This window comes from Streptomyces sp. NPDC093064, assembly GCF_044754605.1.
Classification (GTDB): domain Bacteria; phylum Actinomycetota; class Actinomycetes; order Streptomycetales; family Streptomycetaceae; genus Streptomyces.
Window position 1 is genome coordinate 222,968 of the sequence record NZ_JBIVPK010000005.1, and the last position, 92,280, is coordinate 315,247.

85 protein-coding genes (1 of these 85 running past the window's edge) are annotated in these 92,280 nt (G+C 73.0%); 41 read left to right on the top strand and 44 right to left on the bottom strand.

Annotation, left to right across the window (positions count from 1 at the left end; genetic code table 11):
- Window positions 1-1,699, bottom strand: partial view of a bifunctional aldolase/short-chain dehydrogenase gene (locus ACIQFZ_RS09120; protein ID WP_402690922.1) — the 5' portion only. The gene continues 341 nt to the left of window position 1, outside the view; 1,699 of the gene's 2,040 nt are visible here — the first part of the coding sequence; it begins with the start codon at window positions 1,697-1,699; its stop codon lies off the left edge, out of view.
- A 59-nt stretch (window positions 1,700-1,758) separates the two neighbouring features.
- Window positions 1,759-2,919 carry an L-rhamnose isomerase gene (gene rhaI, locus ACIQFZ_RS09125; RefSeq protein WP_376652749.1) on the bottom strand — a complete coding sequence of 387 codons (1,161 nt, stop codon included), beginning with the start codon at window positions 2,917-2,919 and terminating at the stop codon, window positions 1,759-1,761.
- A gap of 290 nt (window positions 2,920-3,209) precedes the next feature.
- On the opposite strand from rhaI, the gene ACIQFZ_RS09130 reads away from it, so the two are divergent.
- The 10 genes from ACIQFZ_RS09130 (at window position 3,210) to ACIQFZ_RS09175 (ending at window position 14,252) form a co-directional block, all read left to right on the top strand.
- Window positions 3,210-4,724, top strand: a complete 1,515-nt coding sequence (locus tag ACIQFZ_RS09130; RefSeq protein WP_402690923.1) for a sugar ABC transporter ATP-binding protein — start codon at window positions 3,210-3,212, stop codon at window positions 4,722-4,724.
- Entirely contained in the window at window positions 4,721-5,761 is a 1,041-nt protein-coding gene (locus ACIQFZ_RS09135; protein ID WP_365775410.1) for an ABC transporter permease, read from the top strand. The genes ACIQFZ_RS09130 and ACIQFZ_RS09135 overlap by 4 nt, the downstream gene beginning before the upstream one ends.
- Window positions 5,754-6,767: an ABC transporter permease gene (locus ACIQFZ_RS09140; protein WP_402690924.1), complete on the top strand. Its 1,014-nt coding sequence runs from the start codon at window positions 5,754-5,756 to the stop codon at window positions 6,765-6,767. Before ACIQFZ_RS09135 ends, ACIQFZ_RS09140 begins: the two co-directional genes overlap by 8 nt.
- 42 nt (window positions 6,768-6,809) lie before the next feature.
- A complete protein-coding gene (gene rhaS / locus ACIQFZ_RS09145; protein WP_365775412.1) occupies window positions 6,810-7,895 on the top strand; it encodes a rhamnose ABC transporter substrate-binding protein in 1,086 nt (361 codons plus the stop codon).
- A 185-nt stretch (window positions 7,896-8,080) separates the two neighbouring features.
- Window positions 8,081-9,121 (top strand): LacI family DNA-binding transcriptional regulator, encoded by a 1,041-nt coding sequence (locus ACIQFZ_RS09150; protein ID WP_365422831.1) that lies wholly within the window; start codon window positions 8,081-8,083, stop codon window positions 9,119-9,121.
- A gap of 108 nt (window positions 9,122-9,229) precedes the next feature.
- On the top strand, window positions 9,230-10,531 hold the full coding sequence (locus ACIQFZ_RS09155; protein WP_365422828.1) for an alpha/beta fold hydrolase: 1,302 nt from the start codon (window positions 9,230-9,232) through the stop codon (window positions 10,529-10,531).
- A 99-nt stretch (window positions 10,532-10,630) separates the two neighbouring features.
- Window positions 10,631-11,527, top strand: coding sequence for an RNA polymerase sigma factor SigJ (gene sigJ / locus ACIQFZ_RS09160; protein WP_365422825.1), 897 nt, complete (start codon window positions 10,631-10,633; stop codon window positions 11,525-11,527).
- Window positions 11,528-11,587: 60 nt separating this feature from the next.
- Window positions 11,588-12,427, top strand: coding sequence for an alpha/beta fold hydrolase (locus ACIQFZ_RS09165; RefSeq protein WP_383059139.1), 840 nt, complete (start codon window positions 11,588-11,590; stop codon window positions 12,425-12,427).
- A gap of 45 nt (window positions 12,428-12,472) precedes the next feature.
- Window positions 12,473-13,321 (top strand): pentapeptide repeat-containing protein, encoded by an 849-nt coding sequence (locus ACIQFZ_RS09170; protein WP_365422819.1) that lies wholly within the window; start codon window positions 12,473-12,475, stop codon window positions 13,319-13,321.
- A 205-nt stretch (window positions 13,322-13,526) separates the two neighbouring features.
- Entirely contained in the window at window positions 13,527-14,252 is a 726-nt protein-coding gene (locus ACIQFZ_RS09175; RefSeq protein WP_383059135.1) for a DUF2470 domain-containing protein, read from the top strand.
- Here ACIQFZ_RS09175 and ACIQFZ_RS09180 read toward each other — a convergent pair.
- From ACIQFZ_RS09180 to ACIQFZ_RS09195, 4 genes are all read right to left on the bottom strand, one after another.
- Window positions 14,220-15,467, bottom strand: coding sequence for a lactonase family protein (locus ACIQFZ_RS09180; protein ID WP_376652747.1), 1,248 nt, complete (start codon window positions 15,465-15,467; stop codon window positions 14,220-14,222). The two genes, ACIQFZ_RS09175 and ACIQFZ_RS09180, sit on opposite strands and share 33 nt — an antisense overlap.
- Window positions 15,468-15,878: 411 nt before the next feature.
- Entirely contained in the window at window positions 15,879-16,916 is a 1,038-nt protein-coding gene (locus ACIQFZ_RS09185) for a hypothetical protein (RefSeq protein WP_402690925.1), read from the bottom strand.
- Complete coding sequence (locus ACIQFZ_RS09190) at window positions 16,913-18,208, bottom strand: aromatic acid exporter family protein (protein WP_402690926.1); 1,296 nt, start codon at window positions 18,206-18,208, stop codon at window positions 16,913-16,915. Before ACIQFZ_RS09190 ends, ACIQFZ_RS09185 begins: the two co-directional genes overlap by 4 nt.
- A gap of 53 nt (window positions 18,209-18,261) precedes the next feature.
- A complete protein-coding gene (locus ACIQFZ_RS09195; protein WP_383059131.1) occupies window positions 18,262-18,756 on the bottom strand; it encodes an FBP domain-containing protein in 495 nt (164 codons plus the stop codon).
- Window positions 18,757-18,840: 84 nt separating this feature from the next.
- Here ACIQFZ_RS09195 and ACIQFZ_RS09200 point away from each other — a divergent pair, with 84 nt between their 5' ends.
- The 3 genes from ACIQFZ_RS09200 to ACIQFZ_RS09210 all read left to right on the top strand — a co-directional run bounded on the left by ACIQFZ_RS09200 (window position 18,841) and on the right by ACIQFZ_RS09210 (window position 22,516).
- Entirely contained in the window at window positions 18,841-19,851 is a 1,011-nt protein-coding gene (locus ACIQFZ_RS09200; RefSeq protein WP_365422804.1) for an aminoglycoside phosphotransferase family protein, read from the top strand.
- Window positions 19,852-19,942: 91 nt separating this feature from the next.
- On the top strand, window positions 19,943-21,229 hold the full coding sequence (locus tag ACIQFZ_RS09205) for an ROK family protein (protein WP_402690927.1): 1,287 nt from the start codon (window positions 19,943-19,945) through the stop codon (window positions 21,227-21,229).
- Between the two features lie 75 nt (window positions 21,230-21,304).
- Window positions 21,305-22,516: a cysteine desulfurase-like protein gene (locus ACIQFZ_RS09210; protein WP_376652745.1), complete on the top strand. Its 1,212-nt coding sequence runs from the start codon at window positions 21,305-21,307 to the stop codon at window positions 22,514-22,516.
- Window positions 22,517-22,552: 36 nt separating this feature from the next.
- Here the strand turns inward: ACIQFZ_RS09210 and ACIQFZ_RS09215 are convergent, their stop codons facing one another.
- The 3 genes from ACIQFZ_RS09215 to ACIQFZ_RS09225 all read right to left on the bottom strand — a co-directional run bounded on the left by ACIQFZ_RS09215 (window position 22,553) and on the right by ACIQFZ_RS09225 (window position 24,640).
- The gene (locus tag ACIQFZ_RS09215; protein ID WP_402690928.1) at window positions 22,553-23,362 is read right to left on the bottom strand and encodes an SAM-dependent methyltransferase; all 810 of its coding nucleotides are present in this window, start codon (window positions 23,360-23,362) and stop codon (window positions 22,553-22,555) included.
- Window positions 23,363-23,569: 207 nt separating this feature from the next.
- Window positions 23,570-23,815 (bottom strand): DUF397 domain-containing protein, encoded by a 246-nt coding sequence (locus ACIQFZ_RS09220; protein WP_365422795.1) that lies wholly within the window; start codon window positions 23,813-23,815, stop codon window positions 23,570-23,572.
- 3 nt (window positions 23,816-23,818) lie between these two features.
- On the bottom strand, window positions 23,819-24,640 hold the full coding sequence (locus ACIQFZ_RS09225; protein WP_365778236.1) for a helix-turn-helix transcriptional regulator: 822 nt from the start codon (window positions 24,638-24,640) through the stop codon (window positions 23,819-23,821).
- A 409-nt stretch (window positions 24,641-25,049) separates the two neighbouring features.
- Between ACIQFZ_RS09225 and ACIQFZ_RS09230 the strand changes: the two genes are divergently transcribed.
- Together ACIQFZ_RS09230 and ACIQFZ_RS09235 are read left to right on the top strand one after the other, a co-directional pair.
- Window positions 25,050-25,556, top strand: a complete 507-nt coding sequence (locus ACIQFZ_RS09230) for an ATP-binding protein (RefSeq protein ID WP_365422792.1) — start codon at window positions 25,050-25,052, stop codon at window positions 25,554-25,556.
- Between the two features lie 251 nt (window positions 25,557-25,807).
- On the top strand, window positions 25,808-26,317 hold the full coding sequence (locus tag ACIQFZ_RS09235) for a DUF6624 domain-containing protein (RefSeq protein WP_402690929.1): 510 nt from the start codon (window positions 25,808-25,810) through the stop codon (window positions 26,315-26,317).
- Between the two features lie 77 nt (window positions 26,318-26,394).
- Here the strand turns inward: ACIQFZ_RS09235 and ACIQFZ_RS09240 are convergent, their stop codons facing one another.
- Window positions 26,395-27,423, bottom strand: coding sequence for an SDR family oxidoreductase (locus ACIQFZ_RS09240; RefSeq protein ID WP_365422786.1), 1,029 nt, complete (start codon window positions 27,421-27,423; stop codon window positions 26,395-26,397).
- Window positions 27,424-27,566: 143 nt separating this feature from the next.
- Window positions 27,567-28,586, bottom strand: coding sequence for a PHP domain-containing protein (locus ACIQFZ_RS09245; protein WP_365422784.1), 1,020 nt, complete (start codon window positions 28,584-28,586; stop codon window positions 27,567-27,569).
- 110 nt (window positions 28,587-28,696) lie between these two features.
- Here ACIQFZ_RS09245 and ACIQFZ_RS09250 point away from each other — a divergent pair, with 110 nt between their 5' ends.
- On the top strand, window positions 28,697-28,930 hold the full coding sequence (locus ACIQFZ_RS09250) for a hypothetical protein (protein ID WP_365422781.1): 234 nt from the start codon (window positions 28,697-28,699) through the stop codon (window positions 28,928-28,930).
- 197 nt (window positions 28,931-29,127) lie between these two features.
- Here the strand turns inward: ACIQFZ_RS09250 and ACIQFZ_RS09255 are convergent, their stop codons facing one another.
- The 3 genes from ACIQFZ_RS09255 to ACIQFZ_RS09265 all read right to left on the bottom strand — a co-directional run bounded on the left by ACIQFZ_RS09255 (window position 29,128) and on the right by ACIQFZ_RS09265 (window position 31,588).
- Complete coding sequence (locus ACIQFZ_RS09255) at window positions 29,128-30,384, bottom strand: ricin-type beta-trefoil lectin domain protein (RefSeq protein ID WP_402690930.1); 1,257 nt, start codon at window positions 30,382-30,384, stop codon at window positions 29,128-29,130.
- Between the two features lie 126 nt (window positions 30,385-30,510).
- Window positions 30,511-31,059: a VanZ family protein gene (locus ACIQFZ_RS09260; RefSeq protein WP_383059122.1), complete on the bottom strand. Its 549-nt coding sequence runs from the start codon at window positions 31,057-31,059 to the stop codon at window positions 30,511-30,513.
- A 94-nt stretch (window positions 31,060-31,153) separates the two neighbouring features.
- Window positions 31,154-31,588: a pentapeptide repeat-containing protein gene (locus ACIQFZ_RS09265; RefSeq protein ID WP_383059120.1), complete on the bottom strand. Its 435-nt coding sequence runs from the start codon at window positions 31,586-31,588 to the stop codon at window positions 31,154-31,156.
- Between the two features lie 208 nt (window positions 31,589-31,796).
- Here ACIQFZ_RS09265 and ACIQFZ_RS09270 point away from each other — a divergent pair, with 208 nt between their 5' ends.
- The gene (locus ACIQFZ_RS09270; RefSeq protein WP_376652740.1) at window positions 31,797-32,009 is read left to right on the top strand and encodes a DUF6980 family protein; all 213 of its coding nucleotides are present in this window, start codon (window positions 31,797-31,799) and stop codon (window positions 32,007-32,009) included.
- Between the two features lie 38 nt (window positions 32,010-32,047).
- Here ACIQFZ_RS09270 and ACIQFZ_RS09275 read toward each other — a convergent pair whose 3' ends face one another.
- Window positions 32,048-32,710 carry a DUF4230 domain-containing protein gene (locus ACIQFZ_RS09275; RefSeq protein WP_365778472.1) on the bottom strand — a complete coding sequence of 221 codons (663 nt, stop codon included), beginning with the start codon at window positions 32,708-32,710 and terminating at the stop codon, window positions 32,048-32,050.
- A gap of 190 nt (window positions 32,711-32,900) precedes the next feature.
- Between ACIQFZ_RS09275 and ACIQFZ_RS09280 the strand changes: the two genes are divergently transcribed.
- Both ACIQFZ_RS09280 and ACIQFZ_RS09285 read left to right on the top strand, forming a co-directional pair.
- On the top strand, window positions 32,901-33,869 hold the full coding sequence (locus tag ACIQFZ_RS09280; RefSeq protein ID WP_383059185.1) for a ribose-phosphate diphosphokinase: 969 nt from the start codon (window positions 32,901-32,903) through the stop codon (window positions 33,867-33,869).
- 165 nt (window positions 33,870-34,034) lie between these two features.
- On the top strand, window positions 34,035-34,418 hold the full coding sequence (locus tag ACIQFZ_RS09285; protein ID WP_141355510.1) for an anti-sigma factor antagonist: 384 nt from the start codon (window positions 34,035-34,037) through the stop codon (window positions 34,416-34,418).
- A gap of 39 nt (window positions 34,419-34,457) precedes the next feature.
- Here the strand turns inward: ACIQFZ_RS09285 and ACIQFZ_RS09290 are convergent, their stop codons facing one another.
- Window positions 34,458-35,408 carry an NADP-dependent oxidoreductase gene (locus ACIQFZ_RS09290; RefSeq protein ID WP_365428669.1) on the bottom strand — a complete coding sequence of 317 codons (951 nt, stop codon included), beginning with the start codon at window positions 35,406-35,408 and terminating at the stop codon, window positions 34,458-34,460.
- Between ACIQFZ_RS09290 and ACIQFZ_RS09295 the strand changes: the two genes are divergently transcribed.
- Window positions 35,407-35,535 carry a hypothetical protein gene (locus tag ACIQFZ_RS09295; RefSeq protein WP_402690931.1) on the top strand — a complete coding sequence of 43 codons (129 nt, stop codon included), beginning with the start codon at window positions 35,407-35,409 and terminating at the stop codon, window positions 35,533-35,535. The two genes, ACIQFZ_RS09290 and ACIQFZ_RS09295, sit on opposite strands and share 2 nt — an antisense overlap.
- Window positions 35,536-35,670: 135 nt before the next feature.
- Here ACIQFZ_RS09295 and ACIQFZ_RS09300 read toward each other — a convergent pair whose 3' ends face one another.
- From ACIQFZ_RS09300 to ACIQFZ_RS09315, 4 genes are all read right to left on the bottom strand, one after another.
- Window positions 35,671-35,970, bottom strand: coding sequence for a DUF4235 domain-containing protein (locus ACIQFZ_RS09300; RefSeq protein WP_365428650.1), 300 nt, complete (start codon window positions 35,968-35,970; stop codon window positions 35,671-35,673).
- An 80-nt stretch (window positions 35,971-36,050) separates the two neighbouring features.
- A complete protein-coding gene (locus tag ACIQFZ_RS09305) occupies window positions 36,051-37,070 on the bottom strand; it encodes a glutathione S-transferase family protein (RefSeq protein ID WP_383059117.1) in 1,020 nt (339 codons plus the stop codon).
- A gap of 192 nt (window positions 37,071-37,262) precedes the next feature.
- Window positions 37,263-37,712: a nitroreductase family deazaflavin-dependent oxidoreductase gene (locus ACIQFZ_RS09310; RefSeq protein ID WP_402690932.1), complete on the bottom strand. Its 450-nt coding sequence runs from the start codon at window positions 37,710-37,712 to the stop codon at window positions 37,263-37,265.
- An 875-nt stretch (window positions 37,713-38,587) separates the two neighbouring features.
- Window positions 38,588-39,220 (bottom strand): LysE family transporter, encoded by a 633-nt coding sequence (locus ACIQFZ_RS09315; protein WP_383059114.1) that lies wholly within the window; start codon window positions 39,218-39,220, stop codon window positions 38,588-38,590.
- A 290-nt stretch (window positions 39,221-39,510) separates the two neighbouring features.
- Between ACIQFZ_RS09315 and ACIQFZ_RS09320 the strand changes: the two genes are divergently transcribed.
- From ACIQFZ_RS09320 to ACIQFZ_RS09340, 5 genes are all read left to right on the top strand, one after another.
- Window positions 39,511-40,716: a cytochrome P450 gene (locus ACIQFZ_RS09320; RefSeq protein ID WP_365428638.1), complete on the top strand. Its 1,206-nt coding sequence runs from the start codon at window positions 39,511-39,513 to the stop codon at window positions 40,714-40,716.
- A 12-nt stretch (window positions 40,717-40,728) separates the two neighbouring features.
- A complete protein-coding gene (locus ACIQFZ_RS09325; RefSeq protein ID WP_402690933.1) occupies window positions 40,729-40,926 on the top strand; it encodes a ferredoxin in 198 nt (65 codons plus the stop codon).
- Between the two features lie 141 nt (window positions 40,927-41,067).
- Complete coding sequence (locus ACIQFZ_RS09330) at window positions 41,068-41,649, top strand: flavoprotein (protein ID WP_402690959.1); 582 nt, start codon at window positions 41,068-41,070, stop codon at window positions 41,647-41,649.
- Window positions 41,650-41,682: 33 nt separating this feature from the next.
- The gene (locus ACIQFZ_RS09335; RefSeq protein ID WP_376652739.1) at window positions 41,683-42,651 is read left to right on the top strand and encodes an aldo/keto reductase; all 969 of its coding nucleotides are present in this window, start codon (window positions 41,683-41,685) and stop codon (window positions 42,649-42,651) included.
- A 267-nt stretch (window positions 42,652-42,918) separates the two neighbouring features.
- Window positions 42,919-45,153 carry a ricin-type beta-trefoil lectin domain protein gene (locus tag ACIQFZ_RS09340; RefSeq protein WP_402690934.1) on the top strand — a complete coding sequence of 745 codons (2,235 nt, stop codon included), beginning with the start codon at window positions 42,919-42,921 and terminating at the stop codon, window positions 45,151-45,153.
- Window positions 45,154-45,159: 6 nt separating this feature from the next.
- Here ACIQFZ_RS09340 and ACIQFZ_RS09345 read toward each other — a convergent pair whose 3' ends face one another.
- From ACIQFZ_RS09345 to ACIQFZ_RS09360, 4 genes are all read right to left on the bottom strand, one after another.
- Window positions 45,160-45,651 (bottom strand): universal stress protein, encoded by a 492-nt coding sequence (locus ACIQFZ_RS09345; RefSeq protein ID WP_365427889.1) that lies wholly within the window; start codon window positions 45,649-45,651, stop codon window positions 45,160-45,162.
- Between the two features lie 20 nt (window positions 45,652-45,671).
- Entirely contained in the window at window positions 45,672-46,874 is a 1,203-nt protein-coding gene (locus ACIQFZ_RS09350; RefSeq protein WP_402690935.1) for an arsenic transporter, read from the bottom strand.
- A gap of 142 nt (window positions 46,875-47,016) precedes the next feature.
- Window positions 47,017-47,730, bottom strand: coding sequence for a DUF4232 domain-containing protein (locus ACIQFZ_RS09355; RefSeq protein ID WP_365427895.1), 714 nt, complete (start codon window positions 47,728-47,730; stop codon window positions 47,017-47,019).
- 180 nt (window positions 47,731-47,910) lie between these two features.
- The gene (locus ACIQFZ_RS09360; RefSeq protein WP_365778460.1) at window positions 47,911-49,290 is read right to left on the bottom strand and encodes a serine/threonine-protein kinase; all 1,380 of its coding nucleotides are present in this window, start codon (window positions 49,288-49,290) and stop codon (window positions 47,911-47,913) included.
- A gap of 46 nt (window positions 49,291-49,336) precedes the next feature.
- On the opposite strand from ACIQFZ_RS09360, the gene ACIQFZ_RS09365 reads away from it, so the two are divergent.
- Entirely contained in the window at window positions 49,337-49,888 is a 552-nt protein-coding gene (locus tag ACIQFZ_RS09365; RefSeq protein ID WP_365427898.1) for an RNA polymerase sigma factor, read from the top strand.
- A 13-nt stretch (window positions 49,889-49,901) separates the two neighbouring features.
- Here ACIQFZ_RS09365 and ACIQFZ_RS09370 read toward each other — a convergent pair whose 3' ends face one another.
- On the bottom strand, window positions 49,902-52,277 hold the full coding sequence (locus ACIQFZ_RS09370) for a SpoIIE family protein phosphatase (protein WP_383062720.1): 2,376 nt from the start codon (window positions 52,275-52,277) through the stop codon (window positions 49,902-49,904).
- 340 nt (window positions 52,278-52,617) lie between these two features.
- On the opposite strand from ACIQFZ_RS09370, the gene ACIQFZ_RS09375 reads away from it, so the two are divergent.
- The 4 genes from ACIQFZ_RS09375 (at window position 52,618) to ACIQFZ_RS09390 (ending at window position 57,796) form a co-directional block, all read left to right on the top strand.
- Window positions 52,618-54,906 carry a glycoside hydrolase family 9 protein gene (locus ACIQFZ_RS09375; RefSeq protein ID WP_402690936.1) on the top strand — a complete coding sequence of 763 codons (2,289 nt, stop codon included), beginning with the start codon at window positions 52,618-52,620 and terminating at the stop codon, window positions 54,904-54,906.
- A gap of 150 nt (window positions 54,907-55,056) precedes the next feature.
- Window positions 55,057-55,302, top strand: a complete 246-nt coding sequence (locus ACIQFZ_RS09380) for a hypothetical protein (RefSeq protein ID WP_365435701.1) — start codon at window positions 55,057-55,059, stop codon at window positions 55,300-55,302.
- Window positions 55,303-55,305: 3 nt separating this feature from the next.
- Window positions 55,306-55,683: a toxin Doc gene (locus ACIQFZ_RS09385; protein ID WP_365435704.1), complete on the top strand. Its 378-nt coding sequence runs from the start codon at window positions 55,306-55,308 to the stop codon at window positions 55,681-55,683.
- A 466-nt stretch (window positions 55,684-56,149) separates the two neighbouring features.
- The gene (locus tag ACIQFZ_RS09390; protein ID WP_402690937.1) at window positions 56,150-57,796 is read left to right on the top strand and encodes an RICIN domain-containing protein; all 1,647 of its coding nucleotides are present in this window, start codon (window positions 56,150-56,152) and stop codon (window positions 57,794-57,796) included.
- Between the two features lie 14 nt (window positions 57,797-57,810).
- On the opposite strand, the gene ACIQFZ_RS09395 is transcribed toward ACIQFZ_RS09390, so the two are convergent.
- The 4 genes from ACIQFZ_RS09395 to ACIQFZ_RS09410 all read right to left on the bottom strand — a co-directional run bounded on the left by ACIQFZ_RS09395 (window position 57,811) and on the right by ACIQFZ_RS09410 (window position 62,448).
- Window positions 57,811-58,980 (bottom strand): lactate 2-monooxygenase, encoded by a 1,170-nt coding sequence (locus ACIQFZ_RS09395; protein ID WP_376652734.1) that lies wholly within the window; start codon window positions 58,978-58,980, stop codon window positions 57,811-57,813.
- Window positions 58,981-59,073: 93 nt separating this feature from the next.
- The gene (locus tag ACIQFZ_RS09400) at window positions 59,074-59,769 is read right to left on the bottom strand and encodes an alpha/beta fold hydrolase (RefSeq protein WP_402690938.1); all 696 of its coding nucleotides are present in this window, start codon (window positions 59,767-59,769) and stop codon (window positions 59,074-59,076) included.
- 266 nt (window positions 59,770-60,035) lie between these two features.
- A complete protein-coding gene (locus ACIQFZ_RS09405; RefSeq protein WP_402690939.1) occupies window positions 60,036-61,640 on the bottom strand; it encodes a purine-cytosine permease family protein in 1,605 nt (534 codons plus the stop codon).
- A 196-nt stretch (window positions 61,641-61,836) separates the two neighbouring features.
- A complete protein-coding gene (locus ACIQFZ_RS09410) occupies window positions 61,837-62,448 on the bottom strand; it encodes a hypothetical protein (RefSeq protein WP_402690940.1) in 612 nt (203 codons plus the stop codon).
- A gap of 323 nt (window positions 62,449-62,771) precedes the next feature.
- On the opposite strand from ACIQFZ_RS09410, the gene ACIQFZ_RS09415 reads away from it, so the two are divergent.
- Window positions 62,772-63,206 (top strand): subtilase-type protease inhibitor, encoded by a 435-nt coding sequence (locus ACIQFZ_RS09415; RefSeq protein ID WP_383058664.1) that lies wholly within the window; start codon window positions 62,772-62,774, stop codon window positions 63,204-63,206.
- Window positions 63,207-63,467: 261 nt separating this feature from the next.
- Entirely contained in the window at window positions 63,468-63,995 is a 528-nt protein-coding gene (locus tag ACIQFZ_RS09420) for an SRPBCC family protein (RefSeq protein ID WP_402690941.1), read from the top strand.
- Between the two features lie 37 nt (window positions 63,996-64,032).
- Here ACIQFZ_RS09420 and ACIQFZ_RS09425 read toward each other — a convergent pair whose 3' ends face one another.
- From ACIQFZ_RS09425 to ACIQFZ_RS09440, 4 genes are all read right to left on the bottom strand, one after another.
- On the bottom strand, window positions 64,033-66,849 hold the full coding sequence (locus ACIQFZ_RS09425; RefSeq protein WP_402690942.1) for an NHLP bacteriocin export ABC transporter permease/ATPase subunit: 2,817 nt from the start codon (window positions 66,847-66,849) through the stop codon (window positions 64,033-64,035).
- 1 nt (window position 66,850) lies between these two features.
- A complete protein-coding gene (locus ACIQFZ_RS09430; RefSeq protein WP_402690943.1) occupies window positions 66,851-69,073 on the bottom strand; it encodes an NHLP family bacteriocin export ABC transporter peptidase/permease/ATPase subunit in 2,223 nt (740 codons plus the stop codon).
- The gene (locus ACIQFZ_RS09435; RefSeq protein WP_402690944.1) at window positions 69,070-69,876 is read right to left on the bottom strand and encodes an HlyD family efflux transporter periplasmic adaptor subunit; all 807 of its coding nucleotides are present in this window, start codon (window positions 69,874-69,876) and stop codon (window positions 69,070-69,072) included. The genes ACIQFZ_RS09430 and ACIQFZ_RS09435 overlap by 4 nt, the downstream gene beginning before the upstream one ends.
- Window positions 69,877-69,950: 74 nt before the next feature.
- A complete protein-coding gene (locus ACIQFZ_RS09440) occupies window positions 69,951-70,166 on the bottom strand; it encodes a type A2 lantipeptide (RefSeq protein ID WP_365417985.1) in 216 nt (71 codons plus the stop codon).
- 617 nt (window positions 70,167-70,783) lie between these two features.
- Here ACIQFZ_RS09440 and ACIQFZ_RS09445 point away from each other — a divergent pair.
- The 4 genes from ACIQFZ_RS09445 (at window position 70,784) to ACIQFZ_RS09460 (ending at window position 76,720) form a co-directional block, all read left to right on the top strand.
- Window positions 70,784-72,076 (top strand): S1 family peptidase, encoded by a 1,293-nt coding sequence (locus ACIQFZ_RS09445; protein ID WP_383058668.1) that lies wholly within the window; start codon window positions 70,784-70,786, stop codon window positions 72,074-72,076.
- 255 nt (window positions 72,077-72,331) lie between these two features.
- Window positions 72,332-74,779: a SpoIIE family protein phosphatase gene (locus ACIQFZ_RS09450; protein WP_402690945.1), complete on the top strand. Its 2,448-nt coding sequence runs from the start codon at window positions 72,332-72,334 to the stop codon at window positions 74,777-74,779.
- A 100-nt stretch (window positions 74,780-74,879) separates the two neighbouring features.
- Window positions 74,880-75,197, top strand: a complete 318-nt coding sequence (locus ACIQFZ_RS09455) for a WXG100 family type VII secretion target (protein WP_365417993.1) — start codon at window positions 74,880-74,882, stop codon at window positions 75,195-75,197.
- Window positions 75,194-76,720, top strand: coding sequence for a cytochrome bc complex cytochrome b subunit (locus ACIQFZ_RS09460; protein WP_383058670.1), 1,527 nt, complete (start codon window positions 75,194-75,196; stop codon window positions 76,718-76,720). The genes ACIQFZ_RS09455 and ACIQFZ_RS09460 overlap by 4 nt, the downstream gene beginning before the upstream one ends.
- On the opposite strand, the gene ACIQFZ_RS09465 is transcribed toward ACIQFZ_RS09460, so the two are convergent.
- Window positions 76,650-77,039 (bottom strand): cytochrome c oxidase subunit 4, encoded by a 390-nt coding sequence (locus ACIQFZ_RS09465; RefSeq protein ID WP_365417996.1) that lies wholly within the window; start codon window positions 77,037-77,039, stop codon window positions 76,650-76,652. The genes ACIQFZ_RS09460 and ACIQFZ_RS09465 overlap by 71 nt on opposite strands.
- The gene (gene ctaD, locus ACIQFZ_RS09470; protein WP_365417999.1) at window positions 77,036-78,712 is read right to left on the bottom strand and encodes a cytochrome c oxidase subunit I; all 1,677 of its coding nucleotides are present in this window, start codon (window positions 78,710-78,712) and stop codon (window positions 77,036-77,038) included. The genes ACIQFZ_RS09465 and ctaD overlap by 4 nt, the downstream gene beginning before the upstream one ends.
- 98 nt (window positions 78,713-78,810) lie before the next feature.
- Here ctaD and ACIQFZ_RS09475 point away from each other — a divergent pair, with 98 nt between their 5' ends.
- Window positions 78,811-79,179 carry a DUF6479 family protein gene (locus ACIQFZ_RS09475; protein ID WP_383058671.1) on the top strand — a complete coding sequence of 123 codons (369 nt, stop codon included), beginning with the start codon at window positions 78,811-78,813 and terminating at the stop codon, window positions 79,177-79,179.
- Window positions 79,180-79,302: 123 nt separating this feature from the next.
- Window positions 79,303-79,479 carry a hypothetical protein gene (locus ACIQFZ_RS09480; RefSeq protein ID WP_383058672.1) on the top strand — a complete coding sequence of 59 codons (177 nt, stop codon included), beginning with the start codon at window positions 79,303-79,305 and terminating at the stop codon, window positions 79,477-79,479.
- Window positions 79,480-79,566: 87 nt separating this feature from the next.
- On the opposite strand, the gene ACIQFZ_RS09485 is transcribed toward ACIQFZ_RS09480, so the two are convergent.
- A complete protein-coding gene (locus ACIQFZ_RS09485) occupies window positions 79,567-80,154 on the bottom strand; it encodes a hydrolase (RefSeq protein WP_365418007.1) in 588 nt (195 codons plus the stop codon).
- A 47-nt stretch (window positions 80,155-80,201) separates the two neighbouring features.
- Entirely contained in the window at window positions 80,202-80,663 is a 462-nt protein-coding gene (locus ACIQFZ_RS09490) for a MarR family winged helix-turn-helix transcriptional regulator (RefSeq protein ID WP_402690946.1), read from the bottom strand.
- Between the two features lie 108 nt (window positions 80,664-80,771).
- Between ACIQFZ_RS09490 and ACIQFZ_RS09495 the strand changes: the two genes are divergently transcribed.
- Window positions 80,772-81,278: a metallophosphoesterase family protein gene (locus ACIQFZ_RS09495; protein WP_402690947.1), complete on the top strand. Its 507-nt coding sequence runs from the start codon at window positions 80,772-80,774 to the stop codon at window positions 81,276-81,278.
- A gap of 397 nt (window positions 81,279-81,675) precedes the next feature.
- On the opposite strand, the gene ACIQFZ_RS09500 is transcribed toward ACIQFZ_RS09495, so the two are convergent.
- From ACIQFZ_RS09500 to ACIQFZ_RS09530, 7 genes are all read right to left on the bottom strand, one after another.
- Window positions 81,676-82,332 (bottom strand): SRPBCC family protein, encoded by a 657-nt coding sequence (locus ACIQFZ_RS09500; protein WP_376652843.1) that lies wholly within the window; start codon window positions 82,330-82,332, stop codon window positions 81,676-81,678.
- 35 nt (window positions 82,333-82,367) lie between these two features.
- A complete protein-coding gene (locus ACIQFZ_RS09505; RefSeq protein ID WP_365775721.1) occupies window positions 82,368-83,474 on the bottom strand; it encodes an XdhC/CoxI family protein in 1,107 nt (368 codons plus the stop codon).
- Between the two features lie 2 nt (window positions 83,475-83,476).
- A complete protein-coding gene (locus ACIQFZ_RS09510) occupies window positions 83,477-84,607 on the bottom strand; it encodes a VWA domain-containing protein (protein WP_402690948.1) in 1,131 nt (376 codons plus the stop codon).
- A 323-nt stretch (window positions 84,608-84,930) separates the two neighbouring features.
- On the bottom strand, window positions 84,931-85,806 hold the full coding sequence (locus ACIQFZ_RS09515) for an AAA family ATPase (RefSeq protein WP_402690949.1): 876 nt from the start codon (window positions 85,804-85,806) through the stop codon (window positions 84,931-84,933).
- Between the two features lie 15 nt (window positions 85,807-85,821).
- A complete protein-coding gene (locus ACIQFZ_RS09520) occupies window positions 85,822-86,676 on the bottom strand; it encodes a xanthine dehydrogenase family protein subunit M (protein WP_365418028.1) in 855 nt (284 codons plus the stop codon).
- Entirely contained in the window at window positions 86,673-89,066 is a 2,394-nt protein-coding gene (locus tag ACIQFZ_RS09525; protein ID WP_402690950.1) for a xanthine dehydrogenase family protein molybdopterin-binding subunit, read from the bottom strand. The genes ACIQFZ_RS09520 and ACIQFZ_RS09525 overlap by 4 nt, the downstream gene beginning before the upstream one ends.
- Complete coding sequence (locus ACIQFZ_RS09530) at window positions 89,063-89,569, bottom strand: (2Fe-2S)-binding protein (RefSeq protein WP_402690951.1); 507 nt, start codon at window positions 89,567-89,569, stop codon at window positions 89,063-89,065. The genes ACIQFZ_RS09525 and ACIQFZ_RS09530 overlap by 4 nt, the downstream gene beginning before the upstream one ends.
- Window positions 89,570-89,822: 253 nt before the next feature.
- On the opposite strand from ACIQFZ_RS09530, the gene ACIQFZ_RS09535 reads away from it, so the two are divergent.
- A complete protein-coding gene (locus ACIQFZ_RS09535) occupies window positions 89,823-91,793 on the top strand; it encodes a GTP-binding protein (RefSeq protein ID WP_402690952.1) in 1,971 nt (656 codons plus the stop codon).
- Window positions 91,794-91,996: 203 nt separating this feature from the next.
- Window positions 91,997-92,280 (top strand): transposase (locus ACIQFZ_RS09540; RefSeq protein WP_402690953.1); only part of this gene is annotated, 284 nt, incomplete at its 3' end.

Here is a 92,280-nt window from a genome sequence, read left to right on the forward strand (position 1 = left end):
TGTTCTTGGGACCGGCGAACACGGCGTTCTTGGAAGCGATGTAGACGATGTCACCGCCCAGACCCTGCGCGATCATCACCCGCGCCGCTTCCCGCGAGACCAGGAACGACCCGCGCGCCATGATGCCGTGCTGGAGGTCCCAGTCCTCGGCCGAGGTCTCCAGCAACGGCTTGGAGATCGAGATGCCGGCGTTGTTGACGACCAGGTCCACCCCGCCGAACGCGAGCAGCGCCGCCTGGAAGGCACCCGCGATCTGCTCCTCGTCCGTCACGTCCACCGTCACGGCGACCGCCTTGTCGGGCCCGCCCAGCTCCTCGGCGACGACGGCGGCGTTGTGAGCGTTCAGATCGGCGACCACGACGCACGCGCCTTCGTCGACGAGCCGCCGCGCGATCGCCCTGCCGATGCCGCTGCCCGCGCCGGTGACGAGCGCGACGCGTGCCGCGAGGGGCTTCGGCGCGGGCATCCGCCGGAGCTTGGCCTCCTCCAGCGCCCAGTACTCGATACGGAACTTCTCCGACTCCTGGATCGGCGCGTACGCCGACACGGCCTCCGCGCCCCGCATGACGTTGACGGCGTTGACGTAGAACTCGCCGGCCACCCGGGCCGTCTGCTTGTCCTTGCCGAAGGAGAACATGCCGACGCCCGGCACGAGCACGATCGCCGGGTCCGCGCCGCGCATCGCGGGGGAGTCGGGCAGCGCGTGCCTCTGGTAGTAGGCGGCGTACTCCGCGCGGTACCCGGCATGCAGCTCGTTCAGCCGGGCGATCGCCTGCTCCAGAGGAGCCGTCGGCGGCAGGTCGAGCACGAGCGGCCGGACCTTGGTCCGCAGGAAGTGGTCGGGGCAGGAGGTGCCGAGCGCGGCGAGCCGCGGATGCCCGGCACGGGAGAGGAAGTCGAGCACGACGTGCGCATCGCTGAAGTGCCCGACCTGCGCCCTGTCCTGGGAGGCGACAGCGCGCACGTACGGCGCCAGGGCGGCGGCCCGCTCCCGCCGCTCGCCCTCGGGCAGTGTCTCGTACCCCTCGACGACCGCCCCGAACGGATCGGGCTTCCCGCGTTCGGCGAGGAAGTCCTCGGCGGTGCGGATGATGTGCAGCGAGTTGCGCTCGCACTCCTCGGAGTCCGCGCCCCACGCGGTGATCCCGTGCCCGCCGAGCACACAGCCGATCGCCCGCGGATTGGCTTTTCTGACCGCCGCGATGTCCAGCCCCAGCTGGAACCCGGGCCGCCGCCACGGCACCCACACCACACGGTCCCCGAAGCACTCGGCGGTCAGCTTCTCCCCGTCGGCGGCACAGGCGAGCGCGATACCGGAGTCGGGGTGCAGATGGTCCACGTGCGGGGCGCCGACCAGCCCGTGCATGGCGGTGTCGATGGAGGGCGCCGCCCCTCCCTTGCCGTGCAGGCAGTAGTCGAACGCGGCGACCATCTCGTCCTCGCGCTCGACACCCGGGTAGACGTCCTTCAGCGCCCGCAGCCGGTCAAGACGCAGTACGGCGAGTCCACCCTCGGTGAGTGTCCCGAGGTCGCCCCCGGACCCCTTCACCCACATCAGCTCGACGTCACCGCCGGTGACGGGATCGGTGCCGGTGCCCTTCGCAGACGCGTTGCCGCCCGCGTAGTTGGTGTTCCGGGGATCGGCGCCGAGCCGATGGGACCGGGAGAGAAGAGCGTCGGCCTCGGGGTGAAGTGACATAGGGGCTCCATTCAGGAGAGGGGAGGACAAGAAGGGGCGCGGGCTGCGTCGGTGGAGAACTACGCCCCCCACCCGGCCTGCCGGCCCCCCACCCGATCGGCGACGATCTTCTCCGCCCACCCCGACCGGCGATACGCCGCAAGAGGCTCGGGGTCCAGCCCCATCTCCTCCCGCACCTCACGCAGCAGCGGACGCACGTCCGTGTTGTACGCGTCCATCAGCACGGCGTTGGCCTCGAGCACGTCCCCGGAGCCCTGTGCGGCGGACAACGCGCTCCGGTCCACCAGCAAAGCCTTGGCCGTCGCCTCCTGAACGTTCATCACCGACCGGATGATCGCCGGGATCTTCGCCTCGACGTTGTGGCACTGGTCGAGCATGAACGCGACCTCGGACGTGAACCCGCCCCCGCGCACCACCTCGTACATGATCCGGAACAGCTGGAAGGGATCGGCCGCGCCCGCCATCAGATCGTCGTCGGCGTAGAACCGGGAGTTGAAGTCGAACCCGCCGAGCCTTTCCTCCCGCAGCAGGGTGGCGACGATGAACTCGATGTTCGTGCCCGGGGCGTGGTGCCCGGTGTCCACCACGACCCGCGCCTTCGGTCCCAGCCTCAGGCAGTGCGCGTACGCCGTTCCCCAGTCCGGGACGTCCGTGCTGTAGAAGGCCGGCTCGAAGAGCTTGTACTCCAGCAGCATCCGCTGCCCCTCGCCGAGCCGCTCGTACACCTCGGCCAGCCCCTGAGCCAGCCGGTCCTGCCGTCCCCGCACGTCGTCCTGGCCGGGGTAGTTCGTGCCGTCGGCGAACCAGAGCTTCAGATCGCTCGATCCGGTGGCGTCCATGATGTCGACGCACTCCAGCAGGTGGTCGACCGCCTTGCGCCGCACCGCCGCGTCCGGATGGCAGATACTGCCGAGCTTGTAGTCGTCGTCCTGGAAGGTGTTGGAGTTGATCGCGCCCAGCGTCAGGCCTCGGTCCTCGGCATGCCGGGCGAGCGCCGCGTAGTCGTCGACCCTGTCCCACGGGATGTGCAGGGCGACGGCCGGCGCCACGCCGGTGACGGCGTGCACCTGGGACGCGTCGTCCACCTTCTCCCACGGCGTACGCGGCACGCCCGCCTGCGCGAACACCTTGAAGCGGGTCCCCGAGTTCCCGTACGCCCACGACGGCGTCTCGACGGCCTGGGTCTTGAGGGCGGCCTTCACCGCGGCGAGCTCGGTCACTGCAGGGCTCCTGTGACGTCGGGTCGAAAGTCTGCTGACAGGCCTTGGCGGGTATCTGAACAGCCTCTCGTGAAACGATTCAGGAGTGGAAGCTATGAGTCGCCGACAAGGGTGTCAAGCCTTCCGGTGCGGGCAGCCCTCCGTAATCCCTTTGTGACCCTCGGTCCCGCGATGTTTTCGATCCGCACCCATTGACGTGCCATCGGCTCCTTGCCTAACGTCCCGGCAACCAAGTTGAAACCTTTCACGGCGTGGGGCGGCCCTTCCGTCGGCGTCGTCGAGGAGCCCCCATGACTCACCCGTCCGACACGGGTCCGGCCCCGGTGCTGGCGCTCAGGGACATCTCGAAGTCCTTCGGTGCGGTGCGTGCCCTCAGGAACGTGTCCCTGGAACTGCTTCCGGGAGAGGTGCACGCCCTCGCCGGGGAGAACGGCGCGGGCAAGTCGACCCTCATCAAGACCCTTGCCGGGGTGCACCGGCCCGACGGCGGCCAGGTGCTGCTCGACGGCGAGCCCGTCGTCTTCCACGGCCCCGGCGACGCCCGCGACGCCGGCATCGCCGTGATCTACCAGGAACCCACGCTCTTCCCCGACCTGTCGATCGCCGAGAACATCTTCATGAGCCGCAGGCCCCGGCGGGCCCTGGGCCGTATCGACCACAAGGCCACCCACGCGGCCACCCGCGCCCTGATGGGGCGCCTCGGCGTCGACCTCGACCCCGACCGTCCCGCACGCGGACTGTCCATCGCCGACCAGCAGATCGTCGAGATCGCCAAGGCGCTCTCCTTCGACGCCCGCGTCCTGATCATGGACGAGCCGACCGCGGCCCTGACCGGCAGCGAGGTCGCCCGCCTCTTCAACGTCGTACGCGCCCTGCGCGACCAGGGCGCCGCGGTGCTGTTCATCTCGCACCGCCTGGAGGAGATCTTCGAGATCTGCCGGCGGGTGACGACCCTGCGCGACGGCGCCTGGATCGCCACCGATCCGCTGGACGGCATGACCGAGGACGACCTCGTGCGGCGCATGGTCGGCCGCGACCTCGACGAGCTCTACCCCAAGCAGGACGTGGCACCGGGTGACGTCGCGCTCAGCGTGCGCCGGCTGACCCGCGAGGGCGTCTTCACCGATGTCTCCTTCGACGTGCGCCGCGGCGAGATCGTGGGCCTCGCCGGGCTGGTCGGCGCCGGGCGCACGGAGGTCGCCCGCGCCGTCTTCGGCATCGACCGCTGGGACGCCGGCGAGGTCGAGGTCGACGGACGCCGGCTCACCAAGGGCGCCCCGTCCACTGCGATGGCCGCCGGGCTCGCCCTGGTCCCCGAGGACCGGCGCGCCCAGGGCTTGGTGATGAACATGTCCATCGAGCGCAACATCGGCCTCACCGGGCTCCGTACGACCGTGAGGGCCGGCCTGATGGACCGCGGCGCGGAACGCAGCCGCTCCCTGGACTGGGCCGTCAAACTCCGGGTCAAGTACGCCCGGATCGCCGACACCGTCTCCACGCTCTCCGGCGGCAACCAGCAGAAGGTCGTCCTCGCCAAGTGGCTCGCCACCGGCCCCAAGATGCTCATCGTCGACGAGCCGACCCGCGGCATCGACGTGGGCACCAAGGCCGAGGTGCACCGGCTGCTCAGCCAACTGGCCGCCGACGGGGTTGCCGTCCTGATGATCTCCTCCGACCTGCCCGAGATCCTCGGCATGGCCGACCGTGTGCTCGTGATGCACGAGGGCCGGCTGACCGCCGAGATCCCCCGCTCCGACGCCACCGAGGAAACCGTGATGGCCGCAGCCACGGGGAGGGCCGCGTGACCGCGACCGCCCCCAAGCCCGCCTCCGCCGCCGGGGCGCACCGATCGAGTGGCACCCGGTTGGTCGACCGCGTCTTCAAGATGCGCGAACTCGCCATCCTGGTCGTCTTCCTGGCGCTGATCGCCGTCGCCCAGGCGGGCAACAGCGAATTCCTGTCCGAGCAGGGCGTCAAGGACCTGCTGCTGAACGCGACCATCCTGGTGCTGGTCGCCACCGGCCAGTCCCTGGTCGTCATCACCCGTAACGTCGACCTGTCGGTCGGCTCCACGCTCGGCATCAGCGCCTTCGCCGCCGGTACCTGCCTGCAGGGCGGCGGCGACCCCGTGGTGGCCGTGATCCTGGCGGTGCTCCTCGGTACCGGCTTCGGCCTGCTGAACGGGCTCCTCGTCAGCCTCGGCCAGGTGCCCGCGCTCGTCGTCACCCTCGGCACGCTCTACATCATCCGCGGCATCGACTCCGTCTGGGTCGGCTCCCGCCAGATCACCGCGGCCGATCTGCCCGGCGGGTTCGTCGACTTCGGCTCCGGCGGGATCGGGACGGTGCCGTACCTGGCGCTGATCGCCCTCGCGGTCCTGGTGGCGACGGCGTACTACCTCAAGCACTACGGCAGCGGCCGCGAACTGTACGCGCTCGGCTCCAACCCGGAGGCCGCCCGGCTCGCCGGCATCCCGGTGCGCAAGCGCGTCCTGGCCGCCTACACCTTCTGCGGCGGCCTCGCCGGTCTGGCCGGGGCGATGTACCTGGCCCGGTTCGGCAACGTCGACTCCGGCACCGGCAGCGGATACGAACTCACCGTCGTCAGCGCGGTCGTGGTCGGCGGCGTGGTCTTCACCGGCGGCTCCGGCAGCGTGTACGGCGCGGCCCTCGGCGCCCTGCTGCTGACCTCCGTCAACAGCGTGCTGCCCGCCCTCGGCGTCAGCTCCGTCTGGGTGCTGGCGATCAACGGCCTGCTGCTCCTGCTCGCCATCGCGGTCGACCGCGTCGTCGCGCTGCGCGTGGCGTCGGCCCTGAAGAAGAGGAACGCCCGCCATGGCTGACTTCGACCTCTCCCGTGCCGTGCGCTGGGACACCGTCGTCGGTGCCCTGCTCGTCGTGGTCCTGCTGTTCTCCTTCGGCTTCGTCGACGGCTTCGGCAACGCCCTCAACCTGTCGTTCCTGATCGGCAACACCCTGCCGATCGCGCTGATCGCCCTGCCGATGACCCTCCTCGTGGTCTCCGGTGAGATCGACCTGTCGGTGGCCTCCACCGCCGGTCTGTCCGGCGCGGTGATGGGCGCCCTGTGGAACCAGGGCATGGCGATCGAGACGATCATCCCGCTGTGCCTGCTGCTCGGCGCGTTGTGCGGCCTGGTCAACGGCCTGCTGGTGACCAGACTCGGACTGCCGTCCCTCGCGGTGACCATCGGCACCCTCGCCGCCTACCGGGGCATCGCGCAGATCGTGCTCGGTTCCGACGCGGTGACCGACTTCCCCACCCCGTACCTGGACTTCGCGGCCGGACGCGTCGGGAACACCTTCCTGCCGCAGGCATTCCTGCCCTTCCTGCTCCTGCTGGCGATCGCCGTGGTCACCCTGCACGCCACGCCCTTCGGACGGTCGCTGTTCGCGATCGGCGCCAGTGAGGAGGCGGCCCGATTCGCCGGCATCCGGGTCAAGCGCGACAAGCTGATCCTGTTCGTCGCCACCGGCCTCATGTCCGCCCTGACCGGCGCCTTCTGGGCCCTGCACTACGCCAGTGCCCGCTACGACAACGCCACCGGGCTGGAACTCTCCGTCGTCGCGGCGGTGCTGCTCGGCGGCATCGACTTCGACGGCGGGAAGGGCACGCTCGGCGGCGCCGTCGCCGGGGTCTTCCTGCTGGGCGCGTCGCAGAACGTGATGAGCCTGCTGAACGTCTCCGCCCAGTCGCAGATCGTCGTCACCGGAGCCCTGCTCGTCGTCTCCGTCCTCGGCCCGAGGGTCGCACGCCAGGTCTCCGTCGCCAGGCGCCGGCGCCGGGCCTCCCCGGCGCCCGAGTCCAAAGTGCCCGCCCCGACTTCGTAGACCGCTCCGCCCACCTCGCCACCTTCGTAAAGGACGTTCACCATGCGCAAGCCGACGATCCGCCGCACCTGCGCGGCCCTCGCCGCCGCGACCTCCCTCGCCCTGGCCGCCACCGCCTGCGGCGGCACCACCAAGAACGACGTCGGCAAGGACGGCGGCGCGGCCGCCTCCCCGGCCGGCAAGGCCGACCCGAACGCCCCGACCAAGAAGGGCCTGACCGTCGGCTTCCTGCCCAAGCAGGTCAACAACCCCTACTTCACCTCCGCCGACAACGGCGGCAGGAAGGCCCTGGAGGAACTGGGCGAGAAGTACAAGGAGGTGGGACCGTCCAGCGCCACCGACACCTCCGGCCAGGTCTCCTACGTCAACACCCTCACCCAGCAGCAGGTCGACGCGATGGCCGTGTCCGCGCAGGACCCGGGCGCCCTGTGCACCGCGCTGAAGCAGGCCATGAAGAACGGCATCAAGGTCGTCACCTACGACTCCGACACCAAGCCCGACTGCCGCAACGCCTTCGTCTCGCAGGCGTCCGCCGAGGACCTCGGCCGCACCGAGGTGCAACTGCTCGCGGAGCAGATCGGCTACAAGGGCGAGATCGCGATCCTGTCCGCCGCGCAGACGGCGACGAACCAGAACACCTGGATCGACTACATGAAGCAGGAGCTGACGGACCCCAAGTACAAGGATGTCAAGCTGGTCAAGATCGCCTACGGCAACGACGACGCGCAGGCGTCCTTCCAGCAGACCCAGGGTCTGCTCCAGCAGTACCCGAACCTGAAGGGGATCATCTCCCCGACCACCGTCGGCATCAAGGCCGCCGCCCAGTACCTGTCCGGCTCCAAGTACAAGGGCAAGGTCAGGCTGACCGGCCTCGGCACCCCCAACGACATGCGCAAGTACGTCAAGAACGGCACCGTCGAGGCCTTCGAGCTGTGGGACCCGGCCAAGCTCGGCGAACTGGCCGCGTACACCGCGGTCGCCCTCTCCTCCGGGCAGATCACCGGCAAGGAGGGCGAGACCTTCAAGGCCGGCGCCATGGGGCCGTACACGATCGGCAAGGACGGCCTGATCAACCTCGGCAAGCCGACCGTCTTCGACGCGAAGAACATCGACGAGTTCGACTTCTAGTGCCTACCGCGGCACCAGCCACCGGGCGGCACCGGCCCGGACGAGGAGACGAAGCCCCTCGGCGAGGTCTTCCACCTCGCCCGACCCGCATCCGACCCCCCTCTGACCCGCTCAGATGTGCGGTGCCATGACGGTAATGTGAAGGCCCGCCCGCCGCCCCTCGCATCCCTGGAGGTTTCCGCCCGATGGCCCCATCGGTGGGTATCAAGGACGTCGCACGCGCCGCCGGTGTCTCCGTGGGCACGGTCTCGAACGTCATCAACCGTCCGGAGACCGTCGCCACCGAGACCCGGGTCCGGGTGCAGTCCGCGATCGACCGGCTCGGCTACGTCCGCAGCGAGTCCGCGCGCCAACTGCGCGCGGGCCGCAGCCGGATCATGGGGCTGCTCGTCCTCGACATGGGCAACCCCTTCTTCGTGGACGTCGCCCGGGGCGCCGAGCGGGCAGCCCGCGCGGCCGGGCTCGGCGTGATGGTCTGCAACAGCGCGCAGAGCCCAGGGGAGGAGGCCGAGTACCTGTCCCTCTTCGCCGAACAGCGGGTGCGCGGCGTCCTGCTCACCCCGGCCGACGCCACCGGCCGCAACATCGCCGCCTTCCGCCGCCACGGCATCCCCTTCGTACTGGTCGACCGGGTCGCCGAGGGCGCCACCGAGTGCTCGGTCTCCATGGACGACGTGGCGGGCGGGGCGCTCGCGGTACGGCACCTGGTGGACGCGGGGCACCGCTCGCTCGCGTACGTCAGCGGCCCGCCCGGCCTGAACCAGGTCCGCGACCGCCGTACCGGCGCCCTGAACGCGCTCGCCGAGGCCGGTCTCGGCCCCGACGCGCTGCGCGAGTTGCCCACCGAGAGTCTGGACGTGGCCGCCGGACGGGACGCGGGCGCCCGCCTCCTCGGCCTCGCCGACCGGCCCACGGCCGTCTTCTGCGCCAACGACCTGCTCGCCCTCGGTGTGCTGCAGGCCATGTACGCGGCCGGGGTCCGCGTCCCCGACGACCTCGCCATCGTCGGCTACGACGACATCGAGTTCGCCGCCGCCGCGGCCGTGCCGCTCACTTCGGTCCGCCAGCCCGCGGTCACCATGGGCGCCCTGGCGGCGGAGCTGCTGCTGGAGGAGACCGAGGCGCCGGGGGCGCGGGCGGCGCACGAGCACCGGCGGGTGGTGCTCCAGCCGGAGCTGGTGGTGCGCAGCTCCAGCCTGCCCGGGCGCCCACCGGCCACCCAGTGACGCGTCCACCGCGCATGCCGTACGAATTCCTGATCCCCGTGGTCAGGCGGCGGACGAACATGTGCTGAACTGGGACGCGGCCGTAAACCCTCCGTCCCGGGAGAACCCTTGACCGTCAGCTACCGCCACCCCGGCGTCGTCCTCACCGACCGCACGTTCACCGTGCCGCTCGACCACGACGACCCGGCCGGGGAGACGATCGAGCTCTACGCACGTGAGGCCGTCGCACGGGACAAGGCCGACAGGGACCTCCCGTGGCTGGTCTACCTCCAGGGCGGTCCCGGCTTCGGGGCGAACCGTTTCATCGGACGGCAGGCCTGGTTCGGCCGGGCCCTGGAGGACTACCGGGTCCTGCTCCTCGACCAGCGCGGCACCGGCCACTCCACGCCCGCAAACCGCCAGACCCTGCCGCTGCGCGGCGGCGCCGCCGAACAGGCCGACTACCTCACGCACTTCCGCGCCGACTCGATCGTCCGCGACTGCGAGGCGATCCGTCCCGAGGTGACCGGCGGCGCGCCCTGGACCGTCCTCGGGCAGAGCTTCGGCGGCTTCTGCACCGTGAACTACCTGTCCACGCACCCCGAGGGCATGGCCGCCGCCCTGATCACCGGCGGCCTGCCTTCGCTCGACGCCCACGCCGACGACGTCTACCGGGCCGCCTACCCGCGCATCGAGCGCAAGGTCGCCGCCCACTACGCCCGCTACCCGCAGGACGTCGACCGCGCCCGCCGCATCGCCGACCACCTGCTCACCCACGACGTGGTGCTCCCGAACGGCTACCGGCTGACCGTCGAGGCCTTCCAGTCGCTCGGCATCATGCTCGGCGGCGGCGACGGCAGCCACCGCCTCCACTTCCTCCTGGAGCACGCCTTCGTCCGCACCCCGAACGGCCCGGAACTGTCCGACGCCTTCCAGGAAGAGGTCCAGGGCCTGCTGTCGTACGCCGGCCACCCGCTGTACGCCCTCGTCCACGAGGCGATCTACGGCCAGGGCACCCGCCCCACCGCCTGGTCGGCCGAGCGGGTCCGCGCGGAGTTCCCGCAGTTCGACGCCGCCAAGGCCCTCGCCGGGGACGGGCCGGTGCTGTTCACCGGTGAGACCGTGCACCCCTGGATGTTCGACTGCGACCCGGCGCTGCGCCCGCTGCGCGAGACCGCCGACCTGCTCGCCGCCCGCACCGACTGGCAGCCCCTGTACGACCCCGCCCGCCTGGCCGCCAACGAGGTACCGGTCGCCGCGGCCGTCTACCACGACGACATGTACGTCGACACCGCCCACGCCCTCGGCACCGCCCGCGCGATCCGCGGCCTGCGCACCTGGGTCACCGACGAGTTCGAGCACGACGGCGTCCGGGCCGGCGGGCCCCGCGTCCTGGACCGGCTGCTCGGGCTCGTCCGCGGCGACGTGTGACGCAGGTGGCACCGGCCGGTCCGCCTCCGCGACACCGAGGCCTAGGATGCTCGGTGCTCGGGACGTACGGGGGAACGGGGTGGGAAGGACATGTCCGGCATGGCTGACGAGGAAGTCCTGGCACGGAGCTTCGAGGAGCACCGCGGGCAACTGCGGTCGGTGGCCTACCGCATGCTCGGCTCGGTGCCCGAGGCCGAGGACGCCGTCCAGGAGACCTGGCTGAAGCTCATCCGCACGGACACCGGCGCCATCCGGAACCTCGGCGCCTGGCTCACCACGGTGACCGGCCGGGTCTGCCTCGACCTGCTGCGTGCGCGCAACGCCCGCCGCGAGGAGCCGATCGACGACACCTTCGTGCCGGACCCCGTGATCCGGCCCCTGACACCGACCGACCCGGAGCAGGAGGCGGTCCGGGCCGACTCGGTGGGGCTCGCCCTGCTCGTCGTCCTGGAGACGCTTCAGCCCGACGAGCGGCTGGCGTTCGTGCTCCACGACCTGTTCGCGGTGCCCTTCGACGACATCGCGCCGATCGTGGAGCGCAGCGCCGCCGCGACCCGGCAGCTCGTCAGCCGCGCCCGCCGCCGGGTGCAGGGCGCCACCCCGTCCGCCGAGGCCGACCTCGCGCGGCAGAAGCGGGTGCTCGACGCCTTCCTCGCCGCCTCGCGCGGCGGCGACTTCGAGGCGCTGGTGGCCGTCCTGCACCCGGACGTGGTGCTGCGGGTCGACTCCGGCGCGCTCGTCCGGGGCGCGGCCGCCTCCAAGGTGGTCCACGGGGCGAGGACGGTGGCCGCCCAGGCCCTCACCTTCGCGCAGTACGCCGGGACGGCCCGCCTGGTGCTGGTCAACGGCTCGGTCGGGGTGGCCAACGCTCCCGAGGGCGGGCCGCGTTCGGTCATGGGCGTCGTCGTCGCCGACGGCCGGATCACCCACCTCTACATCCTGGCCGACCCCGAACGGCTCGGACACCTGGACCTGGCCGCCGCACGGGAGGACTGAGCGGTCCCGGACCGGGAATTCGGTTGCCCGGCGGGCGACGGCCCTGACAGGGTCGTCGCCATGCCCGGCTATCGCGCGTACGACACGACGACGCTCGCCTACCGCGTCCTCGGAGAGGGCCCTTCGGTGATCTGCCTGCCCGGCGGACCCATGCGGGCCTCGGACTACCTCGGCGACCTCGGCGGACTGTCCGCGCACCGGCGGCTGGTGCTGCCGGATCTGCGGGGCACCGGAGGATCGGCGGTCCCGCGGGACCCCGCGAGCTACCGCTGCGACCGGCTCGTCGACGATGTCGAGGCGCTGCGCGAGCATCTGGGCGTGGAGCGCGTGGACGTGCTCGCACACTCCGCCGGCGCGAACCTGGCCGCGCTGTACGCGGCCCGCCACCCCGAACGCGTCGGCAGACTGGCGCTGATCACGCCGAGCGTCCTGGCCGTGGGCATCGAGGTCACCGGGGAGGTCCGGCACGAGACGGCGCGGCGGCGCGAGGACGAGCCGTGGTTCGCGGCTGCCTACGCGGCGCTGGAGGAGATCACGGCGGGCCGGGCGACGGACGCCCACTGGCAGGCGGTCGCCCCGCTCCGCCACGGCCGCTGGGACGCGGCGGCCCGGGCCCTCGACGCCGCCGACGCCGAGCAGAAGAACGGCGATGCCGCGGCCGCGTACGCCGCCGACGGCGCCTTCGATCCGGACGCCACCCGGGCGGCGCTCGCCCGGTTCACCTCCCCGGTGCTCGTGCTCGCCGGTGAGGTCGACCTGAACTCGCCCCCTGCCGCCATGGCCGAGTACGCCGGGCTCTTCCCGCACGCCGAACTGGTCGTCCAGCCCGGCGCGGGGCACTACCCGTGGCTCGACGACGCCGGCCGGTTCGTGGCGGCCACCGCCGCCTTCCTGCGGTGAACCGCTCGTTTGGGCCCCGCACCCGAGCTCAGTAGGTTGAACATCATGCAAGATCGGAAAGACCCTCCGCACGACCGGAGCGGACTGCGCGGCGACTGCGCGCGGTGCTTCGGGCTCTGCTGTGTCGCGCTGCCTTTCGCCGCCTCCGCGGACTTCGCCCTGGACAAGCCCGCGGGGAAGCCGTGCCCGAACCTCCGGGACGACCACCGGTGCGGCATCCACACGCGGCTCCGGCAGCGGGGTTTCACCGGGTGCACGGTCTACGACTGCTTCGGAGCGGGGCAGAAGGTCTCGCAGGTCGTCTTCGGCGGACGGGACTGGCGCACGGGGTCCGCGGAGGACACCCGGCGGATGTTCGAAGTGTTCCCGGTGGTGCGGCAACTGCACGAGCTGCTGTGGTACGTGACCGAGGCGCTCTCTCTGAGCGCCGCCCGCCCGGTGCACGGCGAGCTGCGCCGGGCGCTGGAGCGTACCGAGCACCTCACCCTCCTGCCGCCCGGGGAACTGGCCGCGCTGGACGTCGGCGCGCACCGCCAGGAGGTCAATGTCCTGCTGCTGCGCACCAGCGAGCTGGCGCGGGCCGGAGTACGGCGCGGGAAGGGCAGGCCGAAGGACCGGCGGGGCGCGGACCTGGCCGGGGCCCGGCTGAAGGGCGCGGACCTGCGCGGGGCCAGTCTGCGCGGCGCCCTCCTGATCGCCGCCGACCTCACCGGAGCCGATCTGCGGGACGCGGACCTGATAGGCGCCGACCTGCGGAACGCGAATCTGGCCGACGCCGATCTGACCGGCGCGATCTTCCTCACCCAGCCGCAGGTCGACGCGGCGCGGGGCAGCGCCGGCACCCGGCTGCCCGGATCGGTCTCCCGTCCCGCGCACTGGACGGCGCGGAGCTGACCCGCCGCCGTCCCGCACCGGCGCCCGGTCCGGCGGTATCGCGCCGGAGCGGGCGCCGTGCGCCGCTTCACGGCCCTCCGCGCCCGCCGGTCGACCGTGCGCCGTTTCCCGGTTCTCCGCGCCCGCCGGTCGCGGCCCGTCTGGTTGGCACACCCTCCGATCTTCGATAGGTTAGGCAAGCCTTACCTAAGAAGGAGGTTGAGGGATGGACGACAGTCAGACCTGGACGGCGGCGCCCGCGGCGGCACAGCGGGCGCGGTCCCTGCTCGCCGCCGCATGGTCGTGCGCGGTGACCGCGGAGGGCGGACGGGAGGAGTACGTGGGCGCCCACACCGTGAGCGAGGACGGCCGCGTACTCCTGCAGGTGCCCGAGGACGGCGCCCTGCGCACCGCCGCGATCTGCGCGCCGCGCGGTGAGCCGTCCGCCGTCCTGGAGTTCGCCGACGTCGCCCCCGTCCCCGTACGCAACCGGATCCGCGCCCGGCTCTGGCTCGCCGGCCGGCTCGTCCCCGAGGCGCGGCACCTGGCGTTCCACCCCACGCGCATCGTGCTGCGGCAGCCGCCCGGCGCGGTCGTCGTCGGAGCCGAGGAGTTCACCGCCGCCGCGCCCGACCCGCTCGCCCTGGCGGAGGCCGGTCTGCTCACCCACCTCGCCGACGCCCACCCCGAGGCGGTGGAGCGGCTGACCCGGCTGGTCGGACCCGACAGCCTGCACGGCGCGGTGCGCGTCCGGCCGCTCGCCGTCGACCGGCACGGACTGACTCTGCGCATCGAGCGCGCCCGTACCCACGGCGACGTACGCCTGCCGTTCCACGCGCCCGCCGACGACCTCGCCGCGCTCACCGAGCGCATGCACGTCCTGCTTCTCCAGGCGGGCGCCGCCTCCTGCCCGCGCGCCCTACAGCGGCAGCGCGCAGACGGCGACGGGTGAGGGGAACGGCGTACCCGCCAGGCGCAGCGCGCCGTTCGCGCGGTCGACGTGGAAGACGCTGACCGTGCTCGACTTCTGGTTCGCGGCGAACAGCAGCGCGCCGTCCGGTGAGAAGGCGATCTGACGCGGAAAGTCGCCCGCGACCGGTGTCGTGCCCAGCAGCTTCAGCCGGGCCCCGCCCGCCACCACGGCGTACCGAGCCAGGGTGTTGTGGCCCCGGTTGGCCAGGTAGGCGAACCGGCCGTCGGCCGTGACGAGGACCTGCGACGGGTAGTTCTTGCCCGGGCCCCCGCCCGTCGACTCCGTCGCGCCGATGGTCAGCCGGCCGGTGGGCCGGTCGTACGTACAGACCGCGACGGTGTCGTCGACCTCGTTGGCGAGATAGGCGTACCGGCCGCCCGGGTGGAAGGTCAGTTGACGCGGTCCGGCGCCCGGCCGGGTGTGCGCCTGGGAGACCTCCGTGAGGCGGCCCGTGCGGGTGTTCAGGCGATAGGTGTAGACGGTGTCGGTGCCGAGGTCCACGGCGAGGACGTGACCGCCGTCGGGGCTGGTGATGACCTGGTGGGCGTGTGGCCCCTGCTGTCCGGGGCCGGGCCGCGGGCTGGTGTGGGTGACCAGGTCGGCCCGCTCGCCCAGCGCGCCCGAGGCGGCTATCGGGTGCACGGCCACGCTGCCGGAACCGTAGTTGGCGCTCAGCAGCCAGCGCCCGCTCGGGTGCACGGACAGATGGCTGGGCCCCGACCCGCCGGTGCTCCGGGTGCCCAGCACCCTCCGGTCGGCGAGCCGCACCGCGGTCACCCCGCCGTTCTGCCGCTCGTCGACCGCGTACAGCGTGCGGCCGTCGGGATGCACGGCGAGGTACGACGGGTCGGCGACCCCGGCGACGGCGCCCCGGCCGCCGACGGCACCCGACACCGGGTCGTACACCGCCAGGCCGATGCCCTTGCCGCCGCCCGGCACGGAGGTGTACGTGCCCAGGTACAGGGGCCGGGGGCCGGACCGTCTCGCCGCCGGCTGCCGACCGCTCGCGGCGGCCTCCGGCGCGCTCTCGGGCGCGGACCCCGCCCGCGGTGTCGCGGGCGCCGGGACCGCCAGCACGGCGACGGCTCCCGTCAGCGCCCCGACGAACTGCCGCCTGCTCCAGCCTCCCCCGGGTTCCCGGCGTCGCCCGAGCAGGGGGGACCCCTGCCGCGACGCCCTCGCACCACTGTCCATGCCCGCACCTCAGGTCGTCGGCTGCCCCGGTCGTGACTGCCACCTTGACGCGCGCCACCGCTCCCACGCAAACGCAGCGGAACGCGTCCAGGGTCGCGTGGGGCGGCAGCCCGGTGCGGGCCTGCCCGGAGCGTCTTTTCCTGCCACGGCTCGTGGCCGTCACCGGCCAGTCACCGGCCGGCCGCACCGTCGGCAGGACGTCGCGGCTGGGTAGCGGCTGCTTGTCGTGGCTGTCGCCGCGCCGGTCGTCCACGATCCCCCGGAAAAACCGGTCGCCCAGGTCGTGTGCACCGCCGGTGTGCTTCGGCCGGAGCCCGGCGCTCGGTGCGGTACCACGATGGTCGGCCGGGTCCGGGTGGACGCGTGGACCGCCGGCATCCACGCGTCCCGTGAGGTGGCACTCTGGTGCGTCTACCAGTCCCCGTCCTCCACCGGCTTGCCCGGAGCGTCCTTGAGGGGTCGCACCTGCTGCGGTGACGGTTCCTGCCACGGCTCGTGGTCGTCGCCGAGCCAGTCCCCGGCCGGCCGCACCCCCGACAGGGGTTCGGTGGGGGAGAGGTCCTCGGCGTCCTGGTCGTAGTAGTCGAACCAGGGCAGTCCGGCGCTCGTGTACGCGGCGCGGTCCACGGGCGACGGCGGGGGAGCCTCGCCGGTGATGCGGCGCCACTGCGGAGGCGTCACCAGGTGCACGAACACCCGCCCCGCGGGCCGCTCGGACCAGGCGCCCGGCGGCCGGTCGTCCCGGTACACCTCCTGGCGCATGGAGCCGCCGACACCGAGCCCCATCGCGGGCGCGGCCCGGCGCGGGGCGGCCGGCGCGGCGCCGGGCGCGGGCGCCGCCGCTGCCGCCATGGGGGCGGCACCGCAGATCTGGGCCGACAGGGCCGTCTCCTGCCGCAGCCGCCGCCGCTCCTCCTTGCGCCACCGGCCCAGTTCGTCATCGTTCAGCGGGAACGACTGCAACTGCACGCCGCCCCACACCTCCTCGCCCGTGACCTGGCCCTCGACGCTCGCCCCCAGGCCCAGCGGCACGGCGACGAACTGCCGCACGGTGCCCTTGCCGGAGTTGATGCCGTCCAGCCACGGCTGGCGGGGCAGCACCACGTAGTTCTGCGGGTCCCGGGACAGCCGGTCGCTCCAGGGCCGGCCCGACACCGCGCACACCTTGCCCACGCCGACCTGGAGGGCGGCCGGCTCGGTCGTGCCCGCGAAGCTCAGCCACATCGCCTCGCGCAGATACACCGGCAGCATCACGCCGCCGCGCGCCCGCCACTCCTCGGGCACCGAGTCCGCGTAGTCGGCCACCCGCCGGACCGGGAACTCGCCCAGCCCAGGCGGCAGCGGATGCGTACCCGTCTCCGGCAGCCGCAGGGTGCGCACGAACCGCACCGCCACACCGCCCGGCAGCCGCAGCGTGTTCCCGTCGATCCGCACCTTCGAGTCGGTCATGCCTGCTCCCCTCCCGCCGTCGTAGGACCGCGCCCCTCACGCACAGAACGCCGCGCGACGCCCTCGTGGTTCCGCCGCTGCCCGACCGGGGCGCCCAGCCGGTCCCCGAGCCGGGTCAGCCGCGGGGCGCGCTCGCGCTGGGCGCGGGTGTACCGGTCCAGCTCCTCCAGGAGCCGGCGGGAGCGGTGCTCGGTGTCCATCTCGTCGATGATGCGGTCGACCTCGGTGAGCACCGCGCCGTAAAGCTGCCACTGGCCCATGTCCCGCCGCGCCTCGTCCAGCAGCAGCCGCGCCACCTTGTCGCGGGTGGCCGAGGTCTGCCGCAGCTGGGCGGCCAGCCGGGACTCGGCTTCCTCGGCGCTCACGCTGACGTCCGTGGTGACGAGCACCGAGAAGCTGACCACCGCGTCGGCGATCTCGCACAGCAGCTCCTGCACCAGGGCTCCGGTCTGTGGAGAGAACATCGGCTCGGGGGCCCGCTGCTTCGTCAGGTCGGTGAAGCTGCGCGCCAGCACCCGCAGAACGACCGTGCAGATCTCCAGCGTGTCCAGACCCGTGCGCAGCACCACCCGGTGCAGCAGGCCCTCGCGCACCCGCGGATTGAGCCGCAGGCTGTCCTCGGCCTGCCGGAGGGCGGCGTCCACCTCGGAGATGTCGTGGTCCAGTCGGCGCGCCTCGTGCAGCCGCTCCGCGGCGCGCTCCACGGGCGGATGCCCGGCCGCCTCCTCGCCCAGCCGCAGCATCAGCTGCCGCACGCGGCGGGCCAGGCCCTCGATCGACGCACCGGCCTGTTCGGTCCATACCGGGGGAGCGAGCAGCAGATTGCAGCCGAGGCCGACCACCGCGCCGATCAGCGTCTCCTCGACCCGCGCGGAGGCGGTACTGCCGACGGCGGTGACGCCGAGGACCAGCATCGCGCTGATCGCCACCTCGGGCACGAACTCGTCCACCCGCACCAGGTGCCCGACCGCCAGCGCCGCCAGGATCACCAGTGCGAGACTCCACCAGGTCAGCCCCACCAGCAGGGAGAAGGCGATGGCCACGAGCACTCCGGCCACTACGGAGTTCACCCGGCGGATGCCGGTGGTCAGCGTGGAGTAGAGGGTCACCTGGACGACGAGCAGAGCCGTCAGCGGCGCGGTCAGCGGCGCGGGCTCGGGACTCAGCCGCAACGCGATCACATACGCGATCGTCGCCGCGGTCGTGGAGCGCAGCGCCTGTACGACCACGGGGTCCCGGTGCCGCTTGGCCAGCCGAACCAGGGACGAGGTCCAGTCACGTACCTTCCGCATCCCTTGCGCTGTTCCCCGATCGCGCAGGGGTCGAACGTGACCGGGCGGTGCGGTCAGGCGTACAGCTTGTCGAGGAAGGCCGCCAGGTTGGTCGTGGTGCGGGCGATCTGCTGCTCCAGGGTGAGGCTCTCCTCGAAGCGCGCGCCGGAGTCCGGGACCTTCTTTCCGCGCACGTAGAGGGAGCAGGCGAGGTCGGTGCACATGTACACGCCGACCGAGTTGCCTTCGCGGCCCGCCGTTCCGGCCTTGCGGGCGGTCATCAGGGAGACCCCGCCCCCGCGGTGGGTGGTCAGGCACAGCGAGCACATGCTGCGGTGCAGGAACCCGCGCTGCGAGGCGGGGAAGCGCAGGGTCACGCCCATGAGCCGGCCCTCCCGCTCGGTGACCAGATAGCTGCGATCGGGCGCTCCCGGATCGCGCCAGCCCAGGAAGTCCAGATCGTCCCAGGGGCGGTCACCGAGGTCGCGGGGTAGCGGCAGGCGCTTGGCCTCGCCCTGGGAGCAGTTGACGAACGAGTCGCGGACGTCCTGCTCGGACAGTGATCTCATGGGGGGCCTCCGGGAGGGTGCGAGAAATTGCCTAAGGGGATTAGTTTTGCGGCTAGGGTAAGCAGGATCCGAAAGGGGGGTCCAATGGATTTCGGTGAACCGGACACACCGCCGACGCGGTCGTGGGGGCGGGCCCGGCGCGTTCTGCGGGCCGCGGGTGTCCCGCCCGGCCGGCTCGCCCGGCTCCGCGCACTGGGCGGCGGCACGTACAACACGGTCGAGGAGCTGTGCCTGGCCGACGGCACCCGGTACGTGCTGAAGGTCCCGCCCGCCCCGACCGCGCCCGGTCTGCGCTACGAGAGGGACCTCCTCGTCGGCGAGGCCGAGTTCTGCCGCGGGGCCGGACGGGCCGGAGTACCGGCGCCGCGCGTGGTCGCGGTGGGCGAGGAGGCGGGCCGGCGCCACCTGCTGATGACGGCTTGCCCCGGCGAGCCGTGGGACGCGTCGGTGACGGACGCCGAAGCGGCGGACCTGCGCACCCGGCTGGGCGGCCAGGTGGCCCGGCTGCACCAGGTGACCGGCCCCGGCTTCGGCTACCCCTCCGGCGTGCTCGGCCCGCTCGCCCCGGACTGGCGCACCGCCTTCACGGCCATGTACGCCGCCGTCCTCGACGACGCCCGCCGCTACGGAGCCCGGCTGCCCCGGCCCGCCGACGAGATCGCCCGCACGGCCGCGGCCGCGTACGGCGCCCTGGACGAGGTCGCCGTACCCCGCCTGGTCCACTTCGACCTGTGGCCCGGCAACGTCCTGGTCGACCGCTCGGAGGGCGGTGTCCGCATCGGGGGCCTGATCGACGGCGAGCGCATGTTCTGGGGCGATCCGGCGGCCGACTTCGTCTCGCTCGCGCTGCTCGGGGACATCCTCGAGGACCGGGCGTTCCTCGCGGGCTACCGCGCGGCGGGCGGCCGGGCCGGGTTCGGGCGGACGGCCCGCCTGCGGCTCGCCCTGTACCGCAGCTACCTTTACCTGGTCATGCTCACCGAGGTGATTCCGCGCGCCCTGGGGCAGGAGCACGAACGCTGGACGCGCGACCATGTCGCCCCTGAACTGTCCGCCGCGATCGAGGAGATCGGCCGCCTTACCGTCACCTCTTAATTTATTGCGTGGACTAAGGGATCGCAGAAGTCGCGCCCAGACGGCCCGCGGCGGTATGTTGCAGCTCGGGCACGGTTCGGGAGGGAGCCACATGGCGGGGCGGAACGGGCGCACGGTGCGCGATCTCAGAAGGGGCAACCGCTCGGCCGTACTGCAACGGCTCTACTTCGACGGCCCCCTCAGCCGCTTCGAACTCGGCCCCGCCACCGGCCTGAGCTCCGGCTCGGTCAGCAACGTCGTCGCCGACCTGGTCGCCGACGGCCTCGTCGAGGAGGCCGGCAGCGTCGACTCCGACGGCGGCCGCCCGCGCACCCTGCTGCGCGTCGCGCCGGGCAGCGGCCACATGATCGGCGTCGACGTCGGCGAGACCCGGGTCCGCGTCGAGCTGTTCGACCTCACCCTCACCGAACTGGCGCGCACCGAACGGCCGCTGGAGTCACAGGGCTACGACGTCGACGTGATCACCGGACACATCCGGGACGGGATCGCCGAGGTCCTGACCGCGGCCGGCCTGCCCCCGGAGCGCCTCCTCGGGGTCGGGATCGGCGTCCCCGGCATCGTCGAGCCCACCCCCGACCGCGGTGCCGTCGTGCACGGGCAGACCATCGGCTGGGACGCGGTACCCCTGGAGTCCCTGCTCCGCGCCGGCTCCCGGCTCCCGGACGGCGTCCCGTACTTCATCGACAACGGCGCCAAGACGCTTGGCCAGGCCGAGATGTGGTTCGGCGCCGGCCGTGGCGCGGGCAACGCGGTCGTGGTGCTCTTCGGCTCCGGAGTCGGCGCCTGCCTGGTCACCACCGAGGTCGAGCGCGGCCGGGCCGTGGAGTGGGGGCATCTGACGGTACGCGTACGGGGGCGCCGCTGCCGCTGCGGCTCCCTGGGCTGCCTGGAGGCGTACGCCGGCGCGGAATCCCTGCTGGCCCGCTGGCTCGAGGAGGGCGGCCGGCCGCCGCGGGACACCGACGAGGAGACCGCACTGACCGCCCTGCTGGCCGCCGCCTACCCGCCCGAGGGCACCGCCGCCGACCCCGTGGCGCTCGCCGTGCTGGAGGAGACCGCCGAATACCTGGGCGCCGGCCTGTCCGACCTGATCAACCTCTTCCAGCCCGAGCGCATCCTCATCGGTGGCTGGGCCGGCCTCCAGCTCGGCCCCCGCTTCCTGCCCGCGGTACGCCGCCACGCGACCGCCTACGCCCTGCGCCACCCCGCCGAGCGGGTCACCATCGACCTGGGCAGACTCGGCCCGGACGCGGTCACCGTCGGCGCCGCGATCCTCCCCCTCGCCGACTTCTTCACCCGCGGCGGCCGCCGCGCCGACCCGGCCCCCAAGGACCCGGTCCCGGCCTGGCAGACGGCCCTGGAGGAACGCAGGACGTAGGGGGCTGTCCTTGGGGCGCGGTGCGATGGATCATGGGGGCGCATCCCGCACCAGGAGCGTTCGAAGGAGTCGTCCGTGACGCATGACATCGCCGGTGTCCGCGCGCAGTTTCCCGCCCTGAAGGCCGGGTGGGCTCATTTCGACGGGCCGGGCGGCAGCCAGACACCGCAGCCGGTCATCGACGCCGTCGCCGACGCGCTCGCGGGTCCGCTGTCCAACCGGGGGCTGACGACGGCGGGCGAGCGCAACGCCGAGGACTGCGTCGCCACCGCCCGCGAGGCCATGGCGGACCTCCTGGGCGCGGAGCCGGCCGGAGTCGTCTTCGGGCGCAGCGCGACCCAGTTGACGTACGACTTCTCGCGCACGCTGGCCCGGACGTGGGCGCCCGGCGACGAGGTCGTCGTCACCCGGCTCGACCACGACGCCAACATCCGGCCCTGGGTCCAGGCCGCCGAGGCCGTGGGAGCCGTCGTGCGCTGGGCCGACTTCGACCCGGCCACCGGCGAACTGACCGCGCGGCACCTCGCGGACCAGCTGTCCGACCGCACCCGGCTGGTCGCGGTCACCGCCGCCTCCAACCTGATCGGCACCCGCCCGGACCTGCCCGCGATCGCCGCCCTGGCCCACGAGCGCGGCGCCCTGCTCTACGTGGACGGCGTGCACCACACCGCCCACGCCGCGGTCGACCTCGCCGCCCTGGGCGCGGACTTCTTCGCCTGCTCCCCGTACAAGTTCCTCGGCCCGCACCTCGGCGTCGTGGCGAGCCGCCCGGACCTGCTGGAGACGCTGCGCCCGGACAAGCTGCTGCCCTCGTCCGACGCGGTGCCCGAGCGCTTCGAACTCGGCACCCTGCCCTACGAACTGCTGGCCGGCACCCGGGCCGCCGTGGACTTCCTCGCCGGGATGGATCCGTCGGCGCGCGGCACCCGGCGGGAACGGCTGCTCGCCTCCTTCGGCTCACTTGAACGGCACGAGGACGCCCTGCGCCACCGGATCGAGGAGGGGCTGTCCCGCCTCCCGGGGATCACCGTGCACTCGCGCGCGGCCGAGCGCACCCCGACCCTGCTGCTGACCATCGAGGGCCGCAGCACCGTCGACGCCTACCGCCACCTGGCCGAACGCGCCGTCGCGGCGCCGTCGGGCGCGTTCTACGCCCTGGAGGCCTCCCGCCGGCTCGGCCTGGGCGACACCGGCGGGCTGCGGATCGGACTGGCCCCGTACAACGACGACGAGGACGTCGACCGGCTCCTGGAGGGGCTGGCGGACTTCCTCCGCACGGCGCCGTAGACCGGGGCGCGGCCCCGCGAGTCCAGCCCCCGGGTGTCAGGGCTTGCGGGCCACGCCGCCGTGGATGTCCGTGGGCTCGGGCCTGCCGCCCGGCTCGGGACGCCACAGCGGGCAGGAGACGATGCCGGGCTCGAACAGCTCAAGGCCCTCGTAGTAGGCGACCAGCTGCTCCGGACTGCGCAGCACGTACGGGACGGCGCCGGTGTCGTCGTAGCCCTGCTGGGCCTCCTTGAGCGCCCGGTCGGTGTCGGTGCTGTCGTAGTGCACGAAGCAGCTGCCGGAGGGCAGGGCGGCCTGGAGGCGGCGGACGATCGACTTCGCCTCCTCGTAGTCCTGGATGTGGCCGAGGATGCCCATCAGCATCAGGGCCACCGGCTGGTCGAAGTCGAGGATCTTGCCCGCCCGCTCGATGATCGCCTCGGGGTCGTGCAGGTCCGCGTCGATGTACTCGGTCAGTCCCTCGGGGGTGCTGGTGAGCAGGGCCTGGGCGTGGCGCAGCACCAGCGGGTCGTTGTCGACGTAGACGATGCGCGACTTTGGGGCGATGCGCTGGGCGACCTGGTGGGTGTTGTCGTAGGTCGGCAGTCCGGTGCCGATGTCGAGGAACTGGCGGATGCCGAGGTCGCCGGCCACATAGGTCACGGCGCGGACCAGGTACTGGCGGGAGGCGCGGGCCATCGTCGCGATGGTCGGCGCGTGCTCGCGGTAGGCGTCGCCCGCGACCCGGTCGACCTCGTAGTTGTCCTTGCCGCCCATCCAGTAGTTCCAGATGCGGGCCGAGTGCGGCACCGTGGTGTCGATCTTGGACATCGCGTCCTGGTCCGGGGTGAGCTCGCCGTCTGCCATGAGGGGTCTCCTGCCGTGCGTCCCGCGGTCGGTGTCTGTATTCAACTTAGCGTCAACACCCTTATGCGTGGCCCGAGTTCAGGATGATGTCGACGAGGGGGCGGGCTGCGGACCGGACCCGGACGCGGGCCCGGCCTGTCCCGCGGGTTGCGGGGCCGGCCGGGGCTGTTCCGTTCGTTTCGGGACCGGTTTGTGTCCGGTTCCGGCTCAGTCCACCAGGAAGTCCGCCTGGCCCGCCTTGACGCCCCGGAGGAACGCGATCATCTCGTCCCGGCTGTAGAGCAGTGCGGGCCCCTCGGGGTCGGTGGACTGGCGGAGGGCGACCGTGCCGTCGGGTAGGCGCTTGGCCTCGACGCAGGAGCCGCCGTTGGTGCCGCTCCAGGGCTTGTGCCAGCCCTCGGTGCCCAGGTCACCGGCCGGTATGCCGCTGTGGATGGGAGCGTTGGATGCCATGGATCACAACTCCTTACGCAGTTCGCCCAGGATGTCCCTGGTCCGTGCGACCGGTTCCGCCTGCACGGACATCCGGTCCAGAACTTCGAGATAGGTCACGACGTCCTCCGGCCGGTCGTAGTACACCGAACCCGCGAGGTTCTCGGTGTAGACGACGTCCGGCAGTTCGGAGAAGCCGAAGCGGAAGTGGTGGAAGGGGCCGAAGGCGCCCGGGTGGGCCCCCACCCTGTAGGGCATGACCTGGATGCTGACCTTCGGCATCCGGAGCACCTCGACGAGCCGGTCCAGTTGGGCCCGCATCACCTCGGGGCCGCCGACGGGACGGCGCAGCACCGTCTCGTCCACGATGGCCCACATGGCCGGACCGCCCGGCTTGGCGAGCAGGTCCTGGCGTCTCAGGCGCAGGGCCACGCGACGGGCGACCTCCTCCTTCGACTCGTTGGGGAAGCCGACCCGCATCAGCGCGGTCGCGTAGTCGCGGGTCTGCAACAGGCCGGGCACGTAATGGGGTTCGTAGAGGCGGATGACGCTGGCCTCGCTCTCCAGGCTCACGTACGCCTTGAACCACTCCGGCAGCACGTCGCGGTACTTGTACCACCAGCCGGGCCGGTTGGCCTCCCGGGCCAGGGTGACGAAGTCGTCGATCTCCGCCGCGGGGACGCCGTAGGTGCGCAACAACTCCTTGACGTACGGGATGCGCAGGCCGACCTCGGCCTTCTCTATCCGGCGGACCGTCAACGGCGTGACCTCGATGGCCCGTGCCGCGTCCTCGAAGGAGACCCCGGCCTGCTCCCGCAGGTGCCGCAGACGCTTGCCGAGGACCATCCGCAGGACGGTGGGCGCGCTCCCGCCTGAGCGGTTCTCCCTCACGTCCTACCTCCCGAACGGCCGACTTCGCGTGCAGTGTGACACGGCGTCGCGGACGCAGACAGGGTGTTGGCGAACGTTCTGAAATTATCAGAACGCAGGTTGCGGGCCGAGTGTGTCCGAGACCATAGTGACGGGGAGAGCTGTCGCGCAGCGGGTCGTCCCGTCAGCCAACTGTGCTTTTCCGCAAGAAAACTGACGTCTTGTCAGATGTGAACCCGGCCCACACGGGAACGCGACGCGAGACCTGGATGGCCATCGTGACCGACGGACAGTCGAGGAGCCCGGACCCCGGCCCCGCCCGTACGCGGACGAGGGCGGCCGTCCTGACGCAGGGCGCCGCGCCGCCGCGTCCGAAGGAGGACCGATGACGGCATCCAGCGCCCGGCGCCCCGGGCCGCCGCCCGCACCGGCGGTCACCGGGCACCGTCCGGCCGGCCCCGCCGGGGCCGCCGCGGACGAACCCTTCCGCGTCCGCTCCACCGTGCCCGCCGACCCCTCCTGGGCGGCGGCCGTACGGCGACTGGTCGCCGAGCAGTTCGCCCGGCTGCCGCTGTCGGCAGATCAGCGCGACGGCGCGGTGCTCGCCGCGGACGAACTGTTCGCCAACGCGGTCAAGCACGCGCGCACCGACCCGGACGACACGGTCACCGTGACCGTCGAGTGGAGCGCGCACACCCTCCGCGTGACGGTGGCGGACTCCTCGCCGGTGCTGCCGCGACCGCGACCGGCGGACGCGGACGCGGAGTCGGGACGCGGACTCGCCATCGTGGCCGCGCTGGCGGACGACTGGGGCATGGCGCCGCCCGAACCCGGCCGCCCCGGCAAGAGAGTGTGGTTCACGCTGCGCCGCCGCTGGGGCACGGCACCATGACGGCCTCCCCGGACCCTCCCCTGGGCACGCCCACGACATCCCGCGGACCGGACGCCTCGGACGGGAGCCCCGCGGTCCTGCCCGCCCGCGCGGCCTCGGGCGCACCGGTGACGGGACCGGCCGAGGCGACGGTGCCGTCGGCGGGGCGGGATGCGGTGTCGCTGGCTGGGCGGGATGCGGTGCCGACAGCGGGGCGGGATGCGGTGTCGCTGGCTGGGCGGGATGCGGTGCCGGCGGTAGGGCAGGACGCGATGCCGCTGGTCGGGGAGGCCGCCTCCCTGGTGGCGGCCGAGTTGGTGCGCAGGGCCGACGCGGACCGGGAGTCGACGCGGGAGGCGGGGGCCGCGCCCACGGCGGAGCGGCGACGGAGTGTGGCCCGGTGCCGCCGGGACAACGCCGAGGCGCTCGCGGTGATCGTGCGCCTGCACGGCTGGCCGACCGTTGAGGCCGTCGGCGGGGCCGCCTCGACGGCTGCCCTGATGATTCTGCTGCACGCCCCGGACCTGGGCTTCCGGCTGCGGTGCCGGGATCTGATCGCCCAGGCCACCGCGGACGGCCGGTGCCCCGCGGTGCACCTGGCCTACATCGCCGATCACTGCGCCGTGGAACTGGGCGAGCCGCAGTTCTACGGCACGCGGATCAACCCCGTGACGTTGCACCCGTACCCCGTGCGCCGCCCGCAGACCCTCGACGAGCGCCGCCGGGACGTCGGCCTCGGTCCGCTGGACGAACAGATGCGGGCGCTGCGGGCGCACGGCTGACACCTTCGGGGCCGTGGCCGGGCTTTCCTCGGGAGACCCCTGCCGATGCCGAGCGCAGGCCCCGGCGCGGCCCTGGCTCACCCGGCCTTGCGGCCCCGCAGCGGCTCCGTGTCCCCGCCCTCGCCCCGCTGCAACCCCTGGAGGAACTCCTGGAGGACCTCCGTCGCCGTACGCTCCGGGCGCCAGCCCAGTTCGGTGTGGGCCCGGGTGCAGTCCATCAGGGGGAGGTGGAGGACCGCGTCGAACAGCTGGGGGGAGGCGGGCAGCAGGCGCAGCCCCCACGCGGCGGCGATCGCCGAGCGGGCGGCGGTGCGCGGCAGCCGTACAGGCCGGGAGCCGAGCAGCTCGCCCAGCACCTGCGCGTCGAGCGGCGGCTCGGCGGCCAGATTGAACGCTCCCCGCACCTCGTGCGCGAGCGCCAGTCGGTAGGCCCGGGCGGCGTCGTCCGTGTGCAGCGCCTGCACCCGCAGGCCCGGGACGTCCGGGAGGAACGGCATCAGCTCGGGCCGGGCCAGCTGCCCCGGCAGGAACCGGCCGCCGAAGATCCGGCGCTGCTCGCTCGCCGACTCCCGCTTGAACAGGAAGGCCGGGCGCATCCGGACCACCCGTACGTCCGGATGGTCCCGCTCGAAGGTGTCCAGGGCCCGTTCCAGATACGCCTTCTCCCGGGAGTACGCGGCGTCCGGCCAGCCGTGGGTCGGCCACGACTCGTCCACCGCGTGGTCCTTCGGCCCGGGTGAGTACGCGCCGACCGACGAGGCGTGCACCAGGACCGGCACCCGTGCGGCGGCCACCGCGTCGAAGACCCGGATGCTCCCCAGCACGTTGGTGCGCCAGGTGGCCGCCGGATCGTGCGTGGGCTGGAAGGCCCAGGCCAGATGGATCACGGCGTCGGCGCCCGCGAACTCCCCGGCCAGCCCGGACTGCTCGAAGGACACGTCCACCGCCGACCACTGCGTCTTCGGCGGCGACCACTGCGGGATCCGGCGGGCCAGTCCCCGGATGGACCCGATCTCCGGATCCTCGGAGAGGACGCGCACGACACTCGTGCCGACATTGCCGGTGGCGCCCGTGACGACGACCCGGCTGCCCGAAGCGCTGCTCACCCTCGGCTCCTCTCGGCGGCGGCTGACAGTGCGGTCCACCGAGTACCCGGTCCCGGCCGGCCGACGCGGACGCACGGGCGCGGGCGCGGACCGCATGGACGAGCCGCACGGACGAGCGCCGAAGGATGCGTGGGCGGCACGCCTCACGGCGTCCGGCGCTCGCGGGTCCAGTCCAGCAACTGCTCCCCGGTCCACGTGGTCACCACGCGCTCCGGGGGCACCCCGCACTCCTCGGCCCGCGCGCACCCGTGGATCTGCCAGTCCAGCTGGCCGGGCGCGTGGGCGTCGGTGTCGATGGAGAACAGCACGCCGGCCTCGACGGCCCGGCGCAGCAGCCGCCGCGGCGGGTCCAGCCGCTCCGGGCGGCTGTTGATCTCCACGGCCGTGCCGGTCTCGGCGCACGCGGCGAACACCGCGTCCGCGTCGAACTCCGACTCCGGCCGACCCCGCCCGGTCAGCAGCCGTCCGGTGCAGTGGCCGAGGACGTCGGAGTGCGGATCGCGTACGGCGGCCACCATGCGGCGGGTCATCGACCGGGCGTCCATCCGCAGTTTGGAGTGCACCGACACGACCACGACGTCCAGCCGTTCCAGCAGCTCCGGCTCCTGGTCGAGCGAGCCGTCGTCGAGGATGTCGCACTCGATGCCGGTCAGCAGCCGGAACGGCGCCCATGTCCGGTTCAGCTCCGCGACCACCTTCAGCTGCTCGCGCAGCCGCTCGGCGGACAGCCCGCGGGCCACCGTCAGCCGCGGCGAGTGGTCCGTGAGCACCGCCCACTCGTGCCCGAGGCGCGCCGCGGTCCGGCCCATCTCCCCGATCGGGCTACCGCCGTCGGACCAGTCGGAGTGCAGATGGCAGTCGCCGCGCAGCAGCGCCCGCAGCCGTTCGCCGCCCGCGACGAGCGGTTCGTCCGCCTCGTCCTCCAGGTTCCGCAGATAGCCGGGCACCTGCCCGGCCAGTGCCTCCCGTACCACCTGGGCGGTTTTCGGACCGACGCCCTTGAGTGACTGGAGCGTCCCGGCCGTGGCGCGCTCGGCCACCTCGTGCTCGGGCAGCCCGGACAGCACCTGGGCGGCGGTGCGGAAGGCGCGCACCCGGTAGGTGGGCGCCAGGGACCGCTCCAGCAGGAAGGCGATCCGGTCCAGTGCCTCGACAGGGTCCATCGCCACCTCCACCCCCAGGGTTCCCCGGCGCCACCGGGACCGCACCACACGGCACTCCGGTGTGTCCAATGGAAGCCCGTCGCCGCGGGCGGCGTTTTACCCTTGAAGGTATGACCGAAGCTGCCCTGCACATCTCCCGGCCGCGGATCCTGGTGCTCGCCGTGCAGCCGGGCAGTCCGCCCTTCCGTATCGTGGAGATCGACGGTGAGGTGATCGGCGAGGCGAAGACCGTCATCGACGTCCTGGAAGCCGCCGCCGCCTTCGGTATCAGCATCCACGACCTCGACGATCCGGACGTGATCCGCTGGGTCGGCGGCGACAAGTTCACCTGGACCGTGCACTAGGCCCTGTCGTCACATTCCCGCCTGCCCCGCGACGCCTGGCACGCACTCTCGCCACACCGGGCGAAAGCCCAAGTACGTCCAGTACGAGGACTTCCGCCCGGCACGCCGAGAGCACGCACCAGACGCCGCGGAGCCGCCCTTCGGGCGACGACGGGAATGTGACGACAGGACCTAGCCGTCAGCGCCGGTCCACGGGCTCAGCCCACCGTCCACTTCTGGTTGGCGCCGCCCGTGCAGGTCCAGATCTGGAGCCGGGTGCCGTTGGCGGAGTTGTTTCCGGTGACGTCCAGACACTTGTTCGCCTGCGGGTTGACGATGTCGTGCGCCGAGGAGACGACCCACTTCTGGTTCGCGCCGCCGCCGCAGTCCCACAACTGGACGGTGGAGCCGTCCGCGGTGCCGCGGTCCGTGATGTCCAGGCACTTGCCGAGCGCGCGCAGGGTGCCGTCCGAGGCGACCGTCCACTGCTGGGCCGCGGTGCCGTTGCAGTCGTAGAGCTGCACCGGGGTGCCGTTGGCGGAGTTCGCCCCGGCCACGTCCACGCACTTGCCGGCCAGCCCGCGGATCGCGCCGCCGACGGACGTGTCGCTCGTGGTCACCGAGACCGAGTCGACCACGAGCTGCTGCGGGAAGGAGGTGGAGCCGTCCGGGTCGCCCGGCCAGTAGCCGCCCACGGCCAGGTTCAGGATCAGGAAGAACGGCTTGTTGAACACCCACGTCCTGCCGCCCAGGTCGGCCGGCGTGCGCCGCTGGTAGACGTTGCCGTCCACGGACCAGGTGATCGAGTCCGGCGCCCAGTCGACGGCGAAGGTGTGGAAGGCGTCCGCGAAGGCCTGTCCGTTCGGCAGCGTGTAGCCCGCGCCGATGCCGCCCGAGCCGGAGTAGCCGGGGCCGTGGATGGTGCCGTGGACGGTGGACGGCTCGAAACCGACGTTCTCCATGATGTCGATCTCGCCGGAGTCGGGCCAGTTGACCGGTGTCCCGAGCATCCAGAACGCGGGCCACATGCCCTGCCCCCGCGGGACCTTCATCCGGGCCTCGACGTGCCCGTACTGTGCGGTGAACTTCCCGGAGGTGTTCAGGCGGGCCGAGGTGTACTGGCAGGTGCCGTACCAGCACTGGTAGTTGGAAGGGTTCTCGCGCCGGGCGGTGATCACCAGATGGCCCTGGCCGTCAAGGGCCGCGTTCTTGTTGCCCGACGTGTAGTACTGCCGTTCGTGGTTGTTGACGTTGTCGCCGGTCTCGATCTGCCACTTGGAGGAGTCGACGGCCGCGCCGGCGGGGCCGTCGAAGTTGTCGGAGAACGTGACGGCGGCGGCCGCCTTCGGGGTGGCCGCCGTGGGGGTGGCCGCCTTCGGGGAGTCGGCCCGCGCCGGGCCGACGGCGGCGGAGCCGACCAGGACGGCGGACAGGGCGGCGAACAGGCATCTGCGGAGCAGGCGTGGACGGGCCACGGCTCTCCCTTCCGTGCGGCGGTCCGGGCCCGGGCCGCCGACCGTTGTGGGGGGTGAATGTGTCGCCCTTGATTCAAGGAGTGAGATAAGGGGCCGTCAATATGTGGTACGGACCAATTCCGGCCATCACTCACGCGGCTTGCGCGCGTGCACGGCCCGGCCCATCCTCCGGCCCAGGAGCAGGTAACCCAGCAGTGCGCCCGTGGTGTTGAGGACGACGTCGTCGATGTCGAAGGCCCGCCCGGTGATCAGGGCGCCCTGCGCGAACTCCACCAGCAGCATCACCGTCGCGGTCAGCAGCAGCACCCGCAGGACTCCGCGGGCCCCCGGCGCCACGACCGGCACCAGCACGCCGAACGGCACACCGAGCAGCACGTTTCCGCCGATCTGCTTGACCGCCTCCTGCGCCCCCGCCCCCTCCAGATAGGCCCGAAGCGAGCTTCCCGGACGCAGATTGCTGTGCGCGATGGACGCCGACGCGGGCGACGGCTCCAGCGTCAACTGTGCCAGGACGACCGCGAACGCCACCATGAAGGCGAAGGCGCACAGCATCGCCAGCAGCCGCAGCGGCCAGGCCAGCGGCCGACGGGCACCTCCGGCCCGCCTCTCGGCGGTCCCGGACCGGCCCTTGCGCCGGCGGAAAACGGTACGCGGACTGATCGCCACACGGGCCATGCTGGTCCTCCCGGTCGCCAACTCCCCTGCTATGTAGGTCGGTTACCCGCGAACCCGCCGAGGATGCCCTGCTCTGCCCGGCCTGGGCGCGGCTCTACACCGTGGGGTCGGCCTCGGCCGGCCATCCGATGACGTCCTCCAACTGGACGTCGCGCAGGATCGCTCCCTCGAGGCGGACTCCGGTGACATTGGTGAGGCCGTGCGGTGGTCTGCCGCTGTTCACCAGGTCGAACCTGGCGTCGGTGAGGTCCGCGTCGCGGAGGTCGGCATCGCGGAGATCACAGCCGGACAGCGACACTCCGCGAAGTGACGCCCCGCGCAGGTCCGCACCGCTCAGATCGCAGAACGTGAACGAGCAGCCGTCCAGGGTGGCCTGCCGCAGATCGGCTCCCGCGAACGAGCATCGCGTGAAGCGCAACTCCGAGGGGCGAGCAGAGGCCAGAGCGTGGCCGGTGAAGTCCTCCCCGTTCAGGGCCGTGCAGCGCGGGAGCGTGGCGAGTCGATTCCTCGCGTTCAGGGACGTGGTCATGGGCGCCGGCCTGCCAGCCGCCCCCGACGGGAGCCCGCGGATTTCCCACGGCCCGCCGCGACCGTGGACGATCGGGGGCGCGCCAGGGGCTACGCGCAACCTCAAGCCCGCGCGCACGCCGCATGGTCCGCGCCCTGCGCTGAGCTGCGGCGGCTCACGTGCAACAGTGGGGCTCCCGAGACGAACATGGCTACGAGAAGCCGAGGTCATGAGCAACCACTGCTGTGATGCGATGAGCAGCCACGTGAACAGGCGCTGCGACCAGCACGACGACCCCTTCGCCTGTCCGGACGTCCTGATCGGCTACAGCGCCGAGTCCCAGGAGTACGGGCTGATCATCCACGATGGCGGCACATCGAGCATCACCATCGACTTCTGTCCCTGGTGCGGACGACGTCTCCCGGTGTCGCCGCGGGAGTGACGGAACGTCCTGCGCACGCGCCGGATGGAGCCGGCCGCTCAGGGCCCGTACGTGACGTGTACCTCCTTGAAACCGAGGGACTTGAGCAGGCCCTCGAGCATGCCGGTGGTGTTGGTCTCGGCCCGTGCCGTCAGGCCGCTGTCCTTCGCCGCGTCGGCGATGTGCTTGACCGCGAGCCGCTGTACGGCCTGCTCGCTGTTGGGGTTGTCGGAGAACAGGTCGCCCAGGCGGTCGAGCAGACCGCGCTGCTTGGAGACGGCGTAGGAGTGGTCCGCGTCCAGGGCCGGGCGACCGAGCCGTGCGTGCGGCAGCCGCAGCGTGGCCGAGGTGCGGTCACCGTCGACCGTCACGTCCTTGTCGCCGAGCCGGCCGAGGTCCACGTAGGCGTCCACGGTGCCGGCCCCGACGTACAGGGTGCGGGTGCCGCGGATCGCGTCGGGCAGGTACTTGCTGTCCTTCTCCAGGTCCACGACGACCTGGAAGTTGCCGGAGGCGGCGTCGTAACGGCTCAGGTCCTGGATCGACTTCAAGAGCGCGGGGCCCGAGCGGTCGTGCGTCTCGGTGCCGAACAGGTCCTTGATGCCGGGCAGCACGGCCAGCGCGACACCGGCGAACAGCAGCGCGAGCACCATCACGACGGCACTCACCGCCTTCGCCCAGCCGGGCATGCGCCGGGTGGCTCGCTCGGGGGGAGTCGTCATCCCAGGTTCTCCTTCCTCCCTCCTGAGAATGCCCGCCAAATCCGTTGACAGACAGGACAGTTGGCCGGGCCCAGGGCGGTTGCGGCCCGCCGGGGGCCCGTCTCGCCCCGGCGGCGGCGTACCGCGGCCCGTCACCGGGCGATCAGTAGCATGAGCCGGGAGTCGGAAAATGATCAGCGAGGAGCGGATCGTGCGAGACATCGCGGTGTTCAGCGGCAGCGCCCACCCCGACCTGGCGGCGGAGGTCTGCGCCCATCTGGGTGTGCCCCTCAGCCCGGCGCGGGTCAGCCGGTTCGCCAACGACTGCCTGGAGGTGCAGCTCCGGGCGAACTGCCGGGAGCGGGACGTCTTCCTCATCCAACCGCTGGTCAAGCCGGTGCAGGAGCATCTCGTGGAGCTGCTGCTGATGTGCGACGCGGCCCGCGGCGCCTCCGCCGGGCGGATCACCGTCGTGATGCCGCACTACTCCTACGCCCGCTCCGACAAGAAGGACGCGCCGCGCATCTCGCTGGGCGGCCGGCTGGTGGCCGATCTGCTGGTCGCGGCGGGCGCGAGCCGTGTCCTGGCGATGACGCTGCACGCCCCGCAGGTGCACGGTTTCTTCTCGGTGCCCGTCGACCATCTGCACGCGCTGCGTGAACTCGCCGAGCACTTCCGGCAGTACGACCTGTCCCGCACCACCGTGGTCTCCCCGGACCTGGGCAACGCCAAGGAGGCGGCCGCGTTCGCCCGGATGATCGGGGCCCGGGTGGCCGCCGGGGCCAAGCAGCGCTACGCCGACGACCGGGTGACCATCAGTTCCGTCATCGGTGATGTGGCCGGGCGGGACGTCATCGTGCTGGACGACGAGATCGCCAAGGGCAGCACGGTGCTCGAACTGCTCGATCGGCTCCGTGAGTTGGGGCCACGCTCCATCCGTGTCGCCTGCACCCACGGCCTGTTCGCGGCGGGCGCCCTCAAACGGCTGACCGAGCAGAGCGACGTCCTGGAGATCGTGTGCACCAACACCGTGCCGGTGCCGGTGGGGGACGAGGAGCACCGGGCCCACAAGGACAAGCTGCGGATCCTGTCCATCGCCCCGGCCCTCGCGGAGGCCGTACGCCGCATCCACAACGGCGAATCGGTCAGCGCTCTGTTCGACGCGCCGCCCACCGAGTAGCCGCAGTCGGCTGCAATTCGGAGACATATGTCAACCGAACATGCTGAAATTCACTCCTACGAGGGTAACTTGCAGAACGGGTAGGGGTGTTTGGCCCCGAAGGCCGGGGGATGCTGTGATCTCCGAGCCCGTCGTACTTGGAGCCGGTTGGAGGGGAATGCCGTCGTGCAGCAGGATCCCGCGCCGCCGTTCACCCGGCATCTGCGCGTCCATCGGGACCGCGGGCACACCGTGCTGGAGTTCCGCGGCGAGATCGACATCGCCGCGGAGGCGCAGATCGCCCCCCACATCGACCGGGCCACCGCACGGCCCGGGGCCCGGGTCGTGATCGACCTGAGCCGGGTGGACTTCTTCGACTGCTCAGGGCTGCGCCTGCTGTACCGGGCCCGCGGCCGGGTCCTCGACCACGGCGGAGAGCTGCACCTGGTGTGCACGCACCCGCTGACCCTGCGCATCCTGAAGGTCACCGGGCTGTCCCGGCTGCTGCCCCCGCAGCCGACGCTGGAGGCGGCGCTGGAACAGCACGGGGCAGCGTCCGGCTCCGTGTGAGCGGGCACATCGCCGTACGGTGTGCCCGGTCCCCGGGCGTCAGTCCATGAGCAGGACCAGCTTGCCCGTGGTGCGGCCGGTTTCGCCGAGCTCGTGCGCCCTGGCGGCCTCGGCCAGTGGGAAGGTGCCGGCGATCGTGGCGCGCAGCCTGCCCTGTTCGACGAGCTGCGCGACCGCCTTCATGCCGTGGTGGTCGGCGTCGACGAGCATCCGGACCGCCCGGACGCCGAGCCGCTCGGCCTCGTGGTAGAGGTCGTCGGAGCCGACCGGCAGGATCGACACCAGGAGCCCGCCCGGGCGCAGCACCCGCAGCGAACGGAGCGAGGTGTCGCCGCCGATGGTGTCCAGCACGACGTCGACGTCCCGTACCGCCTCGGTGAAGTCGGTGGAGCGGTAGTCGACCGGCTCGTCCACGCCGATGCCGCGCAGGAAGTCGTGCTTGCCCGCGCCGGCGGTGCCGAAGACGTACGCGCCGCGCGCCTTGGCGATCTGCACGGCCACATGACCGACCCCGCCGGCCGCCGCGTGGATCAGCACCCGCTGCCCCTCCCGGAGATCCGCCCGCTCCACCAGCGCCTGCCACGCGGTCAGCGACACCAGCGGCAGCGCGCCCGCCCCGGTGTGGTCGATCCCGCCCGGCTTCGGCGCGAAGGCCCGGGCCGGAGCGGTCACGTACTCGGCGTGCGAGCCGTGGCCGAACGGGTACGGCAGCATGCCGAACACCTCGTCCCCGGGCCGGAAGAGGGAGGCTCCGATGCCCGTCGCCTCGACCACCCCGGAGACGTCCCAGCCCAGGACGAACGGCGGTTCACCGAGGAAGCCGCCGTTGGCCCGGTGTTTCCAGTCCGTGGGGTTCACCCCGGCGGCGCGCACCCGCACAAGCACCTCGTTGGGCCTGGGCACGGGCCGCTCCAGTTCGATTTCCCGCAGCACCTCGGGACCGCCGAGGACGTCCTGACCGATCGCGCGCATCGTCTCCATGCGGTTCATGGTGAACCAGTCCGTCCGCGTCGGCCCGCTCATCCGGCGGCGCGTCACGCGGCCCGGACTCACCTGGCGCTGCGAGGACCTGGCGGGCAGTCAGATCGGCCGGGGTTCGCCCGCCGTGCGTGCCTGAATCCGCGGGGCCGGGATATCAGGGAAGTAGGGGCGGCGGGACACTCATGCCCCGCCACCGGACCCTACTGGTGACGGCCGGCCGCCCTGCCGGGTGCCGCGCCCGGCGCGGTCGCCGGGTCCACGGACGTACGGGTCAGTCGTGGTCGTCCCTGACCTTGGCGGGCCAGACGCCGAGCGAGCGCTCGACGGCGGTGGCGCCCGCTCGGTCGACGGCGCTGCGCACGACGGCGAAGATGGCGCCCTGGACGGCCGCGGCGAGCAGGATCTCGCCCCAGCGGCGGTCCTCGTCGAGCGCCTCGGGAGCCTCCTCCTCGTGGCGGATGGCCTTCCACGTCGCGCGGAACGCCAAGCCCGCCAGCGTGCCGCCGACCCAGCCCAGCACGAAGCCGACGGGCTGGTAGGCGAGCGGGATCTTGTGCTTCTTCTTGGCCATCGGTGTCTCCTCTGCCGGTACGGGGAGTTGCCGGTACGGGGGTTGCCGGTACGGGGGTTGCCGGTACGGGCCCGGGGCCGTCAGGGCCGGCCTCGCGGCGGAACCTCCTCGCCGGGCCGTACGGGACCCGGAGGGGTCCCGTCGCCGAAGGGGCGCCCGCCGAGTTCCTCGCGGTGATGCGGGCTCAGCCAGCCCGAAAGGTCCGGTCCGAGCGGCACGATCCGGGTCGGGTTGAGGCCCGTGTGCACCTGGTAGTAGTGCCGCTTGATGTGGTCGAAGTCGACCGTGTCCCCGAAACCGGGAGTCTGGTACAGGTCCCGGCTGTACGCCCACAGCACGGGGTTCTCGGCGAGCTTCCACAGGTTGCACTTGAAGTGGCCGTGGTAGACGGCGTCGAACCGGACCAGCGTGGTGAACAGCCGGATGTCCGCCTCGGTGATCGTGTCGCCCATGAGGTAGCGCTGCCCGGCCAGGCGGGACGCCAGCAGCTCCAGCCGCCGGAACACGCCCGCGCAGGCGGCCTCGTACTCCTCCTGGTCCGTGGCGAAGCCCGCCCGGTACACGCCGTTGTTGAGGTCCTCGTAGACCTCCGCCATCACTGTGTCGATCTCGTCGCGCCGCGCCCGCGGGTACAGATCCGGCGCGCCCGGCCGGTGCAGCGCGCTCCACTCGGTGGCGAGGTCGAGCGTGATCTGCTGGAAGTCGTTGGTGACCAGCTCGCCGCTGGGCACGTCGACGACCGCGGGGACGCTCACCCCGCCGGGGTAGCCGGTCTCCCGCCGGTCGTAGGCCTCGCTGAGGAAACGGATCCCGAGCACGGGATCCCGGCCGTCGGCGTCGAGTGTGAAACGCCAGCTCCGGTCGTCCTGGATCGGATCCACGACGGCCAGCGACAGGGCGTCCTCCAGCCCCAGCAGCCGTCGTGAGACCAGTGACCTGCTCGCCCACGGGCAGGCACGGCTGACCACCAGCCGGTAGCGCCCGGCCTCCACCGGCCAGCCGTCCCGCCCGTCGGCGGTGATCCGGTCCGCGAAGTGGCTCCTGGACCGCTTGAAGGCCTTGTGGCCGTAGGCGCTGTTGCCGTCGCCCCCGCCGCTCATGTGTCCTCCCTGCTCGACGGATGTCCTGGTGAACACGTTCCCCGAAATCCGCCGGCGGCACGGCGTGGGGCGCGGCGGCGGGGGAGCGGGCACGAAAGGGCCCCGCCGCGACGGGGGAGCGCGGCGGGGCCTGACAGACGCATGCCCGGACGGGACGGGCTCATGCCTCCCGGCCGGATTTTCTCTCGCGGCTCAGATCCCGGCGGCCGGTTCCAGCACGAAGACCGGGATCTCCCGCGAGGTCTTCTCCTGGTACTCGGCGTACGGGGGGAACGCGGCCACGGCCCGCTTCCACCAGCGCGCCTTCTCCGCGCCGGTGACCTCACGGGCCGTCATGTCCTGCTTGACCGGACCGTCCTGGAGCTCGACGCGGGGGTCGGCCCTGAGGTTGAAGTACCAGAACGGGTGCTTGGGCGCACCGCCCTGGGAGGCCACCACGGCGTACTGCCCCTCGTGCTCCACGCGCATCAGCGGTGTCTTGCGGATCCTGCCGCTCCGAGCGCCCACGGTGGTCAGCAGGATCACGGGCAGTCCCGTGTCCAGCAGCGTGGTTCCCTTGGTGCCGCCGGAGCCCTCGTACAGCTCCACCTGCTCCCGCACCCACTGGGTCGGGCTGGGCTCGTACTCGCCCTCAAGAGCCATGCCGGCCGTCCTCTCGTCGCATCCCGTGACTGATGGTGCAACGCCATTCAACATCCGCACCCCCACGATTCATCCCCACCGCGCCGCCCCTACGCACGGCACACGTACGCCACCCTGCGGGCGGACTCCGCCACCTCACGGGCGGGCCGTGCCCCCGTGGGCGCACGGCGTCCCCCTGCGGGCGGCAGCCTCCCCCTGCGGGTGGATTCCTCGCGGGCGGGCCGTGTCGCTCCGCGGGTGCGGCGTCCGCCGCGGGCGGGGGAGCGTCTCCCCGCGAGCAGTTCTCGTTCCGCGCGGGCGGGCCGCGTTGCCTCGCGGGTGTACGGCGTCCTCTGCGGGCGGGGAAGTGTCTCCCTCCGGGCGGATCTCGTTCCGTGCGGGCGGGCCGTCTCCCTCCGCGGGCACGCGGCGCCGCCTGTGCGCGGTCCTCGTTCCGCGCGGGCGGGCCGGGTCCCCCGTGGACGCACGGCGTCTCCCTGCGGGCGGCCCGTGTCCCTCGTGGGCGCAGGGTGTCCTTTGCGGGTGGGCTGCGTTTCTCGCGGGCGGCTGTCACTGCGGCAGACGGCGCGGGCCACGTTCCGCGCGGGTGGGCTGCGTCACCTCACGGGCGGGCCGGGTCGCCCCGCCGGCACACGGCGGCCCCTCCGGGCGGATCTCGTTCCGTGCGGGCGGGCCGGGCCCCTCGTAGGCGCACGGCGTCCTCTGCGGACGGCGCTCGTCCCGTGCAGGCGGACCGCGTTCCCCCTTGGACACACGGCGCCCCCCGGGCGGACCTCGCCCCGCGGCTGGACCTCGCCCACCGCGCCGCCCTGTGGGCGGGACGCGTCCCTCGCGGGCGGGGCGCCTCCCCGCGGGTGCACCGCGGCCGGGGCTGCTTACCCCGGCGGCAGCAGCATTCGTACTGCCAGTGCCGTGATTACGGTGCTGGACGCCAGGGTTGTCACCAGGCGTCCCCGGTGGCTCGTCAGGGTGCGGCCGAGCAGGGCGCCGCCGCCGGCGAGCAGGAGTTGCCAGCTGGCGGAGGCGGCGAGGGCCGCCAGTACGAACACCGCCTGCTGGGACGGTGGCGCGGCCTGTGTGCCCCGGGTACCGAGCACCAGCGCCGCGAAGTAGACCAGCGTGGTGGGGTTGAGCAGGGTGATGCCGAGCAGCGCCAGGTACGCACGGGCCGGGCTCGGCGGCGGTGGGTCGGTCCGGGCGGCGAGCCGGTGTCCGCGGTACCGCCGCACCGCGCCGACCGCGCCCCGGACGGCCAGCGCGGCGAGCAGCAGGGCCGACGCCCAGCGCAGCGGCACGAGGGCCGGCCGCAGCGCGGCGGCCAGCGCCGAGCCGCCGAGGGTGGCGAGCAGGGCGTAGAGGCCGTCGGCCGTCGCCACGCCGAGCGCGGCGCACACACCGGTCCGCAGGGACGTACGGGCGGTCAGGGTGACGAGATAGGTCGCGACGGCGCCGACGGGCACGGCGATGCCGTAGCCCGCGAGCAGGCCCGCGACGAGCGCGGCGCTCACGACCGCGGCGGACCGGGCCTCCGCGGACGGCCGGGCTGCTGCTGGGACCGCGCGGAGAGATCGGCGGCGGACGGCAGCGGCGGGAACACATCGGTCGTGGACATGGCCGGATCCTGCAGCCCGCGCCGTTTCGGCGGCAACCGAATTACGATGCGGAATGGGTGGTTCCCAGCCGGATCCCAGCCAGATCCCGCAGGTCCCCGATCTGGCCGAACTTGATGTCGTGTCCTAGGTGCCCCGGGCATCTAATGAAGATCGGCACGACGCATCCTTCGTCTGCGAGGTCTTCCATGACAGACCTGACCGAACTGTCCGAGCCCGTCTCCTTCCCCCAGGACCGGGCCTGCCCCTACCACCCACCCACCGGGTACGACCCGCTGCGCACCGCCCGGCCACTGGCCCGCATCCGGCTCTACGACGGCCGCCCGGCCTGGCTCGTGACCGGCCACGCCGTCGCCCGTGACCTGCTGGTGGACCCCCGGCTGTCCACGGACCGCACCCGCTCGGGCTTCCCGGCCACCACGCCCCGCTTCGCCGCGGTCCGCGACCGCAAGCCGGCGCTCCTGGGCGTCGACGACCCCAAGCACCGCACCCAGCGGCGGATGATGATCCCGAGCTTCACCCTCAAGCGCGCCACCGAGCTGAGGCCGCGCATCCAAAAGATCGTCGACGAACTGCTGGACGCGATGATCGCGCAGGGACCGCCCGTCGACCTGGTGCGCGCCTTCGCGCTGCCGGTGCCGTCCATGGTGATCTGCGCCCTGCTCGGCGTGCCCTACGCCGACCACGAGTTCTTCGAGGAGCAGTCGAGGCTGCTGCTGCGCGGACCGACGGCCGAGGACACGCAGGACGCCCGGGACCGGCTGGCGGCGTACCTGGAGGAGCTGATCGACGACAAGCGGCGGCAGCCCGGCGAGGGCCTGCTGGACGAACTCGTCCAGCAGCGGCTGCGCGAGGGCGAGCTGGACCGCGAGGAGCTGACCGCGCTGGCGATGATCCTCCTGGTCGCGGGCCACGAGACCACCGCCAACATGATCTCCCTGGGCACCTACACACTCCTGCTGCACCCCGACCGGCTGACCGAGCTGCGCGCCGACCCCTCGCTGCTGCCGGACGCGATCGAGGAACTCATGCGGATGCTGTCCATCGCGGACGGGCTGCTGCGGCAGGCCACCGAGGACATCGAGATCGCCGGGACCACGATCAGGGCCGGGGACGGCGTGGTCTTCTCCACCTCCGTCATCAACCGCGACGAGGAGGTCTACCCGGCGCCCGACACCCTTGACTTCCACCGTTCGGCCCGCCACCACGTCGCCTTCGGCTTCGGCATCCACCAGTGCCTCGGCCAGAACCTCGCCCGTACCGAGCTGGAGATCGCCCTGCGCTCGCTCCTCGAACGGCTGCCAGGGCTCCGGCTCGCCGCCCCGCCGGAGGAGATCCCCTTCAAACCCGGCGACACGATCCAGGGGATGCTGGAACTCCCCGTCAGCTGGTAAGAGGCTGCCGTCATGCACATCGAGATCGACAAGGACCGCTGCATCGGCGCCGGACAGTGCGCCCTGACCGCGCCGGGTGTGTTCACCCAGGACGACGACGGCTTCAGTGCCCTGCTGCCCGGCAAGGAGGACGGCGCCGGCGACCCGATGGTCCGGGAGGCCGCCCGGGCCTGCCCCGTGGGCGCCATCACGCTGCCCGAGGACGAGTAAGCGGGCCACGCCGACCGCCGGTCCGCCGCGGGACGCGGCGGCCGGCGGTCGGCTGCCCGTCGCGCCGGCCCGTGGCCCCGGCGGCGAAGGATTGACTAGGGTTCCCGGGTGAGCGAACAGGCCCAGCAGCCCTCCGGGGCAATGCCCGGGAAGGAGTCCGGGACAGCGTCCGGGAAACCCTTCCTCTACGTCGTCGTCTGCGCCGCCGGCATCGCCGAGGGCGTCAGCAAGCTGATCACCGCCGCACAGGAGCGGGGCTGGGAGGCCGGTGTCATCGCGACCCCGGTCGCCATGGGCGGCTTCTTCGACACCGCCGCGGTCGAGGCGCTGACCCGTCGCCCCATACGGTCGGCCTGGCGCACGCCTGCCGACCCGCGCCCGTTCCCGCCGCCGGACGCCGTCGTCGTGGCGCCCGCCACCTTCAACACGCTCAACAAGTGGGCCGCCGGGACCGCCGACACCCTTGCCCTGGCCACCCTGTGCGAGACCTACGGCCTGTGCGTTCCGGTCGTGGTTCTGCCGTGCGTCTCCGCCACCCTCGCCGCCCACCCCGCCTACCGGGAGAGCCTCGCCCGCCTGCGCGGGATGGGTGTCCGCTTCGGGGAGCCGTTCTCCGGCGAACCGTCGCCGAACGGCGGCCGGCCCGACTTCGGCTGGGAACGGGCACTGGACCTGCTGGACACGTTTCCGACGCGGACGCCCGCGGGCCGCCCCGGCTCGTGACCGGCGACCGCACCATGGACAGGAGCGCCAACGATGCAGTACGTGAAGCTCGGTTCGACGGGTCTCGAGGTGTCGCGGATCTGTCTGGGCTGCATGACCTACGGCGTGCCCGGCCGCGGCACGCACGAGTGGACCCTCGACGAGGAGGCGTCACGCCCGCTGATCCGGCAGGCCCTTGAGGCGGGGATCACCTTCTTCGACACGGCCAACGTCTACTCCGACGGCACCAGTGAGGAGATCGTCGGCCGCGCGCTGCGCGACTTCGCCCGCCGCGACGACATCGTGCTCGCCACCAAGGTGCACGGCCGGATGCGGCCGGGACCCAACGGCGGCGGGCTGTCCCGCAAGGCGATCATGACGGAGATCGACCACAGCCTGCGCCGGCTGGGCACCGACTACGTCGACCTGTACCAGATCCACCGCTGGGACCCGCACACGCCGGTCGAGGAGACCATGGAGGCGCTGCACGACCTGGTGAAGACGGGCAAGGTCCGCTACATCGGGGCGAGTTCGATGTACGCGTGGCAGTTCTCCAAGGCCCAGTACACGGCCCTGCTGCACGGCTGGACCCGGTTCGCCTCCATGCAGAACCACTACAACCTGCTCTACCGGGAGGAGGAGCGGGAGATGCTTCCCCTCTGCGCGGACCAGGGCGTCGGTGTACTCCCGTGGAGCCCGCTGGCCCGCGGCCGCCTCACCCGGGACTGGGGCACCACCACCGAGCGCAGCACCACCGACGCCTTCGGCGGCCGGCTCTACCCGGAGGGCGACCGCGGCATCGTCGAGGCCGTCACCCGCGTCGCCGGGGACCGCGGGGTCCCGCGCGCCCAGGTCGCCCTCGCCTGGCTGCTGCGTCAGGACACGGTCACCGCGCCGATCGTCGGCGCGTCCCGGCCGGAGCACCTGCGGGACGCGGTGGCCGCGGTCGAACTGGAGCTGAGCGACAAGGAGGCCGAGGAACTGGAACGGTCGTACGGACCGCACGCCGTCAGCGGTCACTGAGGGCGGCAATTGCCCTGCGTATCGGGCAGTAATCGCATTCCATCTGCGGGAATTGACAATTCGTCAACACAGGGCGCCGGGAGCGTTATGCACAAAACCGTGTGATCCCTTGTTGCTCGCCGCTGGCCTGTGCAAAGGTGTGGCCAGTCGGCGAGCAGGCCATGGGTCCTCCCTCTGCGCGGTGGACGTTCGAGATGCCGACACGCCTTTCTGGGACGGATTTTTTGGTACGGACCAAATCCGCGGTGTGTATGGAGGAATGCGGTCGTGAAAGACCCGGGCACGTCCAATTCCCCCACGTCACCCGGTCCGTTCGGTACCACGGACGAGCAGTTGAGCGCCGAACTCCGGAAGTGGACGGGTACTTCGCCCGCTCTGCTGCCCGTCGGTGAACTCCTCGACCGGCACTGGGAGGCGGCCTTCACCTACGCACGGCTGTGCGCCGACGGCCCGCATCCCGCGGGCATGCTCACCACCGCGGCCTTCACCCGCCTGTTCGGCGAGTCCCTGCGGCAGTCCGGGCCGACCGCCGCCTGGCGGCCCCAACTGCTCGTCACCGTACGCCGGATCGCGGCGGAGTGGAGCACGGACCACCGCCAGGAGATGCTGCACCCGGAGTTGAGGGCCGCGGGCGCGGACGGCGACCGGATCGGCGCGCGGCTGCTGCCGCCGGGCGACCGGCGTCTGCTGTCCCGGGCGTTCCAGCGGCTGCCGCAGACGGGGCGCGCCCTGCTGTGGCACGCGGAGGTCGAGGCCGAACCCGCCGCCGCCCCGGCCCGGCTGCTCGGCCTCGACGAGGAGGACGCGCGCGTCGAACTCCGGCGGGCCCGGGAGCGGTTGCGCGAGGAGTGCCTCCAGGTGCACCGCGAGGTCGCACCCCGCCAGGAGTGCCTGCTCTACCTGCGGCTGCTCGACGTGACCTACCGGCGCGGCGGCGTCCACGTCGACCCCGATCTGCGCACGCACCTGGCCGGCTGCACGCACTGCCGGCACGCCGCCGACCAACTGGCCCAGTTCAACGCGGATCTGGGCGGCGCGCTGGCCGAGGGCGTCCTCGGCTGGGGCGCCCGCGCCTACCGTGCCTCCCGCCTGGCCGGCCCCTCGACCGCGACGGAACCGGAACACCCCGCGCCCGCCGCCGAGTCGGGGCCGGTCGCGCCCGCCCCCGAGTTTGGGCCGGCCGTGCCCGCCGGGGGAGAGCCGTTCGCGTCGGGGTGGCCGGGGACGCCGGGCGGGGGCGAGCCTTTCGCGCCGGATCCGTCCGGTCCGCCGGCCGCCGGCCCGGCGTACCCGGCCGGGCGGCCCGACGGCCCGTACCCGGGCGGCGCCCTCGGCACCGACCCGGCGGGTGGGCCCGCCCCCGAGATGTTTGCCGCCGCTCCCTTCTCGGCCCCCGCCGCTGCCGAGCCCTGGGGTTCCGCCCCGCCACCCGCCACCGCGGCCGGTGGCCCGGCCCCGCAAGCGGCATCGGCCGGTCGCGGTATCGGGGCCGAGCCGGCCTCTGCCGAGCGCCGGGCGCCAACACCGGATGCGGAGCCGGCACCGGCCGGTCGCGGCGCCGCGGTAGCGGGACCGGGGGACGGTGTGGCGTCGGCGGGCGGGACGGCCGGGGGCCGTGCGGCCGCGCGGGGGCGGGCGGCCCGGAAGGCGGCGCGGCGGGCGCGGCAGCGGAACCTGGCCATCGCGGTGGCGACGGTGAGCGGGCTGGTCGTGCTGCCGCTCGCGCTGTGGGCGGTGTTCGGCTCCGGGGACGGAACCCCGACGCGCGCCGAAGGGCAGCCCTCCGGGCCGCCCGCCACCGGCGTCTCGGCCTCCGGACCGTCCTGGACCGGAGCCGGGACGGCGGCCAGGGGCACCCTGCGCGGACGGCTGCACAACGCCGCGTCCGGACTGTGCGTCGACGTCGTCGGCAAGAAGGCCGTCGAAGGCGCGGAAACCGAGTTGGCGGCCTGTTCCTCGGCCCCCGGCCAGCAGTGGGTGTACGAGACCGACGGCCTGTTGCGCAGCGGCGCCGCGCCCGGCCTGTGCCTGGACTCCCACCTCGGCTACTCGGTACGGCTCGCCCCCTGTGTGGACGGCTCCGGGCCCGGCGCCAGGAACATCCGCTACGACTTCACCCTTCAGGGCACCCTCGTACCCCGATTCGACCAGGACCTGGCCCTGACGCCCGCCGCCACCGACGGCGGCGGCGCCCTCGTGCTCAAGACCCGCGCGAAGAGCGACACCCAGCGCTGGGCGATGGACACCTCGACGCCGGAACTCCAGATGGAGGTCGTCAACTGGGACCTGGACGGCGGCTCGTCGGCCCGGCCCGGCCCCGGACCATCGGAGCCTGCGAAACCGCCGGCGACGCCCGCCCCGGCCCGCAGTGCGCCCCGGACGACCCCGCCGCCCACGCCCGGCAGCGCCGAGCCGTCCCCCACGGACCGCTGCTCCTCCCATGGCCACCCCTGCTCGTGGGACGACAGGAACAGGCACCACCGCCACGGCGGTGGCCGCTGAGCGACGTCAGCGGTGGTGCGGCGGCGGTGGCGGCATCGTCGTGAGGTCAGGCGCCGCCTCCGGCCACACCAGCAGCACCGCGCAGGGCGCGTGGTCGACGGCGAACCGCGCGGCCGGACCCAGACTGTGCGGGCCGAGCCGCTCGCGGTCGCCGTCGCGGGCGAGCACCAGCAGGTCCGCGTCCTCCGCGGCCGCCACCACCTCGCGCTCCACCCGCCCGCGCCGCTCCATCCGGGTGCACGGCCGCCCGAGCCGGGCCGCGGCCGCCTCGAGCAGCTCGGCCGCCGACGTACCACCGAGGTCCGTCAGCAGGTCGCCCGGGTCGCGTTCGGCGCGGCCGCGGCCCAGCAGCCCGGCGAAGGCCCCGTGCGCCACCGCGGGCACCTCCGGCCCGCTGACGTGCAGCAGGACGACGTCGGACGCGTGCGGAGCATGGGTGCGTACAGCGTCCACGCAGGCGGGCCAGGTGCCCTCCACCAGCCAGGTGATCACACGCATCCGGTCGGCCTCCTTCCGTTTCACAGCAGCGTCAGCGCCCCCCACAGTGCCACCACGGCCGGTACGAGCGCGGCCGGCACGGCCAGCAGACCCAGCCGGGTGAACTCCTTGAGGTCCACACCGTGTTCGTGCTGGTGCACGATCCGCCGCCACAGCAGGGTCGCCAGCGACCCGGCGTAGGTGAGGTTCGGGCCGATGTTGACACCGAGCAGCACGGCGAGGACGGCCCCCGGCCCGGTCGGCGCTGTCAGCGGCAGCAGGACCAGCACCGCGGGCAGGTTGTTGATCAGGTTGGCGAGGACGGCGGCCAGCACGGCGACGGCGAGCAGCGCGGGCAGTCCCGTACCGCCGGGCAGGATGTGCCCGAGGGCATCGGCGAGACCGTTGTCGACCACCGCGCGGACCACGATGCCCAGGGCCAGGACGAAGGCGAGGAAGGCCGGCGCCGCGGCCCGCACCACGCTCAGCGCTGTCGCCCTGCGCCGCAGCACCGCGCGCCCGGCCAGTACCAGCACCCCCGCCAGGGCGGCCCACACCGGCGCCACGCCGAACGCGGAGGCCACGACGAACCCGGCGAGCGTGCAGGCCAAGGTGACCAGGGCGAACAGCGGCAGCTCGGGCATCTCGCCGGTGCGCGGTGAGGGCACCGCGGCGGCCAGGTCGCGGGCGAAGAAGCGCCGGAACACCACGTACTCGGCGCCGATCGCCACCAGCCACGGCAGCGCCATCAGCGCCGCGAACCGGGTGAAGCTCAGCCCGCTCGCCGCGAACGCCAGCAGGTTGGTGAGGTTGGAGACCGGCAGCAGCAGCGACGCCGTGTTGGACAGATGCGTGCAGGCGTAGACGTGCGGCTTGGGCCGTACGCCGGTGCGGGCGGCGGTGGCGAACACGACCGGCGTCAGCAGTACGACCGTGGCGTCCAGGCTGAGCACGGCGGTGATGACCGACGCCAGCGCGAACACGGCGGTCAGCAGCCGCACCGGGCGCCCGCGCGCCCGGCGGGCCATCCACGCACCGCAGGCCTGGAACAGCCCGTCCACGTCGCAGAAGTGGGCGAGCACCAGCACCGCGGCGAGGAACCCGACCACCGGTCCCAGCCGCTCCGCCTCGGCCCGCGCGTGGTCCAGCGGGATCGCACCGGTGGCGACGGCGATCCCGGCGGCGGGCACGGCCATGACCGCCTCGGGCCAGCCGAAGGGGCGGACGACGGCCCAGGCGAGCACGGCGACGAGCAGGACGACCGAGAGGGCCTCGGCCAGCGGGGTGTTCAGTGCGGTGTTCCTCCGGACGTGACCGACGGTGCCCGCCCATCAAAGCAAAGGGCCGTGCCGGGCCTCCGCGGGAGAGCGCCGCCGACGGGACGGGTCAGGGCTCGGTGCCGGGGCTGAAAACCGTCAGGAACACCGAGGAGGCGTTGCCGCCCACGGGCACCTCGCCGGCCGTCCACTTCACCGTGAGGTGGTCCCGTTCGTCCGGCGGTGTGACGATCAGCGAGGCGGGCGTCGCGGTCTTCGCGCCGCTCACTCCGGGGTTGGAGAAGGTCAGCCCCGCCCAGGCGCTCCGGCCGGGCTTCAGCGTAACCGTGGTGGGTGTGCCCGAGGACCGCTTCGGGTCAGGGCCCAGCTGCCTGCCGGAGGCGTCCACGAAGGCGGCGCCGGGATAGCCGCGCACGGCGCAGGTGCGGCCGGAGGTGTTCGTCAGGACGACCGGGAAGTTCTCCTGCCCGGCGCCCGGGTTCTCCCGGCCCACCGACGCCCTGAGTTCGGAGGTGTGACAACGGGTGCTCGTTGCGGGGGTGCCGGTGCCACCCGTGTTCCGGGCGGTGCCCGGGGCGGAGCCGGTGGCCGTGCCGCTAGGGGGCGCGGCGCCGCCGCTGGGTGCGGAGCTCGTGCCGGGGGCCGTGCCGGGTGTCGTCCCGGCGGTGGTGCCGCCGGTCGCGGGCGCGGCGGTGCCGGACACCTTCTGCGGAGCGCCGCTCGTGCCGCTGCCGTGGCCGCAGGCGGTCAGCGGAAGGCCCAGCAGGGCGACCGCGCCGACGAGCAGGGCCGCCCGGCGGGCGGACGGGGACTTGTGCGCCATGTTCCACGCTCCTGGGTCGCTCGCACGCGGTGACCGCGTGCCTACGGCGCCGGGTGCGCCGTCCTGAGTGTCCGATGCACGGACCGGGCGAAAAGTTCGCGGCCGCCCGCACCTTTCTCTCGGTGACTTCTTCCCGCGCGGACCCCGGCCGGCTCTCACCCGTACGGGGTGGAGCGGCTCTCACCCCGTACGGGGTGAGGTGACGCGCAGGGAGCCCAGGACGCCGTCGGTCGCGTCGCCGCCGCCGTGCTGACGGATCTGCACGTACACCTGAGGTTGCCCGCCGCCGGCCGGGACCAGCGCGGTCTCCGTGAGCCGACCGCCGCCGGGGCAGTCGCTCCAGGTCCGGATCCGGCCGTGCCACCGCCCGCCGGTGTAGGCGCGGGCGCCGTCGTAGTGGCAGCCCGGGTGGCCGAGGGCATCGACCCGGGCGGTGACGTCGCCGTGCTCGCTCAGTCCGGCGAACACCCCGCGCACGTCGGCCCCGAGGTCCTGCCACCGGTTCAGGTCGTCGGCGACGGCGAGCCCCGGCTCGTGCCCGGCGGGCAGCCCCAGCGCCGCGGGATCCCAGCCGGAGTCGCGCAGTTGGCGCCCCCAGCCGTCGGGCACCCGCACCGCGATCCGGCCGGTGGCGTCCTCGACGCCCACACCGGAGACCGAGGACGGCCGGTTCACCAGGGCGAAGGCGGCCCCGGCGACGGCGACGGCCGCCACGGCGGCGGCCAGTGCGACGGTCCTGGACCGCCCGCGCGTCCGGACGGCGGCCGCCGGGGCCGAGGCCAGCCGGTCCAGCTCGTCCGCGAACGCCTCGGCGGTGGGCCAGCGCCGCTCCCGGTCAGGTTCCAGAGCCCGCATCAGGGCCCGGGCGACCCCGGGGTCCAGGCCCGGCCGCAGCCGCTCGGGTCGTACCACCTCGCCGGGCTCGGCGGGCACCGTGCCCGTGACGAGCCGGTAGCCGACCGCGCCCAGGCCGTAGACGTCCGCCCGCGCGTCGATGCCCGCGCCGGGCCCGGCCTGCTCCGGCGGCCGGTACCCGGCCGAACCCGCCGCCAGGGTCAGGCCCGAGGCCTGCGCCAGGCTCTTGGCGAGCCCCAGATCGGCGAGCAGCACCCGGCGGGTGCCGTCCGGCGCGGTGCGCAGCAGCACGTTGCTCGGCTTGACGTCCCGGTGCACGATGCCGGCCTCGTGCAGGGCGTGGGCGGAGCGGGCGGCCAGCGCGGTCAGCCGCAGGGCCTCCGGCAGCGACAGCGGACCGGCGGCGAGCAGGTCGGCGAGGGTGCCGGCGTCGGCGTACTCCATGACGAAGTACGGTCTGCCGTCGGGCAGTTCACCGATGTCGTAGACCTGGACCACCCGGGACGAGCCGGCCTTGCGCAGCAGCCGTGCCTCGGCCAGGAACCGCTCGCGCACGTCGAGGCGGTGGGACCAGTTCTCGGCGAGGACCTTGACGGCCACGGGGGCCTCGAGCTCGTCGTCGTGGGCGAGCCACACCGTGCCGAAGGCGCCCGTGCCCAGGCGCCGTTCGAGCCGGTAGCGGCCGATCCGCTCGAGGGAGTGCATGCGACTATCATGCCTGCCCCGGGATCGACGCAAAGGGGGCCTTGTCGTGCAGAACGCCGCGCCGGTCGAAGACCTCGCCCGCCGTGCCGCCGCCGGTGACGGCACCGCGCTGGAGACCCTGCTCCAGCAGGTCCGGCCCGAGGTGCTCCGGCGCTGCGGGCGTTTCCTGCCCTGCCGCGAGGACGCCGAGGAGGCCGCGCAGGACGTGCTGCTCCAGATCGCGCGAAGGATCACCTCCTTCGAGGGCCGCAGCCGTTTCAGTACCTGGCTCTACACGGTTGTCGCCAACTGCTGCCGCCAGAAGTACCGGGAGCTCAAGCGCCGCGCCGCCGAGCAGCCCGCGCGGATCGAACCCGCGCAGTACGCCGACCCGCGCACCACGAGCGTCATCGCGGGCTCCCGGGTGGACCTGCTGGAGGCGCTGGAGCGGCTGGAGCGGGAGCATCCCCACCTGGTGGCGCCGCTGGTGTACCGGGACATCTGCCGGCTGGAGTACGCCGAGGCCGCCGAGCGGGCGGGCATCCCGCTGGGCACGCTCAAGTCGCGGCTGTACGAGGCGCGGCGGCGGGTGCGGCCCTGGCTGGCCGACGGGTCCTGAGACCCGGCCGGGTTCAATCGTCCTCGATCAGGCTCAGCTCAGCCCAGATCGTCTTGCCGTCGGCGGTGTGCCTGCTGCCCCACCTCCGGGTGAGCTGGGCGACCAGCAGCAGGCCGCGGCCGCCCTCGTCCCAGGTCTTGGCGCGGCGCAGGTGCGGAGCGGTGTGGGTGGTGTCGGACACCTCGCAGGTCAGGTGCGACTCGTCCTGGATGAGCCGGAGCCGTATGGGCGGGGTGCCGTACCGGATCGCGTTGGTGACCAGTTCGCTGACCACCAGTTCGGTGGTGAACGCCGCCTCGCTCAGCCCCCAGTCGTCGAGCCGGTCGACGACCTGCTTGCGGACCGGCGCGACCAGCGACGGGTCGGCGGGGATCTCCCAGGTCGCCACCTGGGAGGGCGGCAGGACGCGGGTGCGGGCCAGCAGCAGCGCCGCGTCGTCGGAGGCGCCGCCCGCCGGCAGCAGGGTGTGCAGGACGCGGTCGCAGGTCTCCTCCAGCGAGCCGCTACGGGCGGCCAGCGCCTCGCACAGCAGCCGGTGCCCGGCGTCGGTGTCCCGCTCGCGGCTCTCGATCAGCCCGTCGGTGTAGAACGACAGCACGCTGCCCTCGGGCAGTTGGAGCTCGACGCTCTCGAACGGCAGTCCGCCCAGGCCCAGCGGCGGACCGGAGGGCAGCTCCACCCGGCGGGGCAGGCCGTCCGGCGGGACCAGCACCGGCGGCGGGTGCCCGGCGCGGGCGAGCGTGCAGCGCTGGGAGACAGGGTCGTACACCGCGTACAGACAGGTCGCGCCGACCTCGCCTGGCCGTCCCTCGGCCCCGGCCTCGGCGGACATCCGGGCCACCACGTCGTCCAGATGGGTGAGCAGCTCGTCCGGGGCGAGATCGATGTCGGCGAGGGTGCGCACGGCGGTGCGCAGCCGGCCCATGCTGGCCGAGGCCTGCACACCGTGCCCGAGGACGTCCCCGACGACCAGGGCGACCCGCGTCCCGGACAGCGGGATCACGTCGAACCAGTCGCCGCCCACCCCGGCCCGGGCCGCCGGGAGGTAGCGGGAGGCCGCTTCCACCGCGGCGGTGCGCGGCAGGCTGCGGGGCAGCAGGCTGCGCTGGAGCGCGAGGGCGGTCTCCCGCTCGCGGGAGTAGCGCCGGGCGTTGTCGATGCAGACGGCGGCGCGGGCCGTGACCTCCTCGGCCAGCAGCACGTCGTCGGGCATGAAGGGGGCGGGCTGCCGGAACCGGGTGAACACGGCGACCCCGAGGGTCACGCCCCTGGCCCGGATCGGCACGGACATCGTGGCGTGGACGCCGAGTTCCCGGGAGTGCAGGCGGCGCACCGGGTCCCAGGACAGCCACTTCTCGAGGTCGCCGGACTCCTTGGAGATCACTACGGAGTGGCCCGTGACCAGGGAGGCGCCCTGCGGGGAGGTGGCCGGGTACAGCTCGGTCCGCCCGGCGGCGCCCAGCGCCTCGGGGCTGCCCGCGTTGACGGAGCCGTGGGCGGCCCGGCGCAGCACGACCGGCATGGTCACCGGCCCGGTGAGCGGTTCCCCGCCGTGCTCGGGCGGGTCCAGCAGGTCGACGCTGACGAAGTCGGCGAGGGCCGGGACGCAGACGTCGGCGAGTTCCTGCGCCGTCCGGGCGACGTCGAGGGTGGTGCCGATGCGCACACTCGCCTCGTTGACCAGTTGCAGCCGTTCGCGCGCCCGGTACTGCTCGGTGAAGTCGTGCGCGGCGACGCACACCCCGCACACCCGTCCCTGCCGGTCGGTGATGGGGGACATCCGGGCCAGCCAGGCGCTCACCTGGCCGTTGCCGCCTATCGGCACATACGTCCGCACGTCGTTCCCCCGGCCGGTGGTGAGGACCCGGTGCATGTGCCACTCGAAGTCCTCGCTCTGCCGGCGGCCGCCGATCTCGGAGAGGCGCAGGCCCCGCAGCCGATCGGCCGGCACCCCGATCACGTCCGCCATGGCGGCGTTCATGCCGTGCAGCCGCAGCCGCTCGTCGTAGATCGCCACGGCGCACGGGGACTGCATGAGCTCGGCCCGGGCCAGCGGGTCGTCGGGGTCCGGGGGGCCGCCGCCCTCCAGCGGGGTGACCAGGAGCCAGTTGCCGCCGTCCTCCGGGCGCCGGTGGTGGGCCAGGACCCACACGGGTACGGCACGCCCGTCACGGTGCCGCACCGTCAGCGTGCCGTTCCAGCGGGGCTCGTCGGGAAGGGGGGTGTCCGGGGCGTCGGCCAGCAGGGTCGCGGCCTGCTCGCCCAGCACCTCCTCGGGCGCCCAGCCGAGCAGCCGGCGCGCGCCCTCGTTCCATTCGACGAGGACGCCGTGCTCGTCGACGACGGCCCGAGCCGTGGCGGCATCGTCGAACGGATACACGGGGCTCATCGTCGCCACTCCATCGCGCACACTCACAGTGAACAGGTGCGTCACTTCCGTTCCAGCCTAGTGCGTGGCGGCGCCGTACGGACGGCGACCCCCCTGCCGGTCGAACGCGGTCACGCGGCCGGGCCCGCCGTGCGGCGCGCCGGTGCCAGGGACGGACGCGTCGGCGCCTCGGACGGAAGGCCGGTGCGACGCTCCGGCAGGGAAAGGCCGGGCCGGGCGGCCGGGGAGGCAATACGTCCCGTCGGGACCGTTGACGGATGTCATGGCTGCAACAAACATGGTGCCTTCGCCCTTGGGAGCGCTCCCATGGGTGCCCGTACCTCCTCCGAGGAGCCCAGACGTGAAACGACGCAGAACCACCCTGCTGTCCGTGGCAGCCCTGCTCGCGGCGGCCCTCACCACCCTGCCGTCCGCCCCGCAGGCCCTGGCCGACGAGGTCGAGCAGGTCAGGAATGGCACCTTCGACACCACCACCGAGCCGTGGTGGACGACGAGCAACGTCACCGCGGGCCTGTCCGACGGCCGGCTGTGCGCGGACGTGCCCGGCGGCACCGCCAACCGCTGGGACGCCGCCGTCGGACAGAACGACATCACCCTGGTGAAGGGCGAGACCTACAGGCTGTCGTTCACGGCGACCGGCACCCCCGACGGGCATGTCGTCCGGGCGCTCGCGGGGCTCTCGGTGGCGCCGTACGACACCTGGTTCGAGGTGAGCCCGCAGCTGAGCGTCTCGGGGAACGCCTACTCCTACTCCTACACCTTCACGTCCCCCGTCGACACCACCCAGGGCCAGGTCGCCTTCCAGCTCGGCGGCACCGCGGACCCCTGGCGCTTCTGCCTCGACGACGTGTCACTCCTCGGCGGCGTTTCGCCGGAGGTGTACGAGCCCGACACCGGGCCGCGGGTGCGGGTCAACCAGGTCGGCTATCTGCCCGGCGGCCCCAAGAACGCCACGCTGGTCACCGACGCCGGTGCCAAGCTGCCCTGGCGGCTGCGCGACGCCCGCGGGACCGTCGTGGCCCACGGCTGGAGCGCGCCGCGGGGCACGGACGTCTCCTCCGGGCAGAAGGCGCACTCGATCGAATTCGGCACCTACCGGGGGAGCGGCAAGGGCTTCACCCTGGTCGCCGACGGCGAGACGAGCCACCCGTTCGACATCCGCGCCGACGTCTACGACCAACTCCGCCTGGACTCGCTGAAGTACTACTACACCCAGCGCAGCGGCATCCCGATCCGCGAGGACCTGCGCCCCGGCTACGCCCGCCCGGCCGGCCACCTGAACGCCGCCCCCAACCAGGGCGACGCCAAGGTGCCCTGCCAACCGGGCCTGTGCGACTACACGCTCGACGTCACCGGCGGCTGGTACGACGCCGGCGACCACGGCAAGTACGTCGTCAACGGCGGCATCACGACCTGGGGGCTGCTGAGCACCTACGAGCGCACCCTGCACGCGCGCACCGCCCGGCCCGCGAGCCTCGGTGACCGGACGCTCGCCGTCCCGGAGAGCGGCAACAAGGTGCCCGACATCCTGGACGAGGCCCGCTGGGAGCTGGAGTTCCTGCTGAAGATGCAGGTTCCGGCCGGGCAGCCGCTGGCCGGCATGGCGCACAGCAAGATCCACGACGAGCAGTGGACGGGGCTGCCGCTGCTGCCCAGCCAGGACCCGCAGAAGCGCGAACTGCACCGGCCCACGACCCAGGCGACCCTGAACCTGGCGGCGACGGCCGCGCAGGCGGCCCGCCTCTACGAGCCCTACGACCGGGCCTTCGCGGCGAAGGCGCTGCGGGCCGCGCGCACGGCCTGGACCGCCGCGCTCGCCCATCCCGCGGCCTACCCGGACCCGGACGACGGCATCGGCGGCGGCGCGTACCCCGACGACAACGCCACCGACGAGTTCTACTGGGCGGCCGCCGAGCTGTACCTCACCACCGGTGAGCGGCAGTTCGCCGACTACGTGACCAAGTCCCCGCTGCACACGGCCGACATCTTCGGCAGCGTCAGCTTCGACTGGGCCGCCACCGCGGTACCCGCCCGCCTCGACCTCGCCACCGTCCCCAGCCGGCTGCCCGGCCGGGAGAAGGTGCGCCAGTCGGTGATCAAGGGCGCGGACACGTACCTGGCCACGCTGAAGGCGCAGCCCTACGGCATGCCGTACGCGCCCGCCAACAACGTCTACGACTGGGGCTCCAACAGCCAGATCCTCAACAACGCCCGGGTCCTCGCCGCCGCCTACGACCTTGACGGCGCCGTGAAGTACCGCGACGGCGCGGTCCAGAGCATGGACTACGTCCTGGGCCGCAACGCCCTCAACATCTCCTACGTCACCGGCTACGGCACGGTCAGCTCCCGCAACCAGCACAGCCGCTGGTACGCCCACGAGCTCGAGCCGAGCCTGCCGAACCCGCCGAAGGGCACCGTCGCGGGCGGGGCCAACTCCAGCATCCAGGACCCGTACGCGCAGAGCAGACTCCAGGGCTGCGTGGGCCAGTTCTGCTACATCGACGACATCGAGTCCTGGTCGACGAACGAGACGGCCATCAACTGGAACGCGGCGCTGGCCTGGATGGCCTCCTTCGCGGCGGACCAAGGCCGGGCCGCCGGACCGCCCGCCCACCCCGGACGCGGGTGAGCGAGCCGGGCCGAAGGAGCGCCGCCGCGTCCCCAGCGGCGCGGCGGCGCGCGGCCCCGACAGCCGCGGACCCGCCCCCTGGTACCGCTGTCTCGCAGCTGTGATCAGCGGATATTTACGGGAAAGTACCCGCGCGGTACCGTGTGGACCATGCCAGCTCTCAACGTGGAGTTCAGCGACCGCGAGCTCGAGGACCTGCGGCAGATCGCCAAGGAACGGGGTACGTCGATGAAGGCACTCGTGCGCGAGGCCGCTGCCGCGGACATAGCCCGGCACCGGGCCCTCCAGGAGGGCGCCGAGGCCTTCCGGCGGTTCTTCACCGCCCACGCGGACGAGTTCGCGACGGCCTTTCCCGAGGATGAGAAAGCCACGAAGGGCGAGGGGCGGGCAGCCTGACCGATGACCCCCGTCATCCACATCGACGTTCCCTGGCTGCTCCAGCGCCACGAGGAAGTCCTGCCGGACCAGCCCGCCGTCGACGACTTCTCGGCCCTGGTGGCCGCCGTCGCCCGCCACCGCGTCGACCCGCCGCGTCTCGGCGTCAATTCGGACCCCGCCTGGCGGGCCGCCGCCCTGCTGCACACCCTCGCCGTGCTCAAACCCCTGCCGTCGGCCAACGCCCGTTTCGCCTGCGCGACGGCCGTGGCCTACATGTTCGTCAGCGGCGTCGGCATCGACCCGCCCTACGGCGCCCTCGTCGATCTCAGCCGCGACCTCATGTCCGGCAAGGCCGACGTCTACGGCGCCGCCGACCGCCTGCGCTCCTGGGAGATCTGACACCGCTCGCCGTATGCCCCCCGGGGCCGCCGGCCGTGGGCGGGAGGAACACGGTCGGCGGCCCGGCGCGCGCAGGAGAGCCGCCGTCCTGCGCCGGGCCCCCTGGAGAGGCCGGCACCAGTGCACTCCCGGGCCGGGCGTGCGGGGAGCGTGCGCGCGGCGCCGGTGTGTGCGCGTGCTTCACACGGGGCGCACGGCGACGGTGGGAACGCGTAGACGTGCACCGCTCGGTGGCGTACGCGCACACCGCCCGGTGACGTCCCGCTTCCTGAACTTCCGTCAATGATGCCCGTGTTGTCGGTATGTCTTGTTGTGTGTCAATGAGCTGTGCAAGGCTGAGCGGCCCGTGCGTGGGCAAGGGCCGGTCCTGAAGGGACAGTTGGGGAGTCGAGCCGATTCGTCCGCCGGCCGTGTGCCAGACCCGCGGGCTCGCTCCACACAGGTACGTACCAAAGGAAGCCTCTTCGTGCCCACCCCCCACCCCTCCCGTCCCCCCAGCCCGCCGCCCGGCGGGATCCCCGGGGAGCCCGACGAATCCCTCGCCGCGCGGCTCACCGGCAGCACGGACGACGAAGTCGCTCACTGTGTCGCCCTGCTGATCGCCCGCCACTGGCAGCCGGTCCACGACTACGCGGTGATCTGCCTCGCCTCCCCGGCGCCCCTCGCGGCCATGGTGACCTCGGCCGCCTTCCACCAGGTCTTCGACCGGCTGACCCTGGGCGAGCCGGGCACCGCGCTGCGCCCCCGGCTGCTGGTGACCGTGCGGGACACGGTCCGGCTGTGGGCCGCCGAGGACCGCGTGTCCGCCGCCCTGCCCGAGCTGCACAAACCCGCCGGAGGCCGGGGCATGCGGACCGCCGCGACCCTGGTCCCGGAGAACCGCAGGCTCGCCCAGCGGTCCTTCGAGTGCCTCGCCCCGGCCGCCCGGTGCCTGCTGTGGCACACCGAGGTGGAGGCCGAACCGCTCGGCGTCCCGGCCGGGTTGCTGGGCATGGACCTCGACACGGCCTCCCGCACCCTGGAGGAGGCCAGGGACAAGTTCCGCGAGGGCTGCGTGCGCGCCCACCGCGAACTCGCGCCGACCGACGACTGCCGCTTCTACAACCGGCTGCTCGACGTGCCGATCCGCCGCGGCGGCGCCCTGCTGCCGGACGTCGAGCGGCATCTGGACGACTGCCGCTACTGCCGGGACGCCGCCGCGCAGCTCGGCCAGGTGGAGAACGCACCGGGCGCGCTGCTCGCCGAGGCGGTGCTCGGCTGGGGCGCCCGCCGCTACTTCGACTCCCGCCCGGGCCGCGCCGGGCACGCCGCGCGCACGAAGGGCTCCGCCCGGCACGGCGGGGGACGGCCGGCCGGAGGCGGCCGGCACCGGCTGCTGTCCCGGATCGCCGCGCCGGTCCGCCGCGCCCAGGGCGGCCCGCGGTCGTCCCGGATGCTGCGCACCGGCCTCGGCCTCGTCTCCGCCTCCCTGCTCGCGACCGTGCTCGGCGTCAGCCTGTGGTCGCACGGCGACGGCACCGCCCCGGCCGCGTCCACCGGCGCGTCCGGCACCCGGGACACGGTGCACGGCGCCGACTCCGAGGCCCCGTCCGGAGGTTCCGCGGCACCCGGCACCGCCGGGCCGTCCCCGTCGACCGAGGAGACCCGGCTGCGCAACATCGCGGCCGGCCTGTGCCTGGCCGTCCGGGGCGAACCGAAGGCCGGAGCCGCCACCGCACTGGCCGAGTGCTCCTCGGCCTGGAGCCAGCGGTGGACGCTGGAGGACGACGGGCTGCTGCGCAGCGTCGCCGACCCCGGCCTGTGCCTGGACTCGCACGCGGACGCGGGCGTGGTCGTCCTCGGCACCTGCGCGGAGGCCGGTGACGGGCGGGGCCCCGACGTGCGCTACGACGTGGGCGGGCAGGGAGAGTTGCAGCCCCGCTGGGGCGAAGGACTCGCCCTCACCTCCGCCTCGCCGCAGGCGGACGCGGACATCGTCGTCAAGGTCGGCGACGGCACCGCCGCGCAGCGCTGGGCGGCCGACTCGGCGTCGGTGACTCCGGGGCCGCTGTCGGTCGCCGGGCCGGGCAGGCCGTCCGCCCGCCGGGCCGCACCGCCGGACGTCACCATGTGAGCGGCCGTGGCCGGTCAGGCGGGGTCCTCGACGAGGTCGCCCGCGCCGACCGTGTCCGGTCCGGCGTGACCCGCCAGGGCGAGCGTGAGGTCGAACTCCGCGAGCAGACACCGGAGCACGTGCTCGACGCCCGCCTGGCCGTCCAGCCCGAGCCCGTACGCGTACGGCCGGCCCAGCAGCACCGCCCGCGCACCGAGGGCGAGCGCCTTGAACACGTCGTCCCCGGTGCGCACACCGCTGTCGAACAGGACCGTCAGCCGGTCGCCGACCGCCTCGGCCACCCGGGGCAGCGCGTCGGCGGCCGCGACGGAGCCGGCCACCTGGCGCCCGCCGTGGTTGGACACCACCACGCCGTTCATCCCGGCGTCGGCGGCCAGGCGGGCGTCGTCGGGGTGCAGGACGCCCTTCAGGACGATCGGGCCGTCCCAGTTCTCCCGCAGGAAGGCCAGATCCGGCCAGGTCTTGCCGGGATCGGCGAACATGCCCACGAAGTGCAGCACCGCCGCGTTGGGATCCTCGTGCACCGGCTTGGCCAGACCCGCCCGGAAGGCCGGGTCGGAGAAGTAGTTGGCGGTGCCCACTCCGTGCAGGAACGGCAGGTACGCCTGGTCCAGGTCGCGGGGCCGCCAGGCCAGCAGCGGAGTGTCCAGGGTGACCACCAGGACGCTGAACCCGGACGCCCTCGCCCGGCCCAACAGGCTCCGGGTCACCTCGCGGTCCTTGGCCCAGTACAGCTGGAACCAGCGCTCGGCGCCCCCCATCGCCTCGGCGACCTGCTCCATGGGCGTACTGGAGGCCGACGACAGGACGAACGGCACACCCTGCGCCGCGGCGGCCCGCGCCGCCGCCGGCTCCGCGTCCGGGTGCAGGATCGACAGCACCCCGATCGGCGCCAGCGCCAGCGGGGCCGGCAGGGCCCGGCCCAGCACCTCCACCGACAGATCGCGCGCGTGGACGTCCCGGAGCATGCGCGGCACGATCCGGCGCCGGTCCAGGGCGGCCCGGTTGGCCCGCGCCGTACTGCCGTTGCCCGCGCTGCCCGCCACATAGCCCACCGGGCCGGGGCCGAGCCGCTGTTCGGTCAGCTCCTCCAGGCGCGTCAGGTCGGTGGGCAGCCGGGGTACCGCGCCCGTCATGCCGTTGAGATAGATCTCGTACTGGAAGTCCGCCCAGTGCTTCGCCATCTGTCCCTCCCGAAGTCGCCCGTCACGCGCGTCACCCGACGATACTGGCCGGTAGGCGCGGGCCGGCACCTCCGGGAGCGGACCGCCTGCTCGTCAGTCCACGGCCGCGGACTCGACCAGGATCCGGGCCAGTTCGCGGGGACGGGAAAACATCGGCCAGTGGCCGGTGTCCATCTCCACCAGCTCCCAGCGCTCGCTCTTGAGCGCCTCGGCCACGGCGGGCGGCGGCTCGGGTCCGTCCAGCAGGCACTTGACGTACGTCGCCGGCAGCTCGCCGACCGGACGCCGCAGCACGGCCGGCTCGGTGAGCGTGGCGCCGGGGTGCGGCGTGCCCTCGGTGAGGATGCGGTGGATCTGCTCGGCGGTCAGCTCCTGGCCGGCGTAGGCGTCCGGGGGCAGCGGCGGCCAGCAGCCGTCGTTCGCGTCGAGCGCCCGTCGGACGTCGTCGCTGTCGAACCCTGAGAGGAACGTCCGGCCGTCGACCGGGACGTCCGAGTCGATGAACACCACGCGCCGCAGCCGCCCGCCGATCCGCTCGGCCGCCTGCCCGACCGGGATGCCCGAGTAGCTGTGCCCGACCAGGACGACGTCCCGCAGGTCGTGGCGCTCCACATGACCGACGATGTCCTGGACGTGGGTCTGCTGACCGGCCGGCAGGTCCTTCTTCTCGGCGAGGCCGCCGAGGGTGAGGGCGTGGACGTCGTGCCCGGCCTCCCGCAGGCCGGGCACCACCTCGTCCCACGCCCACGCACCCAGCCACGCGCCCGCCACCAATACGAGATGAGTCATGCCCGCCAACGTATCGGCAGGGTGTGACAACGACCCTGGGCCCTGTCGTCACATTCCCGTCGTCGCCCGAAGGGCGGCTCCGCGGCGTCTGGTGCGTGCTCTCGGCGTGCCGGGCGGAAGTCCTCGTACTGGACGTACTTGGGCTTTCGCCCGGTGTGGCGAGAGTGCGTGCCAGGCGTCGAGGGGCAGGCGGGAATGTGACGACAGGGCCCAGCGCCGCGGGTGAGGAGGGCGGCCCGCAGCGGCGCGCAGCCCTCCAGGACCGGTCAGCCGGCCTTCGCGGGCGCCGCCGCCACGCCGCCTTCCTGCGCGCCCGGTCCGGTGACCGGCGGCACCGGGACGTCGACGGCACGGGCCAGCCGCGGACCCTCGGGGCCGTAGACCGCCCGGGGCTCGGGGAACAGCCACAGCAGCGCCAGGAACAGCACCGCGGCCGACGCCAGCGACAGCGGGAGGCTGATGTCGACGCCGTTCGCCACATCGCCCAGGGGGCCGACGAACTGCCCGGGGATGTTGGTGAACAGCACCCCGATCAGCGCCGACACCCACCAGGCGGTCAGGCCGCGCCAGTTCCAGCCGTGCGTGAACCAGTAACGGCCGCCGCGCTGACGGCGGTTGAAGACCTGGAGCGCGTCCGGGTCGTACCAGCCGCGGCGGGTGTAGAAGCCGAGCATCATCACGACCATCCACGGCGTGGTGCAGGTGACGATCATCGTGGCGAACGTCGAGATCGACTGCACCAGGTTCAGCGCGAACCGCCCGATGAAGATGAACGCGAAGGCCAGCAGTCCGACCAGCACGGTCGCCCGCACCCGGGACAGCCACGGGACCACCGAGGCGAAGTCCAGTCCGGTGCCGTACAGGGAGGTCGTGCCGGTCGACATGCCGCCGATCAGCGCGAGCAGGCACACCGGCAGGAAGAACCAGCTCGGCGAGATCGCGAGCAGCCCGCCCACGAAGTCGGGAGCGGCCGGGTCGACGTACGCGGGGGCCTTGGTGGCGATGATGCTCGCCGCCGCCAGGCCGAAGACGAACGGCAGCAGGGTGGCGATCTGCGCCAGGAACGCGGCGCCGACCACCCGGCGGCGCGGGGCGTCGGCCGGGATGTAGCGCGACCAGTCGCCGAGGAACGCGCCGAAGGAGACCGGGTTGGACAGCACGATCAGGGCCGCGCCGATGAACGACGGCCAGAACATCGACCGTGTCGCCGCGTCCGCCGAGGCGGTGAACACCCCGTCGTACCCCGGGTCGAAGTCGCCGGCGAACGCGACCGCGCCGAGCAGGAACAGCACGCTCGCGGAGGTCACCGCGATCTTGTTGACGAACAGCATGAAGCGGAAGCCGTACACGCAGACCACGAGGACCAGCGCGGCGAACAGCGCGTAGGCGACGGCGTACGAGGCGGTGCCGCGCGGCAGGCCGAAGAGCCGGTGCGCGCCGCCGACCAGGGCGTCGCCGGAGCTCCACACCGAGATGGAGAAGAACGCGGTGGCGGTCAGCAGCGACAGGAACGAGCCGACCACGCGGCCGTGGACACCCAGGTGCGCCGAGGACGAGACCGCGTTGTTGGTGCCGTTGACGGGGCCGAACACCGCCATCGGGCACAGGATCAGCGCGCCCGCGACGACCCCGAGGACGGTGGCCGCCAGGCCCTGCCAGAAGGAGAGGCCGAACAGGATCGGGAAGGCGCCCAGCACACAGGTGGAGAAGGTGTTCGCGCCGCCGAAGGCGATGCGGAACAGGTCCAGGGGCCTGGCGGAGCGGTCGGCGTCGGGGATGCGCTCGATGCCGTGGGTCTCGACCTCGGTGAGGGACGGCGCGGCGGGGGAGGGGGCGGGCGGCTGGGCCTGCGGTGACTGCTGCGAGGACATGGGGGCTCCATCGGAGGACGGCGGTGGAGCGCGTGGTGGCGCGGCGGGTGGACGGGCGCTCGCCGGCGCGGGGTGTGCGGCGGGAAGGGCACCGTCCTCGGGGGTCCGCTGACGCTAAGGCGCCGTGCGTGAGCCGCACCAGAGGACGGTTCGTCCATCTTTCACGCCACCGGTGGATGAATCCTCCACCCTCCGCTCACCCCTCCCCGCCGCGGGTGCCCCGGCCGCGGCCGTCCTCGTCGTGAGTCTCCTCGTCGTGGGTGTCCTCGTCGTGGGTGTCCTCGGGCCGGGCATCGGGTCCCTGCGCCCGGACCCGCTGTACGTGCTCCAGCGACGCGCGCAGTTCGCCGAGCCAGTCGTCGGTGTGCTGCTGGACCAGGCGCACGCACCAGGCGAGGGCGTCGCTGCGGCTGCGGGCGACGCCACCCGCGATCAGGGTGTCGAGGACCTGGCGCTCGGGCTGGCGCAGCCGGGTCATGACGGGCGCGGCGACATGCGTGAACAGGGCCCGCCGCCCGGCGCACTCCACGCCCCAGGACACCTTCCGGCCGAACCGGTGCTCGGCCTCGCGGGCCACCGCGATCCGGCCCTCGCGGGTGCGCTCCCGGAACTCCCGCACCCGGCCCTCGACGGCCGCCTCCCGCTCCGCGGGTCCGGCGTCCCCGGCGAGCCGGGGGGCGGGAATCCGGCCGATGACGGTGATCTCCTCGCGATCCAACGCCACTTCGACCAGTTCCTCGAACAGATCGTCCGGCAGACGGCCGGCGAACCAGCCGCGCACTTTCTCTCGCTGCTCTGTCGTAATCATGTAATGACGATTACGCGGCTCGAACATGAACACAAGGGGTCGCGGGCAAGTCCGCCGAGAGCGGAACGGGAGTGTTTCAGGACGATTGGCGAGCGCGGGAAAACAGGCCATCCGGCCGGATCCGATGATCGCCGGGCCCATGGGCAAAGGGTTGTCGCCCCGGCGTTCCGTGACTTCGAGCCACTGATTCAATACGCAAGGTTACCGAAACCCGCGGGTTCGACGTGAGTTTCCGCCGCGGACTCGGCAGACTCCGGCACGCCGCTCCGGCACCGACCGAGCCGGGCCGGCACCCGACGACTTCCAGCGGAAGGAAGTACACGATGCGGAACACCGCGCGCTGGGCAGCGACCCTCGGCCTGACGGCCACCGCCGTCTGCGGGCCCCTCACGGCGCCGGCCCTCGCCGGCCCCGCACCGGCCACCGCCGGGCTCTACGCCCCCTCGGCCCTGGTGCTCACCGTGGGCCACGGCGTCGCCGCGGCGAACGCCGCACCGGAGCGCGCCGTCACCCTGAGCTGCGCGCCGGCGCCCTCCGGCACGCACCCGGCCGCGACCGAGGCGTGCGCGGAACTGCGCGGTGCGGACGGTGACTTCACGGCGCTGACGGCGAACGACCGGGTGGCGTGCACCAGGGAGTACAACCCCGTGGTGGTCACGGCCCAGGGCGTCTGGCAGGGCAGGCGCGTCTCCTACGAGCGCGCCTATGCCAACGAGTGCGTGAAGAACGCTTCGGTGACGAGCTTCTTCGCGTTCTGAGAGCCGGGATCGCGCGTTCCCCGCGCACACCTGAAGGGTCCCGTGACTGGGGAGTGCGGGCCCTGCCGCGGGGACCGGGCGATTCCGTACAAAGGGACCGGCGGGCGGAGTGGGGCCGCCCGCCGGCCCCTGGCATCGGCCGGAGTGCCTCTGGGTGAGGGCCGTCGCGACCGCCCCGGCGGTTCCATGCGCCCCGTACGGGCCCGGCCCGGTACATTCCGTCGACGCCCGACCCTCCGAGCAGACGAAGGACTGATCCCCATGCCCGCCGACCTCACCGGCACCTTTCTGCGGCTCGGCGACGGCCGCCCCGCCCTTCGCTTCACCCGTTCCTACGGCCACCCCGTGGACCGCGTCTGGCACTTCGTGACCGACCCCGGGGAACTCGCGCAGTGGTTCCCGTTCCGCGCCGAGATGGACCTGCGGCCCGGCGGCACCATCGTCTTCCGCGGGGAGACGGGCGCGGAGGAGTTCACCGGCACCGTGCTCGCCGTCGACCCGCCCGGGCACCTGTCCTTCGAGTGGGGAGGCAGCGAACTCCACTTCGACCTCGAGGAAATCGACGACAGGCACACCCGCTTCACCCTCACCGACATCCTCGCCGCCGAGGACACCGCTGCCCGCAACGGCGCCGGCTGGGAGGTCTGCCTGGCCGCCCTGGACACCAGGGCGCGCGGCGAGCGCTTCGAGGGACCGCACGCCGGGGTCCACGCCCCGTGGAAGGGCTTCTACGAGGCGTACATCGCCGCCGGAGTCCCCTCCGGAGCCCCCGTCCCGGGCCAGGACTGAACCACCTGGGCCAGGACCGAACGGCCCGGACCGGACCTCACGCCATCTGCCGCCGCACCAGTTCGTGCAGCCGCCCGCCCGTGTCCGCGAGCAGTTCGGCCGGCGGCCCCTGCTGGATGACCTTGCCGTCCTCCATCACGACGACCCGGTCGGCGTCCAGCACCGTCGACAGCCGGTGTGCGATGACGACGCGGGTGGCGTTGAGCTTGCGGGTGCTCTCGATCACCGTGCGCTGCGTGTCGTTGTCCAGCGCGCTGGTCGCCTCGTCGAAGAAGAGGATCCGCGGCCGGCGCACCAGGGCCTGGGCGATCATCAGCCGCTGCCGCTGGCCGCCGGAGACCGCGCCACTGCCCGAGACGATCGTGTGCAGACCCATCGGCATCCGCTCGATGTCCCGCGCCAGCCCCGCCAGCTCGGCCGCCGCCATCGCCTCCTCGGCCGTGCACGGCTCCGTGCCGCGGATGACGTCCAGGAGGGAACCGGTGAACGGCTGCGCGTGCTGGAGCACGACCCCGCACTGCCGCCGCACGGCCGACTGGTCCAGGGCCGCCAGGTCCTGGCCGTCGTACAGCACGCTGCCGGACAGCGGCCGGTCGAACCCGATCAGCAGCCTCAGCAGCGTCGACTTGCCGCAGCCGCTGGGTCCGACGATCGCCACGAACTCGCCCGGCCGCACCTCGAAGGACACGTCGTCGAGGACCAGCGGCCCGTCGTCGGTGTGGCGGAACGACAGCCGCCGCGCCTCGATCGCGCCGGACAGCGGCCCCGGCCGGGTACTGGCCGTGCGCACCTCCGGCGTGGCGTCCAGCACCGGCCTGATCTCCTCCAGCAGCGGCAGCGCGGCCACCGCCGAGACGAAGGCGCCGGTCAGCTGGGTGACCGAGGTCAGCAGCATCGTCACCGAGGTGTTGAAGGCCAGGAACGCCGCCGCCGACATCGAGCCGCGCGCCGGGCCGGCCAGCAGCATGAACATCAGCAGCGTGCACACCGGCAGGTACACGGCGCCCAGCACCGTGGTGAGGTTCTTGATCCGGCCCACCTTCTGCTGAAGCTCACGGCTGTGCGCGAACTGGGACGCCCAGGCGGCGTACGCGTAGTTCTCGGCCGCCGCCACCCGCAGCTTCGGCAGCCCCCGCAGCGTCTGGAAGGCCTGGTTGTTCAGCTTGTTGGTGAGCACCACAAGACGCCGCTGCCACCGCGCCTGCCACAGCCCGAGCCCGAGGAACACGGCGCCGATCACCACGAGCATGCCGAGCGCCGCCAGCGCCATGGAGGCGCTGTACCAGAACAGCAGCCCCAGGTTCATCGCGCCCACGGTCACCGACTGGACGACCACCGGGCCGACCCCCGCCAGCAGCCGGCGGATCGCGCTGACCCCCATGGCCGCGCTCGCCAGCTCGCCGGTGGACCGCTGGGTGAAGAACTTCGTCGGCAGCCGCAGCAGCCGGTCCCACACGGCCGACTGGAGGGTGGCCTCGATACGCCCCTCCAGCCGCAGGACGGTGAGGTTCTGCAGAAGCATGAAGGCGGCCGCCACCACGCTGCTGATGATCACGGCCAGACACGCCTGCACGATCAGGCCCTGCTCGGCCCTGGGCACGTACTCGCCGAGCACCTTGCCGGTCGCGATGGGAACCAGTGCCCCCAGGACGACCGTGACCAGCCCGGCGGACAGCAGGTTCAGCAGATCGCCGCCGGTACCGCGCAGACTGAACCGCAGCAGCCCGACCGGGCTGAGCCGTCGGTCGGGCAGCGGCCGGTAGAACATCACCGCGCGCGGCTCGAACTCCTCCGCGTTCGCCTTCTCCACCGGGTTCTCCCGCCCGGTGGCCGGGTGCACGGCGACGTATCCGCCGCGCCGCCACAGCAGCGCGACCGGCGCCCCGGACAGCGCCCGGTGGCCCACCAGCGGGCCGATGTTCTCCCGCCACCAGCGGCCCTGAAGACGTACGGCCCTGGTGCGCACCCGGGAGGCCAGGGCGACCCGCTCCACCGGGTCAAGCCGGTCGCTCTCGGTGCCGGCCTGGGGCGGTGCGGCCAGCGTGATCCCGGCGGCCCGGGCGACCAGTTCGCAGGCCGCGTAGCCGGCGTCGGTGTCGGCGGCCGTGGGCCGCCCCGCCGAGGACCGGCCGATGGACGCCAGCAGCGTCCGGTCGGCCTGGGCGCGCACGGCCTCACCGGCCTTGATACCGGCCGCCGTCCGGGTCTCGTGGGTGTGCTCCAGCTGTTCGATCCAGCGGTCCAGGGCGGTCAGCAGCCGGTACTGCTGATCGACCATGCTCTGCCACAGGGCGGGGTCCATCAGCAGATCGGCCGCGGCCTGAGCGCCGTACAGCGACCCGTACTGCACGCTGCCCGGCGGGACCTGCATCCAGAACACGTCGTCGTCCGTGGGCGCCGCCGCCCGTTCCTCGGCCATCGGCGCCTGGAAGAGCACGGACAGGCCGCGGCCGACGCCGAGCGCGAGGGCGTACTCCAGCGGGCTGGTCTGCGGCGGCACGTACTGGGGGTTGCCGTACTCGTCGTACGACCAGGTCTGGGTGCCGGCCGGCTGGTACAGCTCGCGCAGCCCGATGCGGCGCACGACGCAGTCCCGCAGCGGGCGCGCGACCAGGGTGTGCCGCGGGCCCGCTACGGGACCGAGCAGCAGCGAGCCCGCCTCCAGCCGGCCCAAGTGGTGCCAGTGCCCCTGCTGCGCCGCGTCGACCGCGAACAGGTCCACCGCGCCGGCCGCGATCAGCCACAGCTCCTGGGGGCCCGCCAGGTCGAGCCGGTTGAAGCCCGAGCAGTCGATCGGCGTGCCCAGGGAGCCGAGCGCCCCCAATACCAGGTCCGGCTCGTCCGCTGTCGTCATCTCACCGCTCCCTGACCAGCGCCGCGTACGCGCCGCCGCGCGCCACCAGGTCCTCGTGCCGCCCGCGTTCGACGACCGTGCCGTGCTGGAGCACGACGATCTCGTCGCTGTCGCGCACGGTGGACAGCCGGTGCGCGATCACCACGCAGGCGCAGCCGCGCCGCCGCAGGTTGTCCATCACGGCCTGCTCGGTCTCGGCGTCCAGGGCGCTGGTCACCTCGTCGAGCACGAGGATGCTGGGCCGGCGCACCAACGCGCGGGCGATCTCCAGGCGTTGGCGCTGCCCGCCGGAGAAGTTGCGGCCGTCCTGCTCGACCCCGCTGTGGATGCCGCCGGGGCGGCGCGTCACGACCTCGTACAGGGCCGCGTCGCGCAGCGCCTCCACCACGGCGTCGTCCGGGATCGACGGGTCCCACAGGGCCACGTTGTCGCGGACCGTGCCCTCGAAGAGGAACACGTCCTGGTCGACGAAGGACACGGAGGCCGCCAGCGCCCCGCGCGGGATGTCCTCCAGACGCTGCCCGTCGATGCGGATCACTCCGTCCCAGGGCGTGTACAGGCCCGAGATCAGGCGGGAGACCGTCGACTTGCCGCTGCCCGAGCCGCCGACGAGCGCCACCTGCCGGCCCGGTCCGACGGTCAGGTCGAAGCCGGTCAGCAGCGGCTTGTCCAGCGGGCTGTAGCCGAAGCTGATGTTCTCCAGCTCCACGTGCCCGTGCAGCCGGCGGGTGGAGTCCCCGCCGCCGGGGCGGGTGTAGAGGGGGTCGGCCTGGAAGTTCTCGACGTCCTTGAGCCGGGCCACGTCCGCCGCGAAGTCCTGGATGCGGCCCGCGACGCCGTTGAGCCGGGTCAGCGGCGCGGTGAACCGGGTCACCAGCGCCTGGAACGCGACCAGCAGTCCGACCGAGATGTGCCCCTCGACGGCCCGCATCCCGCCGATCCACAGGATCAGCGCGCTGTTGAGCGTGGCGAGCGCCGGTGCGACCACGCCCAGCCAGGCGCTCGGCACCCCGAGCCGCTGCTGCTCCTCCAGGGTGGCGGCGTGCTGTCCGGCCCACTTGCGGAAGTAGCCGTCCTCGCCGCCGGTCGCCTTCATCGTCTCGATCAACTGGAGCCCGGTGTAGGCGGTGTTGGTCAGCCGGGCGTTGTCCGCGCGCAGCTTCGCCGTCCGGGTGGCGCGCAGCCGTACGACGACCCGCATCGCCACGACGTTCAGCAGGGCCACGCCGATGCCGACGAACGTGAGCTGCGGGTCGTAGGTGTAGAGCAGCAGCGTGTACAGCACCACGACCACCGCGTCGACGCCGGCCGCGGCCAGGTCGCGGGCGAGTGTCTCGGCCACCTGGTCGTTGGAGGCCAGCCGCTGCACCAGGTCGGCCGGGCTGCGCTGGGCGAAGAACGTGACCGGCAGCCGCAGCAGATGCCGCAGGAAGCGGGCGCTGGCGAGCGTGGAGGAGATGACGCGCCCGTGCAGCAGGTTGGCCTGCTGCAACCAGGTCAGCACGACGGTGAGCAGCACGCACGCGCCCATCGACGCGAACAGCACGCCCAGGAGCGAGGTCTGGCCGCCGATCAGATAGGTGTCGATGTAGGTCCGGCTGAGCGCGGGCACCGCCGCGCCGACCACGACCAGCAGCAGACTGGCCAGCACCGCCGCCGGCATCGTCCCCGCGGTGCCGCGCATCCGGGCCGGTAGGGCGCCCAGGACTCCGGGCTTGCGGCCGCCCCGCTCGAAGTCCTCGCCGGGCTCCGTCACCAGCACGACACCGGTGTAGCTGGTGTCGAAGTCCTCCATGGGCACGAACCGGCGGCCCTTGCCGGGGTCGTTGACGAACACCCCGCGCCGGCCGAGGCGGCGGCCCATGCCGTCGTAGACGACGTAGTGGTTGAACTCCCAGAAGAGGACGGCGGGCGCCTTCACCGCCGCGAGCGCGGCGGTGTCCATCTGCATGCCCTTGGCCGTCAGACCGTAACTGCGGGCCGCCTTCAGCAGGTTGCTCGCCCGTGAGCCGTCCCGGGAAACGCCGCAGGCGATGCGCAGCTCCTCCAGGGGGACATGGCGGCCGTAGTGGCCGAGGACCATGGCGAGCGAGGCGGCCCCGCACTCCACGGCCTCCATCTGGAGCACGGTGGGCGTGCGGACGGTCCCGCCCCGTGCCTTGGGGACGGGCCGTCCGGGCCGGGCGGCGCGCCGGCGGCCGCGGGTCTCCTGGGTGGTGGTCACGGCAGCAGCCAATCGAGGGGACGCTGGTCGGCCAGCCGGATCGAGGCGGCGGCCGGGGTCATGGAGTCGAGCCGGTACGGCGGCCCGCCGGCGGACGACCACGCGAGGCCGCTCTCCGTCGCGGACGAGATGTCGAGCCGTACGAGTACGGCGACGGGCCGGCCCTTCCGGGTGAACTGCTCGCCCAGTTGGCCGTCCCCGAGGAAGGCGGCGATCCGCTGGGCGGACTGGGCCGACCGGTCCACCGTCTTCACATGGCCGCGCAGCACGCCGTAGCGCTGGGCGGGCACCGAGGAGACGGTCAGGTCGACCGAGGCGCCGGCGGGAATGGCGGCGGCGTTCTCGGCGGGCACGTACACGGTCGCGTACAGCGGGTCGGAGGCGCGGGCGACCTTCTCCACGGCGGCGACGTTCGCGCCGGTGGACACGATCTGGCCGAGGGTGGCGGCGAGCGTGGTGATCCGGCCGGCGGCGACCGTGCGCACGGTCTCCTCGCCCTGGCCGGTACGCACCCTGAGCACGGGAGAGTTCGCGGGCAGCCGCTCGCCCTCCTTGGCGAGGACCGCGGTGACCTGTCCGGCGACCGGGCTCTGCAGGACGTAACTGCCCTGCCCGTGCGTGAGGATGGCCGGCGCGCCGACGGTCGACGCCACCGATCCGGTCACGGCCCACAGGGACGCGGCCGCCATGGCGACGAGGGTGACGGACAGGGCGAGCCATCCCTGGGGGCGGGCGAGCCGCACCGGGAGGTCGAGTTCTTCCGGCGACTGGAGCTTGGCGAGTGCCTGTTGTCGGAACTGCACGTTACGGCTTCCTGCGGCAACCGCGAGCCCCGGAACCGGCGTGCGGTTCCGGGACTCGCGGCGACGAGGTGCGATCAGAGACCGGCGACCAGGCCGGCGACCGGGGCGGTGCTCAGACCGGTGGCACCCTCGACCGTGCCGACGGCCGTGTCCACCACGCCGGAGACCGGGACAACGCTGTCCACCAGGCCGGTGGCGGTGCCCAGAGCGTTCACGGACAGACCGCCGGAGACGTTGTCGAGCTCGGCGTCGGAGATCTCGACGGTCTCAACCTGGGGGGTGGAGTTCATGATGGAACGTCCCTTCATATGGATGTCTCACAAGGGGGGAGCGGCCTTCTTCGGGGAAAGACGGCCGCGAGCGTGGGTACCGGGCCCCGTTTCCCGAGCGCCCGGCTGGGGTCCCGCGCTGCGATGGATGTAAGCACGGTGCGGCCCGTCGCTTCCACTCAACCAGGGCCCCCACCAGGGCACTTGTCGGTGCGACCGGAGAAGCGTGCAGGCTCGGCAACGGCATGGCGGCGACTTCTTCACACGCCGCACCGCATCGGCGCACCGCCTCCCTTGCCCCTGCGCCGGTGCGTCCGGAACCGGGCGCCGAAGCCCTCGTAGGGGACGCGCCGTTGTGCAGATCCTCCGACCGTGGTGACTTCGTTGGGCATTCGATGTGCAGATTTGCTGAAGCCCGAATTCCACTTCCTGTTCGCAACCGACCGTCGCCGTGCGGTCGCGGAGCGTTCCCTCAGCCCCTGCTGAGCTTGGGAGTTGACCGATTCAGCATGGCTCGTGACGAGTTGGCGATCGGGATTGAACGCGGTGCCTGCCCCCTGCGTACCAACAGCCGTCCAGGCGTCCCCCAACCGCCACCGGACGGCGGTGCAGGCCCCGTCCCCAGGAGGTCGAGAAGTTTGAGTCACAAGCGAATTCCGAAGCGCAAGGCCGCGATAGCGGCGGGCGGCGTGGTGGCGCTGGGTGCGGTGGCGGTGCTGCTCCCGAACGCCAACGCCTCCCAGGACGGCGCGGCGGACGACGCCACTCCCAGGACCCTCAGGGCCGCGGACGCCTCGGGCCTTTCCGCGCGGCTCGCCACGGAGCTCGGGGACTCCTTCGCGGGCTCCTACTACGACAGCGCCGAACGGCGGCTCGTCGTCAACGTGGCGGGCGGCGACGCCGGCATGGTCCTCCGGGCGAAGAAGGCGGGCGTGACCGTCCGCCAGGTCGGCAACAGCACCGCCGCCCTGAAGTCCGCGGCGCGGACCCTGAAGGCCGATGCCACCATCCCCGGCACCTCCTGGGCCGTCGACCCGCGCACCAACAAGGTCGTGGTCACCGCCGACAGCACGGTCACCGGCGCCAACTGGAACAGGCTCCAGTCCACCGTCCGCGTCCTCGGCTCCGGCATGGCGACCCTGAAGAAGTCCGCCGGCACCTTCAAGACCTTCGCCTCCGGCGGCGACGCCATCTTCTCCCGGACGCAGGGCGGCACCGTCCGCTGCTCCCTCGGCTTCAACGTCACCGCGGGCGACGGCAGCCCCGCCTTCCTGACCGCCGGGCACTGCGGCGTCGCGGCCGAGCAGTGGTCCGATTCCCAGAACGGCGCGCCGGTGGCCACGGTGGACCAGGCCACCTTCCCTGGCAGCGACCTCGCCCTCGTCACGTACGACGACCCGAACACGCAGGCACCGAGCGCGGTCGACGTCGGCAACGGGCAGAGCGTCGAGATCACCGGGGCGGCCGAGGCCACCGTCGGCGCGACGGTGTTCCGCATGGGCAGCACCACCGGACTGCACAACGGCACGGTCACCGGCCTCGACGCCACCGTCAACTTCCAGAGCGAGACCGGCGGTGTCGACACCGTCACGGGCCTCATCCAGACCAACGTCTGCGCCGAGCCCGGCGACAGCGGTGGCCCCCTGTTCACACAGGACGGCGGCGCGGTCGGCCTCACCTCGGGCGGCAGCGGCGACTGCACCCGTGGCGGCGAGACCTTCTTCCAGCCGGTCACCACCGCCCTCCAGGCGACGGGCGCGACGGTTGGCGCGGGCGGCGGTGGCGGCGACGCGGCCGGCGACGCGGGAGTCGCGAGCGACCAGCAGTCCGGTGCCGACCAGTCCGGCGCGAACCGGTCCGCCGGCCAGTCCGGTGCGGGTGACCAGCAGTCCGGCCCCGCGTACGGCTCCGGGCGCACCCGGACCCCCTGAACGGCCCCCGGGCGGCTACCCCCTGAGTCGCTCGCCCCGGGCCGCTGACCGGCTCCCCCCACGCCACCGACCGGCCTTCCGGCCGGCGGTGCCTGCCGGTCAGTGGATCGGTCCGGCCCTCCCGGCGGAGGGCCGGACCGATCCGTCGTCCGACAGCCGTGCGCTCCGCCACACGGTCGAACCTTTCGGGCATCGTCCACCCCGGAACTCCCGGAACTGTCACAGGGGCTGCGTAAACGTCCGATACACGCTGTAATGACCAATGTGGTCAGTGAGGGCGCTACTGCACGAAGAACGAGAACCCCGCGGGCCGAACTCGCTCTCAGAACGCTCGCCTCCGCACCGGCCTCCGCCGACCGGCTGCGCCGCGTGCTGGAGCAGGCCCTGGTCTTCACCGGGGCCGCGTTCGCCGGCGTCTACGTCCGTGCCGCGACGGGCGAGGTGCTGTGCGTGTCCGAGTCGGTCGGTGTCCCACGGACCCTGTACGGGCTGCGGGACAGCTACCCCCTGGCCGGACGGTCCCCGGCGGCCGACGCATGCCGCACCGGCCGGCCCGTGTGGCTGCGACCCGAGGAGCTCGCCGGCTCCGCCGACTTCCGGCGGATGCCGGCCGGAGACGTCTTCTTCCTGGCCGCGTTACCCCTGCGCGGGCCGGACGGCGGCGTGCTGCTCGCCGTCACCGACGAGCCGGGCGGCTTCGACGGCGAGGACCGGGCGTGCCTCGAACTGATCGCCAAGGCCGTCGCGTGCCCCGACGCCGCGGAGGCCGCCCAGGGCGAGGAGCTGCCGCCGGACGCGTTCAGCCTCGCCATGGACAGCGGGCGCGTGGAGGTCGGCGATCGCATCCTGGACCTGTTCGGCATCGGCCGGTCCGGCTTCGACGGCAAGGTGGAGACGCTGCTCGCGCTGACCGTGCCGGAGGACCTGCCGTCCCTGATGTCCGTGGTCGAGGCCGACCACATGTCGATCGGCGAGCGCGAGTTGGAGTTCCGCGCCCTGCGACCGGGCGGCCAACCCAGGTGGCTGCGGCTGCGCGGACGGCTGCTGCCCGGCGGCGAGGGCCGCCCGGCCCGCCTGGTCGGCACCGTCGCCGACGCCTCCACGCTGCGCCCCGGCGTCAACGACGTCGCCCGCGTCCAGCGGCTCGCCGCGGCCCTGGCGACCGCGGGCACCGTCCGGGACGTCGGCCAGGCCGTGGTGGCCGCGCTGCGCGCACCGCTGCGGGCCGACCGGATCGCGCTGGCCGAGCTGGAGAACGACCGGCTCGTCGTCACCGTCCTCGACCCGCCCGAACCGGAGGCCTGGCCCGAGCTGTGGCGCCTTCAGTGGCGCACCGAGTGGCCGGACGCGCCGGTGCGGGCCATGCCCACCCTGGCCGCCGCCCTGCGCGAGGGCCGCGCCCAGATCTGGCCCGCCGGTGCCACCCTCGAACCGGCCCTCGCCGACGTCGGCCCGGGCGGCCTCGCGGTGCTGCCGCTGCCCGCGGCCGGCCGCATGGCGGGCGCCTGCCTGATCGGCTGGGACACCCCGCACGACTTCGGTCCCGACGAACGCGCCCTGCTCACCGCCTCGGCGGGCCTGGCCGGGCAGGCCCTGCTGCGCGCCCGCGCCTTCGACGCCGAGCACGAACTCGTCGGCATGCTCCAGCGCACCCTGCTGCCCAGCCGACTGCCGGAACTGCCCGGTGCCGAGGCGGTGGCCCGCTATCTGCCGGCCACCGCCGGACTGGAGGTCGGGGGCGACTGGTACGACGTGATCCCGCTGCCCGACCACCACGTGGCCCTCGTCATCGGCGACGTGCAGGGCCACAACGCGGGCGCCGCCACCCTGATGGGCCAGATGCGCACCGCCCTGCGCGCCTACGCCGCCGAGGGCCACCCGCCGGACGTGGTGGTCTCGCACGCCAACCGCCTCCTGCTGGAGATGGAGACCGACCTGTTCGCCACCTGCGCCTACGTCGAGGTCGACATGGAGCAGGGCTCTGCCTGGTGCGTACGCGCCGGACACCCCCCGCCGGTGCTGCGCCACCCGGACGGCCGCACCGAGATAGCGGAGGCCGAGGGCGGGCCCCCGCTCGGCGTACTGACGCAGGCCGACTTCCCGATGACCCCGCTGCGCCTGCAACCCGGCACGGTGCTCGCCCTGACCACCGACGGGCTGGTGGAGTCCGCGGACGCCGACATCGACGAGGGCATGGCCCGACTCGCCCGCGACCTGGCCGCCGCCGACCCCTCCCACCTCGGCCTGGTCGCCGACGTCCTGCTGACCGGCGTGCGCCGCGACGACGACATCGCGCTGCTGCTGATGCGCTACGACGGCATGGCCGTACGCCCTCTCAGGGAGAGCTGGTCGGTGTGGCGGGTGCCCGAGGCCGTCCGGCACGCCCGCCGCTTCACCCGGCGCACCCTGCGCTCCTGGGGCGTCACGGAAGACACCGACGCCGTGCTCCTCGTCGTGTCCGAGCTGGTCACCAACGCCCTCGTGCACACCGACGGCCAGGTCCGCCTGGACCTCACCCTCGTCAACCGGCGGCTGCGCGTCGCCGTCGCCGACGCCTCGCCCCGCACCCCGGTCAAGCCGACCAGCATCGGCTGGCAGGCCACCGGCGGCCGGGGCATCCTCCTCGTCGAGGCCATGTCGGCGGCCTGGGGCACCGTGCCGGCCGGCGGCGGCAAGCAGGTGTGGAGCGAGCTGGCGCTCTGAGACCGCCCGCGGCCCCGCGACCCGCCACACGGGTGCGCCGTGTCCCCGCCCGGCAGGTCGGGACCGCCGCGTGCGCCGGTCGTGCTTAGGGTCCTGGGCTGTGTCACACACCTTCGAAGAGCTCGTGGCCAAGCAGCGGGCGGCCGACGAGGCACACGACCGGGTCGAGCAGCTGCGGCAGAACTACGGACCGCCCGCGCAGGCGCAGTGGACCGGAACGCAGAGCGAGACGTACGAGACGGCGTGGCGGGCCTGGCGGGACCTGGCCCGTGACCTCCAGGCCGCCCTGAGCGAGTACGCGAGCGACGAGGGCAAGCCGCGCACCGAGATCGAGGCCGGTGTGGAGAGGGCCGCGCGGTCGGCCCCGGAGGCGGGCGAAGGCGGCCGGGACGAGGGCGGCGGAGCGGAGGAGCCGTGAGCCCGGCACGGCGCGGGCGCCCCGTACGCGGCGCCGGGGCCGGTGAGCGCTTCACCGGCTTCCTGGACGCCCGGCTGCCGCTGTCCGAGGGCGGCGGGCTGATGCGCAAGGCGTTCCCCGAGCACTGGTCGTTCCTGCTCGGCGAACTCGCTCTGTACAGCCTGGTCCTGCTGGTCCTGACCGGCGTATGGCTGACGCTGTTCTTCCAGCCCGGCATGCGCGAGGTCGCCTACTCCGGGTCGTACACGCCGCTGCGCGGGGTGCTCATGTCGGAGGCGTTCGACTCCACCCTGCGCATCAGCTTCGACATCCGCGGCGGGCTGCTGCTGCGCCAGGCCCACCATTGGGCGGCGCTCGTCTTCGTCGCCGCGATCGGCGCGCACCTGCTGCGGATCTTCTTCACCGGCGCCTTCCGCAGGCCCAGGGAGATCAACTGGGTCATCGGGGTCACGCTGTTCGCCCTGGCCATCGCCGAGGGCTTCGCGGGCTACTCCCTGCCCGACGACCTGCTCTCCGGCACCGGGCTGCGCATCGCCCACGCGATCATGCTGTCCCTGCCGGTGATCGGCACCTACGCCAGTTTCTTCGTGTTCGGCGGCCAGTTCCCGGGGCACGAGATCATCCCCCGCCTGTACAGCCTGCACATCCTGCTGCTGCCGGGCGTCCTGATCGGGCTGGTCGTCGTGCACCTGATCCTCGTCTTCTACCTGAAGCACACCCAGTGGCGCGGCCCGGGGCGCAGCAATCGCAACGTGCGGGGCAAACCGCTCTTCCCCGAGTTCACCGCCTCTTCGCTGGGCCTGCAGTTCACCGTCTTCGGCGTGTTGTTCCTGCTCGCCGGGATCGCCCAGATCAACCCGGTGTGGACGTACGGCCCCTACCAGCCGGACCAGGCGTCCACGGGCTCCCAGCCGGACTGGTACGTCGGATTCCTGGAGGGCTCGCTGCGGTTGATGCCGGCCTGGGAGACGAACGTGGCCGGGCACACGATCATGTGGAACGCCTTCCTGCCGGCGGTGGTCCTGCCGGGGCTGCTGTTCGCCGTCCTGTACGCGTACCCGTTCGCCGAGCAGTGGCTGACGGGGGAGTGGCACCAGGAGCACCACCTGTGCGACCGGCCGCGGGAGCGCCCCGTGCGCACCGGCCTCGGCGTCGCCGGGCTCGTGTTCTACGGCGTGCTGCTGCTGGAGGGCGGCAACGACGTCATCGCCGCCACCTTCCGGGTCTCCGTGAACACGATCACCTGGGTGCTGCGGATCTCGCTCGTGCTGGCACCCGTCGTCGCCTTCCTGGCCACCCGGGCCCTGTGTCACGCCCTGCTGGCCAAGGAGCAGGAGGTCCTCGCCGAGGGCGAGGAGACCGGCGAGGTGCGGCAGTCCATCGCCGGGGGCTACGAGAGCGACCACCGCCCCGTCGAGTCGCGCCGCCCCGGAGCCCCGGCGGGACCGGTGGTCACTCGCCCCGGTGTACGTACTGGAACGCCATCCCCGCCACCCCCCGCACCAGCACCCCGAGACCGATGAGGAACAGCCACAGCCCGTAGACCACGCCCAGCGCGCTGACCGAGAAGCCCAGCGCGGTGGTGATCGGCCAGGTGCTCTCGGGCGGGAAGAACTCCAGCGGCCCGGCGGCGTCGGCGACCTCGGCCTCGCGGCGGTCCTGCGGGCGCACCCCCTTGCGCCGGTACTGGATCAGGCAGAAGAAGGAGACCAGCGCCGCCATTCCGCAGGCGATGACCAGCGCCGCCGTGCCGGCCGGCTCGCCCGACCAGACGCCGTACAGGGCGGCGGTGCCGCCGAAGAAGAGTGCGACGCCGCCGAAGAGCAGGGCTTCCACCTTCATCGGCGTCCCTCCAGTTCCGCCCGCTGGACGATGTCGGGGTGGTGCAGGTCGAAGGCGGGGGCCTCGGAGCGGATCCGGGGCAGCGCGTCGAAGTTGTGCCGCGGTGGCGGGCAGGAGGTCGCCCACTCCAGGGCGCGCCCGTACCCCCAGGGGTCGTTCACGGTGACCCGCCGTCCATGGCGCGAGGTGTGCCAGACGTTGTAGAGGAAGGGCAGGGTGGACGCGCCGAGCAGGAACGCCCCCGCCGAGGAGAGTGTGTTCAGGAGGGTGAAGCCGTCGGCGGGCAGGTAGTCGGCGTACCTGCGGGGCATCCCCTCCGCGCCGAGCCAGTGCTGCACCAGGAACGTGAGCTGGAAGCCGGGGAACAGCAGCCAGAAATGGATCTTGCCAAGCCGTTCGTCCAGCATCTTCCCGGTGAGCTTGGGCCACCAGAAGTAGAAACCCGCGAACATCGCGAACACCACGGTGCCGAACAGCACGTAGTGCAGGTGCGCCACGATGAAGTACGAGTCGGTCACGTGGAAGTCCAGCGGCGGCGAGGCGATCAGCACCCCGCTGAGCCCGCCCAGCAGGAACGACACCAGGAAGCCGCACGACCACAGCATCGGCGTCTCGAACGACAGCGAGCCGCCCCGCATCGTCCCGATCCAGGCGAAGAACTTGATCCCGGTGGGCACCGCGATCAGGAACGACATGATCGAGAAGAACGGCAGCAGCACCGCGCCCGTCGCGAACATGTGGTGCGCCCACACCACCGCGGACAGCATGGTGATCGCGATGGTCGCCCCGATCATCGGCAGGTACCCGAACTGCGGCTTGCGGGAGAAGACCGGGACGATCTCACTGACGATCCCGAAGAACGGCAGCGCGACGATGTAGACCTCCGGATGGCCGAAGAACCAGAACAGGTGCTGCCACAGCAGCGCCCCGCCGTTGGCCGCGTCGAAGACGTGCGCCCCGAACTTGCGGTCCGCCTCCAGGGCGAGCAGCGCGGCGGTCAGCACCGGGAAGGCGGGCAGCACCAGGATCGAGGTGAACAGCACGTTCCAGGTGAAGATCGGCATCCGGAACATCGTCATCCCCGGCGCGCGCAGGGTGGTGATCGTGGCGATGAAGTTGACCGCGCCGAGCGTCGTCGACACGCCCGTCACCACCAGCCCCATCACCCACAGGTCGCCGCCCGCGCCGGGGGAGTAGTAGGCGCTGTTCAGCGGCGCGTAGGCGAACCAGCCGAAGGCCGCCGCGCCGCCGGGCACGAGGAATCCCGAGACGACCATGAGCCCGCCGAAGAGGTACATCCAGTACGACAGGGCGTTCAGGCGGGGGAAGGCCACGTCCGGGGCGCCGATCTGGAGCGGCATCACCGCGTTGGTGAAGCCCGCGAACATGGGCGTGGCGAAGAGCAGCATCATGATCGTGCCGTGGATCGTGAAGAGCTCGTTGTAGGTCTGCTGGTTCATGAACTGCAGGCCGGGCCGGGCGAGTTCGGCGCGCATTCCCATCGCCAGCAGGCCGGCCAGCAGGAAGAAGCCGAACGCCGTGACCATGTAGAGCCTGCCGATCACCTTGTGATCGGTCGTCGAGGCCCACTCCAACAGCTTCCGGCCGAACGGGCGGGCGGGGGTGGCGGGCCGCTCGGCGGCGGACGCGGATGTTTCGGACGTATCGGTCATCGGCGGCGAGGCTACCGCCCTGCCCCGCGACCGGGCCCGCGCCACGCCCTCGCCGGCTCGGCACGCATCGGCCGGGCGGGCCCGGGTATCCGCCGGCGATGGACAGCACCTGGTACGAAGCAGCCGTCACCGGCTCGGCCGCCGGGGTCGCCGTCATCGTCGTCGGCGGTCTGGTGATCGCGGCAGTCCTGGTGTGGGCCGTCCGGCTCGGCATCAGGGTCAAGCAGGGCGAGCCGAGGACTCCCCGGGGCGGCGAGCGTCCGACACTGCCGGATTCCGGGCCGGTCCACGAGGTTCGCCGGCGGCGCGAGCCGGCCGAGGTGCCCCGCACCGAGGAGACCGGCCGCCGCCTGACTCCGCACGAACTCGGCTCGTCCGGCGGCAGGCGCAGCGAGGACCAGGCCCGCCCGCGCTGGGACGGGGGCTCCGGCGGCGCGTTCGGCAGTGGGGGCTCCGGTGGCAGGTGACCAGGGTCAGGGTGCAGGTCAGGCGTTTACCGGGGCCCATTCCGGGGACTCGGCTGGTTTGGAGCACGGCGTTTTGGTGGGAGCCGCTCCACAGCACCTGACGCAGAAGGAAGATGAGGCGTCGTGACCGCGCACACCAGCGAGAAGCACCGTGTCCGGCACCCCGAGACGGGCTGGGCGCAGGCCCGCCGTCCGCGGGAGGAGGGCGTGCGCACCTGCCTCCCCGCGCTCGAGGGCCGCGGCGGCCCCCAGCAGGACCGCACGGGCAACGAGTCGAACATAGTGCGGGGTGAGGACTGAGTCGCCGGGTCCGGGTGAGGGCCCCGGGCCACGGGGCCCGGGGCCCGGGGAGACGGTCGGTGAGGCGGTGCGGAGCGCCTCGCCGCGTCAGCCGTGCGTCTTGGCCAGCAGTTCGAGGACCTCGGCGGTGGTGCCGGTCTCGCCCAGACGCGGGAAGATCCGCTCCACACTGCCCCGGTGGGCCTCGGCGTCCATGTCGCTCATGGCATCGGTGGCCAGGGTGACGTGGTAGCCGTGCTCGTGGGCGGCGCGGGCGGTGGACTCCACGCCGATGCTGGTGGCGATGCCGGCCAGCACGATCTGCGTCACCCCGCGGCGGCGCAGCTGCACATCGAGGTCGGTGCCGTGGAAGGCGCCCCAGTTGTGCTTGGTGACGGTGATGTCGCCCGGGTGCCCCGCCAGCTCGGGAACGATCACGTCCCAGCCCTCCGGACGCGCGCCACCGCCGGAGCGCACCGCCTCGGTGCGGCCGGGCGGCACGTCGCCGAAGTCGGCGGCGAAGGAGACCCGGACCAGGACGACGGGCAGGTTCCTGGCGCGGAAGGCGTCGGCGAGCCCGACCGTGCGGGAGAGCACCTCGGCGCCGGAGTGCGGGACGGTGGGCGCGGCGACGATGCCGGCCTGGAGGTCGATCACGACGAGTGCGGTGCGCGGGTCGAGTGCGGTGAGTGCCATGGGGGGGCAGGCCTTTCGGGGGGTGAGCTTTTCTGGCGGGGTGCTTGTCAGGGCTGGGACAGCCGTTCCAGCAGGGCGAAGGCCTCGAGGAGCGTTTCGCGTTCGGCCTCGGTGTAGCGGTCCTGCAGGGCCCGGGTCAGCCATTCCCCGCGGCTCTGCTGGTCGCCCGCGATGCGCGCGCGGCCCCCCTCGGTCAGGGTGACGAGCTGGCGCCGTCCGTCCTCGGGGTCGGGGCTGCGCAGGATGAGCCCGTGCCGCTCCAGGGCGGCGAGCGTGGCGGCCATGGACTGCGGCCGGACCCCCTCGGTGGCGGCCAGCGCGCTGGCCGTGGCGGCGCCGTGCTTGCCGACCAGGGTGAGTGCCGACACCTGCGGCGGGGTCAGATCCTCGTCCCGCGCGACCTCACGGATCCGGCGCCGCAGCCGGCTGAACACCACCCGCAGGTCGCGGGCGGCGCGCGCGGCGGAGGCGGAGATGCCCGGCGGTATCTCGTCGGCCTTGTGATCCATGACAGCACCGTAGAACCGCCACGACGGAACTGTCCAGTCTGGACTGAACAGTTTCGGCTGAAGGTCTGCCCCGGGTCGCCGCCTCGGCCCCCGCAGTACGCTGACCTCGTGCGTCTGCTGCTGATGTCCGACACCCATCTGCCCAAGCGCGCCAAGGAACTGCCCCCGCGGCTGCTCGCCGAACTCCCGCACGCCGACGTCGTCTTCCACGCCGGGGACTGGGCCGACGCCGCCACGCTCGACCTGCTGGAGAGCCGCAGCCGCCGCCTGATCGGCGTGTACGGCAACAACGACGGCCCCGAACTGCGCGCCCGCCTGCCCGAGGTGGCCGAGGCCGACCTGGACGGGCTGCGCTTCGGCGCCGTGCACGAGACCGGACCGGCCCAGGGCCGTGAGGCCCGCTGCGCCGCCCGCTTCCCCGGCCTCGACGTCCTGGTCTTCGGCCACAGCCACATCCCCTGGGACACCACCGCGCCCTCCGGTCTGCGCCTGCTCAACCCGGGCTCCCCGACCGACCGCCGCCGCCAGCCCCACTGCACCTACATGACGGCCACCGTCACCCGCGGCCGTCTGACCGACGTGGAACTGCACCGGCTGCCACGCCGGACCCCGTGACGCGCCCGTGCCACGCGGTGCCGTGCGACGGCGTGACCACGCAGGAGGGCAGCCCCTGATTCAGGGGCTGCCCCGGGGTCACTCTTCCCTTTCTCGTTTCCGACTTCTCGGCGAGATCCGGGCCGCTCGATGCGTGGCGGCGGCCCGGGCGCTACGAGTGTGCGCTTTCACGGACCTCCTTCCCACTGGGATGTGCGGCACATGTGCTGCGGAGGCCATGCATGCCTCATCCGTTGATGGCGCGCGTACCCTTCCCACGCAGCCTCACACCACCGAATCCGGAAAACCCGCGAGAAACCCGGAACAAGTCGGAACAGCAGGTCACAGTGGCAACGAGGGACTGATCGAAGCTCACGGGCACCCTCCGCACCGCAAGAAGAGTCGAGTGGCCGTCCGGTCAGCGGCGCCGGAGCCGGCGAACGCCCACGACCAGCAGCGCCACCGCCAGGGCGGCGCCGACCGCCACGGCGGCACGCTTGGCGACCGGTACTCCGGCGGTGCGCAGCAGATCCAGCGGCTCCGGCTCCGCATACCGCGCCGCGTGCTCCGCGGGCTCCTCGCGCACCTCCGTCGGGGCGCTCCCGGCGGCGCCCTCGGCGGCCACGGGCGGCGTCTCGGCGAGCCGCTGCGAAAGACAGTCGGCGAACTGCCCCACCAGCCGGTCGCCCACCTCCGCCAGCACCCCGCGCCCGAACTGCGCCGGGCGGCCGGTCACCGTCAGATCGGTCCGCACCGCCACCGCCGTGCCGCCGTCACGCTCCTGGAGCGTGCCCGTGACGGTGGCCCGCGCCGTGCCCTGCCCGCGCGTCTCCCGGCCGCTGGCGACGAGGACCATGCGGTGCGCCGTCTCGTCCTGCTCCTCGAAGACCGCCGTCCCCTTGTACGCCACCGTGATCGGCCCCAGCTTGACCGTGACCGAACCGGTCACGGTCTTGCCGTCGTACTCCTGCACGGTGGCCCCCGGCAGGCACGGCGCCACCCGCTCGATGTCCAGGAGCGCCCGCCAGGCGTCGTCGACCGGCACGGGCACGGTGAACTCGTGGTTCAGTTCCATGACTTCTCCTCGTACTCAGGCGGACTCAGGCGGACTCAGGCGGAGCCGGTCGCGTGGATGGCTCCGGCGGTCGCGGTCAGGGGCGTACCGGTGCCGCCCCAGCGCAGCGCGACGATCTCGGCCGCGACGGACACGGCCACCTCCTCCGGGGTACGGGCTCCGAGATCGAGGCCCACCGGGGACCGTAGCCGGGCGAGTTCGTCCTCCGTCAGGCCGGCGTCGATCAGCCGCTCCAGCCGGTCGTGGTGGGTACGGCGGCTCCCCATCGCGCCGATGTAGGCGGCGGGCCGGCGCAGCGCCTCCTCCAGCAGCGGCACGTCGAACTTCGGGTCGTGGGTCAGGACGCAGATCACCGTGCGCTCGTCGGTGTCCGTGCCGTGCAGGTAGCGGTGCGGCCAGTCCACGACCACCTCCACCCCCTCGGGGAAGCGTTTCGGCGTGGCGAACACCGGGCGGGCGTCGCACACCGTGACGCGGTAGCCGAGGAAGGCGCCGATACGGGCCACCGCGGCCGCGTAGTCGATCGCGCCGAACACCAGCATCCGCGGCGGCGGGGCGAAGGAGTGCAGGAACACCGTGACGGCGTCCTCGCGGCGCTCGCCGCGCGCACCGTAGTGCCTGAGTCCGGTGGCACCCTGGGCGAGTTCGCCGCGGGCGTCGGCGGTCACCGCCACGTCCAGGCCGGCCGCTCCCAGCGTGCCCGCCACCGTGTGTGGCCACACCGCGAGCGTCGCCCCGCGCGGGGCCGGTCCGTCGACCACGGTCGCCATGGTCACCGGGTCGCCCGCGGCGACGGACGCGGCGACCGCGCCGAAGGCCGGGTCGGACTCCTGGGTCACCTGCCTGACCAGCACGGAGATCTCACCACCGCAGGTGAGCCCCACCGCGAACGCGTCCTCGTCGCTGTAGCCGAAGGTCGCCACCCGTGCCTCGCCGCCGGCCGCGACCTCCTGGGCCAGGTCGAACACCGCCCCCTCCACGCACCCCCCGGACACGCTCCCCACCACCTCGTCGTCCGGCCCCACGGCCATCGCCGCACCGGGTTCGCGCGGCGCGCTGCGACTGACCGTGACGACGGTGGCGAGGCCGAACGGCACCCGCGCCGCGTACCACCGCTCCAGTACCGGAAGAATGTCCCGCACGCTCAGCTCCTCTCCCACGACCCCGGCACCTGGCCGGCCGCGTCCGTGCCGGCGCCCTGCACCACCGCCGCCAGACGTTCCAACGCGGCCAGGCTGTGACCCTCGACGAAGTCGTCAACGCTGGGCAGCGCCGCCGCCATACCGGCGGCGAGTGGCGCGTAGCCGGGGCGCGCCTTGCGGGGGTTGGACCAGACCACCCGGTGCGCGAGCCGGTGCAGGCGCCGCATCTGGGCGGCGAGCAGGTGCGGGTCGCCGCGCTCCCACCCGTCGGACAGCAGTACCACGACGGCGCCGCGCGCCATGCCCCGCTGGCCCCAGCGGTCGAGGAACTCCCGCAGCAGCTCACCCAGGCGGGTGCCCCCGCGCCAGTCGGGCACGGCCTCGGCGACCGCGGCCATGGCCAGGTCCGGGTCGCGGTGCGAAAGCTCCCGGGTCACCCGGGTCAGCCGGGTGCCGATGGTGAACACCTCCGTGCGCCGGCCCCGGGCGGCGGCGTGCGCGAACCGCAGCAGGGCGTCGGCGTAGGGCCCCATCGATCCGCTGACGTCGACCAGCAGCACCACCCGCCGCGGCAGCTCCGCGCGCGCGTGCCGCCGCAGCAGCGCCGGCTCGCCGCCCAGCCGGAGCAGTTCCCGCACGGTGCGGTGCGGGTCCACGTCCCCGCGCCGGGCCGGCCGCCGCCGCGCGGTGCGCCGCGGCTGCCCGCGCAGCGCGAACGCGGCGAGCAGCCGGCGCACCTGCGCGCGTTCCGCGGGGTCCAGCTCCGCCACGTCGCGGTGGCGCAGCACCTCGGCGGAGCTCGCGAGCGTCGCGGTGGGCGGCCCCTGCCGCTCCTCGCCGGGCGGCCCGGTGCGCGACCCGCCGGGCGCCTCCCTCAGGACCGGCCGCGGCCGGGGCGGGGGAGCGGTCCGGGCCGGGCGGGCCGGCGTCCCGTCGGTGCCGAAGTACGCGGCGAACACCCGCTCGTAGCGTTCCAGGTCGTCCCGGTCTCCGCACAGCGTCACCCGGCCCGCCCAGTACACGTCCGTCCGCAGCCCGGGGCGCAGGGCGTCCACCGCCCGCAGGAAGGCATGCACCCGCTCGGCGCTCGCCGCGACCCCGGCAGCCCGAAGCGCCCGCGCGAACCCCAGCAACGCGGCGTCGCCCCCCGGCCGACACCCTTCACCACACCCACCGCCCGCGACGTTCGCGGTGGTACGGCTGCCGGGCTGGTGCTCTCGCGGGTCCGGTGCGTTGCTTCGGCTGTCGGGCCTGTTGGGCCCGGGGTCTTCGTCACGCCTGCCCGTCCTGGCGTCTCGTGGGTCCGGCGCGTTGCTTCGGCCGTTGGTCCCGTCCGGACCGGGGTCTTCGCCGCGTCCGCCCGCCCCGGCGTCCGCGTCGCGTCCCGCGCCGCCGCCCTGGGCGGCGGCGCCTACGCGTACCTCGGGGTGTCCCCGTCGTTCCCCGGCCACGCCGATCACGCTCCTCGTCCCGCGAGGACCGCCGCGAAGTCCAGGCCGCGGGCCCGGTCCGTGTCCGCGCGGTACTTCAGCACCGATCCCAGGGTGGCCACCGCCAGCTCCGCGTCCAGCTCGTTCGCGCCGAGGGCGTCCAGGGCGCGGGCCCAGTCCAGCGTCTCGGCCACGCCCGGAGGCTTGAGCAGGTCCTCGGCGCGCAGAGCCTGCACCAGCGTGGTCACCTGCTCCGCGAGCCGCGCCGACACCCGCGGCAACCTGCGCCGGACGATGGCGAGTTCGCGGCCGAAGCCCGGATGGTCGAACCAGTGGTACAGGCACCGCCGCTTCAGCGCGTCGTGCACCTCGCGGGTGCGGTTGGAAGTCAGGACGACCACCGGCGGCACCTCGGCCCGCAGCGTGCCCAGCTCCGGAATCGTCACCTGGAACTCCGACAGCACCTCGAGCAGAAACGCCTCGAACTCGTCGTCGGCCCGGTCGATCTCGTCGACCAGCAGCACCGACGGCTGGGTCTGCAGAGCCCTCAGCAGCGGCCGGGCGACCAGGAACCGCCGGTCGTACAGCTCGCGCTCCAGCCGCTCCGCGTCCCTGACCCCGGCGGCCTCGGCGGCCCGCAGATGCAGCAGCTGACGGGGGAAGTCCCAGTCGTACAAAGCTTGGGAGGCGTCGATCCCCTCATGGCACTGGAGCCGGATCAGCGGCGCGTCGAGCGCCTCGGCGAGGGCGGAGGCGAGCGCCGTCTTTCCGACGCCCGCGTCGCCCTCGCAGAAGACCGGCCGGTGCAGCCGCAGCGCCAGGAAGCAGGCGATGGCGAGCCCGTCGTCGACGAGGTAGCCGGTCTGCTCCAGACGGGAGCGCACCTGCTCGGGGCTGTCCATGGAAGTGATCGGCGCTCACCCCATTCCGGCGGCGGCCAGGACCGCCCGCTTGGTCAGCACCCGCGCGAGGTGCGCCCGGTACTCGGGCGAGGCCGACGCGTCCCGCGAGGGCCGGGTGCCCTCCGCCGCGGACTGGGTCGCCCGCGCCACCGCGTCGGCGTCCCCGGCACCGGCCAGCGCCTCCTCCGCCGCAGCGGCCCGCAGCGGGGTCGCGCCCATGTTGGTCAGCCCGATCCGCGTCTCCGCGATGCGCCCGTCGTCGCGGCGCACCAGCGCGGCCACACCGACCATGGCCCAGGACTGCGCCACCCGGTGGAACTTCTCGTACCGGTAGCCCCAGCCCTCCCGCTTGGGCACCCGCACCTCCACCAGGAGCTCGTCGGGCGCCAGCGCGGTCTGCAGATAGTCGGCGAAGAACTCGCGCGCCGGGATCGTGCGCCGCCCGCCGGGCCCCTCGGCGACCAGTTCGGCGTCCAGCGCCAGCGCCACCGCGGGCAGGTCCCCGGCCGGGTCGGCGTGCGCGAGCGAGCCGCCGAGGGTGCCCCGGTGCCGTACGGCGGGATCGGCGACCGTCTCGGTGGCCTGGGCCAGCAGGCCCGCGTGCCGCCGCACCAGCGGGTCGTGGACGACGTCGTGGTGCGTGGTCAGCGCGCCGATGGCGAGCGTGCCGCCGTCCTCGCGGACCCCGCGCAGCTCGGGGATCCGCCCGATGTCGACGACGAGTTCGGGAAAGGCCAGCCGCAGCCGCAGCAGCGGCAGCAGGCTCTGCCCGCCGGCCAGCACCTTCGCGTCCTCGCCCGCGTCGGCGAGGGTGCGCACGGCCTCGTCGACGCTGGTCGGGCGGGCGTAGTCGAATGCGGGGGGAATCATGCCGAGCCCTCCTTCTGCGCGGGCCGCGCCGGCGGGGCGGACCGTACGGCCTCCCAGACCCGCTCGGGGGTGCACGGCATCCGCACGTCGTGCACGCCCAGCGGGCGCAGCGCGTCCACGATCGCGTTGACGACGGCGGGCGTCGAGGCGATGGTGCCCGCCTCGCCGACGCCCTTGGCGCCGAGCGGGTTGGAGACCGCGGGCGTCTCGGTCCGGTCGGTCACGAACTCGGGCAGGTCCGCCGCCGACGGCACGAGGTAGTCGGCCATCGTGCCGGAGACCAGGTTGCCCTCCGTGTCGTACACGGCCTCCTCGTACAGCGCCTGCGCGATGCCCTGGGCCAGTCCGCCGTGCACCTGCCCCTCGACGATCACCGGGTTGATCACCCGGCCGACGTCGTCCACGCAGACGTAGGAGCGGATACGGGTCTGCCCGGTCTCGGTGTCGACCTCGACCGCGCACAGATGGGTGCCGTGCGGGTAGGAGAAGTTCTCCGGGTCGAGCAGGTACTCGGAGTTGAGGGTGGGTTCCATGCCGTCGGGCACGTCGTGCGAGGTGAACGTCTCGAAGGCGATCTCCTGGATGGTCCTGCGTGCCTCCGGCGAGCCCTTCACCGAGAACACGCCGCCCCTGAACTCCAGGTCGTCCTCACTGGCCTCCAGCAGGTGCGCCGCGACCTTCCGCGCCTTGTCCACCACCTTCTCGGCGGCGCGGTGCACCGCCGACCCGCCCACGACCAGCGAGCGCGAGCCGTAGGTGTCCATGCCCTGCGGGGCCGCCTGGGTGTCGCCGTGCAGCACCTCGACGTCCTCGAACGGCACGCCCAGCACGTCCGCGGCGATCTGGCTCCAGCAGGTCACGTGCCCCTGCCCGTGCGGGCTGGTGCCGGTGACCACCTCGACCTTGCCGGTGGGCAGCATGCGGATGCTCGCCGCCTCCCAGCCGCCGGCCGAGTACCTGAGGTCCCGCAGCACCCGGCTCGGTGCCAGCCCGCACATCTCCGTGTACGTCGACACGCCGATGCCCAGGCGCACGCCGTCCCCGCGCTCGTTGCGCTTGCGCTGCTCGGCGCGCAGGTCGTCGTACCCGAACAGGGCGAGTGCCTTGTCGGTGGCCGCCTCGTAGTTCCCGCTGTCGTAGGTCAGGCCCGCGATCGAGGCGTACGGGAACTCCTCGTGCCGGATCCAGTTCCGCCGCCGCACCTCCACCGGGTCCAGACCGACCTCGGCGGCGAGTTCGTCCATGGACCGCTCGATGGCGTACGTGGCCTCCGGGCGCCCGGCGCCGCGGTAGGCGTCGGTCGGGGTGCGGGTGGTGAACACGCCGGTGCAGTGGAACTCGTAGGAGTCCATCTTGTAGATCCCCGGGTACATGAAGGCGCCCAGGATCGGGATGCCGGGAGTGACCAGCATCAGATAGGCGCCCATGTCGGCGATCAGGTCGACCTTGAGACCGAGCAGCCGGCCCTCTCGGGTCGCGGCGATCTCGATGTCCTGGATCATGCCGCGGCCGTGGTGGGTGGCCAGATAGCCCTCGGAGCGGGACTCGGTCCACTTCAGCGGCCGTCCCAGCCTGCGCGCGACCTCGACCGCGATGGCCTCCTCGCCGTACACCTGGAGCTTGGAGCCGAAGCCGCCGCCCACGTCGGGGGCGATCACCCGCAGCTTGTGCTCGGGTACGCCGGTGACCACCGAGAGCATGATCCGCAGGATGTGCGGGATCTGCGTCGCCGAGTACACCGTGAACTCCCCGGAGGCGGCCAGCGGGGTGACGACGACCGCGCGCGGCTCCATGGCGTTGGGGATGAGGCGCTGCTGCCGGTAGCGGCGCTTGAGGACGACGTCGGCGCGCTGCTTGACCGCCTCGAAGTCCTCGCCGGTCCTCAGCGGCCACACATAGGCGCGGTTGGTGCCCTTGTCGGCGTGGACCAGCGGGGCGTCCTCGGCGAGCGCCTCTTCCAGGTCCAGGACCGGCGGCAGGGGCTCGTAGTCGACCTCGATCGCCTCCAGCGCGTCGGCCGCCGCGTACCGGTCGCGGGCCACGACGACCGCCACCGGGTCACCGGCGTGGCGCACCTCGTCGACCGCGACCGGCGGATGGTCCGGCAGCACCATGTCCTCGGTGACCGGCCAGGCGCAGGGCAGCGACCCCAGTCCCCCGGCGAGGTCGCGGCCGCTGAAGGCGGCGACGACACCGGGGCGTTCGAGGGCGGGGGAGACGTCGATCCGTTCGATGCGGGCGTGCGCCATGGGGCTGCGCAGGATGGCCAGGTGCAGCAGTCCGGTGACGGTGATGTTGTCGGTCCAGTTGGTCTGCCCGGTGATCAGCCGGGCGTCCTCCTTGCGGAGCCGGGCCCGGCCGACCTCGCGTTCGACGGCCTGGTCGGTCATGCCGTCACCTCCTGGGCGGCCCCGGTCCGCTCACCGGAGGCCGTCTCCCCCTCGGCGACGGCGAGCACCGCGCGGACGATGTTCTGGTAGCCGGTGCACCGGCACAGGTTGCCCTCCAGCGCCTTGCGCACCTCGTCGGAGTCGGGGTGGGGGTTCTCGCGCAGCAGATCGCGTGCGGCCATGATCATCCCGGGGGTGCAGTAGCCGCACTGCAGCGCGTGCCGCTCGTGGAACGCGCGCTGCAGCTCCGTCCACTCGCCGTCCCTGGCCAGTCCCTGGACCGTGGTCACCTCGCCGCCGTCCGCCTGGACGGCCAGCACCGTGCAGCTCTTGACGCTCGCGCCGTCCAACTCGACCGTGCAGGCTCCGCAGTTCGAGGTGTCGCAGCCGATCGGGGTACCGGTCAGTCCGAGGCGGTCGCGCAGATAGTGGACCAGGAGCAGACGGGGTTCCACCTCGTCCTCGTAGGCCGTGCCGTCCACCGTGACCGAGATATGGGTCATGTTCCCTCCGGGGCCATATGGGCGTGGGTGGGGGAAATGTCGTCGACCATGTGGTGTACGTCACTCTATGGCCGCGTCAGGGCGGCGGCGAGTGCTGCGACGGGCTTTGTTGACCGTTAATCCATTGCCCCGGCGTTCCGGCTCTGCTGCACTGCACGTCGCCACGCCGTCACCGAACGAGGAGCATCCATGCGCACAGCGTCCATGTCCACCCCGGAAGGAATCCCCGCCATCAAGAAGGACATGACGCCCTGTGCACTTGCTCAACCTCGGCATTCTCGCGCACGTCGACGCGGGTAAGACCAGTCTGACCGAACGGCTGCTGCACTCCGCGGGGGTGATCGACGCGCTCGGCAGCGTCGACGCCGGCAGTACGCGGACCGACACCCTCGCGCTGGAGCGGCAGCGCGGTATCACCATCAAGTCCGCCGTCGTCTCCTTCCCGGTCGACGACGTGACCGTCAACCTCATCGACACCCCCGGCCACCCCGACTTCATCGCCGAGGTGGAGCGGGTGCTGGGCGTGCTCGACGGCGCGGTACTCGTGGTCTCCGCCGTCGAGGGCGTCCAGGCGCAGACCCGTGTCCTGATGCGCACCCTGCGGCGGCTGCGCATCCCGACCCTGCTCTTCGTCAACAAGATCGACCGGCGGGGCGCCCGGCAGGAGGAACTGCTGAGTGCCGTCGCCCGGCGGCTGACACCGGCCGTCGTGCCCATGGGGCGGGTGACGGGAATCGGCGCCCGCGAGGCCCGCTTCGTGCCCGGCCTCGGCCCGTCCGCGCCGGACGTCCTCGCCGGGCACGACGACGACCTGCTGGCCGCGTACGTCGACGGCACCCTCCGCGGCGACCGCCTGCGCGCCGCCCTCGCCGCCCAGACCCGGCAGGCACGCGTGCACCCGGTGTACTTCGGCTCCGCGATCACCGGTGCCGGAGTGGACGCGCTGATCGGCGGCGTCAAGGAACTGCTGCCCGCCGCGGGCGGCGACCCCGACGGGCCCGTCTCGGCCACCGTGTTCAAGGTCGAGCGGGGCCTCGCGGGGGAGAAGGTGGCCTACGCGCGGATGTTCTCCGGCACCCTCCGGGTACGGGACCGCGTGCCCTACGGAGAGGCCCGCACGGAGGGCAGGGTCACTGCGATCGGCGTGTTCGATCACGGCACCGAGGTCCGTGCCGACGCCGTGTCCGCGGGCCGCATCGCCAGACTGTGGGGCCTGGCCGACATCCGGATCGGCGACACGGTCGGCGAACCCGGCAAGGCCTACGAGCACTTCTTCGCGCCGCCGACCCTGGAGACCGTCGTCGTACCGGGCCCCAACGTGGGCGGCGGGGCCCTGCACCTCGCGCTCACCCGGCTGGCCGAGCAGGACCCGCTGATCGGGCTGCGCCACGACGAGGGACGGCAGGAGACCTCCGTGTCCCTGTACGGGGAGGTGCAGAAGGAGGTCCTCCAGGCCACGCTCGCCGACGAGTTCGGGCTGCGTGTCACCTTCCGGGAGACCACCCCGCTGTGCGTCGAGCGGCCGGTGGGCACGGGTGCGGCCGCGGAGTTCATCAAGAAGGACGGCAATCCCTTCCTGGCCACCGTCGGGCTGCGCGTCGACCCCGCGCCGGCGGGCTCCGGGGTGGACTTCCGGCTGGAGGTCGAACTGGGCTCGATGCCGTATGCCTTCTTCAAGGCGGTGGAGGACACTGTGCGCGAGGCCCTCGGGCAGGGGCTGCACGGCTGGCAGGTCACCGACTGCACGGTCACCCTGACCCACTGCGGCTACTGCCCCCGGCAGAGCCACGCCCACCAGGGCTTCGACAAGAGCATGTCCAGCACCGGGGCCGACTTCCGGGGCCTGACCCCGCTGGTGCTGATGGAAGCGCTGCGCCGCGCGGGCACGCTGGTCCACGAGCCGGTGCACCGCTTTCGCGTCGAGGCCCCGGCGGACACCCTCGGCGCCCTGCTGCCGGTGCTGTCCGCACTGCGGGCCGTGCCGCGGACGACCGTCACCCACGGATCCGTGTGCCTCCTGGAGGGCGGCGTCCCGGCCGCCCGGGTGCACGCGCTGGAGCAGCGCCTGCCGGGGCTGACCCGCGGCGAGGGGGACCTGGAGAGCGCCTTCGACCACTACGCACCGGTCACGGGCGACACGGTCCCCGAACGCCCACGCACCGACCACAACCCACTGGACCGCAAGCAGTACCTCCTCAACCTGACACAACGGGTGGGGCGATGACGACCGCCCGCCCGCTCGTGGTTGCCCACACCCTTGCGCCCACCCGCCGGGGTCGTCCTCCGCCCGCTCCGGAGCCCACCGGACGCCTCGCGCCCGGCGATGCGGACCGCCTCCTCGACCAGGGGCCGCCGCAACCCGGCGGCCCTAGTAGTACTTCGTTAGGTTGGTTTGATCTTGGGTGCCGAGTCCGGCAGGCTGCCCGTGTGGACTTGGGGGAGATCGAGCAACTCCGGGGTGAGTTGGCCGCGTTCGTGGCCGAGGTGTTCGCGTCGGTGCCGCGCCGGGATCAGCGGGCGAAGGGCGACTGCTACCTGCGCGGGTTGATGCTGGACGGTCGCAGGAAGTCGATCCAGCCGATGGCCGAGCGGCTGCCGGACGGCGATATGCAGGCGTTGCAGCAGTTCGTGAACCAGTCGCCGTGGGACCACGCCGCGGTGTTGCGGGCGGTGGCCGTCAAGATGGTCCCCGTCGTCGATCCCATGGTGTG

What these genes read in the sequence shown, in the direction of transcription:
- ACIQFZ_RS09130 (WP_402690923.1), top strand. Translation starts at nt 3,210, where the DNA reads ATGACTCACCCGTCCGACACGGGTCCGGCCCCGGTGCTGGCGCTCAGG.
- ACIQFZ_RS09140 (WP_402690924.1), top strand. Translation starts at nt 5,754, where the DNA reads ATGGCTGACTTCGACCTCTCCCGTGCCGTGCGCTGGGACACCGTCGTC.
- rhaS (WP_365775412.1), top strand. Translation starts at nt 6,810, where the DNA reads ATGCGCAAGCCGACGATCCGCCGCACCTGCGCGGCCCTCGCCGCCGCG.
- ACIQFZ_RS09150 (WP_365422831.1), top strand. Translation starts at nt 8,081, where the DNA reads ATGGCCCCATCGGTGGGTATCAAGGACGTCGCACGCGCCGCCGGTGTC.
- sigJ (WP_365422825.1), top strand. Translation starts at nt 10,631, where the DNA reads ATGGCTGACGAGGAAGTCCTGGCACGGAGCTTCGAGGAGCACCGCGGG.
- ACIQFZ_RS09165 (WP_383059139.1), top strand. Translation starts at nt 11,588, where the DNA reads ATGCCCGGCTATCGCGCGTACGACACGACGACGCTCGCCTACCGCGTC.
- ACIQFZ_RS09170 (WP_365422819.1), top strand. Translation starts at nt 12,473, where the DNA reads ATGCAAGATCGGAAAGACCCTCCGCACGACCGGAGCGGACTGCGCGGC.
- ACIQFZ_RS09175 (WP_383059135.1), top strand. Translation starts at nt 13,527, where the DNA reads ATGGACGACAGTCAGACCTGGACGGCGGCGCCCGCGGCGGCACAGCGG.
- ACIQFZ_RS09180 (WP_376652747.1), bottom strand. Translation starts at nt 15,467, where the DNA reads ATGGACAGTGGTGCGAGGGCGTCGCGGCAGGGGTCCCCCCTGCTCGGG.
- ACIQFZ_RS09185 (WP_402690925.1), bottom strand. Translation starts at nt 16,916, where the DNA reads ATGACCGACTCGAAGGTGCGGATCGACGGGAACACGCTGCGGCTGCCG.
- ACIQFZ_RS09190 (WP_402690926.1), bottom strand. Translation starts at nt 18,208, where the DNA reads ATGCGGAAGGTACGTGACTGGACCTCGTCCCTGGTTCGGCTGGCCAAG.
- ACIQFZ_RS09195 (WP_383059131.1), bottom strand. Translation starts at nt 18,756, where the DNA reads ATGAGATCACTGTCCGAGCAGGACGTCCGCGACTCGTTCGTCAACTGC.
- ACIQFZ_RS09200 (WP_365422804.1), top strand. Translation starts at nt 18,841, where the DNA reads ATGGATTTCGGTGAACCGGACACACCGCCGACGCGGTCGTGGGGGCGG.
- ACIQFZ_RS09205 (WP_402690927.1), top strand. Translation starts at nt 19,943, where the DNA reads ATGGCGGGGCGGAACGGGCGCACGGTGCGCGATCTCAGAAGGGGCAAC.
- ACIQFZ_RS09215 (WP_402690928.1), bottom strand. Translation starts at nt 23,362, where the DNA reads ATGGCAGACGGCGAGCTCACCCCGGACCAGGACGCGATGTCCAAGATC.
- ACIQFZ_RS09220 (WP_365422795.1), bottom strand. Translation starts at nt 23,815, where the DNA reads ATGGCATCCAACGCTCCCATCCACAGCGGCATACCGGCCGGTGACCTG.
- ACIQFZ_RS09225 (WP_365778236.1), bottom strand. Translation starts at nt 24,640, where the DNA reads ATGGTCCTCGGCAAGCGTCTGCGGCACCTGCGGGAGCAGGCCGGGGTC.
- ACIQFZ_RS09230 (WP_365422792.1), top strand. Translation starts at nt 25,050, where the DNA reads ATGACGGCATCCAGCGCCCGGCGCCCCGGGCCGCCGCCCGCACCGGCG.
- ACIQFZ_RS09235 (WP_402690929.1), top strand. Translation starts at nt 25,808, where the DNA reads ATGCCGCTGGTCGGGGAGGCCGCCTCCCTGGTGGCGGCCGAGTTGGTG.
- ACIQFZ_RS09245 (WP_365422784.1), bottom strand. Translation starts at nt 28,586, where the DNA reads ATGGACCCTGTCGAGGCACTGGACCGGATCGCCTTCCTGCTGGAGCGG.
- ACIQFZ_RS09250 (WP_365422781.1), top strand. Translation starts at nt 28,697, where the DNA reads ATGACCGAAGCTGCCCTGCACATCTCCCGGCCGCGGATCCTGGTGCTC.
- ACIQFZ_RS09260 (WP_383059122.1), bottom strand. Translation starts at nt 31,059, where the DNA reads ATGGCCCGTGTGGCGATCAGTCCGCGTACCGTTTTCCGCCGGCGCAAG.
- ACIQFZ_RS09265 (WP_383059120.1), bottom strand. Translation starts at nt 31,588, where the DNA reads ATGACCACGTCCCTGAACGCGAGGAATCGACTCGCCACGCTCCCGCGC.
- ACIQFZ_RS09270 (WP_376652740.1), top strand. Translation starts at nt 31,797, where the DNA reads ATGAGCAACCACTGCTGTGATGCGATGAGCAGCCACGTGAACAGGCGC.
- ACIQFZ_RS09275 (WP_365778472.1), bottom strand. Translation starts at nt 32,710, where the DNA reads ATGACGACTCCCCCCGAGCGAGCCACCCGGCGCATGCCCGGCTGGGCG.
- ACIQFZ_RS09295 (WP_402690931.1), top strand. Translation starts at nt 35,407, where the DNA reads ATGGTGAACCAGTCCGTCCGCGTCGGCCCGCTCATCCGGCGGCGCGTC.
- ACIQFZ_RS09290 (WP_365428669.1), bottom strand. Translation starts at nt 35,408, where the DNA reads ATGAACCGCATGGAGACGATGCGCGCGATCGGTCAGGACGTCCTCGGC.
- ACIQFZ_RS09300 (WP_365428650.1), bottom strand. Translation starts at nt 35,970, where the DNA reads ATGGCCAAGAAGAAGCACAAGATCCCGCTCGCCTACCAGCCCGTCGGC.
- ACIQFZ_RS09305 (WP_383059117.1), bottom strand. Translation starts at nt 37,070, where the DNA reads ATGAGCGGCGGGGGCGACGGCAACAGCGCCTACGGCCACAAGGCCTTC.
- ACIQFZ_RS09310 (WP_402690932.1), bottom strand. Translation starts at nt 37,712, where the DNA reads ATGGCTCTTGAGGGCGAGTACGAGCCCAGCCCGACCCAGTGGGTGCGG.
- ACIQFZ_RS09320 (WP_365428638.1), top strand. Translation starts at nt 39,511, where the DNA reads ATGACAGACCTGACCGAACTGTCCGAGCCCGTCTCCTTCCCCCAGGAC.
- ACIQFZ_RS09325 (WP_402690933.1), top strand. Translation starts at nt 40,729, where the DNA reads ATGCACATCGAGATCGACAAGGACCGCTGCATCGGCGCCGGACAGTGC.
- ACIQFZ_RS09330 (WP_402690959.1), top strand. Translation starts at nt 41,068, where the DNA reads ATGCCCGGGAAGGAGTCCGGGACAGCGTCCGGGAAACCCTTCCTCTAC.
- ACIQFZ_RS09335 (WP_376652739.1), top strand. Translation starts at nt 41,683, where the DNA reads ATGCAGTACGTGAAGCTCGGTTCGACGGGTCTCGAGGTGTCGCGGATC.
- ACIQFZ_RS09345 (WP_365427889.1), bottom strand. Translation starts at nt 45,651, where the DNA reads ATGCGTGTGATCACCTGGCTGGTGGAGGGCACCTGGCCCGCCTGCGTG.
- ACIQFZ_RS09355 (WP_365427895.1), bottom strand. Translation starts at nt 47,730, where the DNA reads ATGGCGCACAAGTCCCCGTCCGCCCGCCGGGCGGCCCTGCTCGTCGGC.
- ACIQFZ_RS09360 (WP_365778460.1), bottom strand. Translation starts at nt 49,290, where the DNA reads ATGCACTCCCTCGAGCGGATCGGCCGCTACCGGCTCGAACGGCGCCTG.
- ACIQFZ_RS09370 (WP_383062720.1), bottom strand. Translation starts at nt 52,277, where the DNA reads ATGAGCCCCGTGTATCCGTTCGACGATGCCGCCACGGCTCGGGCCGTC.
- ACIQFZ_RS09380 (WP_365435701.1), top strand. Translation starts at nt 55,057, where the DNA reads ATGCCAGCTCTCAACGTGGAGTTCAGCGACCGCGAGCTCGAGGACCTG.
- ACIQFZ_RS09385 (WP_365435704.1), top strand. Translation starts at nt 55,306, where the DNA reads ATGACCCCCGTCATCCACATCGACGTTCCCTGGCTGCTCCAGCGCCAC.
- ACIQFZ_RS09395 (WP_376652734.1), bottom strand. Translation starts at nt 58,980, where the DNA reads ATGGCGAAGCACTGGGCGGACTTCCAGTACGAGATCTATCTCAACGGC.
- ACIQFZ_RS09400 (WP_402690938.1), bottom strand. Translation starts at nt 59,769, where the DNA reads ATGACTCATCTCGTATTGGTGGCGGGCGCGTGGCTGGGTGCGTGGGCG.
- ACIQFZ_RS09405 (WP_402690939.1), bottom strand. Translation starts at nt 61,640, where the DNA reads ATGTCCTCGCAGCAGTCACCGCAGGCCCAGCCGCCCGCCCCCTCCCCC.
- ACIQFZ_RS09410 (WP_402690940.1), bottom strand. Translation starts at nt 62,448, where the DNA reads ATGATTACGACAGAGCAGCGAGAGAAAGTGCGCGGCTGGTTCGCCGGC.
- ACIQFZ_RS09415 (WP_383058664.1), top strand. Translation starts at nt 62,772, where the DNA reads ATGCGGAACACCGCGCGCTGGGCAGCGACCCTCGGCCTGACGGCCACC.
- ACIQFZ_RS09420 (WP_402690941.1), top strand. Translation starts at nt 63,468, where the DNA reads ATGCCCGCCGACCTCACCGGCACCTTTCTGCGGCTCGGCGACGGCCGC.
- ACIQFZ_RS09425 (WP_402690942.1), bottom strand. Translation starts at nt 66,849, where the DNA reads ATGACGACAGCGGACGAGCCGGACCTGGTATTGGGGGCGCTCGGCTCC.
- ACIQFZ_RS09440 (WP_365417985.1), bottom strand. Translation starts at nt 70,166, where the DNA reads ATGAACTCCACCCCCCAGGTTGAGACCGTCGAGATCTCCGACGCCGAG.
- ACIQFZ_RS09450 (WP_402690945.1), top strand. Translation starts at nt 72,332, where the DNA reads ATGACCAATGTGGTCAGTGAGGGCGCTACTGCACGAAGAACGAGAACC.
- ACIQFZ_RS09465 (WP_365417996.1), bottom strand. Translation starts at nt 77,039, where the DNA reads ATGAAGGTGGAAGCCCTGCTCTTCGGCGGCGTCGCACTCTTCTTCGGC.
- ctaD (WP_365417999.1), bottom strand. Translation starts at nt 78,712, where the DNA reads ATGACCGATACGTCCGAAACATCCGCGTCCGCCGCCGAGCGGCCCGCC.
- ACIQFZ_RS09475 (WP_383058671.1), top strand. Translation starts at nt 78,811, where the DNA reads ATGGACAGCACCTGGTACGAAGCAGCCGTCACCGGCTCGGCCGCCGGG.
- ACIQFZ_RS09485 (WP_365418007.1), bottom strand. Translation starts at nt 80,154, where the DNA reads ATGGCACTCACCGCACTCGACCCGCGCACCGCACTCGTCGTGATCGAC.
- ACIQFZ_RS09490 (WP_402690946.1), bottom strand. Translation starts at nt 80,663, where the DNA reads ATGGATCACAAGGCCGACGAGATACCGCCGGGCATCTCCGCCTCCGCC.
- ACIQFZ_RS09500 (WP_376652843.1), bottom strand. Translation starts at nt 82,332, where the DNA reads ATGGAACTGAACCACGAGTTCACCGTGCCCGTGCCGGTCGACGACGCC.
- ACIQFZ_RS09515 (WP_402690949.1), bottom strand. Translation starts at nt 85,806, where the DNA reads ATGGACAGCCCCGAGCAGGTGCGCTCCCGTCTGGAGCAGACCGGCTAC.
- ACIQFZ_RS09520 (WP_365418028.1), bottom strand. Translation starts at nt 86,676, where the DNA reads ATGATTCCCCCCGCATTCGACTACGCCCGCCCGACCAGCGTCGACGAG.
- ACIQFZ_RS09525 (WP_402690950.1), bottom strand. Translation starts at nt 89,066, where the DNA reads ATGACCGACCAGGCCGTCGAACGCGAGGTCGGCCGGGCCCGGCTCCGC.
- ACIQFZ_RS09530 (WP_402690951.1), bottom strand. Translation starts at nt 89,569, where the DNA reads ATGACCCATATCTCGGTCACGGTGGACGGCACGGCCTACGAGGACGAG.